Below are 82,398 nucleotides of genomic sequence, written 5' to 3'. Positions count from 1 at the left end.
ACCGCCTGTTCCGATGCTGCGGCATCGCGCCGAAGCAGGCCGGCCCGACGCCCTGCAGCGTCATGCTGCCGGAGCCGAGCAGCCCGAATGCCTGGCCCAGGCCATCCTGCGGTAGGGCGTCCAGGAACGGCCGTTGCAGGCCGAGACCGTAGGCGAATCCGAAGCCGCAGAGCAGCAGCAGACAGGACGAGACGCCCACTCCGGGCTCGGCAGCGAAGCCGACCAGCGGCAGTCCCATCAGCGCAATCAAAGGGGCTACCAGTCGCTCCCGGGTGGGCGGCCGTAGCAATCGGCCTACCAGCAGATCACCGACCAGCATGCCGACCGGCAGACAGCCCATCAGCACCGCGTACCAGCCGGGCGCGAAGTGGCGTCCTCCCGCGTAGGCGACGATCAGGCCTTCCGCGCCCGCTACGAACGCCGGCGGGAGCCACCGGGCCAGCATCAGTCGTCGCACCGTGTGTTTGCGCAGCAGCAGGCCGACACCGTGCAGGCTTGCCCGGACGGCCCCGCCATCGCCCCGAGCGCTGCCAGGTGTGCCGCCGAACTCTCCTGGCTGCAGCCGGGGTAGCCGGATGCGGATAGCGAGCGCGCAGCCGAGGTAGAGGGCGGCGCTGACCGCGAGCGCCTGGCGCGGGCCGAGTACCGCGACGGCCGCACCTCCAGCGCCAGACCGAACAATTGCGCGCCGGAGGCAGCGATGTTGTTCAGTGAACGGCCCAGTACATAGGCGTCGCCCTCCAGCGACTGCGCGACCAGCCGACTCGACGAGCCGTGAAACACCGGTGTGGTGAGGGCGACCAGCGCCACGACACCGAGGCTTGCCGCGACCGGCATCCGCACCAGGGCGAGCAGCAGGGCGGAGGCGCACGTCAAGGCGTAGCCGCCGGTGATGAGCGCGCGGGGCGGCAGTCGGTCGGCCAGTGAGCCCAGCAGCAGCGAGCCGAACAGCTGCGGGATGAAGCCGATGCCGAAGGCCAGTGCGCTCAGCAGCGCGGAGCCGGTGGCCGAGAAGACCAGCACCGAGAACGTGGTGATCCGCAGCGCGTCCGCAGTGATTGCGACGGTGCGGGTTGAGAAGAGCAGCCGGAATCGTGGCTCGGCCAGCACCTCCCGGTAGGTGGCACGGTGGTTGCCCTGCGCGGGTTCGGCGGTTGGGGTCATGACGCGCAGCCTCGCCGTGCGCCCACGCTACTCACCAATGATTCGTCGCTGGACGAATCGGAGCAGATGTCCCGCGGTAGCATGGCTGGGTGCTGCGCTTCGAAGTCTCCGTCGAGGACCTGCTGCGCAGCCGCTTCGCACTGTCGCCCGCGATGGACCTGTGCTTCCTGCTACGCTCGCTCGCCAGCCAAGACAGGCCGCTGCCGCGAGCCTGGGCCACCCGGCTCCTGCCGGCCTTTGAACGGCTTCGCCGCGAGAGCGATCTGAACGCCGCCCTCGCCCTGCACACCCCGCAATCCGGACCGAACTTCGTCGCCCCGCCCCCGCGCGGCCTCAACCAGACCTGGGCAGACGACCTGGCCATTATCCGGGCCACACCGCTGGAAGCGGCCCGCCACGAAATCGCCACCAACGCGACCGGCCCGTCCGCCCGTGATCCCCGCGTACGCGCAGTGCTGGACTCGACGGACGCCGTCTCCAGGATCGCCGAGGCGATGGACCAGGCGTGGCACGAGCTGCTCGCCACAGACTGGCCGCAACTGCGCGCGCTCTGTGAGCGCGATGTCGTGCACCGGGTGGGTGTGATCGGCGAACACGGATGGGTCACGACCATCGAGAGCCTGCACCCGAGCATCGCCTGGCAAGCCGGCGGTATCGAGATCGGCCACTTCCCCCAAGTCGGAACAGTCCGCCTCGCCGGCGACGGGCTCCTGCTGATCCCTTCGGTCTTCGTCGCGAATATCGCCGCCCACCTGGAGGACCCCTGGCCCAGGACCTTGATCTACCGTGCCCGCGGCACCGCCGCCGAGCGTGCCTCGTAGTGCGGAAGCGCGCGGCGACCAGACCGCCGGGCGGCCGCACCCGGTAGATGCCGTCCTTGCCGTACCGGATCACCGCCACCTCGTCCTCGATCCACTCCAGCACCCGCTCGATCGCACGCTCGTGCGCGGCCTCGATCACCCGCCGGGTCTCCTCATCCCCCAACGCCCACAACAGGTAGATCGTCGGCTGCGGCCGGGAGACGAAGTCGACGCCCGTGACCGTCACCCGCCGTCCGAGGGCACCGGCCTTGAACGCCTTCTTCGCCGACGCGCCCTTGGCGAGCAGGTCGGCCTCGATCCGGTCCGCGTACGGGTGCCGGCCCCGCTCGTCGAACAGGTTCCGCAGCTGCGCCTCGGTGACCTCCTCACCCGACGTCAGACCGAGCGCGGCAAGTCCCGGCCCATCCATCGCCCGGCCGGGACACCGGCTTGCTCCTGAGCTGTGCGCAGCGACGTGCGGGCCGGGCGGCGGCCATCGCCGACAACGGTCTCGCGCAGGTAGTAGCGGTACATCTGACCGGCCCGGATCACCCTGATATCCACTGTCATGCAGACCACGCCACACGGCTCTGACCTGCAAGAAAAGGCCGGTCAGCAGTACGTCCCGCCAGGCGGGAGCAGCAGCCGAACTTTCTTCTCAGGTGCCCGCCGGACGGGAAGCGACCCCAGGCCGGACGCGAATGTCATCGCTCTCCGGCAGCCCTCACACCCCAACCCGAACGACACCAACAAGCACCACTGAGCATCACCACGCGCCAAGGAACGAGCACCGCCAAAAGACGACCGCCTATCAGCCCCCGGCAACCGCCGGGGGCTTCGTCGTGCTGCCCGGAGGACACCGTGCCCACGGACGAGACACTCCCCCGCTTCACCACCGACCTCCAGCACCTCACCCCCGCCCAGCGCCGGCGCTTCCACGCGTCGTCTTGGACGCCTTCGTCCCCGACTTGCGCACCGAGCTATTCCGTCCCGGCCTGCGCGAAGCGCGCGGGTTCCCGAAATCCCGGAGCCGGAGTACGCCGAACCCGGACGCCATTTCCCTGTCTTCGGCGGTGATCGTGCGAGTTCAGCCTTCACGGCTGGGGGGCCGGATAGGTACCCGTGCTCATCCGGCCCGTGCCCCAGCCTCCGGTATCAGCTGGTGCGGCCGTTCACTTCGAAACGTTGGAAGAGGGCCGGCAGGAACTCCTGGAGCAGGAGCCTGGCACGTTCCGCGTCCCTGAGTTCGTCGTGGCCGAACCGGAAGACCTCGTAGCCTCTGAGCTCGAGTTCGCGGTCCCCAGCCACCAGCTCCGCGTACTTGTAGCTGTCGGGTACCTGACCGTCGTCGCGGGTGTAATGCTGGGACCCGTCGACCTCAAGAACGACGCGCTGGCCGTGGGGCAGTAGGAGCAGGAAGTCCATGCGGGAGCGCAGCAGCGCTTCAGGGCCCCGCTCGCGGACTGTCTTGTGGTCCCAGTGGAGCCACACCTCGGGTAGGAGCGCCGGGAGGTCATAGACGGCAGAGCCGAGGATGTGGTGGTAGAGCTCGAAGACGTTGCGCTGCCCGGGTGAGTTGCCGGGCAGACTGCGGCGGAGCCGGTGGTAGAGGGTCTTCTTGGCTTCGGCCTCGTCTGCGAGTGGGTGTCCTGCCACTAGGTTTGGAGGTCTCGCCAGCGGATGCCGTCGCCTGTGATCTCGCGGTCGTAGACGAGGACGTTGCCGGGGTCACCGACGATCTCGATGTCGTTGTCCACTGCGGAGAGGAATCGGATGTCCGGCTTGGTGAGTGAGGCGAAGATGACGTTCTTCGGCCGTCGGTTGTCGGCGAGCCGGGTGGAGACCAGGGTGAAGCGCGGGTAGCCGCCGTCGGCCCCGGTCTCACGCAGCTCGACTCCCGCGCTGCGGATCTGCTCGTTGATCTGTGCCACCAGGTGACGTTGGGCGGGCTCGTCGAGGAGCACGTCGGCGGAGACGGCCGATGCGAGGAAGCGGGCGAATCGCGCGTCGCCGGCTTCGAAGGCCCCGAGGCGTTCGAAGAGGTCCTCGGTCGACCAGTCCTCCGGGTTGCGGAAGACGTGTTGCTGGATGTGCTGTCTCAGCCCAGGCGGGCGATTGTTGCTGGGAAGTAGCAGGTCAGCGAGGGATTCTTCGCGGTCGAGTACCCAGAAGCGCTCCAGCAGCTTCATGAAGCGTGCTTCGTGGCGTGCCATGTCCGCCAGGTCCAAGGCTCGGGCCAGTTCGCGTCGGACCCTCTTGGGTATCGCCGGGGGTGACGACTCCGCCCAAAGTAGATCTTGTATCCCGTTGCGAGTCGCAGCGGTGAGACTCCCACGAGCCAGGATGCGTTGCGCGACGTGGGGGAGGTCGTTGTCGGAGACCTGGGCGTAGCTGCGTTCGATCCGTTCACGCAGCGATCCCTCCTCCTTGGGGATCTCCGGCATGGCCAGCTCCGCGAACGCTGCGTTGATGGTGGCGTGCGTGTTCCCGCTGAGGTGGCGCGAGACGACGACGTCCAGCAGCTGCCGAAGTGCCGAGCGATCCCTGCTGTTGGCCATCAGCCGATGATCCCAGAGCTCCGCCGGGCAGTCAGCAGTTTATAGCGTCCAAGACAGCTGTCGAGGGCAGTCAGGCTCGCAGTGCTGGGCGGAGGGCCGAGCGGTGCTGGCCATGGCGCGATGGACGCCCCAGATGCGGGCCGCCATGACCTGCCCCGGCAGCGGCCGGGGCAGGCGGTCGTTCACTGGGCGTCGGGCCGGTGCTCGGTGATCCAGCGGGCTGCCAGGAGTCCCGAGGCGGCGGTGAGGACGGCGGCGGCGATGACGGTGGCGTTCAGGTCGAGGGCGTCGGCGAGGATACCGGCGACGAGGGCGCCGACGGCGTAGCCGATGTCCCGCCAGAACCGGTAGGTGCCCAGGGCGTTGGCCCGTCAGGCGGGGTGGGCGTGGTCGGAGATGGACGCGATGAGGGCCGGGTAGACCATGGCGGTGCCCAGGCCCGGGAAGACCGCGGACAGGACGCCCGCGAACAGCGGCCGGTCCAGCAGGGCGAGGGCGAGGACGAAGCCGACGGCCTGGACGAGCATGCCGTAGGCGATCAGGGGCTTGCGGCCGATGCGGTCGACGAGGTGGCCGGTGGGGATCTGCCCGAGCCCCCACAGGATCGGGTAGAGGCCCTTGATCAGGCCGACGGCGGCGAGTCCGAGGCCGTGGTCGGTGAAGAGCAGGGGGAAGACGCCCCAGGTGAGACCGTCGTTGAGGTTGGTGATCAGCCCGGCCTGGCTGGCGCCGCGCAGGGGGCGGTGGTGCCAGGACGTGCGCGCGAAGGTGGCCTTTAGAGGTCCTAACAGAAGTTGTTGATCAAGTGACTTTCGGCTGGGGTGGTCGTTGGTCTGGTCGTGGGAAAGCGACAGTCGCGGCCGTGGATCGTGTCGGATGAACTGTGGTCGCTGATCGAGCCGTTGTTGCCCGAGCCGGGACCGAAGTTGGTGGAGGGCCGGCCGCGGGTGCCGGACCGGCAGGCGTTGTGCGGGATCCTGTTCGTGCTGCACACCGGTATCCAGTGGGAGTACCTGCCGCAGGAGCTGGGCTTCGGTTCCGGCATGACGTGCTGGCGGCGGCTGGCCGCGTGGAACGAAGCCGGCGTGTGGGACGAACTGCATCTCGTGCTCCTGAAGAAGCTGCGGGCGGCGAAGAAGCTGGACTGGTCCCGGGCGGTGATCGACTCCTCGCATGTCCGGGCGGCCCGCAGAGGCCCAAAAGCGGTCCCAGCCCGGTCGACCGCGCACGGCCGGGCAGCAAGCACCACGTCCTTGCCGACGGACAGGGCATCCCGCTCGCGGCGTCCCTGACCGGCGGAAACCGCAACGACATCACCCAGCTGCTGCCCCTGCTGGACAAGGTTCCGGCCGTGGCCGGCGTCGTCGGCCGCCCCAGACACCGACCCGACGCGCTTCTGGCCGACCGCGGCTACGACCACGACAAATACCGCCGCCTGCTCTGGGCCCGCGGCATCCGCCCGGTCATCGCCGAACGGGGCCAGCCACACGGCTCCGGCCTCGGCATCTTCCGCTACGTCGTCGAGCGCACGATCTCCTGGCTGCACGGCTTTCGCCGCCTGCGCATCCGCTGGGAACGACGCGACGACATCCACGAAGCCTTCCTCGGCCTCGCCACCTGCCTGATCACCCACCGCCACGTCCAACGCCTTTGTTAGGACCTCTAACAGACCGGGATACCGTCGCGGGCACGGTTCGCTTCGCCACTACCGCCGCGGCCGCCGGAATTCGCCCTGTGTTCGGCGTCGACGTCGCCGTCTCGCCGCTCACCTCGCCAGCCCTGGCCGGTCGGCCGCGTACGCCCGTGCGCGGCGGCACGCATGTGATCGAGCCTCCGCTACGGATCACCCTGCTCACGCAGAACGCGGGCGGGTGGGCTCGCCTGTGCCGCCTGGTGTCCGCCGCGCAAGCCGAGGCCGACGGCGCAGCGCCGGTCGTGTCCTGGCCCACCCTGCGCGCGTATGCCGACCGGGACCTGGTGGTGCTGCTCGGCCCGGCTTCCGAACCGGTACGGGCCCTGTCCGCCGGCTGCCCCGACGTCGCCGAGCAGTTGCTCGCGCCGTGGCGGGATCTCGCCGGAGAGCATCTGCGGCTGGAAGCCGTGTACCTGGGGCGGCAGGGCACCGGGGCGGGCTCGCTGCGGCTGACCGCGCGCACCGTGGGCCTGGCCGACCAGCTCGGCGTCCGTACGGTGCTGACGAACGCGGTCCGCTACGCCGACCCCCACCAGCACCGGCTGGCCGACGTGCTCGACGCGGCCCGGCTGCTTCGGCCCGTGGACCGGCGGCACCTGGACGGCGGCGAACGCTGGCTGAAGGGTCCAGCCACCATGGCGGCGGCCGCCGACCGTATCGCCCAGGCCGTCGGCAACGACTCCGCCCGGGCGGTCCGCCTGCTGGCCGAGACCGAGACCACAGGCCAGTCGTGCACCCTCACCCGGTCGATCTCGGGCTCGGGCGTCCCCACTTCCCCGCACCTGCCGTCGTCGGCGCCGGCCCCGAGCGCGGTTCGGCGATGCGGCTGCTGAGGCAGCGCTGTGAGGCGGGCTTGGTGGCCCGGGGCTTGGACACGGACGAACGCGCCGTACGGCAGCTGCACTATGAGCTGGAGGTCATTGGCCGGTTGGGCTATGAGGTGGTCGCCGACACCCGGGCCTTGGGGATCCGGGTGGCTCCGGCGCCGGCTCGATGGTCAACCACGCGCTGTTCGTCGCCACGGCCAACCCTCTCGAGCACCGGCTGCTGTTCGAGCGCTTCCTCAGCGAGCGGCGCACCTCGTTGCCGGACATCGACCTCGATGTGGAGTCCGAGCGTCGGCTGGAGGTGTACGACGCGATCGTCGAGAGGTTCGGGCGGGAGCGGACCGCGGTCACCGGCATGCCCGAGACCTACCGGGCGCGTCACGCCTTGCGCGATACCGGCCTCGCCCTGGGGATTCCGCCGCAGGTCATCGGGGAGATCGCGAAGAGTTTTCCGCACATCCGGGCCCGGGATATCCGCAGTGCCCTGGCCGAGCTGCCGGAGCTGCGGCAACTCGCCACTCAGGCAGCAAAGTTCGGACCGCTGTGGGAGCTCGCCGAAGGCCTGGACGCGCTCCCCGCGGCTACGCCATGCACCCCTGCGGAGTGATCCTTTCGAACGCGGCGCTGCTGGACCGGCTGCCGGTACAGCCCACCCCGGCCGGATACCCGATGGTGCAGGCCGACAAGGAGGACGTCGAAGACTTCGGCCTGCTGAAGCTCGACGTCCTCGGCGTGCGGATGCAGTCCGCGATGGCGCACGCTGTCGCCGAGATCCACCGCACCACGGGACGCCTGCTCGATCTCGACAACCCCGACCACGTTTCCCTCGACGACCCGCCTGCCTTCGACCTCATCCGGCGCAGCGACACGGTCGGGCTGTTCCAGCTCGATTCCGTGTCAAGTCTGTGCGTGTTGCAGGGCTGGCCCTGATGGGGCGGCGAACCTCAGCACCTGGCCACAGGAGCTAATTCGTATCCTTCAACTGATCTTTCACGGCCGGGCATACGGTTGTTCTGGCGCCCGATCTACACCGCAAGAGGGCCAGGCGACAGAAGATCCGCACCCCGAGGACAAGAACCTGCTGGCCCTGGACCACCAGCTCGTCAGCGGCCCGTACCGGCTCTCGGTAGCCGCTCTCTGGACCTTTCCGACTGGCACCGTGCGGGTGGTCAAACCCCCGCTTCTTCATGCTCTTCTCTACGTTGCTCGGCGTTTTCGGGCAGTTCCCGGATGCGTGGCAGCCCGGATGCAGCGACCCACAGCACGCTGAGCACGGCGCCCGCTGTGCCGATCCACAGGGTGGGCCGCAGGCCGAGCGCGGTGCCCAGCGTGCCGGCCAGCACCGCGCCGATCGGGCGCACCCCGAAGTTGGCGGTCTGGACCACGCCCATCACGCGGGAGCGCAGCGTGGGCGGGATGACGGCGATCAGATAGCTGTTGGCCGCGATGTCCATGACCGCGACCCCGCAGCCGGCGCCGAGTTGCGCAGCGATCAGCGCAGCGATGACCAACGGCCCCGGGCCTTCGGCCAGTGGCACCAGCAGCAGGGGGAGGCTGAACCACAGGAAGCCGGCCACGATGGCCGGGCCGAGGCCGATCCGCCTCACCACACGCGGCGCGGCGTAGGCACCGGCCAGCCCACCGAGCCCGAACGCGGCCATCACCGCGCCCAACGCCCCGGCTGACAGGCCCAGTTCGGTGGCTCCGTACAACACGAACAGGGTCATCAGGAAGGTGTGGCAAAGGCTCAGCATGGACACCCCGGCCAGCAGCAGGCCCGGGGTGCGGTTCGCTGTCACCCAGCGCAGTCCGGCCGCCAGCCCGCTTGCCTCACGTGGTGCGGGCGGCGCCTCCCGTGCCCTGATGCTTCTCAGGCACACCGCCGACACCAAATAGGTCAGGGCGTCCACCAGCAGTGCGAACGGCGCCGACAGTACCTGTACCAACGCGCCACCGGTGCTCGGTCCGGCGACTGCGGCCGCCGACCTGCTCCCGGAGAGCAGCGCGTTGCCGTCCACATACCGCTCCGCAGCGACCACAGAGGCGTACACGTGGTGATTGCAGACCCGGAACAACACGGTCAGCGCCCCGACGACGAACTCCGTCACGAACAGGTGAGCCATCGTCAGCGCCCCGCACGCATACGCCAGCGGTATCGAGGCCACCGCGGCGAACCGCCCGAAGTCGGCGACGATCATCGCCTGGCGCCGGTTGGCCTGCCGGTCCGCCCATGCCCCGCCAGGGATCGACAGCAGCAACGACGGCAGCAGGGCCACCGCCGTCAGCCAGCCCATCTCGGCCGCACCCGCGTCCAGCAACAGCACGGCGGCCAGCGGGATAGCCAAGATGTTGATCTCGTCCCCGACCAGCGAGACGCTCTGCGCACCCCAGTACAGCCGGAACCCCCGCTCCCGCAACAGCCCCACCCGCGACGGCGCGTCCCCCGCACTCCCCCGACGGCGGATCCCTCTCATGCTCGCCCTGCTCATCAGCCGGCCCGCACGGTTCTCAGGATGGTGTCAGGGGCGCGGCGACCGCACCGGTGCCCACCGCCCGCCATCTGCCACCCGTACGCACCTGCCCCAACTGGAATGCGCTGCCACGTGGACTGTCCCCCTTCCTTGGCCTCCTCAGCGCACTGCCATCCCTGTCCGCGGACGGCTACGGCCGTCTTCCCGGTCACCGGTCGGCCCGTGGGACGGCGACCGGGAGAGTCAGCAGCATGATGTGGGAGACGGCCTCCTCCTCGGCCGGCCGCCAGTGACCGACCTGGCGGTAGCCCCACGCGGCGTAGGCGGCGTGCGCCGGCGCCGCTTCCGCCTCCGGCCGCATCGCCAGCGTGACCCGCTCAACTCCCAGGCCCTCCAGCAGATGGGCATGCATCAGAGCCGCTATCCCCTGCCGCCGCCACTTGGTGCGGACCGCGAGTTCGACAATGCCCAGGGTGCGTTCGCCTGTCTCGGCCGTGAACTCCGGCGTCGTCTCCTCATCCATCGCCTTCCACCAACCGGTGTCGGGCGGGAGAGGGTATCCGAAGGCGTAGCCGATCGGCACGTCACCGCAGCGGGTGATGACGAGGCGGGCACGGGGAAGGAAGACCTCCTGCGCGAAGCGGTCCAGGAACTCGGCGATCTCCTTCACGCCTTCGCAGTACGGCGGTTCGACCCAGATCTCCTTGTACATCGGGAGCACGACATCGAGCTGCGCTGCGCACTCCAGCCCCTCCCACCGTTCCACCGTGACCGGCGGACACTCCATCCGCTTCCTCCCGTCTCCTGCCACCAACCGAAGCCGGCGTCGCCTAGATACCGTTCGGACCCACAGGTAGGGACCTGCGAGACCGATCACCAATGCAGACCCCGCCCCTGATACTGATGCCGCCCTGCGGTGCGGCGGGATAGCGGACAGACCGGCGGGACCCGACGCCCGGGCCGCCAGCCTTCGCGGTGGCGGGGCCGAGGACAGACCTGCGGTTACCAGCGCCGGGGCCGCCCTTCAACGTGGCCGGATGACGAACCACCCTGCGGGTGCCAACGCCCGGGCCGGTCTTCGCAGTGGGGGGACGACGAACAGACCTGCGGGTGCCGATGCTCGGACCGCCCGTCTTCAACGTGGTAGGGCGACGGACAGCACTGCGGCCGCCGACACTCGGGCCGCCCTTCGCCGCGGCGGCATGGCGGACAGATCGTCGGGTGCCGATGCCCGGGCCGCCGCCCTTCAGAACGGTGGGGCGGCGGGCGGCCGTACGTGAACCGACGCCAGGAGTGCCTTTGCACCGCCCGCCGACACTCGGGCCGTTCTTCGCCACGGCGGGATGACGGACAGACCTGCGGCCCCCGACGCCCGAGCCGACCTTCAAGGTGACGGAGCTGTACACGGGCCTTCGGGTACCGATGCCAGGAGTGCCGTTGCAGCGGCTGCCAATGCCGCCTCCACTACCCTTCAACGTCGCGGGACGGCGGACCGACCTGCGGGAACCCACGCCCGGGCCGGAGCCCTTCAGCGTGGACAGACGGTGGACAGATCGGCGGTTGCCAGCACCCGGGCCGTTCTTCGCCGCGGCGGGATGACGGACAGGCCTGCGGCCCCCGACGCCCGGAGTGTGCTTCGCGGTGGTGGCGTGGCGGACAGACCTGCGGGTGCCGGCGCCCGGACCGTGCTTCGCGGTGACGGGGCGACGGACAGACCTGCGGCTACCGATGCCCCCGCTACCGCTCTTCGAGGTGGCGGGGTAGTGAGTGGGTGTGCCCGGGGCAGGGGTCTCGGTGCCCACCTCAGGGTCCATAAGCGCGATCATGCGTGCGGTCCTTTCGACGTCGAAGCGGGTTCCAGCACTGCTGTGAACGTAGGCAGAGACAGATCAGCCGGGCTGCACCTCCCCGGGGTGGTGCAGCCCGGGTCAGCCGTGCGTGTGGGCGGTCAGGTCAGGAGTCCAGGACCGCGCCGCATCCCCGCCAGATGAACCGGTGGGAGCTGATCTCGTTCTCCACCTCGATACCGCTGGTGAAGTACTGCTGCTCAAGGGTGTCCATGTAGTTCTCGTTCGGCCCGATGCAGGTGTGGCCGCCCGCCCAGTCGGTCCCCGTGCCGTTGAAGAGCTGGACCCGCCTGGTGTCCGATGACTTGTAGGCGAGGGATTCCGCGGTGTTGGTGTCCCAGCCCTGGAAGGGGCCGGAGCTGTTGCCCCAGTCCGAGTCCCAGCTCGTTGTGGCGCCGAGTCGAGTGGTGCCGCAGTTCGCCCCGTTGTACGCGACGAAGGTGCCGGCGGGGATGGCGTTGTACGCGTTGTCGCAGGCGGTGGAGGCCTGCGCGTTCGTCGCCGGGACGACCGCTCCGAGGGCTGCCAGGCCGAGCGTCGCGGCGGTGGCCAGGACCTTGCGCATGACGGATCACTCCTTGTGGGTGGGTGCGATGTGAGGGGTCAGGCTGCCGAGCCGGTGATCTTCTCGGCCCGGGCCAGCGCGTCGAGGTTCATGCGCTGATGGGTGGCGACCGCATCGCCGTACCGGTCGAGCAGCTTCTCGCGGTACTCGGCTTCGAGCGCGCGGATCGTGCGGGTCAAGTGCGTCTGGCCGGCGCAGGTCGCCTCGGCGACCGCCAGGCGGACCTCCACGGCGAATGCCTTCTGCTCGTTCAGGCCCCGCGTGAGTTTCGGGAGCCCTTCGCGCGCCTTGGTCGGAGTGGCGTAGTCGTGCCCCGCAATCCGCATGCATACGGACCACTGCTCGACCGCGTCGGTGAACCGCCGGTTCTTGGCAAGGTCCGCCGCGTACAGGGGCGTCAGGTTCGTGGCCGTCTTCTCGGCCCGGAACCAGGTCTCGAAGTCCCCGTAGAGCCGGCCCCTGGCCTCGGTCAGACAGCTGTCGCGGGGGGTGCGGACGGTTCCGCCGGCGGGAAGTTCGGCCGTCAGCATGGCGCTCGACGGCGAACCCAGGAGCGCGTCGGTGTAGCGGGTACCCTCCTCGCGCGGGAGCGCGTTGGCGTATGCGCCGTTCGGGTCGTCGATCTTCTGGGCCTTCGCCTGCAGCCGGCTGCCGTAGCCGTTCCGCCGGGCCCAGCCGACATCCGTCAGGAAGGCGCCGTTGCCCTTCAGGTCGTCGACCGTCGGCAGGGGGCCGATCCGGTACGGGTAACCCTTGTCCGTCATGCACTCCTTGATGAGGAGCTGCTCGGCACGCCGTACGAGGACCTCCTCGGCGGCGGTCAGCTCCCGCCCCTGGCTCCTGGTGCTCTTGGCCGAGGTGTCCCGCTGTGGCTGAGCGGAACCCGACTGCTCGTCCGTGCCGGTGGTGCAGCCGACCGCAGTGGATATGACGATCAACGCGGCAGTGCATGCCGAAACGAACGCTCGCCTCATGGTGGTGCTCACTCCCCCGAGTTGTGGTGCGCGGTCCGTTGCGCCTCTTTTGCCGCTTGGGTATCTCTGACGCGAGCATGGCCAGCCAGACCCTTTCGGTCTCTGGCAAAAGCCCAGGCCACCAGTGGGAATCAAGTGCTCCGTATCCACTTCACCGACGCAGATCTGGCCCTGCGCCCGTGCCAGGCCGCACTCCACCGCCTTCGCCCGTACCTGGCGCACGCTGCTGCCCGACCCCCTGCGCGGCAACCGGCAGGGTCAGCAGCATGATGTGAGACACGGGCTGATCGTCTGCCGGCTGCCAGTGACCGACCTGCAGGTAGCCCCACGCGGCGTAGGCGGCGTGCGCCGGTGCCGCTTCCGGGTCGGGCCGCATCGCCAGCGTGACGCGCTCGACGCCCAGACCCTCCAACAGACGGTCGTGCATCCGGGCCGCGACCCCCTGGCGCCGCCAGTTGGCGCGTACCGCGAGTTCGACGATGCCCAGCGTCCGCTCACCGGTCTCCGCCGTGAACTCCGGCGTCGTGTCCCCGTCCATCGCCTTCCACCAGCCGGTGTCCGAAGGCAACGGGTAACCGAAGGCGTAGCCGATCGGCTGGTCGCCGCAGCGGGCCACGACGAGGCGGGCGCGGGGAAGGAAGACCTCCTGCACGAGCGGTCCAGGAACTCGGCGATCTCCTTCGTGTCCTCGCGGTACGGCGGATCGGCCCAGATCTCCTTGTACATCGGCAGCACGACATCGAGCTGCACGGCGCACTCCAGCCCTTCCCACCGCTCCACCGTGATCGGTGGGTGCCCCATCCGTTTCCTCCTGTCTGCGGTCGCCAGCCGGACCGGCGTCGGCTAGAGCCTGCTCGGACCGACAGGGATGGACCTGCGGGGCCGTTCGCCGATGCTGATGCCGCCCTGCGGTGCGGCGGGGTAGTGGACAAACCTACGGATGCGGGTGCCGATGCCGGGCCGCCGCCCATCGCGGTGGCGGGGCGTCGGACAGGCGTGCGGCTACCAACGCCCGGGCCGCCGGCCTTCGCGGTGGCGGGGCGCTGCACGGGCCTGCGGCCACCGATGCCCGGATGGCCGCCCTTCGCCGTGGCGGAATGGGGACAGACCGGCGGGTGCCGATGCCCGGATTGCCACCCTTCAGCGCGGCGGGCGGCGGACAGACCTCCGGGTACCGATGCTCGGGCCGCCCTTCGCAGTGGCGGAGCGGTGCACGAGCCTACGGCCTCCGACGCCAGAGCCACCCTTCACGGTGGCAGGACGGTGCACGGGCCTGCGGGTACCGACGGACGGGCCGGTCCCCTTCAGTGTGGCCAGGTGGAGAACGGGTGTACTCAGGGCGCAGACGGGGGCCTCGGCACCCACCTCAGGGTCCATGAGCGCGATCATGAGTGCCGTCCTTTCGGCTCAGGCCCGCGGGTACCGACGCCCGGAGTGTCAGTGGAGCGGGTACCGGTTGAAGGGCCGTTCTTCGCGGTAGCGGGGAAACGAACAAACCTGCGGGAACCGGTGGTCGGTCCGCCCTTCGCGTTGGCGGAGTGGCGGACCGACCCACGGGTACCGGTGCCCGGGGTGCCCTTGCAGCGGGTGCCCATGCCCGGACTGCCCTTCGCGGTGGCAGGACGATAGCTGGGCCTGCGGTTACCGGCGCCCGGGCCGCCGCCCTTCGCAGGGGCGGGGCGGCACACGGGCCTGCGGCCACCGATGCCGTGGCCGCCTTTACAACGACCTCCGATGCCCGTGCCGGCCTTCGCAGCGATGGGGTAGCGACCGCCAACGCCCGAACCGCTCTTCGCGGTGGCGGGGCGATGCACGGGCCTGCGGGTACCGGCGCCCGGAGTGACCTTCAACGTGGCGGGGCGCCGGACGGACCTGCGGGTGCCGATGCTCGGGCCGCCGGACTTCATCGTGACGGGGCGGAGAGCGGCTGTGCCCAGAGCAGGGGCGAGGGCCTCAGCACCCACCTCAGGGTCCATAGGCGTGATCATGCGTGCGATCCTTTCGACTCAGACCTGCGGTTGCCGGCGCCCGGAGTGCCTTTGCAGCGGGTGCCGACGCTCGGGCCGCCCTTCGCGATGGCGGGGCAACGAACAGACCTCCGGGTGCCCATGCCCGGACCGGATTTCAGTGTGGCCGGGTGGAGAGCAGGTGTACCCAGGGCACAGGCGAGGGCCTCGGCATCCACCTCGGGGTTCATGAGCGCGATCATGCGTGCGGTCCTTTCGACGTCGAAGCGTATTCCGGCACTGCTGCGAACGCAGGCAGCAGCAGATCAGCCGGGCTGCCCCTCCCTGGGGCACATGAGACGACGAGACGCCTCAGGCGGCCTTTTGCCTCGTTCCCTGCGTCCCCCTATCGGGGACGGCTCGCTCAGTTTCTTTTTGGATCAATGTCTGTCGCACAGGCAGAAGTACAGCGTCCGCGCACCGATTGCCCGGTCGTTCCTGCCAGCGGCCTGCACCGGCCAGGATGCTCAAAGGCGGGAATGCGCGACACCTATAACTTTCGAGGGTCTTCCAGGGCCCGGCTTCGCTGCCGGTCGGAAGCCGGCGAATTGTCCTTCTCGTACTCTGTCGAGCTGTGCGGTGTCCGTTGCCTCGTTCCCGCCGCGCCATCAAGACCGTCAGCAGGCCGCAAGACGTGCCTGGCTTCGTGATCCAGCCGCGTCGGCCGGATCACGAAGCGTGGGCGATGCCTCGTCTGCATCGATCACCACAATGAGCCGCTCAGTGTGCTTCATCAGCAGGTTCTCAGGCTTGCAGCAGCCTTGCCGGGTCAGGGCTCACAGGCCCGTCCAGCTCCCTGGATCACTACCCGGGGTACACGGTGTAGGCGTGGCAGTCCGCACAGCCCTTGATCAAGGCCTTCTTGAACTTGCCGTTGGGGCTGGTGCGCGTCACCGAGGTACTGTCGTGCGCCCAGTCCCCCCACGAGTCACCGTACATACGAAGCCAGACGTGGCCCTCACACCATCCGTCGTTGCCCTTGGCTGCGACGGCCTTCTTCTTGGTGAGAGTCATGGCGTAGTCGGTCTTGCAGGACCGCTCGTAGTGGAAGAAGCCGGGCTCCTTGGTGATGATCGTGTCCGTGCCGGCGGCGGACGCGGTGGTGGTGGTCAGCATCAAGGCCGCGGCAGCGGCGCCGAGGGCTGTGGCGACGCGCTTCCGTGTTGCGGTGATGGTCATGCGGGTTCCCCGTAGTCGTCGTGGGTGAGCGTGGTGGCGCTGCCCGGCACCAACCCGGTCCAAGGGCGGCAAGGACTGGCGCGGTGGCTGCCGAGAAGGCCCTCTCTGTTGTGCTCCACTCTGCGAGGCGGATCCTGCACCAACCTTGCAAGAACCTAGAATCCGCTGGTGGGCGTAGGCAATTGAACGCCCGACAGCCGGACCAGGCCGGTTGTCGAACGCGGGGGCACGGGGGCTTGTCATGGAGTTTCGACTGCTCGGTGGTATCGAGGCGCATGGGAGTGGCGAGCCGGTGGATCTCGGGCCGGCCCGCCAGCAGACCGTGCTGGCGGCCCTGCTGATGGACGTCAACCGCACGGTGGCAACAGATCAGCTGGTGTACCGGGTCTGGGGGGAGGACCCGGCGCGGCGGGCCAGGGACACTCTGTACAGCTACCTGTCCCGGCTGCGCGGTGTGCTGCCGCGCGCGGGCGTGGACATCAGTCGCAGATCGGGCGGTTACGCGGTTGTCACTGATGCGCTGGCGGTGGACGTGCACCGGTTCCGTCATCTGCTCGAGAAGGCGCACCGGGCGGCCGACGATCGGGCAGCAGCGGCCGCCTTCCAGGAAGCGCTGGCGGTGTGGCGGGGGACGCCGTTCGCCGGGGTGGACACTCCCTGGTTCAACGCGGCCCGGGAGGCCCTGAGTAGGGAGCGGCTGGCGGCTGAGCTGGACTGCGTGGATGTCCGGCTACGGCTGGGTGAGCACACCGTGCTGCTGCCGGCCCTGTCCGACCGCAGTGCCGCCCATCCGCTGGATGAACGGCTGGCGGCTCAGTACATGGTCGCCCTGTACCGGTGCGGCCGGCAGGCCGATGCGCTCGCCCACTACCGGCGTGTTCGTGCCACCCTCGCCCAGGAGTTGGGCATCGATCCGGGGACGGAACTGCAGCGGCTGCACCAGGCGATCCTCAGCGGCAGCCCTGAGCTGAACCCGCAGCCCGCCGCGCCACCGATCGCAGCGGCCCCCGTGCGGAACACGTCCGAGGTCGCCTGGACTGTCCAGTGCCAACTCCCCCTGGACGCCCCGGGGTTCGTCGGCCGCGCGGCGGTGATCCGGCGCCTGGAGGAGGAGCTGACCGCCGCCGCGACCGTGCCGGTCATCCTGTCCGGCTCGCCCGGGGTCGGCAAGACCGCCCTCGCGGTGCACCTCTGCCACCGGCTGAGGGCCGCTTTCCCCGATGGCCAGTGGTACGTACGCCTGTCCGGCACCGGCGACCGGCCGCGCGACCCGGCCGAGGTGCTCTCCGCGTTGCTGCGTACCTGCGGGCAGGAACCGCACACCATCCCCGAGCCTCTGGAGGACCGCGCAGCCGTGTTCCGCGGCCGACTGGCCGACCGCAAGGTTCTGCTCGTCTTGGACAACGCAGCCGACGCCGAGCAGGTCCGGCCACTGCTGCCCGGCACCACCGGCGTCGCGGTGCTCGTCACCAGCCGCTCCGACCTGCGCGGCCTGACGGCAAGCCATGCCGCCCGCACCACGCCGCTTGACGTGCTCGCCCCGGCCGAGGCCCGCGCGCTGCTGGCCAGCACCCTCGGTGCGCAGCGCGTCGGGGACGAGCCGGAAGCGGCCGAGCGCCTGGCCGAGCTGTGCGCCCGTCTGCCTCTGGCGCTGCGCATCGCCGCTGCCAACCTCGCCGCGCGGCCCGGCCGGTCACTCACCGGCTACGCAACCGAACTGGCCGCCGACGGACGGCTCACCAAGCTGTCCGTCACGGGGGATCGCCAGGCCGCCGTCCGGACCGCCTTCGACCACTCCTACGCCGCCCTGGAGCCGGACACGGCGCACCTGTTCGCCCTGCTCGGTCTGCACCCCGGCCCGGACTTCACCGCCGAGGCCGCCGCGGCCCTGATCGCCTCCCCGATCGGCGTCGCCGAGCGCCTCCTCGACCAGCTCACCACCGCCGGACTCGTGCAGCACACCGCATCAGACCGGTTCCAGTTCCACGACTTGCTGCGGCTGTACGCCGCCGAGCACGCCGCGGCCGACCCAGGCCAGGCAGCGGCCTGGCGGCGACTGTGCGACTGGTACCTCGCCACCGCCGACGCAGCCACCGCCTTCGGCTACACCGGCATCGTCCAACTTCCCCGTACGCGCGTTGAATCCACGCGCTTCGACGACCGGCATCAGGCCCTGGCCTGGCTGGAGAGCGAACGCGCCAACCTGGTTGCGGTCATCACCCACGCCGCCGAGGCCGGTCCGCACCGGATCGCCTGGCAGCTGGCCGACCAGCTACGCCCTTATTTCTACCGTCGGCGGCACCAGACCGAGTGGGAGGCGGCCATGACAGCCGGGCTACGCGCGGCCGAACACGAGGGCGAGGCGCTGGCTCAGGCGGCCATGCAGCACGGCTTCTTTCTCCTGCGCCAGCACGCCGGGGACATACAAGCCGCCCTCGAAGCCGTGCACCTCGCTCTGGAGGGCTATCGCCGCACAGGCTTCACCTCCGGCGAGGGCGCCATCCTGACCAACCTGGCACTCCACTACGGGCAGCGCGGCCAGATGCGCCACGCACTCGACTGGATGGAGAAGAGCATCGCCATCGCCCGCTCCCTCGGCCGGCCGATTCAGGTGGGCCGCGGGCTCAACATGGCGGGCTTGATCCATTCGTATCTCGGCGAGCTGGACCGGGCACTCGAGCGCACGACCGAGGCTATCGAGACCTATCTGAAGGCAGGGCACCAGTCCCTCACGATCAGTCCGCGGATCAACCGCGCCATCGCCCACCACGCCCTGGGGCAGTACGAGGAGGCACTGGCCGACGGCACCGAGGCGCTACGCCTCTGCCACAGCCATCAGCAGCGGCACAGTGTGGCCGGTGCCCACGAACTCCTCGCCCGGGTTTACCGCGACACCGGGCAGACCGACCTCGCCTACACACACGCTGAGCAGGCGCTGCAAAGAGCCCGAGAAACAGGAGACCCGGCCAACGAGACCGACAGCCTGATCACCCTCGGTAGCCTGCACCGGCTCCGCTGTCGCTTGGACCTGGCCTTGGCACGCCTGGAAGAAGCCCTGACGATCACCTGCCGCTGCGACTTCCGCCACCAGGAGGCCGAGGTCAACGCCCAACTCGCCCACGCCCACCTCGCCTCCGGCTCCGCACCCACCGCGACACACCACGCCCACCAAGCGCTGGCCCTCGCCCGCGCCCTGGACCTACGCCCCGCAGAACACCGCGCCCTGACAGCCCTCGCCGCGATCGCCCACACCACCGGCACCCCCGCCGAGGCCGCCGACCACACCGCGCAGGCCCAGCGGATCCAGAACGAGACCCGCTACCACCCCTCTCCCGCCGACGAACCCCAGGTGACACACTTCCCGGGGCCCGCGGCCACAGGCTCCGGGAGCTGATCAGGGTCCGTGCCGGACGCAGCCGGACGCTGAGGTGAAGACCTCCCGCAGTTGATCGTCAGGCTGCGGGGGGGTCGGCGGTGATCTGTTGGCGAATTCCTCGACGATGATCACGTCGGTTCCCCCAGACTCGTGTCTGGGGGAACCGGTATGGATCTCCCCAGCGATCTGAGCCCCAGCCAGGTCCGTTCCGGCCTCGCCGCGCTGAAGGACCAGGCCGCGGAGAAGGGCTGGCCCCCGCTGACGTGGAACAGGGCGACGGGCTACCAGCTCGGCGCCGAGCGGGACGTGCTGGAGGAATACGAACGGGCGGTGGTCAGGGAGAAGCTGACCGAGTTCCGCCGGTTCATCACCGGCACCGTCGCCCCGCACGCCGCCGCCCACCCGGGCGACAAGTGGATCAAGCACATCGTCGCGCAGCTCAACTCGATCGAGTCCACCCTCGACCTCATCGCCAGCTCTTGATCTGCGGCGGGACCGCCCTGCGAGCGGCCCCGCCGCGCTCGTTCGAAGGCACCCGCCATGCGCCCACGCCGCTACCCCTCGGCCACCACCAACGCCGAATGGGCCCTGCTCGAAGGACTGCTGCCCACACCGGCCTGCGAGACCAGCAAGGGCGGCCGGCCGGAGAAGCATCCCCGCCGCCAGATCGTCGACGCCATCCGCTACGTCGTGGACACCGGCTGCAAGGGGTCTGATGCAGGTTCGGGTGACAGGTGCGGTCACGCGGCCCGGAGAGCCGACGTGGTCATGACGGTCTCGAATTCGACGGGGGTCAACCGGCCGAGCGAGGCTTGTCGGCGGCGCCGGTGATAGGTCCGCTCGATCCAGGACACGATCGCGATCCGCAGTTCCTCGCGGGTGGCCCAGCTCCGGCGGTCGAGGACGTTCTTCTGTAACAGGCTGAAGAAGGGCTCCATGGCCGCGTTGTCGCCGGCAGCTCCAACCCTCCCTATCGATCCCGCCATCCGGTGGCGGTCGAGCGCCCGGACGAACTTCCGGGAGCGGAACTGCGAACCGCGATCGCTGTGCAGAATGCAACCGTCGACGTCTCCGCGCCGGGCCACGGCGTTGTCCAGGGCGGTCACGGCCAGGCGGGACTTCATCCGCTCGTCGATGGAGTAGCCCACGATCCTGTTGCTGAAGGCGTCCTTGATCGCGCAGAGATAGAGCTTGCCTTCGCCGGTGGCGTGCTCGGTGATGTCGGCGAGCCACAGCCGGTTCGCACAGGTCGCGGTGAAGTCCCGGCGGACGAGGTCGTCGTGCACCGGCGGGCCGGCCTTCTTGCCCTTGCCGCGCTTCTTGCCGAACACGCTCCACCAGCGGTTGTCCCGGCAGATCCGTCATGCAGTCCGGTCCGCCATCACGGCCCCGGCGCTACGCGCTTCGTCGGCCAGGAAGCGGTAGCCGAACTCCGGATCGTCACGGTGCGCGTCGAACAGCGCGTTCGCGCGATACGCCTCCTCCAGCATGGCGTCGGTCACCGGCTGGTCCAGCCAGCGGTAGTAGGGCTGTCTGGCGAGCTTCAGCACCCGGCACGTCACCGTGACGGGCACCCCGTCCCTGGTCAGCTCCTTCACGAGCGGGTAGATCCTTTTCCCGGCAGATGGGCCTGCGACAGATAGGCCGCGGCCCGCCGCAGGACCTCGTTCTCCTGCTCCAGCAGCTTGATCCGCCGACGCGCTTGCCGAAGCTCTGCGCTCTCCTGGCTGGTCGTTCCGGGCTTGGTCCCGTCGTCGATGTCCGCGCGACGCATCCACTTCCACAACGTCATCGGATGGACTCCGAAATCGGTGGCCACCTGCTCGACCGTCACACCCGGCCCGCGGTTCCTCGCGACACGCACGACGTCCTGACGGAACTCCTCCGGATAAGGCTTGGGCACAGCGACATCCTTCCCACCCACCCCACAGGGCAAGCCAGTTCAGATGTCACCCGATCGTGCGGCAGAACCGCCTCGAGCCGCTGCACGGTCCGGGACAGCGTGGCGGGGCTGATGTGAAAGATGCAGGACCACGACCAGTACCGGCTCTTCCTGCACCTCGCAGAGACGCTCAACTCCCGCACCGCTGCGGACTGCAGTCGACGACCTCAGCGGGCACCTGCGGGTGTTCGCCTCCGTCACGGCTTGCGGGAGCCTGTTGCCCGACCTGCTCACTCCGCTCCGCACCACGCACCCGCGCGTACGCATCTCCTTACGTACCGGGGACGCCGCCTCTGCCCTCGCCCTCCTCGACCAAGGCGAGACTGACCTCGCCGTCGCAGCCCTCCCCGACCGCATCCCCGCCACCCTGCTCACTCGGCAGATCACGCACACCCCGCTCGTCCTCATCCAGGCCGCAGCCCTGACCGCCGAGCAGGCACCTGACCTCAACAAGCCCTTCGTCCTGCCCCGTCAAGGACTCGTCCGCACCGCCGCCGACCATTGGTTTCGAAGCCTGGGTATCCATCCGCACATCGCCGCCGAGGCCGACGGTCACGAGGCCCTGCTCACCCTGGTCGCCCTCGGCTACGGCACAGGAATCATCCCCGACCTCGTGCTGCAGCACAGCGGCGTCCGCACCAGACTTCGACAGCTGCCAACCCCCTCCGGCCCCGGCCAACTCGCCATCGGGATCTGCATCCGACGGGCCGACCTGCATCGCCCCCTTATCGCCGCCGCCTGGGCAGAAACCCGGCCTGATCAAAGCAACCGGTCCGAGCATGCGGCGCCGTCGTAGAGAGAATCAAAAACACCTGCAGAGCCCTACCCCATGGCAAGCCACGGCCTCGGGGTCGCCGTACGGAGATCCCGAGGCCGTGGCGCGAGTGATACGCGTGCTGCTCGGTCGTGGGGAGGACGACCGGGAGCGGTGTCACGCGTGGAGGTGGAGGACGACGTTGATGCAGCCCTCGATCCGCTCGTCGAACTCGTCGATCTTGTCGTATGCCATCGGCGCCCGGTCGAGCGGCAGCTCGTGCGAGACACCGAAGCCCGGCTGCACGCGGCCTTCGGTGATCAGGTCACGCAGGTGACGGTTGCAGTGCTTGACGTTGCACTGGCCAGCTCCCATCCACAGACGCTATTTCGAACTTGCGTCCGGCCGAAACCATCAGCATGCCCTGCTCGGCCGACTCCTCCGGTCCCGCCCGGCCGCGCGGGACGTACAGACCCGGCACGCCCAGAACACCCGTCGACCGGACCGTCTCGACCAGCGAGTTCAGTACGGCCGCCGGCTCCTGGCGATCCTCGCCGTGCGCGTGTGCCTGGTAGCCCACGGCGTCGATGCCTTTGGCCGTACCCTCGCCCGCCGTCTGCTCGCGGAGCGGATCCGCTCCACCGGATTGCCCTCGGCGAAGTCGATCGGTACGGCGCTGATCTCTTCGGCCTTCCGCAGCCGCTCGGTGACCCGGTCGACCACGACCACCTTGCTCAACCTTGCCCGCTCCACGGATGGCAGCGGCACTGTGTCCTCGGGTGAGGTGATGATGATGTCCGCTCGGGCTACGCCCTTGCCGGGGCCGGGTCAGGTGCCCGTCGCCGGCTGCGCCGTCTCGGTCGCGTGGGAGGCTATGGCACCCAGCCCCAACCCCGGCCCGGGCGTCGACGGCGGCCCGCGCGGCGGCGAGGGCTTCGGTCGGCTCGCCGGTGAGCTGGGCCAGGCTCGGCTTCGGGCGAAGCAGGGCGAGCACGGCGTCGTTGACCACCATCGGGTGTGGGTGGCACCGGTGCCGTCCGGTCTCACAGCCCTGCGCGGGCGTGGAGCGCGCACTGAAGGCCCGGACCGCGGAGGCGGCGGCCCAGCAAGCCGCCGGTACGGCGACGAGGGGCACCCGGTGTCACGCCGGGCGCCCCTCGCGGGTGCTCAGGGGCGGGCGCCGGGCTTGTTGACGACGCCCCAGGCAGCGCGGGCGCTGACGATCTTCCCGTCGTTACGGGTCTGCCCGAGGTAGGCGTAGCTTTCGGGATCGAAGAAGATCTCCTGCTTGCCCTGCCAGCCCGAGGGCGTCTTCTCGGCGTAGGTCACGCTCACGCCGATCGCCGCGCGGCCGAGCGGGTCCTTCACACCGGTCGCCACCCGGGCCCCGGGGATCTTCGCGAGAGCCCGGAACAGGCCCGCCTGGACGTTCGGCGGGATCAGCACCGACCGGTACAGGACGTCGATCTCCCGCCAGTCTCGCTGTGCGCGCGTCTCTCCCTTGATGGAGCCGATGGCGTGCTCTTGGCGGATGCGCTTCATCATGCGGCCCGGGTCGCTCGGCAGGCTGGCCAGGAAGCGGTAGAACTGCCGCTGGGAACGGTCGTCGTAGCCCTCCTCCTTCCATCTGGCCTCCTGGTTGGGGCCGTACCAGACCTGGAGCTCGTCCGGGTCGAAGTCCGAGATGTCACCGGCCGGGGGGATGCCGGGCAGACTGGCGTGCCCGGTGCCGTCCCAGCGGGACCACTCCTCGCTGCTTTGCGGCTTGCCCTGGACGAAGACGGTGCTCTTGTCGTACACCCACTGCTTCGGGCCGGGTTCGGTACCGTCGTGCTTCTCCACGGTCGCGGCGGCCAGTTCGAGGGCGTCGGCGGAGGCGCCCGCCGACAGCACCCGGGGGCCCTGCCCCGCGGAGGCGCGGGTGCCGTCCTCGGGCAGGGTCGCGACGATCCCCGCGGCCATGGCGAGGGCCCCTGCGGCGGCGCCGGCCAGGATCATCCGGCGGTTGGGAAAGGCGGCGCGCCCGCGGCGGGTCTCCTGCCGGAATGCCGCGGTGAGCCGGGTCCGCGGCGCGGCGAGCCGGTCGACGTCAGGAAGGGGTACGTCGTCGCGCAGCCCGCTCAATGCGGAGAGTTCGTTCATGCGGGGTCACCTTCGTGGATACGAGCTTCGAGGAGGGGTCCGCCGGCCGCGCCGGTTGCGGCGCGCAGCTTGCGGCGGGCGCGGTTCAGGCGGGAGCGGACGGTGCCGACGGGAATGTCGAGGGCCTCGGCGATCTCCTGGTAGCCGAGGTCGGCCCAGGCGAAGAGCAGCAGGACATGCCGGTCACCCGCGGACAGACGGGCCAGCGCCCCGGCCAGTGGGCGGACAGCGGCCTCGGCAGCGAGGCGGTCGTCTGCGGAATCGGTCCAGCTGTCGGCGACCGGGTCATGGCCGGTACGGGCGAGCAGGTTCAGCGCCTTGACCTCCTGCCGGCGGTGCCGGCCGATCTGCTTGGCGGCAATGCCGTACAGCCAGGGCCGCACCCCTGCACGGGACGGGTCGAACCGGGCCCGTATCCGAAAGGCCGTCAAAAAGGTCTCGGCGGTGACGTCATCGGCCACGTCCCGGCCGAGCCGCCGGGCCACGTACTGGTGGATCGTCGGGGCGTGACGGTCGAAGAGCGCCCCGAAATGCTCAGGTTCCTCAAGTGAGGCCGCGATGAGCTCGGCGTCGCCGCCGGCCAGATCGGTCACAGTCAGTCCGTCCGTTGGTGGGGTCGATGGGTGTCAGGGAAGTGGTGGGTGTTCACACCTGTACTTGCCAGATCACGGCGAACAGGTTCACGCCGCCACCTCAGGCGCCGTACGCCCACGGGGCCTCCCACAGCACGGCCAGCACCCCTCCCACCCCGCCCCCGCCCACACACATTGCGCACAGCCGCCGTGATGTGCCGGACCCGGTCGGCCAGGACCCAACTCAGGCCCCTCCACGCCGCCACGGACCGCGGGCGGCCACGCCGGACACCAGCGCCACTCCCCCATCACTCCATCCCGCCCCCACCTCACCTCACCTCCGAGGTGACATACCGACGGAACCTCCGGCAGTACGTCAACTCCCCGGCGTACGGCGGGATCGTCAACCATGCATCAATGCGTGGTGCCCTCTGCTCAGGGATCCTCTGCTGACACTCACGGCGGGTCCCTTCTGCTGTCCGATCCGGGGAACGTCAGGGTCACGGCGCCGCCCGCCTGGTGGCCCCGGCGCCGCAGCAGCGCGAGCCGGACCGCGGCGTCGAGGAGCGTGGCGCGGACTTCGGCACCGTCCAGGGTGTGCCGGAGGAAGGCGGAGCGGACGGTGGTGGAGGCGGGCAGGCAACGGGGGGGGGACAATTGGGCGGGGGCGAGAGGGCGATGGCGCGGGCGCGGTCGGCCGTCGTGCGGCCCGCCCGGCCGCCCAGCAGGCGCCGGACGGTGGCGGGCGGGAGCACGGTCAGCATGGCGACGCCGTGCGCGCCGTAGTCGTGCAAGACCTGCGCCTGGCGCGGCCCGATGCCATGGAGCGCCTCGATCGGCAAGCCGGCAGGACGGGCAGCTCTTGTGTGGCCGGCGTCCAGCAATCGAGGCGGCGCCGGCCGTGCCTCCTCGTCCGGCGCCCGCTCGTCCTCGAGCCATTCCCTTGACCCCGATTACCGGGCCAACGCCTTCTCGATCGCCGCTGCGTCCGCAGCCTCCGCCGCCCAGGCCACGTATCCGTCGGGCCGTACCAGGACGGTCGTCCGGCGGTCGCTCGCCCAGCCCTTGACGGTCAGCCACCCCTCGCGGACACCGGGGCCTTCGTACGCCCCAGGCGTGATCAGTACGAACCGGCCGCCGCGCAGCGCCTCGTAGAGCCGGCCCTCCTCCAGGGCAACGTCCGGGAGGCGGGTGCCGGTGAGGCGGTGGGCGCCGCGGGGGGCGGGGTAGGCGTAGCCGATCCCGGTGATCTGGCCCAGGGCCCTGCGCTGAAGGGGCGGGGCCATGTCGATGAAGGCTGAGACCAAGGTGCGGACGGCACGCAGCAGCGGATTCCGCGCGCGGGCCAGCCGGACCAGTCCGCCACTGCTGCGCAGCACGGCCCTGCCGATCGGGTGGCGCTCGGCCTCGTAGCTGTCGAGGAGCCCTTCGGGCGCCCGGCCCTGGAGGATCGCGGCGAGCTTCCAGCTCAGGTTGGCGGCGTCCTGGAGGCCGGTGTTCATGCCCTGCCCACCGGCCGGAGAGTGGATGTGCGCGGCGTCCCCGGCGAGGAAGACCCGCCCGACCCGGTAGTGCGGTGCCTGGCGCTCGTCACTGTGGAAGCGGGAGAGCCAGCGGGCGTCGTGCATGCCGTAGTCGGTGCCCATGGCACGGCGGGTGATCTCCTTGACCTCGTCGAGGTCGAGCGGGGCGTCGTCGGAGACCTCGTTGCGGCGGTTCCAGCCCATGACCCGGTACCAGCCGTCGCCGAAGGAGGCGATCATCGCGAAGGCGTCGCCGCGGCCGTTGACGGTGAGGACGCCCTCGGGCTTCGCGGCCAGCCGGACATCGGCCAGGATCAGCGACTTGATGACCGAGACACCGGGGAAGTCCAGGCCGATCGCCTCCCGGACGGCGCTGCGGTGACCGTCGGCGCCGACGACGTAGGCCGCCCTGCGGGTGACGACCGGTCCGTCCGCGCCGCGCACGTCGAGGTCGACGCCCTCGTCGTCCTGGCGCAGCCCCACGACCTCGCTCTCGTACGCGAACTCCACCCCAGCCTCCCGGGCCCGCCGCTCCAGGAGCCGCTCGACCTCGTACTGCGGGGTGATGAGCAGGAACGGGAAGCGCGAGGGCAGCGTGCTCAGATCGAGGGAGAGGCGGCGGAAGAGCCGCAGGCCGGTGATGGTGTCGCCGGTGGTGAGGAGTTCGTCAGCGAGGCCGCGGGCGTCGAGCTGCTCCAGGGTGCGGGCGTGCACCCCGAAGGCGCGGGAGAGGTTGCTGATCTTGCGTGGCCGCTTCTCGACGAGCGTGACGGTGACGCCGGCTGTGGCGAGGTCACCGGCGAGGAGCAGGCCGGTGGGGCCGGAGCCGACGACGATCACGGTGCGGTGGGTGGCGGTGCCGTTCATGGTGGCCTCCTGTTGCCAGCGCTTGCTTGCCATCGACTGCTCGCCAACGAATGTTGGCCAACGCTTGTTGGTAAACGTAGCGAGGCACTGGAGCGGGTGTCAACGACTGTTGGCAAACAAGTGTTGGCGAACGCTTGTTGACCTACGATCGTTGGCCTACGCTTGTTGGCATGAACGGCAGCGAGAGCACCCCGTCGGTACCCGGCTCCGGCGCCCCCCGCCGCTCCGACGCCACCCGCGGCGCGATCCTCGCGGCGGCCCGCGAACGCTTCGCGACCGACGGCTACGAGCGGGCCACCATCCGCGCCATCGCCAAGGACGCGAGCATCGATCCGTCGATGGTGATGCGCTACTACGGGAACAAGGAGGGCCTCTTCGCCGCGGCCGTCGCCATCGACCTGCGACTGCCGGACGTGAGCGGGACGGACCGCCGGCAGGAGGCGGGGCGGATCCTCGTCGAGCACTTCCTCGACATGTGGGAGAACAACGAGGTCCTCACCGCCCTGCTGCGGGTCGGCGTGACCAACCAGGCCGGGGCTGAGCGCATGCGGGGCATCCTGCGGGACCAGCTGTTGCCGGTCACCCAGCAGGTGTGCCCTGACCCCGAGCAGGTCCCGGCACGGGCGGCACTCATGGCGTCGCAGCTACTGGGGCTGGCGCTCATGCGATACGTCCTGCGGATACCCCCAGCGACGGGGCTGGCGCGGGCAGAGATCGCGGCATGGCTGGCACCGACGATCCAGCGGTACCTGACCGCGCCGAGTCCCTGAGACCTTGCCTGGCGTCGGCGGCCCGCTCGACCAGGTCGAAGATTGAGCGGGCCGGGCAGTGTGCCGAGGTGCTCGTGAAGTCACGTCCAGAAGCGGGCCGTGCGCCCAAGCTCGCCACGGATACCGGGACACCAGCACCGCCTGACCACAGCCACACACCAAACAGATCAGCCCAGGCTGGGCCTGTGCCGGAAGGCGTTTGAGATCTGCCGTGTCGCAGGGCACAGGTGGTCGGTGGTCGTCGCATCGGACGTGAGTGGTGCTGGGGACCAATACCCGTCGGCATTACACCTCGGCCATACCCGTCGCACCTGACCGACAAGCAGTGGGCGTTGGTCGCGACGCCGTTTGCCGGATCGGCAACGGGAGTGGCAAACCGCGATTCGGTGGGCGCCCGTGGGCCCGTGACCGACGACACCACAGCAGGATCGCCCGCATCCAGCAGCCCATCGCCTACCGACGGATACGTCGGCGACCCCGCGATGCGGACGGAATGGGACAACCGTCACGCCGACCGGCACCAACTGTGGAGCGGCCGCCCCAACGGCGCCCTCGTGGCCGAGGTCGCCGGGCTCACACCCGGGCGCGTTCTCGACGTCGGATGCCGGGAAGGCGCGGACGCCATCCGGCTCGCGCGCGATGGCTGGGACGTGACCGCGCTTGATGTCTCGGGCGTGGCGCTGGAGCGAGCAGCCAGGCACGCGCGGGACGCCGGCGTCGTCGTTCAGTTCGACCTGGTATCCGCGCAGTACCCGGCCCTGCTGCGCACCCCCGACGCCGCGGCCGAGCGTGCGCTCCTCACAGCCGTGGCGCCCGGCGGCGTTCTACTTCTCGTGCATCACGCCGGGACGGACACCCAGCACGCGCACGAGAGCGGCTTCGACCCGGCCGACTACGTCTGGCCCTCGATGGTCGCCGATCTCCTCGACGACGACTGGGAGGCAGAGGCGGACGAGCAACGGCCGCGCGTGGCACCTGAAGGTGGGGCCGGCACGCACCACACCGACGACCTGGTACTGCGGGCGCGCCGGCTGCGTTGAGACCTCGATGGGACCGGCGTCCACCGCGGGCGCGTTGCGCCGCGCCACGAAGCAGAAGAATTGGTAACCGAACAGGCCGCAGACGGCGAGCGTCCAGGTCCCGCGGGGCACTCGTGGACGAGCGCTCCGCCGCCGCGCAGCGGCCGGGGCAGTCCGAGCACGCCACCCACCGTGAACGCCATCGCGGTGAGCTGGAACGGCGGAATCCGCCCGGTGAGCGTGGCGAACAGGGCAAGCGACGCCCACAGCAGTACGGCCCCGGCGCCGATTGCGGTGGCCCTGAGCTGGTGCGCCGGGTTCGGCGCAGCGTCGTGCGCCCTCTCCGGCGCCGCGGCGCCGGCTCGCGCGTCCCGAGCGTTCACATGTCCTCCAGCTCACCGCCGGCGTATGACGGTCCGTCAACCTGTGACCACACAGGGGCATCGCAGGAGGCGCATCGCGTGGCCCCGCGCTTTCCGGTCAGCGGGCGGTCCGGGCCGATGTGGAGGCGTCGGATTCGGCACTCGAGCTCGCCCGCTCCTTCAGGGCGCGGTGTCACGTGCCCGGCCGCAGCCGCTGTGGCTGGACTGGACGGCTCCGACGGTATGAGCGACAACGGCCCCTGGCAGGAGGAAGAAGGCCATCGCCTCGACGTACACGCGGCCTGCTGCGGCGCACGCAGCGCGAGGCACGAGCTGCGCCGCAGCCTCGAACGCGCGCCTCGTGAACGCCTGGCTGCCCTCGGTGAGCTGCCCGCGGATCTTCTGTCACCGTGTCGGGACTTTGGGCGGCACAGTGGAAACGGTGGACGTTCTGGCGCCGTGGTGGGGCGACGCGCCGCTGGTGAGCGGTGTTGTGGCGGGGGCTTCACGGCGGCGGGAGGTGATGGGCCGGTGGCGCACGGGCCGTGGACGTACCGGTGGCGACGGCCGCGTTCTGGTGGGGGCTGCCCGGGATGGCCCTGCTCGCCGGAATCGTCGCCGTGATCGCGCTGCTGGAGTTCGGCGCGCAGACCCGGCTGCCTAGCATCGACAGAGCGGTACCCGCCGACGGGACAGGATTGATCATCGCCGCCGCCGACGGCAAACTGAGCCGCACCGCTCACGCCTACGCCGCCGCCCGCCCGGGTGCACAGCCTCGTCACCGCACCACCGCACCCGCCGCTGAACCACCGCACTCGAGAGCCACGGCCCCGCTTTCAAGATCGTCTGGGCCCTGCTGCCGCCGCTCCTCGCATCGTCGAGGCATGTCTCCTGCTTGGAAGGGTGACCTGCGTGAGGACGGCCGGCCGGTCAAGAGCGGACGTTCGCTCGGACCGCGTCCTGGATGGGCGTCGACCCGGCGTTGAGTTCGAGGATCTGCCGGCCGATCCGGGGCTCGTGGAGCAGTTCGGCGAGGGTGGCGGCGACATCGTCGCGAGTGATCTCACCGTGAAGCTCTGCCGGGCCGAGGGACACGGTGCCGGTTCCCGGGCCGTCGAGAAGGAGTGAGGGACGGAGGATCAGCCAGTTCAGATCGCTGCGGCTGAGTTCCACGTCTGCGCCCTTCTTCACGGCGAAGTAGTACTCGACCTCCTCGCCGAGGTCGCGTTCCCTCCATGATTCCGGGAGCACCGACACCAGCACGAAGCGCTCCACGCCGGCGATGCGGGCAGCTTTGATCGCTTTGACGACCCCGTCGCCGTCGATCGCCGTCGTGACTTCCCTGCTGCCACCATTCGATCCGGCACTGAACACGATCACGTCGACGTCACCGAATGACGCCGCGAGTTGGTCCACCGTCATGCGGGAGAGATCACCGACTCGTGTGCTCACGCCTTGGGTTGCGAGGTCAGCCTGCTGGTCCTCTCGCCGAACCAGCCCGTGGACGGCGTCTCCCCGAGCGCGCAGTCTCTGCGCAAGCAGGCCACCGATACCGCCGGTGATGCCGATGATGAAGATCTTCACGTCGGATGCTCCGTTCTCTCGATGCGGCTCTTCGGCTCCGCCGTCAGACCGGCGCCTCCATGGTCAACAAGCCGTGTCCGCTCGGCTCTTCCAGGCATGCAGGACTGATCGTTGCGGCCAGGGCTGCTCCCGGCAGCCGCACCCGCGGACTCGCGGCCAAGCGGCGAAGGTGCACGCAGGGCCCTGCACAGCACGCTGTGAGGAAGCCGAGCACTCGGGCGTGACCGCTGCAACCGGTGAGCCCGTACCAGCGGCCCTTCCCCAGAGCGAGGGCCCGGCCTGACGGCTTCCCCTTGCTTGCTGTCGGGATCAGAGCCTCTTGACACCCCAGAAGGCGGCGACCAGCACGACGATCACGGCCACCACCAGCCATACCGCCAGGCCGACACGACGCATCCACGGGCTCACACCTTCCTGATGCCCCTGGGCCACGTGCACCACACCACCATGCTGGTGAAAAGGCGCAGGACGGGGAGGAGGGTCCGTTGAGGTCGCCGGAATCCCGTGTCAAGGGGCAGGCAGTCGATCATTCCAACGGGCCCTCCGGTAGCGTCGGGGTATGAGTCATCCGCACCCCAACCTGAAGGCCGCCCCGCCCCTGCCTGCCGGAGGCTTGAGAGTCGTCGCCCTCGGCGGCCTGGGCGAGATCGGCCGCAACATGACCGTCTTCGAGCACGCCGGCAAACTGCTCATCGTGGACTGCGGGGTGCTGTTCCCTGAGGAGAACCAGCCCGGCGTGGACGTGATCCTGCCGGACTTCACCTCGATCAGGGACCGCCTCGACGATATCGTGGCCATCGTCCTCACCCACGGCCACGAAGACCACATCGGCGGCGTGCCCTATCTGCTGCGGGAGCGGTCGGACATTCCCGTCGTCGGCTCGAAGCTCACCCTGGCCTTCCTGGAGGCCAAGCTCAAGGAACACGGGATCAGGCCCCGCTCGGTGCGTGTACGCGAGGGCGACCGGCGTGGTTTCGGTCCCTTCGACTGCGAGTTCGTGGCCGTCAACCACTCCATCCCGGACAGCCTCGCGGTGGCCCTGCGCACCTCAGCCGGGCTGGTGCTGCACACCGGCGATTTCAAGATGGACCAGTTCCCGCTGGACGACCGGATCACCGACCTGCGTGCCTTCGCCCGGCTCGGCGAGGAGGGGGTGGATCTGTTCCTCACCGACTCCACCAACGCCGAGGTCCCCGGCTTCACCACCTCCGAACGCGAGCTGAACCCCGCGATCGAGCAGGTGATGCGCACGGCGCCGCGGCGGGTGATCGTCTCCAGCTTCGCCAGCCACGTGCACCGCATCCAGCAGGTCCTGGACGCCGCCCATGCGCACGGCCGCAAGGTGGCCTTCGTGGGCCGTTCGATGGTCCGCAACATGGGCATCGCCCGCGACCTGGGCTATCTCAAGGTTCCGTCCGGCCTGGTCGTGAATGCCAAGGAGCTGGAGAAGCTGCCGGACCACCGGGTCACCCTGGTGTGCACGGGCTCCCAGGGCGAACCCATGGCGGCACTGTCCAGGATGGCCAACCGTGACCACCAGATCCGCATCGGCAAGGGCGACACCGTCCTGCTCGCCAGTTCCCTCATCCCCGGCAACGAGAACGCCATCTACCGGGTGATCAACGGCCTGACCCGGTGGGGCGCCAACGTCGTCCACAAGGGGAACGCCAAGGTGCACGTCTCCGGCCACGCCAGCGCCGGGGAGCTCGTCTACTGCTACAACATCGTCCGCCCCCGTAACGTCATGCCCGTCCACGGCGAGTTCCGTCACCTGCGGGCCAACGCCGACCTCGCCATCCGCACCGGCGTCGACCCCGAGCGGGTCGTCATCGCCGAGGACGGTGTCGTCGTCGACCTCGTCGACGGCCGCGCCGCCATCACCGGCAAGGTGCCCGCGGGCAACGTCTACGTGGACGGGATGGAGGTCGGGGGCGCGACGGAGGCCTCCCTGAAGGACCGCCTCACCCTGGCCGAGGAAGGCGTCGTCACCGTCGTGGCCATCGTCGACGCCGACACCGGCGCCCTGGCCGAGGCTCCGGACTTCCTGGCCCGCGGCTTCGTCCACGACGAGACCACCTTCGAGCCCGTCATCCCCGTCATCGAGAAGACGTTGGCCAACGCCGCCCAAGAGGGTGTCGGCGACGCTCACCAGCTCGAACAGCTCATCGCCCGGGCCGTGGCCAACTGGGCGTTCCGCACCCACCGTCGCAGGCCGCTGGTCATCCCGGTCATCATCGACGCCTGAGCCGGAACGCCATCACGCAAGTCGCCACCCCACGGCCAGGCGCAGACGAGGAGCACGACGGAGCGCGCGCTTCGAGGTGATCAACTGGCAGTCGACACCGATCGTGAGGTCAGTCTGCGCCGGTGCCGCGACCCCGTGTCGGGAGACGACGTGTACGAGGTGAGATTCTCCGACGCGTGCCTGATGTCCGGCCTCTTCACCGCCGGTGAGACCGCCCTCGCGGAACTCGCACCGGCCGAGCCTGCCGGACACCGAACTGGATGCCGCCGTCGGCGGCCTGGGGCTCGGCTACACCGCCCAGGCGGCACTGGACGACCTCCGGGTGCGTTCGCTGACCGTGATCGACGGGCCGGCGGAGTCATCGGCTGGCAGTGAGGGGCACCGGGGGGCCTGGTGCCCCCCTGTGCCCCCGTGCCCCTGGTGCCCCGGCTGAGATCGGACGCTCGCTGCAGGCTGTGGCAGGGTGACTTCTTCGCACCGGCCACCGACTCCGGGGGGTCGGACCCGAAGGATCGGGGACGCCGCCGCTTCCACGTCGTCCTGCTCGACGTCGACCACTCGCCGCGCCATGGACTCCATCCTCGGCAGGCGGCGCTCTGCCGGCCGCCGGCTCCGCGCCCTCGCCGGCCACCTCTGCCCCGGCGGGGTCTTCGCTCCATCGCGCTGACGCAGGTCTTCGCCGGCGCTGCACCTACTGCACCGGCTCGAGTTCCGCCGCCTTCTGTAGACCCGCCATGGGGACGGCCCTCGCACCCGGCTCGTAGTGCCGGACCATCGCGGGCGGTTCCGTGACACCCGTAGAATGCCCGGATGCCCAAACCGATACGGTCGAGGCGTCGCACGTGGCTCGCTGGGTGGGTGTTGTTGTGCGGGGTAGGCATCGCCGCCACCGCCTGGCTGAACGCCGCCTCGGCACCGGACCCGCGGCCCGAGGCGCCCGTCAGCCCCGAGTGCGCCGAGTACATCGCGGACATAGAGACGCAGTTGGCGAAGGCCAAGCAACAAGACAAGGACGACGGCGTGCTGGCCTTCTCACGGAGCAAGGTCGGCGCAGAAGACTGCAGCGATGAGATCCGCGACCACTTCGGTGGCGATCGGTGAGCTGCGCCGTCGAGGGCGAGCAGCGGCGGCGCAGCGGCGGCGGCTGTGGCGGCGGCTGTGGACGGTCACGTGGGGGTGCGTTCGGGGGCCAACGTGCCTGAAAGGCGGTGGGAACCGCCGCCCTGAGCGGAGGCCACGCGGTTTCATATGACACTTGCGAGCCAGCTCCGCGATCATTGGCCGATGACCACGAGACCCGACCTTCTCAGTCTGAGCGTCTCGTGCCCTCCATCCGTCTCGCTTGGGCCGGGTGCGGCGTGGAGGAGTGCTGTGGCGTGCTGTACATGACGGTCGCGGCACATGGGGACCATGTTGGCTGGGCGGGTTGGCGCGACGTGGCCAATCAGGACTTCGACCTGCCGGAGCTTCGGTTCACGGCAGGTCAGTACGAGGCCGAGGTCCTGTGAGCCGGGGAGGACCGCAGTTGGGAGTGGCCGGCAGGAGCGGTTGCGCGGCTGCTTGAGGCGGGGCTGCGGGGACGCGGGACTGGCTCGTCAGATGGGACTGCGAGTTGGAAGGCGTCTGGACCTCCCGCAAGGAACCCGATCGAATTCAGGTCGCCCTGAGCCATCCCCGTAACCGGCCCGATGCAGATCTGCCCTGGCTTCAGTTCGGGACGACCTTCCCGATCTCCGCGGACGTCCCATCGGTCCAAGCCGAGCGCCTTGAAGCGCGGTTGACCGCAGGCGATCCCCGTGCCACCGCCGAGGTCTGGGGTGGTTCGCATGATGCCGGCAACTGGGTTACCCATGGCCGCCGGTCGACCCGCTGTTCATGTGAACGGCAGGCCGTTTGAACGCGTACCTGCGTTCCCGCCCTTACCGCCGGTGCGCCCCAAACTCGTCGACGTCGTCAGTGGCGGCGTCAGCTCCGTCTACGGCCGCCCGCCCTGTTCGCCAGGGTGAGCACCGCCTCGGCCGCGCTTCGACGGCAGATCTTCGCCCACCACTGACCCGCTGATCCGCTGGCCCGCTGATCCACTGCTCCATTGATCCACTGATCCACTGATCCACTGATCCGGGACGACCGTCCGTCCGGCCGGTGTCGTGCCGAGGAGTTCGGGCAGGCATACCCGAGCCTCTCGGGAACACGCCATGCCGGCGGCAAAGCTTCGTGGTCCGTCATCGGCGTCCCCTACCCTGCCCCTTGTCGACTGGAGGGAGGCGGCCCTCATGGAATCGGGCGAGGGGACGAGTCCATGTACAGCGTCATCGTCGTACCGCCGGCGTGCGCCGGGCCGGGCGACCACATCAGGATCGCCGCAGGTGAACGGCTCGCCTTCGGCAGGGCGGGCACGGGCAGCGGTCTGAGCATCGGGCACGACGGAGTGCCCCGGGTCGCCGGAGAGATCACCGCGCATCTGAACTTCTGGCTGCTGAGCAACCTCAGCGAGGACCAGACCTACGTGGTCGAGAACCCGGAGGGCGCCGGAGAGCACATCAAGGTCGCCGCGGGCCGGGTGGACGCCCCCGTGCCGTTCGAGTTCTCGCGCGTGGTCCTGCCCGCGGCCGGCGATCTGCTCGCCTTCGACGTCTGGGCGCCGCGCCACGCCTACCGCAGCATCGCGCGCGCGGGGCTCTCCGGAGCGGCCACGGCCCCGGCCTTCGCCCTCGACCGCAGCAAGCGGTACTTCGCAGTCCTCACCGCGCTGTGCGAACCCCGCCTGCGCGGCGCGCCCCACGCGCCGCTGCCGGCGGTCGAGCAGCTCGTGGACCGTCTGCGGCCGGTCTGGCCGACGGTCACCCGGTCCACGGTCTACTGGAACATCGACTACCTCGCCGTCAAGCTGCGCCTGCGCCCCGGCCCGGACACGGCCGAGCCCGGGCTGCGCGTCCACGGCAAGAAGGAGTCACTGGTCTCCCTCGCGCTGCGTTTCGACCTGGTCCGGGAGGACGACCTGGCCGTGCTGGCCGTGGAGCCGAGCGAGGTGGCGGGATGACCGGACGACGGCCGCACGCGGTTCCCGTGCCGCACGGCTACCGCGTGGGCGACTGGGAGGTCCGCGAGCCTCTCGCCTCGGGAGCCTTCGCGACGGTGTACGCGGGCAGACCGGTTGGCGGGGCGGATCCGGCCCTGCCCCGCCGGGTCGCCTTGAAGTTCCTTGCGACCGGCACCCGCACCCCGCGCCAACTGCGGCACCTGGGCGAGCTGGCCGAACGGGAGGTGGAGGTGCTGGGACGCCTGCGGACCCCCCGCCTCATCCGCATGTACGACACGCTCACCGTCGACGACCCGGACCACCCGGAACTGGACGGGGCCACCGTGATCGTCCTGGAGCGGGCCGAGGGCTCCCTGGACGCCGTACTGGAACACGACCCGAAACCCGAGTCGGGGCCCGCCATGCTGGCCCAGATCTGTGAGGGGCTGCGTCAGCTGCACCACGCGGGCTGGGTTCATGGCGACCTGAAACCGGCCAATGTGCTGCTGATGGCGGATGGATCGGTACGCCTGGCAGATTTCAACATGGCGGCGGAACTGGAGGGCACACACGCCTACGCGCCCGCATTCGCCACGCCCGACTACACCCCGCCGGAGCTGCTGTGGCCGGAGATGGACGAACGGGGCACCCGGATCCGTCCGTCCGCGGATGTATGGGCCTTCGGCGTCCTGGCGCATCTCCTGCTGACCGGCACCTTCCCGCTGCCGGGCGGCAGCACCGAGGCTCGCGCGGACGCGGCGACGCGCTACGCGCGCGGCGCCGAGGAACTGCGGCTGTCCCCCGGACTGCCGGAGCTCTGGCGCGAGATCATCGTGGCCTGCCTCGCCCCCACCCACGCGGAGCGCATCACGGCCGAGGCGCTGCTCCGTCGCGTGGAGCGCGCGGCACAGGCCCCCCGCTCGGGCCGCCTGCCCCGTCTGCGCACCCGCTTCTGGCACCGGCGACCGGTGGTGACGGCGCTGCTGGCGACGGCGCTGGTGCTGCCGACGGGGCTGGTGGGCGGAGCGTACGTCTACGTGCATCACGACGACGGGACCCCGGTGTACGAGGCTCTGCCCGCCGCGTCGCGGGCCCCGATGGGCGGGGACGGCAAGGTGTCCGTCGGGTATCACCGCTGCCCACGGGACAGCGTCTGCTTCTTCAGTGAGCACAACGGCAAGGGTGACATGTGCAGTTGGCGTGGAGACGACGCGAACTGGCAGGCGGGCGAGGAGACGTGCGCGTGGGCGGCCGACGGCCCCGTCCGCTCGGTCTTCAACAACCTCGCGGAGGAGCGGAAGAACCGCGACGTCGCCTACTACCGTGGCACGGACTTTCAGCCCGCCGGCTACGACCGCGCCCGCGAGGCCCAACGCACCGGCTGCGACAGAATCAACTCCATGGACAACCTGGCCGGGACCTACTCGCCGCGCTCCCACCGGCTGGTCGACCGCTGTTCGTCAGGCGAGACGTCATTGCGTGGAAGATTCCTGTCGATGTTCGAATGAAGCCGGTCCCCTCGCCGACACCGTGACACGGGAAGTGTCGTCGGTCCCCCGCGCAGAGCGACCCTGAAACGTTCGAGGTACCGCCCGCCGCTCATGCGGATCAAGGTGATGCCGACGCCGTCGCAGTGGACGGCGCGCATCGGGGGACGGCATCAGACCCCTCCAGCGACATCGACCAGGAGGACGATCATGAAGCGAGTTCGAGCGCTGCGCACCAAGGCCGGTCTCGTCACCGGGGTGACGCTTTTCGCGGGCCTGGGCCTGGGCGTGACTTCCGCACCGGCGCAGGCCCAAGCCCGCGCCTACAGCTGCCCGTCGGGAGACATCTGCTTCTACTCGGGCGACGACGGCACCGGTGACCGGTGCAACTGGGACGCGAACGACGCCGACTGGCGCAACGGCGCCATCAGGTGCTCGTGGTCCGCGGACAAGAACGTGAGGTCCGTCTACAACAACGGCACCAGCGGAATGGCCGTCGTCTACTACAGCGGCGCCAACTACGAGACCCGCAAGGGCTGTACGACCAAGGGCAAGAAGGGCAACCTCGCGGGGACCTACAAGCTGCGTTCCCACAAGTGGGTGTCGAGCTGCTGACCGTGGTGCGCGGGAACGCGGGGGGGGGGACAAAGATCGCGCGTTCGCACGGCACTGAGCAGCGTCGCCGTCGCCGCCCTGGCCGTCGTCGCGATGCCTGGGAACACCCAGGCGGCCGAAGCCCGGGGACAGGGCTGCCCTACGGGACACGTCTGCTTCTACACCGGGGCCTTCGGCAGCGGTGACCGCTGCCAGTCGGTCGAGGACGACCCCGACTGGTACGACGGCCCGGTGCGCTGTTCGTGGACCGAGGCCAAGGGCGTGCGGTCCATGCGGAACGAGGGCTCCACTCCGGTGGCCGTCCACCGGCAGCCGGACTTCGCCGGCCCACCGGTGTGCGTCGCGCCCGGCACGACGGTGAACGCCTCGGACCGGTTCCGCTCGCACCGCTGGGTGGACAGCTGCTGAACCACCTCCGTGGCGTGCCGCATCCCGAGAAGGGATGCGGCACGTCACGTGCACGCCAAAAAGTGCGCGACAGCCTCTCGTCAACTGGGCTACGAAGGCCGTGCGGTGAGCGTCACGACCAGCCAGGGGTGCCGATGGCGTGCTGTCCCCGGGCGCCCACCGTCCTCGCGGCAGACGGGCGACGGCGAGAGTCGAGAACAAGGAGCAGTGATGACCACGGCCGGACATACGCCGGGGTCGCCGTGGGCCTGCTCATGCGCACCCACATGCGAGACGGCGAGCGCGTCTCGCCCTCACACCAGGCCGAAGAAGCCCCGCGTCCGTTCACAGCCGGGATCGCGCTGCCGGTCTTCGCGGTGATGTCCGCCGGCGTTTCCCCTTCCGGCCCGGGCGGCTTCTTCGCCTGCACCATGACCTGGGGCGTCCTCGGCGGACTGCTCGTGGGCAAGTTCCTCGGCATCCTCGGCTGCACCTGGCTGACCGGCCGCTTCACCAGCACGGACTCCCTGCTGATCGCCGAACTCTCCTACACCGGTGAAGTCCACCTCACCGATGCCAGGGGCACCACCCTCCTGACGTCCACCGCTGCGGCCCTGCTCACCCCGCCGTCCAGGCCGCCACAGCCGCCACCACCAGCGCCTCGCCAACCACACCGAGCAGCGGGAGTCGACGTGGTCGCGGCGTGGGGCCTGCTCGCTGCGGAGCTCACCGGGTATCTCGTCCACCAAGCGTTCTTCAGTGGGACGGGCCTGCTGACCGGGTCGTCACGTGACCGTGCACGGACCAGCGCGCAGCGTTCTACGACATCATTGTTCCGCGGCTGGGTCCGTCTCAGTCTCGCCGACCGGACGTAGTGGCACGCAGCAGGGGCGGGCTGAGCAGCCATGCCTGTCCGCGGCGGTAGAGGGCGGCCGGGCGGCCAGTGGGGGGCAGCCGTTGCTGCCCTGTCGGCTGCACGAATCCTGCTGTGTTGAGTACTTTACGGCGGAAGTTGCTCGGGTCCAGGTTCTGACCCCAGATCACTTGGTAGACCGTGCGCAGCTCTGTGAGCGTGAAGGGCTCCTCGCAGAAGGCTGCGGCCACAGCGGTGTATTCGAGCCTTCTGCGGACCTCTTCCAGGGCCTCCGTCAGGATCTCTCTGTGGTCGAACGCCAGGTGGAGGGTGCCGTCTTCCAGGTGTGCCACGGGGGCCCAGAAGGCGCGTTCGGCGTCTGTGCCACCCACGGGGTCCGGCAGGTCGGGGCCGAGCGCGAGGTAGGCGACCGTGACCACCCTGCCCCGTGGGTCACGTCCGGGGTCTGCATAGGTGCCGAGCTGCTCGAGATGAAGTCGGCTGCCGTCAATGCCGGCTTCTTCCGCCAGCTCACGCAGGGCTCCCTCACGAAGGGTCTCGTTCTTCTGTACGTAACCTCCGGGCATGGCGGGCTTGCCACGGAAGGGCTCGAGGCCACGCTCGACCAGGAGCATCATCAGCTGATCGTCCCTCAGGGTGAAGATCGCGAGGTCCACGGTCAGCCATGAGGCTTCGACCTCGTCCGAGTCTTTCAGCCAGTCATCCACCTGCACCCCTAAAGGTCTCATTGACTTAAACTCTGCAGCCACTTATGGTCGCATCAACCATAACTGTAGGAGCGGGGGCAGGACATGACCACTTCCCATGCGCCACCGACACAGGACATAGCGCTCGAACCCACCGCCGCCACCCGTCACCTCTGTGTCGGCGTGTACGTGGATGAGCGTTTCCGTGATCTCGTGATCGACCGAGTATGCACGGCGCCACACCGCAGGGTGGCCCCGTCCTATGGCTTCGACATCGTCCCCGTCATGCATCACGCGTGGCGTGCCGCTGCTCTCAGCGCGCTCCCTCGCGCCACGGTGCTAGCTGCGGTAGTCGGCCCCCTGCTCGCCGGGGCCGTTCCCGCGGCCGTCCTTGTCGCCAGCGGCTTGGGGCTCCTACTGCTCCTCCGGCTCGCCACCCTCCTGCGAAGCGTCGATCGCCAGCCGATCCCTGCCCAGAAGTCCAGACGCGGCGGCCTCGGCACGTTACAGGCGCATCGCTACCTCCTCAAACTTCTCTTTCCGCGCCATACAACACGTAAGACATACGCAATCAAACGCGTCGCCACGGCCGCGCTGTGGCTGGCCCTGACCATTCTGGTCATCGCACTCGTCTATCCGCAGCAGGCAATGACGGCCCTCCGCGTGGCCACAGCGGTGATACTCGTCTACCTCGCCGTCGGAGCCGCACGCCAGCTGACCCTCAACCGCATATTGCGCACACGGGCGCTGCGGCCCGCCCGCCTGTCCGGCCGGCAGCGGGCAGCCGACCGCCAACAGCACCACATGTGCGCCGTGTACCGCCGTCCACGGCACAACGACGACGAAGACGATGACTTCACCGTGTTCACCCTCTTCGGTGACGAATCACCGTTCATCGGAGCCGGCGAACTCGTCTACCAGTGGAACCCGCCGATGAGTATCCAGTTGCTGCGGCCCGATACCGACGAGGCACCGCTGCACGAGCGTGAGCACCCCGTGCCGCCCTTCCAGGCACACGAACTCGTTGAGTACCTGCGCGAAGCGGTGCTGCTGCTGAACACGGACAGCCATGACGTCCGACTGCCGGCAGAGGTCCGGGACCGCGTTTACGTCGCCGAAACCGATGTCGCCGCAGACCGATCGCTCCTTCCGCACCATTTCACCCGGGGCGACTTGCGCTCCATCATCAACACCCCGGAATCGAAACAGCATCACTTCCTCGAAGTCACCACACCCGCCGACGGAGCGGAATTCGTTGCGACCGTCCTGCTGCACGTCAGCCTGCAGGGACGAACCCTGAGCCTGTCCACGGCGGCCTGCGTGCTCGCGCACACACCACGGTCATTTCAGCGAGTTGAAGAATTCGGCCACCACGGCGCGACAGCCGTTGTACTGGCCGCTTTCAACGAACTGACCGCCCTGCCCTCCGACATCCAGTGCTCCTGGCGGCTTTTCCGCTACTTCTACGCACTGGCGAAGGCCGCTGTCCTGCCCCGCGACCTGACTACGACGCCGATCCGCAACATCCTCATCGGCAGCCGCGTCAGCATAAGGCAAGAATCGTCTCAGGCATGGACCAAGGTGCAGCTCGAAAAGAGCGACATCCTCGGGCGCATGAAAACCATAGAGCAGCGGCTTCTGAGCGCTGCCAGCGACTTCCTGCACGACAAGGGCGTCGACACCTCCGACTTCGACGATCGTGCACTCAAGATCATTAACAGCGGGATCTTCAACTTCGGTGACAACAACAGCTTCACCAATAACGCCGTAGGTGAAGCAGCTCAGGTCGGCGCTCCCGCCAACCCGCCCTTGCCGTCCGACAACGGAGCCCCTTCATGACCAACAACCGAGGCATCATCAGCCACGGCAACAACAACCACTTCAGCAACATCGCGATCGGAGCCAACGCGCAAGCGTCCGCGATCACGTCGCCGCCCGCCGCCGATCCTGCCGCCGACCCCGCCGCCGAAGCGGACGCCCGGTGGGACCTCGGGATCGTCACCATCCTCAGTGAGGAACTGAGGTCCATCATCGACGAGTTGAAACTCACCCTGCACAAAAGGCCCAGCGGTCTCTACTTCTACCAGGGTGAACACACCGTCCCCGGCGCCACCTTGCGCGTCGTGGCCACACAGACGCAAAGCCAGGGCCAGCGGTCGACCATGGCCGCTCTGGAGAACCTCCGACGCCACTACAACCCCCGTCTGTGGGCCCTCGTCGGCGTCGGAGGCGGCATCCATGACGACTACGCCCGGATCGGCAATGTGATCGTCTCCACCGACGTCGTCTACTACGAGAACCGCAAGATCAATCCCCGGGGAGACACTCGTCACCGCGGAGAACACCGGCAAGCACCCGCGCAAGTCGTTCACGCCGTGAATGCCTACTTCACCGCTCACGGGACGCCGGCGCGCATCAACGGCCAAATGACCGCACACGCCGGCAACGAGTACGAGGTGTATCCCGGAGTCATCGGGTCCGGCGAAGCCGTCATCGCCGACCGGGCCAGTGACATTCGAACCTACCTCACCACCTACCACGAGAAGGTCCTGGCCGTAGACATGGAAGCCGGCGGGCTCAGTCAGTACTGGCAGGAGAACTCAGTCCATGACACAGCGAACCCCGGCTGGATCGTCATTCGCGGCGTCTCCGACAACGCCGACGAAGAGAAGGGCCACAGTCACCACGAACTCGCCGCCAGAAACGCCGCCCACGTCCTGAGCCGACTACTCCCCTACCTCTGCTAGCTCAGCCCCGGACACCGCGAGCACCGTCCAAGGAGACCACTTCCATCACTGGAGCCTCAGCGTGAACGCCTTCTTGCTCGGCATACTCAGCTCCCTCATCACCAGCGCCCTCCTGCTCGCCCTCAGCCTGCTGCGCGCCTCGCGCCCCCTGTGGTGGCTCACCGCTGCGTGCTCCTGGTTCACCGGCACCGGGCTCCGCCGCGTCTACCGCCGCCAATCCGCCGCAGAGCGGAGCATGAGCCAGGATCTCGTCCGGGCCCGCTGGGTCAAGGTCATGGCCGGACGCGGCAACATACTCACCCGCGAGGCCTTCGCCCCTCTGTGGTCCGGCGACAGCACGCCCGCATCCGTCCAGATCCTGCTTCCCGACCCGGACACACCGGACGACTCCTGGCTTGACCGCCGGTGCCAGGATGTCGCCCGCTTCGACCCGGGCTTCACCCCGGCCCTGCTCAGAAGCCAAGTTCGAGCCAATATCAACTACCTCGCCCAGGCCGCTCGTTCACAACGCAACATCCGACTGCACAGCTACAACCTCCCGCACACATGCCGCGTCATAGCCACCGACAAGGTCGCCTACCTCACCTTCTACAGCGACAACGCGCACGGCAGGAACTCCCCTTGTCTCTACGCACGAGCCCCCGGCCTCCTCTACACCATCGCCCTCCAGCAATTCGACACAGCATGGGCGAACAGCACGACCACCCCCACCACGTCGCCCAGCTGACGCTGCATCGCTCTGTCCCCCTCCCGCGCCGGCGTGCCACAGCCGCAGCCTGCGGTCAGGCGGTGGGAGCCCGCTGATAGGAGGCCCGGCAGCCATCCGGGTCAGCCGTTCAGGATGCCGCCGGCTTCGGTGACGGGGACCGTGTCCGAGGCCCGCGGAACCTTCACGCGGACCGGCTCACCGATGTCCGACAGGGCCATCGTCAGCGTGACCCGCGTACCGGACATGTTCACACTCATGCGGATCTGCACCAGCCGCCCCCGGTCGTCGACCCACGCGTCCGCGAAGACCGGTACATCGCTCCCCAGGGCGTCGCGGGCCTGCTCCATCCTCGTGCGCACATCCGTGGCCATGCGCTGGGTGACGGTCCGGTGGTCGAGGATGCCTCGGTAACGCACGGCGCGCACCCCCTGGACGTTCTCCGTCCCCTCCCGGGAGATCTTGCGCATCGCGGCGATCTGCTGCAGGACGTGCTCGGGGTCGTTGAGCGGGGACCGCAGCAAGTAGTGGGCCTCCGCCTCGTCCCGGGGCATGACCCCCCAGGTGTCCTCGCCGATTCCCTGGACACCGCTGATGTAGATCTTGCTGTCCGCGAAGATCTGGTCACTGTGGTCGATGGCGCCGCCGGGAAGGTCGACCGCCAGGTGACCCTTGTCCCCGGCGAAGTCGAAGCCACCGGTGATGGTGAGGCCGTACACCTGGCCCTCGCTCTCCAGTTCGAACTTCTGGCGGAAGCCGGCCGTGTCCTCACGGAGAGCCGCAACGGCCGCTCGAACGGCGGAGCCGGAGCCGGAGCCGGACGACGAGCCGGACGACGGTGGCGATGGCGCGGCCGCGGGCTTGTCGCGGTTACCGGCATCAGCCGTGGAACAGCCGACACACAGCAGCGTGGCGGCAGCGGCGAGCGCGAGAGGACGGCGCATGTCATTCTCCGAGGTTCTTGGGCGCCTCGGCAGCGTGGATCCTCACCCGGCCGGCTGAGACTGCTCGGGCTCGGCTCACGCCGTCGCGGCCAGAGCCACATGAAGATACCTCCATCAGCCACGGCCGCGACCAAGGGATCGGGCTCAGCCCCTTCCCTGGTGAGAAGCACCGCCTCCGTGGTACTTCTCAGCGCGGAGCCAACCCGTGTCGTCGGGCCGCTGCTCCGAAGTAGTCACCGCCCTTGCGCCTGACGTCGTCCGTGCCCCAGGCCTGCCCGGCGTCACCGGCTGCACCATGCGCCTCGTCGACGCTCTGCCGCAGCGGTGCCTTGACCAGCCTCGGTATGTGCTTCGAGCAGTGGATGTATGCCTCTTCGACCTCGACCTCCACCCACATCTGAGGACGTCGCCCCGGGACCGGATCGACGGGGAGGCCGGGGTACTTTCGGCGCATGTCCTCATCGGTGACCAACCGGGCGCGGCCGTTGACATGCAGACCGATACGGTCCTGGGAGAAGTCGATCATCAGGATGCCGACGTGGGGGTTCTCCCGGATGTTGCCGAGCGAGGCCATGACCCCGTTCCCGCGGTACTCCGGGTATGCCAGGGTCGCGGCATCGATCACCTGGAGGAAACCGGGCGGTCCGGCCCGGAACGTGCTGTCGCACTCCCCCTGCCCGTCCGCCGTGGCGAGGAAGAACATCTCCTGACGGGCTACGAACTCCGTCATCCGCGAGTTGAGCCGGTCGAGCACCTGTTCGCCGTAGAACCGATCTGCGCGGTCGACGGTGCCCACCTCACGCTGGATCTGGTGCTCTCCGTGGCTTCCGGGCCGCTCTGCTCGCTCGTCGTGGTGCAACGGTCCTCCCTGACAGGCATTCAGTCGAGTGCAGCGGTCCACTGGGCCCAGGGAGTGCGAGCGCCTCTGTCCGGGCTGGCCCGGTGTTCACAAGACTCACGTGACCTGATTGCATCGCCGCTCAGGCCGAAAATCGCACCGGCCATGCCCATGAGGGTAGAGCAGGCCGGCCGAGGGGCACGGACCGGGCCACGGTGACGAGGGCCGGTTCCGGGCCGGGTCGACCCCGTTGCACGGCGCAGGAGCGCAGCGACGCTTGCTGAAGCTCGTCGCCTGCCGAGCGCGTCGATCGCACCGGCCTGGATCTCGGTCCCGAGGGGACCGTCCAGCAGACGTCCAAGGACCGCGGTCGCCTCGGCCGCCTGGCCATTCCGCCGGCGCCGCCACCAGCATCCGCTGCATCGGCAGCGGCCACCGGGCCGCACGCCCGGCCAGCGCGGACAGCACCAGGCCGTCGCCAGAGCCGATCCGGCACAGCGATCGCACCCCGCGGGCCTGGAGGCGGCGGAGGGAGGCTACCCGCAATGCCTTCCTGCCCGGGCATGCTGCAGCTTGCGGGTGAAGCGGTGCATGTGGGGGTCGAGCAGCTCGTCCGATTCCCCGAGCACCTGCTCGCCGGTCAGCCACCGGATCGCGTCGAACTCGTCCTGGTCGTAGGAGGTGACGGTGTCAGCATCGGCGTCGAGGAGGTACCAGAGCGAGACGTCGGTGTGTGCGCCCTGCCCCCGAGTCTCGGTGACGGTGAGGAAGAAGGGGAGCTCGCCGGTGATCTGCGAGGCCGTGGCCTGGATGCCCAGCTCCTCACGACATTCGCGCACCACCGCGGCCCACGGGTCTTCCTCCGGCTCGACGTGTCCGCCGGCCGGCAGCCACAGGCCCGCCTTGCGGTGCGCGACGAGCAGCAGCTGACCGCTGGTGTCGTCGAGGACGACGAAGTAGCTCACCAAGTGCATCGCGGGAACATCCGGCTTGCGCACCCGGTAGACCGGGGCTCCGCCGGCGATCCACCGCGTCGCGGTCTTCAGATGGGTGCGCTCCAGGTCGTCCCAGGGTTCGATGGCGCCGACCAGCTCCAGAAGGCGGGCACGCGGCTGATCGTCATGCTCGGTGAAAGGGCCGCCAGTTGAGGTCATCCACGCTTCCTGTCCGGAGGAGTATGTGCCACGTGCAGTGATCCTATGGTGCGCACCGCACCTACCCGACTCATCCGCGGGAGCGGTGTGGGCGTCACGCCGGGGGCCCTACTCGCTCGGGTGAAAAGCGCACGTGGCGCGCAGCCGGGCCTGTCCGTCGTCGAGCTTGCCGCATGTGGACAGTAGACCGCCTTCGCGGTCCGGGTACCGCCCGCCGGGCGTTGGGCGACCACGCCGGTGGGTGGTCCGGCCCTAGGTCCGGCGAAGTCGGTGTGCGGCTGCACTGCTGCCTGTACGTGCCGGAGTCGAGCTCAGCCAGGTACCGGATCTTCGGAGGCGGGTACTGCGGCCTTCGGGACCAGCGCGCGGACGGAGGGGGTGGCGACCATGGCGAGGGTGGCGAGGAGGATGAGCGCGGCGGCCGCGTAGAGGGTGGCGTGCAGGCCGAGGAGGAGTACGGCGGGTCCGGCGGCGAACTGGGCGAGCGGGAGGGCGAGGTAGGAGCCGAGGTCGTCGTAGGCGTAGACGCGGGCCAGGCGGTCCTCGGGGATCTGCTCGTTGAGGGTCGAGTACCAGGCGACGCCGGCCTGTTCGATGCCCACGCCGGCCACGAAGTTGGCCACGACCAGCGCCCAGGTGTACGGGGCGAGTGCGAGCAGCAGCGGGGTCATCGCCGTCAGGCCCATCAGCGCGCAGCCGACCAGGATCGCGCGCCGGGGTCGCCAGCTCAGCGACAGTACGCCGCCGGCGACCGCACCGAGCGAGCCTGCGGCGACGACGAGGCCCCAGCCGCTGCGGCCGATCCCGGTGATGTCGGCGACGGCCGGGCCCAGGACGGTGAACGAGGCGGTGATGCCGGCGTTGAGGAAGCAGAAGGCCACCACGATCACCCACACCCAGCTTCGGGAGGTGAACTCCTGCCAGCCGACGCGCAGTTCGTGCACCACGCCGGGGCTGGGTGCGGGCGGCGCCGCGGCCTGGACGCGGATCAGCGCGAAGGACGCGGCAGCGAGCGCGAAGCTGGCAGCGTCGACGGCCAGGCCCCAGCCGGGGCCGACCGCGGCGACCAGTACGCCGCCCAGCGAGGCGCCCACGATCATCGCACTGCTGCTCGCTGTCCGGGAGAGCGCCAGGGCGGCGCGGCGGGACTCGGGCGGCACGGTCTGGGGCAGCAAGGCCTGGGCGGCGGGCTGGTAGCAGGAACTGGCCGCCCCATTGACCGCGGCGAGCACCATGAGCAGGGGGATGGCGGCGCTGTGGGTGAGCACCAGGGTGGCGATCACCGCCTGGCTCGCGGCGCTGACCGCGCTGCTGCCGACCAGTAGCGGGCCGCGCGGCAGCCGGTCCGCCAACACCCCGCCGTACAGCAGGAAGAGGATGCTGGTGAGGGAGTGGGCGCCGACCACCAGCCCGAGCGAGCCGACCGAACCAGTGGCATCGAGCACGGCGAACGCCAGGGCGATCGGCGCCACCCCGTTGCCGAGCAGGTTGGCCGTCGTACCGATGAAGAGGTGACGGAACGGGCGGTGACGCAGAGGCGCGAGGGCGGCGGGCATGCGTCTGATCGTCGGCACCGGGCGGCTCGCCCGTCAACGGGTTATAGGACCGGCACCGGGCCAGGTGTGTCCGTTCAGTCCCCCCCTGGCCGGCGCCTTCACCTACGCCGGCGCCGCTGTAGTTGCGGACGGCCACGGCATCTAGAGACAAACCCCAAGCGAGCGTGCCGCTCGCTTGCCATATTGGAAACTCTCCCCTTTCCGTACTGGAAACCAGCGGCTACTCTTTCCGTCATGGAAACTCACGGGGTACGACTGACGCCAGAGCAGGCCCGTTCCGCGCTGTCCGACACCGAGCGCATCCGGGCCTCCGCCGCAACGCTGTCGGCCACACCGTGGCCGACCTGGTTCTTCATCACGCTCACGCTCTACGTTGCCGCGCTGCCGATCACCTACGGAGGCGTCATGGCCGAGCCGGACTGGCTGCTGCCTGGCCCCGCCTGGGTGGGCATCATGCTGGTGATCACCGCGGTGTACGGGGCGCTCTTCGCCGTCGCGGCCAAGAGTTGGCGAAACAAGACCGGCGTGGCGCTGCGGTTGGACGTGTTGCCGAAGCGGGCAACCGTGCCACTCGCCGTCGGTCTGCCCGTGTTGCTGGTGGGAGCAGCGTTCGCGTTCCGCGTCACGGGATGGCCGGTGTGGCTGGTCGCGGCCTCGCTGATCGGTGTCGCCGTGTCCGTCGGCTTCCACCTCGCCTTCGTCCGCCTGCACGGAAAGACCGCGTGAGCGCCGAGAAGCACGACCCTCTGGAGGGTTTCGACACCACCATCCACGCCCCGAACCGACTGCGCATCTGCGCCCTCCTGGACGCCGCGGGCGAGGCGGAGTTCGGCTTGGTCCAAAAGCAACTCGAGTTGTCCGCGTCCGCGTTGAGCAAGCACGTAACCGTGCTGATGGACGCCGGCTACGTCGGGCAGCGCAAGGCCGTCCGCGACACCCGGCAGCGCGTATGGCTGCACCTGACCCGGCCAGGCCGAGATGCCTACCGGGGGCACCTTGCGGCGCTGCGGGCGATCGTGGGGCCGTCGGATCCGGCTCTCTGATCACGACCGGAGCCAGACGAGGGCACGGCAGCGGTGACCGCGCCGAGGTCGACGAATCTCCGTTTGTCACAGCGGGTAGCCACAGCCCCGGCGGTCGTGCGTCAAGTCTCCACGCGTCACGACATTCCGGATGCGTGCCGACGGATACCTCAATCTGCGGGGGTCAGGCGGCCACGGACCCAATTGCCGCGACCAGTCGCGGGGGGTATCCGAGCGCGAGGTCGACGGCATGGACTTCCGCCTCTCGCCATCGTGCCAGCGCGGTATCCAGCGCCGTGGCACGACCAAATCGGACCGGGCGTCGCCAGTCCGCTGCCGTCAGCCGGCTCCACGAGTCCTCCAGTGACTGCTGGGCCAGACGCAGGTCCTCACGCAGTTCGGCCAAGGTCGGGCGGCACCACTCGATGGACTGGTCTCGCTTCCCCTGACCGCCGTCATACATGTCGATGAGCTCACCGCGCAGAGCAGCCAGCGCCTGCCGCTCGAAGGCACGAGCATTGTCGGCGAGGTGCTGGAGGACATGCCCACGGCTCCACCCGGGCAGGGCAGACGCTGCGTCCTTCTGCCGGCCGTCGAGCTGATCGGCCAGTTCAAGCGCCCGGGCATGCGCTTGCGAGACCGGAAGCGCCAGTTCGTCAGGACCTATCAGGGAGTTGACCACTGTCGAAGCCTTGCTGTTCTGATCCACTTCCAGCCGCCGAGTGCGGTGTGGTAGCGATGGCGGGGAGGCTCTGATCAACGCCTGCAAACACAGCGACGGAGCGACTGCCGAGGTGGGAGTGCGGTACGCGCAGCGCCACCTGCGCGTCGAAGTCCTGGACGGCCGACCAAGCGTCCTGGCATGCAGGGCTGTCGGCCACGCAGCCGACCGGCCCCAGGCCGGCTCGCGGAGCGGGACGGGGACGACTCGGGCTGCGCGAGCGGGCCGCGGTCTACGGCGGCGACCTGGGCGCCCATCGCCGCTGGGGCGGCGGCTACCCGGTCCGCGTCCGGATCCTGCCGGACCGGAGGATCTTGCTGAACCGAAGGATCCTGCTGAACCGACGGATCCTGTGGACCGGCCGACGCCTGCGCCCGGACGTCATCCTCATGGCCACCCGCGTGCCGGACACGGATGGTCAGGAAGCCGCCTGCCGGATCCTTGCCCGAGCCCCGGCTTTCCGGGCGATGATCATGCTGACCATCGCGAGAAGACCAGGCCTCCACGGGGTCTGCAGGCCCGCAGAGGGGTCCTCGGGGTACCCGGGCCAGCCGGGTGGGCGCCAGATGTCAAGATGGGGGCATGACTATCAAGGTCTTCTTTGACATCACCATCGACGACGTTCCCGCCGGCCGGATCAACATGAACCTGTTCGACGACGTCGCCCCCAAGACCGTGGAGAACTTCCGCGCGCTGGCGACCGGAGAGAAGGGCTTCGGTTACAAGGGCTCGTCCTTCCACCGGGTCATCCCGGAGTTCATGCTCCAGGGCGGCGACTTCACCCGTGGCGACGGCACCGGCGGCAAGAGCATCTATGGCGAGAAGTTCGCCGACGAGAACTTCACGCTCAAGCACACCAAGCCCGGCCAGCTCTCCATGGCCAACGCCGGCCCGAACACGAACGGCTCGCAGTTCTTCATCACCACGATCGTGACGTCGTGGCTTGACGGCAAGCACGTCGTGTTCGGTGAGGTCGCCGACGAGAGCAGCATGGAACTCGTGCGGAAGATCGAGAGCTACGGCTCACGGTCCGGCCGTACCTCGGCCACCATCACCATCGCCGACTGCGGCGCTCTCTGACCGTACGCCGCTTGCGGGCCCGTAGTCGGGGTGACCGAATCGGGCCGTATGCCGCGGATGGCTCCCGGGCCCATGAGAGGGCCCGGGAGGAGGATGGGAGCGGCCAGTAGCTGCCTCCCGAGCAGCTCACGCCGTCTGAAGGGGCGCCAGGTGGGTTCGGCCGCCGGCGTGGCGCTCCGGCAGGCCTTCCCTTGCCACCCGGCAGGGCACAGCCCACCTCATCGGCACGATTGCCGGGCCGTGTCCTGCCGAGTCTCATCCAGCGGCCGTTCCAGGCTCAGCCGCCGCTCTTACGCCGGAACGACCGCTGGTTGGCAGCCGGTCCGTGCGCGCCGCGGATCTTTGACGCGTGAGGATTCGCAGCGAGGTCGGCGGCATCCGCCTGCATACCGCGCTTGCGGGCCAGAGCCTCCCGGAACTTGCGCTTCAGATCGTATTGACCGTCAGCGTCGGGCGTGAGGGCAGGGCTCTCGGCGTCAGCCGACTCCGAACCTTCGGGTGATGGAGACTCTGCGGCCATGGTGACCTCCTGGGCTCGGGCGTTGGAAAGCACAGCTTGTCATGCCGAGTACCGCGTGCGGCGCCACGGCCCGTACCTGCCCGGCTTCGTCGACGCCCGGCAGGTCGCCTCTCGGGTCGCGGCGCGACACCGAGAGGGCTCTTTCGGTCATCTCGCCGCCTACGCCGGTCTCACCCCGCGGCCCGCAGCGCGGGCTCCTCGAATCGCGGCGAACAACCGCTGGACGAGGAAGCAACTGAACTTGAATTCGTGATGTCGGTCGGATCGTGGTGTCGTGCAGATCGGAAACCGCTGGGCGCTGGCCGTCCGGGATCAAGAGCGTGGCTGCAGCCAGTGACGCGCAGCGGCCAGTGTCACGTCAATGTCGTCGCTCCATGAACAGACTTCTAGCCACGACAAGTAGCCGCCCTGCGTGAAGGCCAGGACCTCGCCGGGGCACTCACCGGCCTCAGTGACGAGCTGCGCTTCGGCCGCCACGACAGTGCCGGGGCCGGTGGGCGCGGGCTCGACCTCGCTGGTGTCGAGTTCGAAGTAGGCGGTACCGCACCCGCATGTGCAGCGAGCTCGCACGCTGAGGTGCGGAACCTGCCGTCGGAGCGCGGCATGAAGCGGATTGTCCGTGTTCAGGACTGCCGCAAGCACGTCGGCTACGTCGGCAGGCAGGCTCTCGGTCATCCCGTCACCGTATCTGAGCAGGGGCTTTTGGCTCCGACCGTGCCTGGCCTATCGCCGTTCGGCCGGCCGGTGTGTTCACGCGTCCAGGGCCAGTTCGGTGCCGGCGAGGCAGCCGTCGATGATCTCCGGTCGGTACTGCAGCATCTTGAGCTTGCGCTTCACGGCGCGGGTGATCTGGCCGAGGTCAGCGGCGGCGAGGTTGCCGATGTCTCGCTTGACCAGCGACCAGATGGGTCTGATGCAGGTTCGGGTGACAGGTACGGTCACGCGGCCCGGAGAGCCGACGTGGTCATGACGGTCTCGAATTCGACGGGGGTCAACCGGCCGAGCGAGGCTTGTCGGCGGCGCCGGTGATAGGTCCGCTCGATCCAGGACACGATCGCGATCCGCAGTTCCTCGCGGGTGGCCCAGCTCCGGCGGTCGAGGACGTTCTTCTGTAACAGGCTGAAGAAGGGCTCCATGGCCGCGTTGTCGCCGGCAGCTCCAACCCTCCCTATCGATCCCGCCATCCGGTGGCGGTCGAGCGCCCGGACGAACTTCCGGGAGCGGAACTGCGAACCGCGATCGCTGTGCAGAATGCAACCGTCGACGTCTCCGCGCCGGGCCACGGCGTTGTCCAGGGCGGTCACGGCCAGGCGGGACTTCATCCGCTCGTCGATGGAGTAGCCCACGATCCTGTTGCTGAAGGCGTCCTTGATCGCGCAGAGATAGAGCTTGCCTTCGCCGGTGGCGTGCTCGGTGATGTCGGCGAGCCACAGCCGGTTCGCACAGGTCGCGGTGAAGTCCCGGCGGACGAGGTCGTCGTGCACCGGCGGGCCGGCCTTCTTGCCCTTGCCGCGCTTCTTGCCGAACACGCTCCACCAGCGGTTGTCCCGGCAGATCCGCCATGCAGTCCGGTCCGCCATCACGGCCCCGGCGCTACGCGCTTCGTCGGCCAGGAAGCGGTAGCCGAACTCCGGATCGTCACGGTGCGCGTCGAACAGCGCGTTCGCGCGATACGCCTCCTCCAGCATGGCGTCGGTCACCGGCTGGTCCAGCCAGCGGTAGTAGGGCTGTCTGGCGAGCTTCAGCACCCGGCACGTCACCGTGACGGGCACCCCGTCCCTGGTCAGCTCCTTCACGAGCGGGTAGATCCTTTTCCCGGCAGATGGGCCTGCGACAGATAGGCCGCGGCCCGCCGCAGGACCTCGTTCTCCTGCTCCAGCAGCTTGATCCGCCGACGCGCTTGCCGAAGCTCTGCGCTCTCCTGGCTGGTCGTTCCGGGCTTGGTCCCGTCGTCGATGTCCGCGCGACGCATCCACTTCCACAACGTCATCGGATGGACTCCGAAATCGGTGGCCACCTGCTCGACCGTCACACCCGGCCCGCGGTTCCTCGCGACACGCACGACGTCCTGACGGAACTCCTCCGGATAAGGCTTGGGCACAGCGACATCCTTCCCACCCACCCCACAGGGCAAGCCAGTTCAGATGTCACCCGATCGTGCGGCAGACCCGATAGCTTCTTGCGGGTTCAGGTCAGGCGCGTAGGTAGGCAGCTGGAAGACCGTGAGCCAGTCTGCGTTCGCTTCGATGAACTCTTGCAGGGGCTTGGTCAGGTGCAAGCGGACGTTGCCCCAGACAAGGACGATCGGGCCGCCGAGCTGGGTGCGTGCACGGATCAGCAGGTCGCGGAAGTCGCGCCAGCCGAAGCCTTTGGGTTGGTCCTTGCGTCCGGTGTACTCGCGGACGGAGTATAAGAGCCGGGACCGCTCGCCGAGCTTGTGGCAGGTCATGCCTGCTATCGATACCCGGCCTGAGCCTCGGCCGCGTACGCGGACCACCGGGGTGCAGCCCCTGCGGCTCCAGGTCCTGTCCCGCGGCGGCGTCAGCGACTGACCGGCCTCGTCCTCAAAGACGATCCATCCGTCGCAGGCCGCCGCGGTGCTTTTACCCGCGGCCAGACCTCCTTCTTCCAGAGGTCCACCGCGTCGTCGTCGCGCTCGATCGCTCGCCGTGCCGGCTGCTGCCACGACCAGCCGTGCCGCTTCAACAATCGCCACGTGCCCTCCACGGTGTAGGAGACGTGGAACATCCGACCGATCAAGGTCTTCACACGGGCCAACGTCCACCGCTGATCCGCCCAGCCATGCGCGAGTGGACCGCGCTCCAACTTTCTTTCCAGTCTGGAAATTTGGCCGTCGGATAGCCGGGAGCGGCCAGGCGATCCTTTCGAGGCGACACCAGGTGCACCGCCCTCACGCCACTGACGTCGCCACCGTTCCACCGACCGTTCCGACACCCTGAGCGCGGTCGCGACGGCTCTGGTCGTCTGCCCAGCCTCGAACCGGACCACCGCATCCAGACGCACTCGCTCACGAGCAGCCCTTTCGGTGTCGGTGAAGCCCCCACCTTGCGCATACCTCACAGCCCCCAGCAGTACCGGACCAGGAGCCTTGGATCTGGCGAACGCCCCGACATCACTCGTTCAGGTTCAGAAGCAACTCAAACGGGCCCATTCCTCTCCGAGCAGGGCGAGCACCACCCTCAGGCCCTGCTCTGCCTCGCCAGACGCCCCGCCGGGCCGATGCGCTGTTCGCGACGCTCCTCGACGGCACCGTCCTCGAACCGCAGCCTCGGCCGCAGTCACCTGACCTGTCGGTCTGCGAAACCTTCCGGGTCTACCAGCACGGGCATGCCCAGCCGCCGCCCGATCTCCCGAATGATCCCATGACGTCCGGGTCGAAGAAGGAACTCACGTCATCCCACAGGAGATCGCCCGCCCCAGTGCATCCCGGCCGGTTGTGACACACGGCACCGATGCGGTACGGAATCTCTGGAATGCAGGGGAGCGGGCAGAAGGTTGGTATATACATCTGACTGTGAGCCTGTGAGGTACTCGTGAACCACTCCGCCCCTGAGCAGCCCGCCGCTGTCGTCGCCCGCCTGCGCGCCACCTTCCGTACCGGCCGGACCAAGCCGGCCGAGTGGCGCATGACCCAATTGCGCCGACTGCGGGACATGCTCACCGAGAACGGCACGGACCTGGCAGCCGCTCTCCACACCGACCTGGGCAAGAGCGCCACAGAGGCCTTCCGAACCGAGATCGACTTCACCGTGCGCGAGATCGACCACACCCTCGACCACCTCGCCGACTGGCTGCGCCCGGAGCCCGCCCCGGCCCCGGCTCACCTCGGCGCCGACGTGGCGGTCTGGACGCAGTACGATCCCCTCGGCGTCGTCCTGGTCATCGCGCCCTGGAACTACCCGGCCCAGCTCCTGCTCACCCCCGTGGTCGGTGCCCTGGCCGCCGGCAATGCGGTGATCGCCAAGCCGAGCGAGCTGGCCCCCGCCACGTCCGCCGTCCTGGCCCGGCTGCTGCCGGCGTACCTCGACACCGACGCGGTCGCCGTGGTGGAGGGCGGGGTGCCCGAGACCACGGCCCTGTTGGCCGAGCGTTTCGACCACATCTTCTACACCGGCAACGGCACGGTCGGCCGTATCGTGCTGCGTGCCGCCGCCGAGCACCTCACCCCGGTCACCCTCGAACTCGGCGGCAAGTCACCGGCGTTCGTCGACCGCGACACCGACCTGGCCGTCGTCGCGGACCGGCTGACCCGCGGCAAGTTCCTGAACGCCGGACAGACCTGCGTCGCCCCCGACTACGTCCTGACTGATCCGGATACCGCGGCGGCTCTGGAACCGCTGCTCGCGAACGCCGTGAACGCGCTGTACGGCAGCGACCCGGCAGCCTCCGGCGAGTACGGGCGGATCATCAACGAACGTCACTTCGACCGGCTCACCGGCCTGCTCGACTCCGGCCGCACTGTAGTGGGCGGCACGAGCGACCGCGCGGCGAAGTACATCGCGCCCACCGTCCTTGCCGACGTCGCCCCCGACGCGCCCGTCATGCGCGAGGAAATCTTCGGCCCCATCCTCCCGATCGTCACCGTCTCCGGCCTCGACGAGGCGATCGACTTCATCAACGACCGGGACAAGCCGCTCGCCCTGTACGTCTTCAGCGAGTCCGACAGGACGCGGCTTCGGTTCGCCGCCGAGACCTCCTCGGGCGGCCTGGGCCACGGCCTGCCGCTCGCTCATCTCACCGTCTCCGACCTGCCGTTCGGCGGGGTGGGAGAGAGCGGCATGGGCAACTACCACGGCCCCTACTCCATCGAGACCTTCAGCCACCGCAAGGCGGTTCTGGACAAGCCGCTGCGCTGACGGCCACGGCCGGGATTGATCCGGTGGTCGATCGCCGCTACACCCGCACGTCCCCATCCCCATCCCCGTCCTCATCCTCGTCGGTCCTCCTGTCTCGCTGCACGACGGTGAGCGCGCCGAGCACCGTACCGACGGCCACGATCGCAATTCCGCGCAGCCACACCTGTGCCTCGATCTGCGTGGCAAGCACGACACAGGACGCGATGCCGAGCAAGGGCAGTGCGGTTGGGGCCCGGAAGTGGTCGGCCTCGCCCGGGTCCCGGCGAAGGACCAGCACCGCCGTGTTGACCATGAGGAAGACGAGCAGCAACAACAGAACAAGCGTGGAAGCCAGGGTCGCGACGCTGCCGGTGAGCGACAGCAGCATCGCCAGCAGCGTCGTGACCGCGATCGAGGCCCACGGTGTGCGACGGCCCGGCAGCACCTTGGTGAGCGCGGCGGGCAGCAGCCCGTCCTTCGCCATACCGTAGGCCAGGCGTGAGGACATGATGCCGGTGAGCAGCGCGCCGTTGGCCACGGCGACGAGCGCGATGGCGCTGAACAGGCGGGACGGCACGCCGCCTGCCTCCTCCACGACCTCCAGCAGCGGCCCGCTCGACCCGGCCAGCCGGGCGGTCGGTACCGCCGCGGACGCGGCGATGCCCACCAGCACGTACACGGCTCCGGCGGTGGCGAGGGCCCCGAACAGGGCCCGCGGATAGGATCGCCGCGGGTCGCGGGTCTCCTCGGCGACGTTCACCGAGGTCTCGAACCCGACAAAGGAGTAGTACGCCAGTACCGAGCCGCTCAGCACGGCCGCCGCTGCCCCCTTCTCCGGTGTGCCCAGCTGCACGAGCCGTCCGACGTCGCCGTCACCGCGAAGCAGCAGCCACGCGCCGAGGACGACGATGACGACCAGCCCGCCCACCTCGATGACGGTGGCGACGACGTTGGCGCGGGTCGACTCCTTGATGCCCCGCGCATTCACCAGGGCGAGCAAGGCCAGGAACAGCACGGCCACGAGTCCCACCGGCAGTGTCACGAAGGCCGACAAGTAGTCGCCGCCGAAGCCGCGGGCAAGAGCGGCCACGGAGACGACGCCGGCGGCCAGCATGCAGAAGCCCGCGATGAATCCTGCGAACGGTCCGAAAGCGCGGGTCGTGTAGTGGGAGGCTCCGCCCGCCCGCGGATACTTCGTCGCCAGCTCGGCGTAGGAGGCAGCGGTGAGCAAGGCCAGCAGTAGCGCGACGACCAGCGGCACCCACACCGCTCCCCCGGCGTCTGCCGCGACCTGGCCGATCAGGACGTACACGCCGGCGCCGAGCACGTCGCCCAGAATGAAGAAGTACAGCAGCGGGGTCGTCAGGGCGCGCCTGAGCGCCGTTCCCTCCTGTGCCCCGCCCTGTTCCACCGACTCCGCCGACGCGCTGTTCCCGACTCTTCTCGCCATACCGCCTCGTGTCCCCCGCTCCGCGCGATGCACGCTCGGCCACCGGCCACCGGCCACCGGCCACCCGCCACCGAGCGCAGGCGGCCTCCGCCCAAGAAGTGCAGCACCGCATCCCTTGCCGACGCCGACGTGGACCCTGCGCAGGGAGCGGCGGTGGCTCCACATCCGCCGAGCAGGTGCTGCGCGGCGCGACGAGGAACCGCTGTCCGTCCCGGTCCTGGCCCGTAGGCGGTCAGCACAGCACCGGCACCGTGCCCGCACATGAAGCAGGGCGGACGCGGCCAGGTCAGGGCGGCGCCTACCGGCTGGGTGCCTTCCTGACCGGGACCTCGGACTCACGGTGTCGGACGCGGATGCCCTCGCGCCGGAAACCACCGATCCTGGCCTGCCGCCGTATATGCCTGACCGCGGGTCTGGCCGGCCCAGTGCAGCAGAGGACTATGTGGGGGGCGCAGCCTGGTGAAGGGCCTTGTCGGCGCCCGTGATCACCACGGTGATCAGGCAAAGGGCGATGATGGACTCGGCCCACAGGAGGGCGAACCAGTCCAGCACGCAGCCGATCGGGGGTGTGCCGGGGGCGGTGTTACGGAAGGCGGCGAGGGCGACCTGAGAGCGCCCCCGAGATCTGGAGGCTGAGATGGGCCCCCGGGGCCGCCCCGCCCGCCTCGCCGGACACCGCCTGCATTCGCCACCTGGAAAGGGCTCGGCTCAGTGCCATCTCTCGTACTTCGAGCGGCGAGGTCATCTGGTCCGCGGAAGCTACGGTCCCACCGCCCGGGCCTCCCGTGGGACGCCGGGGCGGGCCGGCGCAACGCACGTAACCCACGGTAGCGGGTGGTCCGAGGGCGTGCATGCGGACGTCCTGGCGAGCGCGAAGTGCGGGCAGCCTGCCTCGGGCGCACATCTGGGCGCCCCTTGCCTCAGCGGCCTCAGCCGCCCCAGAACGGTCTCGTGAGCGGGCCCGCCCCGGCAGGCACCGGGGCGACTCGACGTGCACGATGGGGGAACCGGGAGAAGAGACCTGCCGTACGAGCGGAGGCCGGGTGCCCGGACGCCGGGCTCCCGCGCCCCGGAAGAGAGACCACGATGGCGCACAAGGACGACGCCCAGCAGGCCGTGCCGAACACGCCGGGCATGCGCACGGACGGTGACGGCGTCAGGCGCCACCGTTCGCTGCGGGAGCGGCACGTCGAGGAGACGGTCGAGGTCGCGGTGCCGGTGCGGACGGCGTACAACCAGTGGACGCAGTTCAAGGCCTTCCCGCGGTTCTCGACAGCGGTGCGCGGCGTCGAGCAGATCAGGCCCACCGTGACCGCCTGGACCATCGGCTACGGACCCCTGCGCCACCGCTTCGCGGTCGAGATCGTGGAGCAGGACCCCGACGCCTACGTGGCCTGGCGCGGCCTGGAGCAGACCCCCTCCCACCAGGGCGAGGTCGAGTTCAGGCCGACGGAGTCCGGCGGCACCGCGATCACTGTCCGGATGCTCCTGGAACCGCGGGGAGCCGCGAGGATCCTCACCCGCTCGTCCAGGGCCGTGCGGCTGACGGCCCGGTTGGTGCGCGGGGAGCTCATGAACTTCAAGCAGTTCATCGAAGGACTGGGGCAGGAGGGCGGGGCCTGGCGCGGCACGATCCGCAACGGCCGCGTGCAGCACGACCATCCGGAACCGCCCAGGAGCCGTGTGGCCCAGTGGCCCGTCGGCTGACCGGCGTGCCGGACCCGGTGAGAGAAAGGCGAAGCGATGCAGAACCCGCCCGGTGAGGAGCCGGAGACCACCCTCTCCGTGACACCGCCGAAGAAGTGGGCGGCCGGCGTCCCCGCGGTCGTGCACGCGTTGGAGTACTCCCTGGAGCAGACCTCCCCGCGCAAGACCGGGGTGGACCTGCTCGCCATGAACCAGGTGGGCGGGGTCGACTGTCCCGGCTGCGCGTGGGCTGACCCGGCCCCGGGCCGGCGTCATCGCAACGAGTACTGCGAGAACGGCGCCAAGCACATCAACGACGAGGCCACCACGCGCCGGATCACCGCCGACTTCTTCCGTGAGCACAGCGTTTCCGATCTCGCCGCCCGCTCCGACATGTGGCTCAACCAGCAGGGCCGGCTCACCGAGCCGATGATCAAACGGCCCGGTTCGGAGCACTACGAGCCCATCAGCTGGAACGACGCCCTGGGCGTCCTCGCGCAGGAACTGACCGCGCTGGACTCCCCCGACGAGGCCGTCTTCTACACCTCCGGCCGCGCCAGCAACGAGGCCGCCTTCGTTCTGCAGCTCTTCGCCCGTGCCTTCGGCACCAACAATCTGCCCGACTGCAGCAACATGTGCCACGAGTCCAGCGGCTTCGCCCTGAGCGAGACGCTGGGCACCGGCAAGGGCACCGTCGGCCTCACCGACCTCCACCACGCCGATCTGATCTTCCTGGTCGGGCAGAACCCTGGCAGTAACCACCCGCGCCAGCTCAGCGCCCTGGAGGAGGCCAAGCACAACGGCTGCCGGATCGTGGCGGTCAATCCGCTGCCGGAAGCCGGGCTGCGACGCTTCAAGAACCCGCAGAAGCCGAGCGCGATCCTCGGACGCGGCACGCAGATCGCCGACCGCTTCCTGCACATCAAGCCCGGCGGCGACCTCGCCCTGTTCCAGGCCCTCAATCGCCTTCTGCTGGAGGCCGAGGACGCGGCGCCCGGCACCGTCCTGGACCACGACTTCATCGACGCCCACACCACCGGCTTCGAGGAGTTCGCCCGGCACGCCCGCACCGTCGACTGGGACGACGTGCACACGGCGACCGGGCTGAGCCGTGAGGCGATCGAGAAGGTCCGCGACGAGGTCCTGAACAGCAAGCGGGTCATCGTCTGCTGGGCGATGGGCATCACCCAGCACAAGCACGGCGTGCCCACCGTCCGGGAGATCGTCAACTTCCTGATGCTGCGCGGCAACCTGGGGCGCGCCGGTACCGGCGCCTGCCCGGTACGCGGCCACAGCAACGTCCAGGGCGACCGCACGATGGGCATCTGGGAGCAGATGCCGGACACGTTCCTCGACGCTCTGCAGAAGGAGTTCGGCTTCGACCCGCCGCGCCCGCACGGACTGGACTCGGTGGACTCGATCAGGGCGATGCGCGAGGGCCGCGCCAAGGTCTTCCTCGCCCTGGCCGGCAACTTCGTCCGCGCCGCTCCCGACAGCGAGGTCACCGAGGAGGCGATGCGCTCGTGCCGGCTGACCGCTCACATCTCCACCAAGCTCAACCGCTCGCACACCGTCTGCGGCGACACCGCGCTGATCCTGCCGACCCTGGGGCGTACCGAGCGTGACGTGCAGGCCGACGGCGAGCAGTTCGTCACCGTCGAGAACTCGATGAGCGAGGTGCACACCTCCCAGGGCCGCCTCGAACCGGCCTCCCCGCTGCTGCTCAGCGAGGTCGCCATCCTGTGCCGGCTCGCCCGCCGCACCCTGGACGGCAAGGCGGACATCCCCTGGGACACGTTCGAGGGTGACTACAGCACCATCCGCGACCGCATCTCCCGCATCGTGCCGGGCTTCCACGACTTCAACGCACGCGTGACTCGCCCTGGAGGCTTCCAACTGCCCAACCCGGTCAACGAGGGCGTCTACAACAACAAGGTCGGCAAGGCCCTGTTCACCAGCAACGAGCGCGTGGTCCCCCGGGCACCCGAGGGACACCTGCTGTTGCAGACGCTGCGTTCGCACGACCAGTGGAACACCGTCCCCTACACCAACAGCGACCGCTACCGCGGCATCCACGGCAGTCGCCACGTCGTGCTCGTCAACCCGGCCGACCTGACCGAACTCGGCCTCGCTCAGGGCGATCACGTCGACCTGGTGAGCGTCTGGGCCGACGGCTCCGAGCGCCGGGCCGCGAACTTCGAGGTCGTGCCCTACCCGGCCGCCAAGGGATCGGCCGCCGCCTACTACCCGGAGACGAACGTTCTGGTGCCGCTCGACAGCGTCGCCGACATCAGCAACCAGCCCACGTCGAAGGGCATCGTCGTGCGCCTCGAACCCGCCCTCGACCGGACGCAGCCCGGAACCGCCTGACCCGGTGCACGATCCCGACCGCCCTGGCGCCCTGTCCACGGCAGGAGTGTCAGTCCGCTGACGTATCCTTCCGGCCACCGCGCACCGACCGTGAGGATCAAGAGAATTGACCGGGTTGTCCGCTTTCCCCTTGCCCTTCCATGCTTCCCAGTCCATATCGTTCACGCCACCGCGAACGCTGCGGGAACTCCAGATGATGCAGTGCAGCGCACACATCCGGGCGAAGCCGGGGTGGTTCGACAAGATGAACGATGCCGGCATCGTCGCGAGGTGGACACACGAAGCGATCGCCCAGGGCCTCACAGAAGCGCAAGTTCGCTACGTGCTGGACGAACTCGCGCATTACGCCGCGCTGAGAGACGGCCGAACCGGCGTCGAGGTGTCCGCCGTCGACGGGGTGTGGCAGTCGGACGCGTTGGTCGACGACACGCTCAGATCGCGGCTCCACAAGGCGGTCCAGGTGCTGGAACAGGTCCCCGAAGCGGAACTGGACTGGCATCCCGGATCCGACGGCCAGGTACTGGATCTGGTTCACCCCTCGCTGTTCTGCCTGGTGAGAGGGGTGAGCGACGCGCCCGAGCGGGCTTGGCAGAACCCGACGAACCGCTACTCGAAGTACGAGTTCTCGGAGAAATTCCAGTGGCTGCCCACGGACGTCGACGTCAGTGCCGACGGCGAGGTCGCCTTCGCCTCGTACGTCAACAACGTCCACCCCGAGCATCACCACGAACTGGCCGGCGTCCTGCCGGACTTGTTCGCGCGCATGCTCCCGCTGCTGGAGAACGTGCTCACCGATCTGCGCCATCCGCGGCCCCTGCGGATCGAGGCCGATCCCTACGGCTGGTACGACTCGGAGCCGGAGCATCCAGACAAAGCTTCCTATGGCGATGACGGGGCCTATGCCGAAGCCCTCCGTGCCTGGGAAGTGGCCCAGGACGACTGGTGGGAAAACCGCCGCCCCGTCCTCCCCGACGCTCCGGCCTTCACCCCGCCCGAGCGGCCCGACGCATCCGCCCGGGTCCATCTGCGCGGCCGCCGTCTCCAGGTCATCGTCAAGCTCGCCACCATCCACCTCACCCCGGACAAGCCCGAGTACCGCGGCGGATCCTGGCATGTCGAGGGAATGCTGAACGAGCGGATCGTATCCACCGGCATCTACTACTGGGACAGCGAGAACATCACCGAAAGCCGGCTGAGTTTCCGGGCGGCACTCGATGACCCGGATTACGAGCAGAACGACGACAACGGCCTGCGTGAGGTCTATGGCCTGGAGGACGAAGACGCGCTGAACCAGATGCTGGGATCGGCACCGACTCCAGCGGGCCGCTGCCTTGCGTTCCCGAACATCCTGCAACACCGGGTCGACACATTCCGGCTCAAGGACCCCACCCGCCCGGGGTACCGCAAGATTCTCGCGTTCTTCCTGGTCGACCCATCGGAAACGATCGTCTCGACCTCCGATGTACCCCCGCAACAACCATGGTCCGACACCTCGACGATGACGCTCGAACAGGCCAAGAACCACCGCGAACAGCTCATGCAGGAACGCAAGTTCTTCGTCGACGAACACAACGAGCAGCTCTACGAACGAGAGTTCTCCCTCTGCGAGCACTGAACCTCCGTCCCGCTTGTCAGACCTGGCACCAGGTGTTGGCTGAAACATCAACTCATCACACCTGAAACGCAGTTGTCGCAGATCATTCTGGTTGGCAGACTCACCTCGCCGACGGAGCGTGCGGACAAGCGGGCACATGCGCGCGCAAGCACCACGTCGGCGAACGGGGGCTTACGTCATCTCACCAGGGGGAACATCCATGAACCTCAGCCTGCCCAGACGCGTCCTGGGCCGTGCCACCGCCACCCTCGCGCTGGCACTGGCCACGGCCACCGGCACCACCGGCCTGCTCTCCGGTGCCGAAGCACACGCCCTGCCGGTCGCCGAGGGCACCTTCAGCTTCGGCGGCGACGAGGGCGACTACATCAGCGGCGGCCGGTCCCACGCCTACGCGACGGCGTCCCAGGACCGCATGAGCGTCTCCGGCGACACCGGCAACAGGGTGGTCACCGTCTCCGTCGACGGAGCGAACGGCGACTGGTGGACGCTGAACCTCGGAGCGCCGTCCGGCAAGGCCCTGACGCCCGGGACCTACACGGGAGCCACCCGCTACCCGTTCAACGAAGGGACCGAACCGGGCCTGTCTCTCAGCGGCAACGGCCGCGGCTGCAACCAGCTCACCGGCACCTTCACCGTCTCAGCGGTGGAGTTCGGCCCCCAGGGTTACGTGAAGAAGCTCGACGCCAGCTTCGTACAGCACTGCGAGGGCGGCACCGCGGCCGCGCGTGGCGAGGTCCACATCGAGAACCCGGCCCCGCCGGCCGAACTCGGCCTGGGCCTCGACATCGCTCTGGCCGGCACCGCGAGCTCCCTCAACGGCAAGGCCACCGTCAACGGCACGGTGAGCTGCAACAAGCCGGTGCAGGTGACCGTGGCGGGCGATGTCACGCAGGTGAAGAAGCGTGATCTCATCCGCGGTTCCTTCTCCACGTCGGTGTCCTGCACCCCGGGCGCCCCGGTCGCCTGGACCGGTAAGGCCGTACCCACCGGCTCGGTCCCCTTCCAGAAGGGGGACGTCGAGGTCGAGGGCCGCGCGACGGCGTCGGACCCGGACTACAGCCGGCCGGTGACGGTCAGCGAGACCGTGGCGGTCCGCCTCACCCGGGCCTGATCCATGTCCTGACACAGCCACAGCCACACCGCCCGGCCCGGGCCCTGGTCCTCTCCTGAGGAGCGGGGCCCGGGCCGGGCCGCGTTGCGCGGGGCAGCCGGTGCGCGGACGGCCGTCAGGTCGAGCCCGTCGCCACGTTGGTCATCTCGTCCAGGTCTTCTGCAGGGTCTTGTCCGGTACGGGGAAGCAGGCCAGCGCGTCGTCGGCTCGCTCGTGGCGGCTCATACGGCGGCGTACTGCGAAAACGGTGCCGCCGCCGGCGGCGATCAGCGCGGCGGCCGAGCCCGCGATCGCCGCCGTGTCGTCGTTCGCGCCGGTCTCGGTGAGGCCGGAGCCCTTGGCCGCAACCGGCGGAGCGCTGTCGGTCTTCATGGTCTTGCCGATCCAGCCCGCGTAGGCGGGCGCGCTGGTGTAGAGGCCGGGGCCCTGCGAGCACGGCACGTTCGGGGCGCCGGGCCCCGAGGTGACGCCGATCAGCTCCCAGCGGCCGTCCCTGCCCCTTTTCACCTGCGGTCCGCCTGAGTCCCCGAAGCACGCCATGGCCTTGGGCACGGCGGAGATCGTGCACAGCCGGTTCCGGTTCGCATAGCCGGGTGCGCACTCGGACACGGCGCCCCTACGGGTGCTCAGCTCCTGCAGCCGGTCCGGGAACGCGAACTCGGTGTCGACGGTGGTGCCGAAGCCCAGGAGCCGGGTCGGGGTGCCGGGCGGCCCTGCCTGCTCAGCGATCCTGACGGGTTGCCGGCTGACCGGCCGGTCCAGGCGTATCAGCGCGATGTCGTCCTTGTTGGCGGCCTTGTTGTCGCCGTTCACATAGCCCGGGTGGACGAAGGTCCGGTCGATCTTCCGGACCGTGCCGCCGGACTTGCGGTGGTCGCTGCCGACCCGCACGATGCCGTCCACTTCGAGGCCCTCGCCCTTCACGCAGTGAGCCGCCGTCAGCACCCACTGCTCATCGATCAGCGATGCCCCACAGTTCCCGTCGTGCAGACCCTGGTCCGGGGCAGAGGCCGGGATGACCGCCATGAACGGGTAGCTCTCGGTGGAGTCCGACCCGTTGACGATGGCTCCGGCGCTGCCGGCCATGACGGTGACACAGGCCGCGGCAGTGAGAGCACCGACTGCAGCGGTACAGACGGTCAGGCGGCGCGGCGGCTTGAGGTTGTACACAGAGGGTCCTTTGGCTCGGTGATCCGTATGCGTGCAGCCTCGTTGCCTGAGGCCTGGCACTCCATCCGGGCAGCGGGACGATCAGGGGTGTGGCGAGCCCCCTTCCCCATCGGGGAAAACCCGAGGCCGGGGCTGTGAGGGCGGAGCACTTCACCGAGCGCCGGGAACATTGCGTGCTCGAAACGTGCGCGGGGCGCCCGAGCGGAGCCACCCGCGCGGGGTACTGACCCCCGAGCGCCGCTCCGTGGAGTGAAGGGCCGGCCTCCACCGTGTCCTGAGGCCCGCCCGCCCCCGTTGAGTTGATCATGCGAACGATCTTCCCTGCGACGTCTTGCACCCCGACGGGCCGTCGGACGGCTTGAGCTCTTCCATGCCTCCGTACCCGCGCCGCGCGACGGCCGTCGCGTTCCTCGCCTCGCTGTGCGTCGTGACCGCCTGCACGACCCCGCAAGCCCCGTCGCTCGGCGCCGACGACACCGTCAAGGCCGCCCAGCTCCTGCTGACCGACCGCTGTCTGACCCGCCAGGGCCTCACCCCGCCGCGTCCGGGACAGCGCCCGCCCGACGCCGAGGAGCGGAGCCGGGTCAGTGACGCGTTGTTCGGGACCGGCCGGGCCGAGCTCTCCCTCACCCTGCCCGGCGGCCCCGAGGTCCGCCAGCACACCGATGGCTGCCTGGCCCAGGCCCAGCAGCGCCTCTACGGCGACCAGGAAAGCTGGTTCCGCGCCTCGACCACCGTCAACAACCTCAAGAGCAGGGCTCCGGCAGGCGAACGGACCGCCTACCGGGAACTGCGGGCGCACGCCGTCCGCACCGCCCGGACCATCCTCCAGTCCGCACATGAGAAAGGCACGAACCGATGATGAAGCCCGCCCTGCTGGCCGCCGCGCTGCTCCTCGCCGCCGCCAGCCCCTTCACCACCGCCGCCACGGCATCAGCCGCGGACTGCCCCAGCGGCCACTTCTGCGCGTGGGAGAACGTCGACTTCCAGGGGCAGCGCGCCAACTGGTCGGGGGACGACGGCTGGTGGGAGGGCTACATCGCCGACACCGACTCCTCCTGGGCCAACCACGGGATCGTGGGCCCCGGCATCCCGAGCTTTGTCCAGGTGTTCGAGAACGCCGGGCAGCGCGGCGACATGACCATCTGCCTCGCACCCGGTCAGGAGGTCAACTGGAACGGCGTCGCCAACGACCGGGGTGACTCCCACAGGTGGGCCATGAGCTGCTGAACACCCACCGCGACACCACCCACACCCGATGAATCGGCCGACCCGGCGGAACGCCCCCGCCGGGCCGGCGGCCGGGGCCGCTGAAGAAGCACCGGCCCCAGGGGCACAAGCCCACCCGCTCGGGCGTCGCCGACCTCTGCTGTGGCGCCAGGGGACAGTTACCGGTGGTGCGAGGCGGGATGCCGCTGCCTCGCCATGGTCGTGTCGGGGCCGATGGCGCTCCGGCGAAGATCCGTTCCTTTCGGGAGAGAAGCGTGTGCGAGCCCATGACGCCCCGACGCCGCCGCCTGCCCGCCGTGACGCTTCGCGCCCGGACATGAGCCCGGCCGCACTCCCGGGCCCGTCCGGCTCCGCTCCCCTCTCGACTTGCTGCTGCGCACCTCGCGGAGCCGACCCGGCCACACACACCCCGGCCTGCCGCAGGGGTGTGCCCGAGCCCGACAGGTCTACCGGTGCCGTGGCCCTGGTGATCGCCCCGCTGAACCGGGAGCACTGCTTCGGCTACCTCGTCGCCGCCGTCATCCTGGCCGGCGTCTTCCAGATCGCCCTCGGCGCCTCGGTGTGGCGAAGCTGATGCGGTTCATTCCCCGGTCGGTGATGGTCGGCTTCGTCAACTCCCTGGCCATCTTGATCTTCATGATCCAATCAGCAGCGGCGCACCGTGCGCGAATGCTGATCAGGCGGCCCCTGCCCGCCACCGCTGCCCGGTGCCCCCGTGCGCCGGCTCCAGTGACAGACCGTCCCCGGCGCCACCGGCCGGGGTGACGGCCGTCCCGAAGGCGATGGCGGGGCGGATCAGCCCTTCCTCGTCCACCACGAACATCAGGTTCCGGCCGTTGCGGCCGTCCACCGAGTCGCAGCTCCAGATCCCGACACCCCGGTGCGTTGCTCCCCGACTGTCCAGGCAGAAGTCGGAATCTGCGGCCGACTGAAGCACCTTGCGGCCTTCGTCGACGCGCCAGCGTTGGGTGCGCGACGTGGAGCAGGGAGCCGTGATCACATCGGCCCCGTCGGAGAAGGCGCCGCCCACGTCCAGGCACAGCCCCGACCCGACGTTCACGACCTGCGCGAACGAGCCTGAGGGCGGGTGGGCGGAGGGGGGCGGGGGCTTCGGGCTCGTCTTCGTCGGTGACGGGCTTCTCGTCGGAGCCTTCGAGCTCCGCGACGGCGAGGGCGAAGACGGCGATGACGAGGGCGACTGCGACTTCGCCGGCACGGTGGCCGTCACCGTCACCGCGACCGCCATCGGCGGCACGCTCACCGGTGCGCTCGCCGCGCTCTCCGGGTCCTGCGACGGCGATCCGCCCTGCGCGTTGAGAAACACCACCAGCGGCAGCAGGGCGGCCCCGAGCGCCGCCGACACCAGCACGGTGCGTCGGCGATCCGGTGCCCCGCCCCGCTCCTCCGGATTGCGCCCGGATCCCGCGCGGCCGGGCGGGATCCGCCCCGCGGTGGCGCCCCGGGCTTCCCGCCGGCCCGCCGCGTACGCCGTGCCGCCCCATGGCAGCAGCCCCTCCGCCAGCGCCGTGCGCGGTGCGTCCCGCAGCGCCGACAGCTCCTCGTAGGCCGTCGTGCAGTGCGGGCAATGCGCCGTGTGGGCATGCAGATCGGCGCTGTCGCGGGGGTTGTCCGGTCGTACGGACTCCTCGATGAGGCGGCCGAAGTCGGAGCAGTCCGGGTCCTCGGAGGCCGCGAGGCGGGTGCGCAGGCATGCACGGGCCAGCTGCTGCAGCGCCGGGTCCGTTCCGTAGGTGACGTCCTCCCGGGTCAGACCCAGGAGAGCGGCCGTCCGCTCCGCGGGCTCCTGTTCCACGATCCCGTACCAGATCAGGCCCTGAGTGCGGGAAGGCAAGGACTGGAACGCCGTGAGCATGGAGGGCAGCACACCGGACGGTCCGGTCGTGTTCAGGACAAGCAGCAGCCCCGCGTCCAGACCTGCCGCCCGCCCGTCCTCGGCCCAGGTCCCTGCCGACCGGGCGACCAGCAGGAGGAGTCGGTGGCGCCAGGGCAGTCCGGGATCGATGCCACGGGCGGCCTGACGGGCGGCCAGCGTGAACGCCTGCGCGGCCAGTTGCCTCGCCATGGACTCGTTGGGGCTGCACAGCCGGGCGTAGGCGAGGACGTGCGGATGATGGCGGGCGCGCAGTTCCTGAAGCGCCGGGTATGCCGAGACCGTTTCGGCGCGCAGCAGCTCGGCGAGCCGCGCATCGGGGGCGCCCGTGTGCATCCCGTGACCGGGCTCCACACCGCCACGATCCTTGTCGTCGGCCCGATCCATCCCGCCGCCTCCTTGCAGCCTTGCGGCCCGCGCGGAGACCTGACTTACCGGCGGGTATGACGGCTCATAGTGGAGGAAGAGAGGCCGTGGGGAAAGGGTTTCTCCGGGTAACGCTGACTCGCCGGTGAAGGCGTCTCGATCGCCCGGAGGCCCTTCCCGGTGCGGGTGCGGATGCGGGTGCGGGTGCGGCACGATGGGGGTGTGCGGATGCGATCAGTGCTGATCTTCGACGGGGACTGCGGCTTCTGCACGACGTCGGTGGGCGTCGTCCAGCGTCTGGTGCGACCTCGGTGCGAGGCCGTGGCATGGCAGCACGCCGATCTCGCATCGCTCGGCGTCACTGCGGAGCGCGCCCGGTACGAGGCCCTGTGGGTGACATCCAATGGGCGGGTCTACGGCGGAGCGCAGGCCGTGGCGAAGATCCTGCTGAGCGCGGGCGGCCTGTGGTCGGTCGCCGGCGCGATCCTCGCTCTGCCGCCCGTGCGCTGGGTCGCTCACGGCGTCTACCGTCTCGTGGCCGACCATCGCGGGCGACTGCCTGGAGGAACGGCGGTGTGTGCGGTGCCAGGAGAGAAGAGCCACCGAGCGTAGGGCGTAGGTTGCGAAGCCTTCAACTCCCAGCGGAGCAGGGGATATCGGGTGCTTGACGAGACGGGCAGCAGCCCGGTACGCGGGGACGGCAGTACGAACACGTCGGCAGGGACCGGCCCCGGCTCGCCCGATGTCGGCACAGGTGAGTGCGTCGTCCTCCGTCACGCCCACCACCCCTGGATCGCATTCGCTCAACTGCGCCGGGAGTGGTACACCGACGAGTTCCTCACACCGCCACCGTGGGCTCACACCTTCACCGACTTCGGGTTCGCCGTACTTGACCGTGCGCTGCTCAGTGCGCCGCTGGCGGACATCGACACCTCGGTCCTCGCCCGGGGCGAGTGGCGGCAGGTTCGCCTCCATGACATCACCGGGCTGGGCGGAGTGCTCTTCAACGCATGGGACTGACGTCCAGGAATCAACAACTATCGGGGCGCCTCGCCAGGTGGCGGGCGGGGCACGCCGGAGGGAGGGGAAGGCGATGGCGGAGTCTTCTGGAAGCGCCATACCGGCGCGAGCACAAGCGTCCGGTGGCCCTGTCCCCGGCTGTTCACCTGTAAGGGTCAAATCCTGGTGCAGGGAGGGGAGTAGGCGCATATCCGGCCACCAGCCGGTGAGCCATTCTGCATGACCGAACCCTTACCGGCCGGCTCGATTCCGGCTCCCGGCCTCCTGCCATCCATGCCGGTCGTCTTCACCGCCGACTTCACCTCCACCACCCAATGGGTGGCCGGCCGTTCCTGGGCCTATCCCGGTGGGGGCCCGGTCAATCCAGGCGATGACAAGCTCGACCACCTGGTGGCCGACCCCGCGTACAGCCGCTCCGGCGTCTTCCGTGCCGGACGACGACAGGACGGCCGGTGGAACACCGGGCTGCTCACCACCGAGGGAAGCCAGGAAGGCTTCACCGTCCGTGCCGGGGATGTCCTGGACACCCGGGTACGTCTGCCGGAGGAGATCGGCGCCTGGCCTGCAATCTGGACGTGGCTCGACGGCGACCAGGAAATCGACGTCTTCGAGTATCACCCGGACAACCCCGGCCTCCTCGAATTCACCAATCACGTGCGGGGCACCAATCGCTACCACCACGATCAGGAAATCCGCCCTGGCGCATGGGTGGACCTGCGTACCGTCTTCGGCACCCGCTCCGTGGACTGGTGGCTCAACGGCAAACCGGTCTTCACCGACGGACGAGGTGTGGGCCGGGCCTGGCACGCGTACCTCATCGTCAACCTCTCCGTATGCGCCGGGCGCTATCACCCCGCACCACAACCGCGAACGACCGAGATGTCGTACGAGGTGAGTCACCTCCTCGTACGACGAGCCGCGCCGTTTGGCACCCCAACCGGTGCCACATCCGGAGCACGTGAACAGCAGGACACGCCGACACCGTGACCGAGTCCCGGCAGATCTGGGCAGGGCCTGATGCCACCACCCATCCGCGGGTCGCGTCAGCCCGCCTCGCTCCACCACGCGGGAGACACGCTGAGGCTCCAGACCGTACCCGACTGCCCTTGGTCGTCTTCGTCCGCACGGACGAAGATCCTCACGCCGGACTCGGTCACCCGGTAGCGGCGGATGCACCCGGCAGTGCCGTCCTCGTCTGGTTCGGGTTCGGGTGCGACCGAGCAGCCCAGCTCGGCGATCGCGGCGGCCAGGGCCTCGAAGCGCGTGGCGGGAGCGAAGTCGCCGTACGCGTCGCGCAGGGGCGCCGGTACGGACGACTCGCTGTCCCACCGCAGACGGTGCACCTGCACGCTCATCCCGAAGCAGGGCCAGGCGCCGTCCTCGTCCTGGAACGACAGCTCCACCAGCCCGTAGTCCCGGCGCAGAAGACTGCCGTCCTCGGTGTCAAGGCAGTCATCCCCGAGCGTGGTCTCCCACTCGCCGGGCTGCGCGCCGATGCCCACGCCCAGCACTTCCTTGCGAGTGGCGACGTGGGCGTAGAAGTCCAGGTCGGTCATCACGTCCTCGCCGTTCCAGGAAGTCGTCCTATGATTCGCTACTTGGCAGCTGCTGCCTTCTTGCCCTTCTGGTGCTTTCGAGATTCTCCCGGCTTCTGTCCGTGGCTATGTGCTCTGCCGCTCGCGTTCGCCGCGGCCTGCTCAGAAGTGCTGTGAGTATAGGTCCGGTTGGTTGCGGTCTCTTGGCTGTCAGAGGGTGGTCGAGCGCTGTGCATGCGGACGGAATCGCTCATCGACCGGCCCGGCCGGCCGGAGGCCGAGGGGCTGGGCGAAGGCGGAGGCGGAGGCGCCGATGCGGAGGGCGTGTCATCGTTGTGAGCGGCCGATTCCGGAGGCGTGGAGGGGGCGACCGGATCGGGGGCGGACGGGGCCGCTTCGTCGGTGGCGCCGTGGTGTGAGAAGCCTTCGGTGACCACCAGGCCGCCGGCGAGAAGGGCGGCCAGTGCAGCCGCCGCCCCACGCGCTCGGATGCGGCCCTGTCGGGAGGCGGGCCGAGAGGTCCCCGCGGCGAGGCCCGTTGAGGTGCTCGGGCTTCTGGGCGCCGGCACGGCGGGCGACAGGCTCCGGTGGGTGCTGTCGGCGTGATGCGCGGCCGTGGAAGGTACGGCGCTCAGCACGGGGCGGGCAGCGGACGCGGCGGCGGGGTCTGCTGTGCTCGTTCCGGAGAGACGGGTCAGGGCTCGGGAGCAGTCGGCCGCCCCTGGACGAACGTGTTCCTCAAGGCTGGTCATGTCCCGAAGGAGGGCGGCGAAGCCGTCGGGCAGGAAGTCCGGGAGGGCCGGCCGGCGGTGCAGGCGCGCTATCGCGGCCTCCAACGGGCCACCGTCGTATTCGAGTCGACCGGTGAGGCTTTCGAGGAGGACCAAGCCGAGGGCATAGATGTCGGCAGGCCGGCCGACGGGCCGGCCCAGCACCTGTTCGGGGGCGAGATAGGCCGCCGTGCCGGTCAGGGCGCCGGTGGCGGTGCGGGTGGTCGCATCGAGCAGCCGGGAGATGCCGAAGTCCGTCAGATGGGGATGGCCTGAGGAATCCAGGATGATGTTGGACGGTTTGACATCCCGGTGGACGATCCCCTCCTCATGGGCGTGAGCCAGAGCTTCGGCCAATGCCGCGCCGAGGGCGGCTGCGTCCTCGCATGTCAGGGGGCCCTCGGCGATGCGGGTTTTCAGGGTGAGTCCGTCGATCAGCTGCATGACCAGGAAGGCTTCGCCGTCGTGGTGTCCGGCGTCGAAGGCGGTCACCAGGCCCGGATGTTGCAACCGGGCGAGGATCACGGCCTCGCTGCGGAAAGCCTCCTCCGTGTCGAAGCCGCTGCCCGGGCGGAAGATCTTCACGGCGACCGGCCGCCGCAGTCGCAGGTCGAACCCGCGGTGAACGTCAGCCGCACCACCCGAACCGATCAGCCCGTCCAGGCGGTAGCGGCCCGCCAGAATCCGGGCACAGCCTCGAAATGCCCGGGCGTCCCGCACCTCGCGCAATCCCACCTCGATCTCCCCACTCCGTGCTCGCACACCGTTCAGAGCCCGTCACCGACGGGCCGTCGAACGCAGGTACCCATTCATCCGCCGCTTGCACAAGCAGGTGACTGGCTCGCCTTCTTCACCGGCCGGCGGTGTCTCGCTCCTGGCGTTGGGTGGGGTTCCGCCCTTGGTGATTTCCTTCTCAGTGCAGTTGCTCAGCCAGTCCGATGATGATGCCCTCCGGGCCGCGGAGGTAGCAGAGCAGATAGCTGTCCTCGAATCTTCGGACGGGGCGGCCTCTCGGGGCGGCCGTGGTCGGCGGCCTGCCGGGCCAGTTTGTCGGCGCCCTCGCGGTCCCCGGCCTTCTCGCCGTCAGACAGTCCGACCGCGCTCGCCGTCGGCGATGCGCACGCCGATGCCACGGCTCGCAACTGGGTCAAGGCCCTCGGCACCGCTGCCAAGGGAGACGCGACGGCGGACTTCTACGACGAGGGCTCCGTGCGGCAGGTCGTGGTCCTGTACTTCGCCAGGAGCGGCCAGATCAAGGAGATCGAGGCCCGTATCGGCGAGGACGACTCCTGGGGGCTCGCCCTCGCTGAGCCCGACCCGGCCAAGGCGACGGCCAAGCCCACCTGGGCGCCGCCGAAGCCGGGCGGCTCCGGTTCCCGCACCTCCGGCATCCCGTCCCGGGACAGCACAGCTGGAGCCGCCTGCCTCGCCGCGCCTACAAGGACGGCGCTCCGAACAACGGGAGTGCGTTCCTCCGTATCTCATGGTGTGGCGATGCCGTGCGCCCCATGCGCTCCCCGTCGCCCCTTCACACCCCAGGGCATCAGGAACCGTAAGCCTGCGCACGCCTTCCTAAAGACATGTTCCTGAGGCGGCCGACACCGTTCGGCATCGTGCTCCGGGCGAACCTGCGGCGGCAGGCCGGCCCGCTCGCCGCGCTCGTGATCGCCGGCGTGCTCGTGGCCGTGGCCTGGGACGGGCTGTACGCCCGGGGCAGGTGGAGGGACACCGGCTGGGTCCACATCGGCGAGATGTGCGGGCTGGCGGCGCGGACCGTCGGAGTGGGGTTCGCGGTGCTGCTGGCCGGGTGGCAGGGCGGGTCGGAGGCACGCGATGACGCCGGTTGGGTCGCGACGACCTCGGCCCGGGATTCAGTGACCTGCCAGTTGATGGGTCTGGTCTCAGGGGTCGCGTGGCCGCTGGCCGGCTACGTGCTGGCCATGACCGTCATGGTGGTGTCGCCGTATCCGCAGGAGCCGGTGGGCCGTGCGCCACTCGACCTGATGGCGGTCGACGCGGTCATGCTCACGGCCTTCTCGTGTGTGGCCTACCTGGTGGGCCGGACCGTTCCACTGCGAGGAGTCTCCGTTCCCCTCACCGCGGCCGGCCTGGTGTTGTCGGTCTCCCCGTGGGGCGATCCGCTGTTGGGTCCCCTCACCGGTCTGCGTTTCACTTACAGCGGGGACAGGGTGCCGGGAGGAGCGGGGCTGGGGGCGCCGCCCGGTCCGGCCGTCTGGCTGCCCTGGTGCAAAGCCGCCGTGTTCGCCTGGGTGGCAGCGAGTGCTGTCCTGTTGTGCGCCCGCCGGTGGAAGACATCGATCGTTCTGATCGTCATGCTGGCGTCGGCCCTCCCGCTCCTGGCCCTCATGCAGCAGGACCGTGTCCCGGGATCGGTGCTCAACACGCGAGAAGTGCGCTGCAGGGGCCACGATCCCGCTGTCTGTGTGTCTTCCGCGTACGAGCCACGACGGCAGCGATTGGAGCAAGTCGCCCTGCGCCTGTCCCGGCGGATGGAGGGTGCCGGCCCCACCCACTACCTCTTGACCGAGGACAGTTCGCATGCGTGCCAGGACCGCGACGGGGTCGACTCCGCGTGGACCGTCGGCATCTGGGCTCGGCAGGAAATCAGTCTGCGCAACCTCGCAGGCTGCCTCACCGGATTCTCTCCCTCCCACGAACCCTCGTCGGCAGAGGCCCGCGCCCTGTACCGATGGCTCACACGGGACTCGTCCTCGCACGGCGCAGCGGCCCACGCGCCGTCCGCCGCCGACCGGTTGGCCCGGCTCACCGCGCCCGAGCGCGCGACATGGATCGGCCGGTATCTGGCAGCCGTCGAACACGGCAGCCGCCCGCCCCGCATCCCTGACCCCGACGGAGAACGACCGTGATGATGCCCCTCCCCCAGCCACCGCCGTGGCTGCGAGCCGTGCCCGGACTGCGCTGGCCGTGGCTGCTCGCCGTCACCGGAGTCTGCACGGCGGCCGCCTGGCTCGCCGCGACAGCCGGCGAGGAGGACTCCCTCCCCTTCCTGCTGCTGCTCGCGCCGCTTCTGCCTCTCATCTGGGTGGCGGCCAGCTACGGAGGCAGAGCCGACCCTTTCGCACCGGTGATCCGCAGTACTCCGGCCGGCGGACTGCGCCTGTTGATGCTGCGTACCGGTGTCGTACTCGCCATCTGCCTTCCCCTCCTCCTTGTCGCTGCGACGGCGGGCGTCGGCGTGTCGCCCTGGGCGGCCGCCTGGCTGGTGCCCAGCCTGGCGCTGACGCTCGTCACGTTGATCCTCGGTTCCTGCATCGGCTGCACGCTCGGCGCGGTTGTGACCAGCGGTACATGGCTGCTGGTGGTCGCCGCCATCGCCCGCCTCTCCACGCGCCAGGACGGCAAAGTCAGCTCCTACAGGACCGTCCTGCTCCATGTGCTCAAGAACCTGCTGGACGGCGGCGCCCAGTTCGTGTGGGGAGTCGCGTCCGGCGTACTGGGTGCCCTGCTCGTCCTGCGGCGGCACTCCTTCAACGATCTGAGGTCCCGGTGATCAGCGCCACCCGACTGACCGTCCGGCACCGCCGCACCACCGCTGTGGACAGCCTCGATCTGGACCTGGGGAACGGTGTCCACGCCCTGCTCGGCCCCAACGGTGCCGGTAAGAGCTCCCTGTTGCGCGTCCTCGCGACGGCCGCAGCAGCGGTGGAAGGGGAGCTGAAGCTGCTGGGACGCGATCCGCGGCGCCCCGCCGAACGCCTGGAGATCCGCCGCCGGCTCGGCTACCTGCCCCAGACGTTCGGGATGTTCCGGGGCTTCACGGTGCGGGAGTGCGTCAGCTATGCCGCCTGGCTGAAGGACATGCCGAACCGTGGTGCCGCCGACGCGGTGGAACGCGCCGTGGACCAGGTCGGCTTGACCTCACGGATGGACGCCAAGTACCGCACCCTCTCCGGCGGAATGCGACGCCGGGTCGGCATCGCCCAAGCCCTCGTCAACAACCCTCGACTGCTTCTGCTCGACGAACCCACCACCGGCCTCGACCCGGCCGAGCGGGACCGCTTCCACGCCCTGCTCCGGCAACTGGGCGCCACCACGACCGTGGTCCTGGCGACCCACCTCATGGAGGACGTGCACGCCTGCTGCGACAGCGCGATCGTCCTCTGCGCGTCCCGCAAGGTCTTCCTCGGATCCCCGCAGGCCCTGGAAGAGGCAGGCGGCTACGCAGGAATCGTCGCGAGCAACGCCCAACCCGGGAATGACCCTTGAGAACCGGTCCTGGGCAGTCGCCCGGCCGCCCGCACAGTACGGCGCCACGGCCCTGCTCGTCCCGGGCCCAACGTCCTCGCGGTACGCAGCGGGATTGGATCACCGGTGGGTGGCCGCAGGGGCTGCGTCGCGCGTGTGTTCAGGCAACAGGTGCTCAGGCGGGTCGCGGAGTCTCCTTCGGCGGGCAGCGGGACGGTGTGGGAGGCGGGCGGCGTCCTTGCGTCAGCCAGCTCTCCAGGGCCGTGAAGGCCGTGCGGTGGCATGGCGTCAGCGGGCGCAAGCGTTCCGGGTAGGTGTCGACGAAGGCGTCCGTGTGGGTGCCGCCCTCGATGCGGTACAGCGTCTGCCTCGGGCCGAGCTCGGCGCCGAGTACGGCGTCGTACCGGTAGTAGCGGTGCCGTCGGTCACCGCCGGCTCGACGCACCATGCGGGCTTGGCACCGTGCCCAGGGGTTGTCGGACCGGACAGCGGTTGCCAGTGTCTGCCGCGCAGATCCTCCTGTCGACGGCTCGGGCAACGCGCACGTACTCATGGTCCTCACCGCGGTAGGACCCCCGGACGACGATCTCGACCAGGTCGGCGAGCTCATCGGCCCCGCCTTCCCTTCGGAGCGCAGATCACTCCGGCGTCCGGAACGGAGCCGTCCCGGACGCCGCAGCCCGGCCGCTCGGCCCACGTCAGACGGTCGTGACGAACCGCTCCCAGACGCGGTGGGCGGCCATCAGATCCTTCAGCTGCTCCAGCACGGAGGTGCCGTCCCGGCCGACCACCACGCCAGGCGCCTCGGCGGTGATCCCGAGCGTCTCCAGCGCCGTGTCGCCGCCCGCCCAGGCGCCGATCGCCTTGCCGTGGCGGAACGCCTCCGACAGCAGCAGGTTCACCCGCGGATCGACGGACCCCGGCAGACCGGTGGGCGAGGCCTTGGCGTCGCGGGAACCGTAGGCGTCGCCGCCCGCCGCGGGTGCCCCGGCCACGAGCAGCGCGTCGAACTCGATGGACCGCGCGGTCGCGAAGGTCCGTTGAACGGTCACCGCGTCGTCGCCCGCGCCCAGCTTGCCGCCGGTGGGGGCGACGACCAGCGGCACCATGCCCGCGCCGAGCACCGCCTCGCGCACCGCCCGTACGCCGTCCAGGTCCCCGTCCGGGCCGGTGACGATGCCGATCAGGCGGCCGTCGGTGGGCCAGGACTGCCCGACCTGGGAGAGCGCAGGGCTCGGTTCGATGTCGGCCGGCGGCACGGTCGGCTCGGGCGCCGGCAGGCCGAGGCCCTCGGCCACGCGGGCGCACAGCTCGACGTCGATGTTGGCCAGCACCTGCAGCGCCCGCTTCTTGACGGCCTGCTCGTAGCACTTGCCCAGCTCGAAGGTGTACGCGCCGATGATGTGCTCCCGCTCCACCGCGCTCATGCTCAGCCAGAACCGGCGCGGCTGGCTGAAGTGGTCGGAGAACGACTCGGGAGCTTCCCGGACCTTAGTCGCCTCCGGCACCCGTACCGGCGTCTCGACGTACGCCCCGGTGTCCGCCCCCGCCAGGAAGGGGCAGCCGCCGTCGAGCGAGTTGGGCCGGTACGGTGCGACGCCTCGGTGCACGGCGTCCTGGTGGAAGCCGTCCCGCAGCATGTCGTTGACCGGCGCATGCGGCCGGTTGATGGGGATCTGCGAGAAGTTCGGGCCCGCCAGCCGCGTGATCTGGGTGTCCAGATAGGAGAACAGCCGCCCGGCGAGCAGCGGGTCGTCGGTGATGTCGATGCCGGGCACCAGGTGGCCGACGTGGAAGGCGACCTGCTCGGTCTCGGCGAAGTAGTTCGACGGGTTGCGGTTGAGCGTCAGCAGCCCGATCGGCTGTACGGGGGCGAGCTCCTCGGGGACGAGGTTGGTCGCGTCGAGCAGGTCGATGCCCTCGAAGGTCTGCTCCGGGGTGTCGGGGAAGGTCTGGATGCCCAGCTCCCACTCCGGGTAGGCGCCCGCCTCGATGGCGTCGGCGAGGTCGCGGCGGTGGAAGTCCGGGTCGACGCCCCCTGCGATCTGCGCCTCCTCCCACACCAGGGAGTGCACCCCGAGTTTGGGCTTCCAGTGGAACTTCACCAGCGTCGTGGAGCCGTCGGCGGCCACCAGGCGGAAGGTGTGTACGCCGAAGCCCTCCATCATCCGGTACGAGCGCGGGATGCCCCGGTCGGACATGTTCCACAGGGTGTGGTGGGTGGCCTCGGTGTGCAGGGTGACGAAGTCCCAGAAGGTGTCGTGCGCGCTCTGGGCCTGCGGGATCTCCCGGTCCGGGTGCGGCTTGCCGGCGTGGATGATGTCCGGGAACTTGATGGCGTCCTGGATGAAGAAGACCGGCATGTTGTTGCCGACGAGGTCGAAGACGCCCTCTTCGGTGTAGAACTTCGTCGCGAACCCGCGTGTGTCCCGCACCGTGTCGGCGGAGCCCCTGGACCCCAGCACCGTCGAAAAGCGCACGAACACCGGCGTCTCCGCGCCCGCCGCCAGGAAGGCCGCCTTGGATACGGCGGTCGCGGTGCCGTAGCTCTTGAAGACGCCGTGCGCCGCCGCGCCGCGGGCGTGTACGACGCGCTCCGGGATGCGCTCGTGGTCGAAGTGCATGACCTTCTCGCGCAGGTGGTGGTCCTGCAGCAGCACCGGCCCGCGCGGACCCGCCTTGAGCGAGTGATCGGTGTCGTGGAGCCGTGTGCCCTGGGCGTTCGTCAGACTGGCGCCCGACTGGGCCATGCGTGCCTGGGCCGCGCCGGTCGCCTGCCCGGTGGGCGACATCGTGCCGGGCCCGCTCTGGTCCGGTTTCGGGGGCAGTGGCTCACGCGGCTCCACCGGTTCCGCGACACCGGGGGATTCCGGGGCCGGTTTGCCGGGAACCCCACCCTCCGGTCCTGCGCCGGTGCCCTGGATGGCTTCAGTGACCTTGTCCGCCGCCCGCTTGATGGGATTGGGCTGGCTCATCGCTATCGTTCCTCTGTTTCAGCCGGCCATGGCCGGTGCGGCCCCATGGATCGGATGCTCCGAGTTCCGCCGCCGGGTACCCGGCTACGCCGGACGAATCACTGGTCATGCCCGGGGCGGAGCGGCGGGACCGGAATCAGTCGCCTGTGACCGCTGCACGGCCTGATGAAGGTTGGTTACGCTGCCGCCATGGCCGAGAAGACAGAGTCGGAGCTGGTGGTCGACCTGCGGGGGCAGTCGATCGAGACGCTCGACGACTTCTGGGACGCCGTGACCGGGCCCTGCGGACTACCGGAGTGGTTCGGCCGGACTACGGATGCCTGGCGGGACACCATCCAGACACGAGGCATCTCCGAGGTCATCGACCGCTACGACATCCTGGTCGTGCACGTGGACAAGCGGGGAGTCTTCGCTGCGCGGAACCGTGAGGCACGGGCGCTGCGCAGCTCGTTCGCGGGACGACAGTCGCGACTGGTCGTGCACGGTTAGGCGGGCACGCTCGTCGGTGCGCATCGGTCAATGTCCCCGGAGGGCCGCCAGGTTGGCCGCGACCAGCCCGGTCCGCCGGTCGCCCGTGCCGAACACGCGCCTGCAGTCGGTCAGGAGAAGCTCGTACGACTCGATGGCCCTGCTCCTGTGGCCGGCTTGGGCCTGCGCGTCGGCGAGGTTGTTGAGGGCGCCCAGCGTATCGGGGTGATCAGGCCCCAGCACGCGTCGGCACTCCGCGGCCGAGTGCTGATGCCCGACGAGTGCTTCTCGCCGGTTCCCCGCCGCCTGGTGTGCCGTGGCGAGGTTGCTGCGCATCTCGCGGCGTCGACGACGGCGGGTTCACTGCCGAGGGTGCCGATGAGCGCGCGCGGGATGGCGTTCGGGGCGTACCAGGCCAGGACGCGCAGGAGGTGCCCGGCCAGGGGGGGTGTCGGTGAGGCGGTCCAGGGTGATGGCCCAGATCCGGGCGATGGTGCGCTCGCTGTCGTGGCCTTCCTTCGCCTTGCGGTACATATGGGCAGGGTCATCCGCGAGCAGGCGCAGGTAGGCGCGCGGAGTGATGCCGGTCTGGACGATGTAGGCGGCTACCTGCTCGATGGCCAGCGGCAAGTAGCCGACTTCGGCACACAGTTCGGCGGCACCGTGCAGGTTCGCCGCGGCGCGCGTTCCGTCACGGGTGAGGATGCGGGTGAGGAGGGTGTGCGCCTCGTCGGGGGCGAGGGTGTCCAGGTGGATGGGCTCGGCGGTGTCGTGCCAGCCGGACGCGCGGCGGCTGGTGATCAGGATCCGGCCCTTGTCGGCGTGCGCCAGCAGGGGCTGCACGTCCTCGGGATCGGTGACGTTGTCCAGGATGAGCAGCCACCCGTCGTGGGTGGCCAGCCACTGCCGGGCCCGCTCCTTGAGCTGGTCCTGGGGCAGCCGGGCGAGGGCGGGCTGGAGTGCGGCAGCCAGTGCCGCCAGCCCCGCGGCCAGGGCGCCCGAGGAGTCGGCGGTGATCCACCAGATGGGGTTGTCCACCTCCCTGCGGGCACAGGCCCAGTGAGCCGCCAGGGTGCTCTTGCCGACGCCGCCCAGACCGTGCACGGCGTGCACCACAGCCGCCCCGGAACCGGTCAGGGCGTCGTCCAGCAGAGCCAGTTCGCGGGCCCGTCCGACGAACGAGGCGTGCAGGGCGGGCAGGCGCACCACTCCGGGAGGCGCGTCCACGGCCGCCGCTGGACGCAGCTCGTGCGCGGGCACATGCACGATCGTCGTGTGATCCCCGGAGCTCGCCACCCCCAGGAAAGGGCCTCCCTGTGTGTCGATCGCGATCGACCGTTCGCCTGAGGCGATCACGGACGCCCGAGTAGAGCCGTTCCCCTCCACGGCTGACCTGCGTGACTTCGTCACCGACGGTCCTCTTCGGACGGGTGATCGCCCGTGGAGATGTCGCCGGCCACCGCATCGCCGACAGCGACCGACCGTTCGCCTGAGGCGGTCACCGACCCCAACGGCGCTGCCCCCGCGGCGGGCTCCGGGTAAGCGGTCACCGTCCCTTGCGCCGGCCGGCCGGCGGGCGGGCTCGCGCAGGGCACGCCGCCGTCACCTGTGGAGATGGTGCCCCGCACGGTCGCTCCCACCGCGACGGCCCTCGTCCCGGGCGCCTGAACGCTGCGGGCCGGCCCGCCTGCGGTGCCGCTCCCGCGACCCGGGCGTGCAGCGAAACCCTGCCCCCACAGCACGGACACCGCGGCCACCGCCGCACCCAGCGCAGACGCCACGCCCCAGCGCGCTGCCTCGTCCGGCACCAGAGCCGACAGCAGCCACATCCCGCACAGCACCGTCGGCACGATGAACGCCACCATCGCCGCCACACCCGCCAGCAGCCATCGCGTGCCACCGGTCAACAAGCCCACCTCCCGGAGTAGTTGACATTCCGTTACAAGGCCCGCAACCCTGCCCCGACTGACCGTCGCAAGAATGCCCGTGACGCAGCGCCGGCGATACGAAAAGAAGCGAACTCGGCACAAAGAGGCGGTAGGTCGGCTAATAGCGCTAAGCG

70 protein-coding genes and 11 pseudogenes are annotated in these 82,398 nt (G+C 69.7%); 38 read left to right on the top strand and 43 right to left on the bottom strand.

Going from position 1 to position 82,398, the window contains the following annotated elements:
• Positions 1-1,164: pseudogene (locus A4E84_RS45570) on the bottom strand (MFS transporter); the annotation flags it as partial.
• 89 nt (positions 1,165-1,253) lie between these two features.
• On the opposite strand from A4E84_RS45570, the gene A4E84_RS42755 reads away from it, so the two are divergent.
• Positions 1,254-1,985, top strand: coding sequence for an ArsR family transcriptional regulator (locus A4E84_RS42755; protein ID WP_237304732.1), 732 nt, complete (start codon positions 1,254-1,256; stop codon positions 1,983-1,985).
• Positions 1,986-2,046: 61 nt separating this feature from the next.
• On the opposite strand, the pseudogene A4E84_RS45115 reads toward A4E84_RS42755, so the two are convergent.
• From A4E84_RS45115 to A4E84_RS45110, 5 genes and pseudogenes are all read right to left on the bottom strand, one after another.
• Positions 2,047-2,394: pseudogene (locus tag A4E84_RS45115) on the bottom strand (relaxase domain-containing protein); the annotation flags it as partial.
• Entirely contained in the window at positions 2,361-2,534 is a 174-nt protein-coding gene (locus A4E84_RS43185; protein ID WP_159029680.1) for a hypothetical protein, read from the bottom strand. The gene A4E84_RS43185 and the pseudogene A4E84_RS45115, both read right to left, overlap by 34 nt.
• A gap of 585 nt (positions 2,535-3,119) precedes the next feature.
• On the bottom strand, positions 3,120-3,620 hold the full coding sequence (locus A4E84_RS44010; RefSeq protein WP_213084198.1) for a hypothetical protein: 501 nt from the start codon (positions 3,618-3,620) through the stop codon (positions 3,120-3,122).
• Positions 3,620-4,522 carry an AbiJ-related protein gene (locus A4E84_RS44005; RefSeq protein ID WP_213084199.1) on the bottom strand — a complete coding sequence of 301 codons (903 nt, stop codon included), beginning with the start codon at positions 4,520-4,522 and terminating at the stop codon, positions 3,620-3,622. The genes A4E84_RS44010 and A4E84_RS44005 overlap by 1 nt, the downstream gene beginning before the upstream one ends.
• Positions 4,523-4,893: 371 nt before the next feature.
• Complete coding sequence (locus A4E84_RS45110; protein ID WP_237304734.1) at positions 4,894-5,514, bottom strand: MFS transporter; 621 nt, start codon at positions 5,512-5,514, stop codon at positions 4,894-4,896.
• On the opposite strand from A4E84_RS45110, the pseudogene A4E84_RS41830 reads away from it, so the two are divergent.
• Both A4E84_RS41830 and A4E84_RS39820 read left to right on the top strand, forming a co-directional pair.
• Positions 5,425-6,179, top strand: a pseudogene (locus A4E84_RS41830) (IS5 family transposase). The gene A4E84_RS45110 and the pseudogene A4E84_RS41830 overlap by 90 nt on opposite strands.
• A pseudogene (locus A4E84_RS39820) lies at positions 6,140-7,936 on the top strand (PHP domain-containing protein); the annotation flags it as partial. The pseudogenes A4E84_RS41830 and A4E84_RS39820, both read left to right, overlap by 40 nt.
• A gap of 275 nt (positions 7,937-8,211) precedes the next feature.
• On the opposite strand, the gene A4E84_RS39815 reads toward A4E84_RS39820, so the two are convergent.
• From A4E84_RS39815 to A4E84_RS39790, 6 genes are all read right to left on the bottom strand, one after another.
• A complete protein-coding gene (locus A4E84_RS39815; RefSeq protein WP_062931841.1) occupies positions 8,212-9,516 on the bottom strand; it encodes an MFS transporter in 1,305 nt (434 codons plus the stop codon).
• A 205-nt stretch (positions 9,517-9,721) separates the two neighbouring features.
• Positions 9,722-10,300: a GNAT family N-acetyltransferase gene (locus A4E84_RS39810; protein ID WP_062924632.1), complete on the bottom strand. Its 579-nt coding sequence runs from the start codon at positions 10,298-10,300 to the stop codon at positions 9,722-9,724.
• A gap of 1,166 nt (positions 10,301-11,466) precedes the next feature.
• The gene (locus tag A4E84_RS39805) at positions 11,467-11,925 is read right to left on the bottom strand and encodes a hypothetical protein (RefSeq protein WP_062924633.1); all 459 of its coding nucleotides are present in this window, start codon (positions 11,923-11,925) and stop codon (positions 11,467-11,469) included.
• A gap of 38 nt (positions 11,926-11,963) precedes the next feature.
• Entirely contained in the window at positions 11,964-12,863 is a 900-nt protein-coding gene (locus A4E84_RS39800; RefSeq protein ID WP_237305102.1) for a hypothetical protein, read from the bottom strand.
• A gap of 187 nt (positions 12,864-13,050) precedes the next feature.
• Positions 13,051-13,551 (bottom strand): GNAT family N-acetyltransferase, encoded by a 501-nt coding sequence (locus A4E84_RS39795; RefSeq protein WP_237305101.1) that lies wholly within the window; start codon positions 13,549-13,551, stop codon positions 13,051-13,053.
• Between the two features lie 2,158 nt (positions 13,552-15,709).
• Positions 15,710-16,084 carry a hypothetical protein gene (locus A4E84_RS39790; protein WP_062931192.1) on the bottom strand — a complete coding sequence of 125 codons (375 nt, stop codon included), beginning with the start codon at positions 16,082-16,084 and terminating at the stop codon, positions 15,710-15,712.
• Positions 16,085-16,325: 241 nt separating this feature from the next.
• Here A4E84_RS39790 and A4E84_RS39785 point away from each other — a divergent pair, with 241 nt between their 5' ends.
• The 3 genes and pseudogenes from A4E84_RS39785 to A4E84_RS42745 form a co-directional block, all read left to right on the top strand.
• A complete protein-coding gene (locus A4E84_RS39785; protein WP_062931191.1) occupies positions 16,326-19,478 on the top strand; it encodes an AfsR/SARP family transcriptional regulator in 3,153 nt (1,050 codons plus the stop codon).
• A 150-nt stretch (positions 19,479-19,628) separates the two neighbouring features.
• A complete protein-coding gene (locus A4E84_RS39780; RefSeq protein ID WP_062931190.1) occupies positions 19,629-19,943 on the top strand; it encodes a hypothetical protein in 315 nt (104 codons plus the stop codon).
• Positions 19,944-20,000: 57 nt separating this feature from the next.
• A pseudogene (locus tag A4E84_RS42745) lies at positions 20,001-20,168 on the top strand (transposase); the annotation flags it as partial.
• Positions 20,169-20,200: 32 nt separating this feature from the next.
• On the opposite strand, the pseudogene A4E84_RS42740 reads toward A4E84_RS42745, so the two are convergent.
• Positions 20,201-21,363 (bottom strand): annotated as a pseudogene (locus tag A4E84_RS42740) (IS3 family transposase).
• A 184-nt stretch (positions 21,364-21,547) separates the two neighbouring features.
• On the opposite strand from A4E84_RS42740, the gene A4E84_RS39765 reads away from it, so the two are divergent.
• Positions 21,548-22,198, top strand: coding sequence for a LysR substrate-binding domain-containing protein (locus A4E84_RS39765; protein ID WP_418082279.1), 651 nt, complete (start codon positions 21,548-21,550; stop codon positions 22,196-22,198).
• Positions 22,199-22,333: 135 nt separating this feature from the next.
• Here the strand turns inward: A4E84_RS39765 and A4E84_RS45105 are convergent.
• From A4E84_RS45105 to A4E84_RS39735, 5 genes and pseudogenes are all read right to left on the bottom strand, one after another.
• A pseudogene (locus A4E84_RS45105) lies at positions 22,334-22,888 on the bottom strand (MDR/zinc-dependent alcohol dehydrogenase-like family protein); the annotation flags it as partial.
• Positions 22,889-23,323: 435 nt separating this feature from the next.
• Positions 23,324-24,298 (bottom strand): CU044_5270 family protein, encoded by a 975-nt coding sequence (locus A4E84_RS39750; RefSeq protein WP_062931186.1) that lies wholly within the window; start codon positions 24,296-24,298, stop codon positions 23,324-23,326.
• A complete protein-coding gene (locus tag A4E84_RS39745; protein WP_062931185.1) occupies positions 24,295-24,891 on the bottom strand; it encodes an RNA polymerase sigma factor in 597 nt (198 codons plus the stop codon). Before A4E84_RS39745 ends, A4E84_RS39750 begins: the two co-directional genes overlap by 4 nt.
• 435 nt (positions 24,892-25,326) lie before the next feature.
• Positions 25,327-25,527 carry a hypothetical protein gene (locus A4E84_RS43180; protein ID WP_159029679.1) on the bottom strand — a complete coding sequence of 67 codons (201 nt, stop codon included), beginning with the start codon at positions 25,525-25,527 and terminating at the stop codon, positions 25,327-25,329.
• A 296-nt stretch (positions 25,528-25,823) separates the two neighbouring features.
• On the bottom strand, positions 25,824-27,260 hold the full coding sequence (locus A4E84_RS39735) for an FAD-dependent monooxygenase (protein WP_062931183.1): 1,437 nt from the start codon (positions 27,258-27,260) through the stop codon (positions 25,824-25,826).
• Between the two features lie 170 nt (positions 27,261-27,430).
• Here A4E84_RS39735 and A4E84_RS39730 point away from each other — a divergent pair, with 170 nt between their 5' ends.
• Together A4E84_RS39730 and A4E84_RS39725 are read left to right on the top strand one after the other, a co-directional pair.
• Positions 27,431-28,030, top strand: a complete 600-nt coding sequence (locus A4E84_RS39730) for a TetR/AcrR family transcriptional regulator (protein WP_062931182.1) — start codon at positions 27,431-27,433, stop codon at positions 28,028-28,030.
• Between the two features lie 404 nt (positions 28,031-28,434).
• Positions 28,435-29,070, top strand: coding sequence for a class I SAM-dependent methyltransferase (locus tag A4E84_RS39725; RefSeq protein ID WP_062931840.1), 636 nt, complete (start codon positions 28,435-28,437; stop codon positions 29,068-29,070).
• 1,271 nt (positions 29,071-30,341) lie between these two features.
• On the opposite strand, the gene A4E84_RS39720 is transcribed toward A4E84_RS39725, so the two are convergent.
• Complete coding sequence (locus A4E84_RS39720) at positions 30,342-30,995, bottom strand: NAD(P)H-binding protein (protein WP_062931181.1); 654 nt, start codon at positions 30,993-30,995, stop codon at positions 30,342-30,344.
• A gap of 309 nt (positions 30,996-31,304) precedes the next feature.
• The gene (locus A4E84_RS45320; RefSeq protein WP_257784364.1) at positions 31,305-31,436 is read right to left on the bottom strand and encodes a hypothetical protein; all 132 of its coding nucleotides are present in this window, start codon (positions 31,434-31,436) and stop codon (positions 31,305-31,307) included.
• A 118-nt stretch (positions 31,437-31,554) separates the two neighbouring features.
• On the opposite strand from A4E84_RS45320, the gene A4E84_RS39715 reads away from it, so the two are divergent.
• The 8 genes from A4E84_RS39715 (at position 31,555) to A4E84_RS39680 (ending at position 39,623) form a co-directional block, all read left to right on the top strand.
• Positions 31,555-33,240: a ribonuclease J gene (locus tag A4E84_RS39715; RefSeq protein ID WP_062931180.1), complete on the top strand. Its 1,686-nt coding sequence runs from the start codon at positions 31,555-31,557 to the stop codon at positions 33,238-33,240.
• An 810-nt stretch (positions 33,241-34,050) separates the two neighbouring features.
• Entirely contained in the window at positions 34,051-34,341 is a 291-nt protein-coding gene (locus tag A4E84_RS39710) for a hypothetical protein (protein ID WP_062931179.1), read from the top strand.
• Positions 34,342-34,616: 275 nt separating this feature from the next.
• Positions 34,617-34,748, top strand: coding sequence for a hypothetical protein (locus A4E84_RS45315; protein ID WP_257784363.1), 132 nt, complete (start codon positions 34,617-34,619; stop codon positions 34,746-34,748).
• A gap of 791 nt (positions 34,749-35,539) precedes the next feature.
• Positions 35,540-36,280: a hypothetical protein gene (locus tag A4E84_RS39700; RefSeq protein ID WP_062931178.1), complete on the top strand. Its 741-nt coding sequence runs from the start codon at positions 35,540-35,542 to the stop codon at positions 36,278-36,280.
• Complete coding sequence (locus A4E84_RS39695) at positions 36,277-37,767, top strand: serine/threonine-protein kinase (RefSeq protein ID WP_062931177.1); 1,491 nt, start codon at positions 36,277-36,279, stop codon at positions 37,765-37,767. The genes A4E84_RS39700 and A4E84_RS39695 overlap by 4 nt, the downstream gene beginning before the upstream one ends.
• Positions 37,768-37,956: 189 nt before the next feature.
• Positions 37,957-38,361, top strand: coding sequence for a peptidase inhibitor family I36 protein (locus A4E84_RS39690; RefSeq protein ID WP_062931176.1), 405 nt, complete (start codon positions 37,957-37,959; stop codon positions 38,359-38,361).
• 93 nt (positions 38,362-38,454) lie between these two features.
• Positions 38,455-38,769, top strand: a complete 315-nt coding sequence (locus tag A4E84_RS39685) for a peptidase inhibitor family I36 protein (RefSeq protein ID WP_062931175.1) — start codon at positions 38,455-38,457, stop codon at positions 38,767-38,769.
• 254 nt (positions 38,770-39,023) lie between these two features.
• A complete protein-coding gene (locus A4E84_RS39680) occupies positions 39,024-39,623 on the top strand; it encodes a Na+/H+ antiporter NhaA (protein WP_237305099.1) in 600 nt (199 codons plus the stop codon).
• Here the strand turns inward: A4E84_RS39680 and A4E84_RS39675 are convergent.
• On the bottom strand, positions 39,601-40,329 hold the full coding sequence (locus A4E84_RS39675; protein WP_062931839.1) for an NUDIX hydrolase: 729 nt from the start codon (positions 40,327-40,329) through the stop codon (positions 39,601-39,603). The genes A4E84_RS39680 and A4E84_RS39675 overlap by 23 nt on opposite strands.
• An 84-nt stretch (positions 40,330-40,413) precedes the next feature.
• On the opposite strand from A4E84_RS39675, the gene A4E84_RS39670 reads away from it, so the two are divergent.
• The 3 genes from A4E84_RS39670 to A4E84_RS39660 all read left to right on the top strand — a co-directional run bounded on the left by A4E84_RS39670 (position 40,414) and on the right by A4E84_RS39660 (position 43,782).
• Positions 40,414-42,147 carry a hypothetical protein gene (locus A4E84_RS39670; RefSeq protein ID WP_062931173.1) on the top strand — a complete coding sequence of 578 codons (1,734 nt, stop codon included), beginning with the start codon at positions 40,414-40,416 and terminating at the stop codon, positions 42,145-42,147.
• Positions 42,144-43,055, top strand: coding sequence for a 5'-methylthioadenosine/S-adenosylhomocysteine nucleosidase family protein (locus A4E84_RS39665; RefSeq protein WP_062931172.1), 912 nt, complete (start codon positions 42,144-42,146; stop codon positions 43,053-43,055). The genes A4E84_RS39670 and A4E84_RS39665 overlap by 4 nt, the downstream gene beginning before the upstream one ends.
• Before the next feature lie 61 nt (positions 43,056-43,116).
• Entirely contained in the window at positions 43,117-43,782 is a 666-nt protein-coding gene (locus A4E84_RS39660; protein ID WP_062931171.1) for a hypothetical protein, read from the top strand.
• A gap of 101 nt (positions 43,783-43,883) precedes the next feature.
• Here the strand turns inward: A4E84_RS39660 and A4E84_RS39655 are convergent, their stop codons facing one another.
• The 4 genes from A4E84_RS39655 to A4E84_RS39640 all read right to left on the bottom strand — a co-directional run bounded on the left by A4E84_RS39655 (position 43,884) and on the right by A4E84_RS39640 (position 48,253).
• The gene (locus A4E84_RS39655) at positions 43,884-44,705 is read right to left on the bottom strand and encodes an SCO4651 family lipoprotein (protein ID WP_062931170.1); all 822 of its coding nucleotides are present in this window, start codon (positions 44,703-44,705) and stop codon (positions 43,884-43,886) included.
• 187 nt (positions 44,706-44,892) lie between these two features.
• The gene (locus A4E84_RS39650) at positions 44,893-45,564 is read right to left on the bottom strand and encodes a pyridoxamine 5'-phosphate oxidase family protein (RefSeq protein WP_062931169.1); all 672 of its coding nucleotides are present in this window, start codon (positions 45,562-45,564) and stop codon (positions 44,893-44,895) included.
• A 515-nt stretch (positions 45,565-46,079) separates the two neighbouring features.
• Positions 46,080-46,697, bottom strand: coding sequence for an NUDIX hydrolase (locus A4E84_RS39645; RefSeq protein ID WP_062931168.1), 618 nt, complete (start codon positions 46,695-46,697; stop codon positions 46,080-46,082).
• Positions 46,698-47,008: 311 nt separating this feature from the next.
• A complete protein-coding gene (locus A4E84_RS39640) occupies positions 47,009-48,253 on the bottom strand; it encodes an MFS transporter (protein WP_062931167.1) in 1,245 nt (414 codons plus the stop codon).
• 234 nt (positions 48,254-48,487) lie between these two features.
• Here A4E84_RS39640 and A4E84_RS39635 point away from each other — a divergent pair, with 234 nt between their 5' ends.
• Together A4E84_RS39635 and A4E84_RS39630 are read left to right on the top strand one after the other, a co-directional pair.
• Positions 48,488-48,979 carry a hypothetical protein gene (locus A4E84_RS39635; protein ID WP_062931166.1) on the top strand — a complete coding sequence of 164 codons (492 nt, stop codon included), beginning with the start codon at positions 48,488-48,490 and terminating at the stop codon, positions 48,977-48,979.
• Positions 48,976-49,296: a transcriptional regulator gene (locus tag A4E84_RS39630; protein WP_062931165.1), complete on the top strand. Its 321-nt coding sequence runs from the start codon at positions 48,976-48,978 to the stop codon at positions 49,294-49,296. The genes A4E84_RS39635 and A4E84_RS39630 overlap by 4 nt, the downstream gene beginning before the upstream one ends.
• A 163-nt stretch (positions 49,297-49,459) precedes the next feature.
• On the opposite strand, the gene A4E84_RS41790 is transcribed toward A4E84_RS39630, so the two are convergent.
• Positions 49,460-49,984 (bottom strand): maleylpyruvate isomerase N-terminal domain-containing protein, encoded by a 525-nt coding sequence (locus A4E84_RS41790; protein WP_237305098.1) that lies wholly within the window; start codon positions 49,982-49,984, stop codon positions 49,460-49,462.
• Positions 49,985-50,578: 594 nt separating this feature from the next.
• Here A4E84_RS41790 and A4E84_RS39620 point away from each other — a divergent pair.
• The gene (locus A4E84_RS39620; RefSeq protein ID WP_062931164.1) at positions 50,579-51,076 is read left to right on the top strand and encodes a peptidylprolyl isomerase; all 498 of its coding nucleotides are present in this window, start codon (positions 50,579-50,581) and stop codon (positions 51,074-51,076) included.
• A 277-nt stretch (positions 51,077-51,353) separates the two neighbouring features.
• Here A4E84_RS39620 and A4E84_RS41785 read toward each other — a convergent pair whose 3' ends face one another.
• The 5 genes and pseudogenes from A4E84_RS41785 to A4E84_RS45980 all read right to left on the bottom strand — a co-directional run.
• Positions 51,354-51,596: a DUF5302 domain-containing protein gene (locus A4E84_RS41785; protein ID WP_079129310.1), complete on the bottom strand. Its 243-nt coding sequence runs from the start codon at positions 51,594-51,596 to the stop codon at positions 51,354-51,356.
• A gap of 312 nt (positions 51,597-51,908) precedes the next feature.
• Positions 51,909-52,271: a hypothetical protein gene (locus A4E84_RS39615; RefSeq protein ID WP_062931163.1), complete on the bottom strand. Its 363-nt coding sequence runs from the start codon at positions 52,269-52,271 to the stop codon at positions 51,909-51,911.
• A 75-nt stretch (positions 52,272-52,346) separates the two neighbouring features.
• Positions 52,347-52,502: pseudogene (locus tag A4E84_RS39610) on the bottom strand (IS630 family transposase); the annotation flags it as partial.
• A gap of 32 nt (positions 52,503-52,534) precedes the next feature.
• A protein-coding gene (locus tag A4E84_RS39605; protein ID WP_107308448.1) for an IS3 family transposase occupies positions 52,535-53,697 on the bottom strand; the annotation gives its coding sequence in 2 pieces (ribosomal slippage) (positions 52,535-53,410 and positions 53,413-53,697; 1,161 coding nt in all).
• A 54-nt stretch (positions 53,698-53,751) separates the two neighbouring features.
• Positions 53,752-54,677 (bottom strand): annotated as a pseudogene (locus A4E84_RS45980) (IS630 family transposase); the annotation flags it as partial.
• Between the two features lie 473 nt (positions 54,678-55,150).
• Here A4E84_RS45980 and A4E84_RS39590 point away from each other — a divergent pair.
• Complete coding sequence (locus A4E84_RS39590; RefSeq protein WP_062931159.1) at positions 55,151-56,473, top strand: aldehyde dehydrogenase family protein; 1,323 nt, start codon at positions 55,151-55,153, stop codon at positions 56,471-56,473.
• A 37-nt stretch (positions 56,474-56,510) separates the two neighbouring features.
• Here the strand turns inward: A4E84_RS39590 and A4E84_RS39585 are convergent, their stop codons facing one another.
• Positions 56,511-57,902, bottom strand: a complete 1,392-nt coding sequence (locus A4E84_RS39585) for an APC family permease (RefSeq protein WP_237305097.1) — start codon at positions 57,900-57,902, stop codon at positions 56,511-56,513.
• Between the two features lie 438 nt (positions 57,903-58,340).
• Positions 58,341-58,541: a DUF4436 family protein gene (locus tag A4E84_RS41775; RefSeq protein ID WP_418082278.1), complete on the bottom strand. Its 201-nt coding sequence runs from the start codon at positions 58,539-58,541 to the stop codon at positions 58,341-58,343.
• Between the two features lie 447 nt (positions 58,542-58,988).
• On the opposite strand from A4E84_RS41775, the gene A4E84_RS39580 reads away from it, so the two are divergent.
• The 4 genes from A4E84_RS39580 (at position 58,989) to A4E84_RS39565 (ending at position 64,684) form a co-directional block, all read left to right on the top strand.
• Entirely contained in the window at positions 58,989-59,609 is a 621-nt protein-coding gene (locus A4E84_RS39580) for an SRPBCC family protein (RefSeq protein ID WP_062931157.1), read from the top strand.
• A gap of 36 nt (positions 59,610-59,645) precedes the next feature.
• Complete coding sequence (locus A4E84_RS39575) at positions 59,646-61,958, top strand: FdhF/YdeP family oxidoreductase (protein ID WP_062931156.1); 2,313 nt, start codon at positions 59,646-59,648, stop codon at positions 61,956-61,958.
• A 106-nt stretch (positions 61,959-62,064) separates the two neighbouring features.
• Positions 62,065-63,573 (top strand): DUF4246 domain-containing protein, encoded by a 1,509-nt coding sequence (locus A4E84_RS39570; RefSeq protein ID WP_079129308.1) that lies wholly within the window; start codon positions 62,065-62,067, stop codon positions 63,571-63,573.
• Between the two features lie 199 nt (positions 63,574-63,772).
• On the top strand, positions 63,773-64,684 hold the full coding sequence (locus A4E84_RS39565) for a hypothetical protein (protein ID WP_062931154.1): 912 nt from the start codon (positions 63,773-63,775) through the stop codon (positions 64,682-64,684).
• A gap of 141 nt (positions 64,685-64,825) precedes the next feature.
• Here the strand turns inward: A4E84_RS39565 and A4E84_RS39560 are convergent, their stop codons facing one another.
• Positions 64,826-65,854 carry a S1 family peptidase gene (locus A4E84_RS39560; RefSeq protein WP_079129307.1) on the bottom strand — a complete coding sequence of 343 codons (1,029 nt, stop codon included), beginning with the start codon at positions 65,852-65,854 and terminating at the stop codon, positions 64,826-64,828.
• Between the two features lie 370 nt (positions 65,855-66,224).
• Here A4E84_RS39560 and A4E84_RS39555 point away from each other — a divergent pair, with 370 nt between their 5' ends.
• The 3 genes and pseudogenes from A4E84_RS39555 to A4E84_RS41770 form a co-directional block, all read left to right on the top strand.
• On the top strand, positions 66,225-66,716 hold the full coding sequence (locus A4E84_RS39555) for a hypothetical protein (RefSeq protein ID WP_062931153.1): 492 nt from the start codon (positions 66,225-66,227) through the stop codon (positions 66,714-66,716).
• A complete protein-coding gene (locus A4E84_RS39550; protein WP_062931152.1) occupies positions 66,713-67,084 on the top strand; it encodes a peptidase inhibitor family I36 protein in 372 nt (123 codons plus the stop codon). Before A4E84_RS39555 ends, A4E84_RS39550 begins: the two co-directional genes overlap by 4 nt.
• A gap of 445 nt (positions 67,085-67,529) precedes the next feature.
• A pseudogene (locus tag A4E84_RS41770) lies at positions 67,530-67,729 on the top strand (SulP family inorganic anion transporter); the annotation flags it as partial.
• A gap of 31 nt (positions 67,730-67,760) precedes the next feature.
• On the opposite strand, the gene A4E84_RS39545 reads toward A4E84_RS41770, so the two are convergent.
• Positions 67,761-69,362, bottom strand: coding sequence for an RICIN domain-containing protein (locus A4E84_RS39545; RefSeq protein WP_062931151.1), 1,602 nt, complete (start codon positions 69,360-69,362; stop codon positions 67,761-67,763).
• Positions 69,363-69,563: 201 nt separating this feature from the next.
• On the opposite strand from A4E84_RS39545, the gene A4E84_RS39540 reads away from it, so the two are divergent.
• The 3 genes from A4E84_RS39540 to A4E84_RS39530 all read left to right on the top strand — a co-directional run bounded on the left by A4E84_RS39540 (position 69,564) and on the right by A4E84_RS39530 (position 71,348).
• Entirely contained in the window at positions 69,564-69,953 is a 390-nt protein-coding gene (locus tag A4E84_RS39540) for a thiol-disulfide oxidoreductase DCC family protein (protein WP_062931838.1), read from the top strand.
• A gap of 48 nt (positions 69,954-70,001) precedes the next feature.
• Entirely contained in the window at positions 70,002-70,361 is a 360-nt protein-coding gene (locus A4E84_RS39535) for a hypothetical protein (protein ID WP_174569498.1), read from the top strand.
• 219 nt (positions 70,362-70,580) lie between these two features.
• Entirely contained in the window at positions 70,581-71,348 is a 768-nt protein-coding gene (locus A4E84_RS39530; RefSeq protein WP_062931150.1) for a LamG domain-containing protein, read from the top strand.
• Between the two features lie 56 nt (positions 71,349-71,404).
• Here the strand turns inward: A4E84_RS39530 and A4E84_RS39525 are convergent, their stop codons facing one another.
• The 3 genes and pseudogenes from A4E84_RS39525 to A4E84_RS45095 form a co-directional block, all read right to left on the bottom strand.
• Entirely contained in the window at positions 71,405-71,917 is a 513-nt protein-coding gene (locus A4E84_RS39525) for a hypothetical protein (protein WP_237305096.1), read from the bottom strand.
• A gap of 38 nt (positions 71,918-71,955) precedes the next feature.
• Positions 71,956-73,401: a serine/threonine-protein kinase gene (locus A4E84_RS39520; RefSeq protein WP_237305095.1), complete on the bottom strand. Its 1,446-nt coding sequence runs from the start codon at positions 73,399-73,401 to the stop codon at positions 71,956-71,958.
• Between the two features lie 178 nt (positions 73,402-73,579).
• Positions 73,580-73,666, bottom strand: a pseudogene (locus A4E84_RS45095) (VOC family protein); the annotation flags it as partial.
• 580 nt (positions 73,667-74,246) lie between these two features.
• On the opposite strand from A4E84_RS45095, the gene A4E84_RS39510 reads away from it, so the two are divergent.
• The 3 genes from A4E84_RS39510 to A4E84_RS39500 are packed head-to-tail and all read left to right on the top strand — an operon-like array spanning position 74,247 to position 76,914.
• A complete protein-coding gene (locus tag A4E84_RS39510; protein WP_062931147.1) occupies positions 74,247-75,554 on the top strand; it encodes a hypothetical protein in 1,308 nt (435 codons plus the stop codon).
• Positions 75,551-76,198: a hypothetical protein gene (locus A4E84_RS45090; RefSeq protein WP_237305094.1), complete on the top strand. Its 648-nt coding sequence runs from the start codon at positions 75,551-75,553 to the stop codon at positions 76,196-76,198. Before A4E84_RS39510 ends, A4E84_RS45090 begins: the two co-directional genes overlap by 4 nt.
• Entirely contained in the window at positions 76,195-76,914 is a 720-nt protein-coding gene (locus A4E84_RS39500; RefSeq protein ID WP_418082248.1) for an ATP-binding cassette domain-containing protein, read from the top strand. Before A4E84_RS45090 ends, A4E84_RS39500 begins: the two co-directional genes overlap by 4 nt.
• 154 nt (positions 76,915-77,068) lie before the next feature.
• On the opposite strand, the gene A4E84_RS45565 is transcribed toward A4E84_RS39500, so the two are convergent.
• Together A4E84_RS45565 and A4E84_RS39490 are read right to left on the bottom strand one after the other, a co-directional pair.
• A complete protein-coding gene (locus tag A4E84_RS45565; RefSeq protein WP_062931145.1) occupies positions 77,069-77,341 on the bottom strand; it encodes a hypothetical protein in 273 nt (90 codons plus the stop codon).
• A gap of 250 nt (positions 77,342-77,591) precedes the next feature.
• Positions 77,592-79,868 carry a catalase gene (locus A4E84_RS39490; protein ID WP_062931144.1) on the bottom strand — a complete coding sequence of 759 codons (2,277 nt, stop codon included), beginning with the start codon at positions 79,866-79,868 and terminating at the stop codon, positions 77,592-77,594.
• 189 nt (positions 79,869-80,057) lie between these two features.
• Between A4E84_RS39490 and A4E84_RS39485 the strand changes: the two genes are divergently transcribed.
• On the top strand, positions 80,058-80,357 hold the full coding sequence (locus tag A4E84_RS39485) for a barstar family protein (RefSeq protein WP_062931143.1): 300 nt from the start codon (positions 80,058-80,060) through the stop codon (positions 80,355-80,357).
• Positions 80,358-80,384: 27 nt separating this feature from the next.
• Here the strand turns inward: A4E84_RS39485 and A4E84_RS39480 are convergent, their stop codons facing one another.
• The 3 genes from A4E84_RS39480 to A4E84_RS39470 all read right to left on the bottom strand — a co-directional run bounded on the left by A4E84_RS39480 (position 80,385) and on the right by A4E84_RS39470 (position 82,243).
• Positions 80,385-80,672 (bottom strand): tetratricopeptide repeat protein, encoded by a 288-nt coding sequence (locus A4E84_RS39480; protein WP_079129305.1) that lies wholly within the window; start codon positions 80,670-80,672, stop codon positions 80,385-80,387.
• Between the two features lie 24 nt (positions 80,673-80,696).
• Positions 80,697-81,596, bottom strand: a complete 900-nt coding sequence (locus A4E84_RS39475; protein WP_159029678.1) for an NB-ARC domain-containing protein — start codon at positions 81,594-81,596, stop codon at positions 80,697-80,699.
• 146 nt (positions 81,597-81,742) lie between these two features.
• Positions 81,743-82,243, bottom strand: a complete 501-nt coding sequence (locus tag A4E84_RS39470; protein ID WP_159029677.1) for a hypothetical protein — start codon at positions 82,241-82,243, stop codon at positions 81,743-81,745.
• Between the last annotated feature and the right edge of the window lie 155 nt (positions 82,244-82,398).

The sequence above is a fragment of the Streptomyces qaidamensis genome, from assembly GCF_001611795.1.
GTDB lineage: Bacteria > Actinomycetota > Actinomycetes > Streptomycetales > Streptomycetaceae > Streptomyces > Streptomyces qaidamensis.
The sequence above is the reverse complement of the archived record's forward strand: the minus strand, read 5'-3'. Positions and strand labels throughout refer to the sequence as shown.

Excerpts from the sequence above, each read along its gene's own strand:
- A4E84_RS41785 (WP_079129310.1), bottom strand. The coding sequence starts at position 51,596 with ATGGCCGCAGAGTCTCCATCACCCGAAGGTTCGGAGTCGGCTGACGCC.
- A4E84_RS39685 (WP_062931175.1), top strand. The coding sequence starts at position 38,455 with ATGCCTGGGAACACCCAGGCGGCCGAAGCCCGGGGACAGGGCTGCCCT.
- A4E84_RS39490 (WP_062931144.1), bottom strand. The coding sequence starts at position 79,868 with ATGAGCCAGCCCAATCCCATCAAGCGGGCGGCGGACAAGGTCACTGAA.
- A4E84_RS39485 (WP_062931143.1), top strand. The coding sequence starts at position 80,058 with ATGGCCGAGAAGACAGAGTCGGAGCTGGTGGTCGACCTGCGGGGGCAG.
- A4E84_RS45565 (WP_062931145.1), bottom strand. The coding sequence starts at position 77,341 with ATGGTGCGTCGAGCCGGCGGTGACCGACGGCACCGCTACTACCGGTAC.
- A4E84_RS39580 (WP_062931157.1), top strand. The coding sequence starts at position 58,989 with ATGGCGCACAAGGACGACGCCCAGCAGGCCGTGCCGAACACGCCGGGC.
- A4E84_RS39810 (WP_062924632.1), bottom strand. The coding sequence starts at position 10,300 with ATGGAGTGTCCGCCGGTCACGGTGGAACGGTGGGAGGGGCTGGAGTGC.
- A4E84_RS39670 (WP_062931173.1), top strand. The coding sequence starts at position 40,414 with ATGACCACTTCCCATGCGCCACCGACACAGGACATAGCGCTCGAACCC.
- A4E84_RS39575 (WP_062931156.1), top strand. The coding sequence starts at position 59,646 with ATGCAGAACCCGCCCGGTGAGGAGCCGGAGACCACCCTCTCCGTGACA.
- A4E84_RS39565 (WP_062931154.1), top strand. The coding sequence starts at position 63,773 with ATGAACCTCAGCCTGCCCAGACGCGTCCTGGGCCGTGCCACCGCCACC.
- A4E84_RS39550 (WP_062931152.1), top strand. The coding sequence starts at position 66,713 with ATGATGAAGCCCGCCCTGCTGGCCGCCGCGCTGCTCCTCGCCGCCGCC.
- A4E84_RS39615 (WP_062931163.1), bottom strand. The coding sequence starts at position 52,271 with ATGACCGAGAGCCTGCCTGCCGACGTAGCCGACGTGCTTGCGGCAGTC.
- A4E84_RS39730 (WP_062931182.1), top strand. The coding sequence starts at position 27,431 with ATGAACGGCAGCGAGAGCACCCCGTCGGTACCCGGCTCCGGCGCCCCC.
- A4E84_RS39635 (WP_062931166.1), top strand. The coding sequence starts at position 48,488 with ATGGAAACTCACGGGGTACGACTGACGCCAGAGCAGGCCCGTTCCGCG.
- A4E84_RS39510 (WP_062931147.1), top strand. The coding sequence starts at position 74,247 with ATGTTCCTGAGGCGGCCGACACCGTTCGGCATCGTGCTCCGGGCGAAC.
- A4E84_RS39715 (WP_062931180.1), top strand. The coding sequence starts at position 31,555 with ATGAGTCATCCGCACCCCAACCTGAAGGCCGCCCCGCCCCTGCCTGCC.
- A4E84_RS43185 (WP_159029680.1), bottom strand. The coding sequence starts at position 2,534 with ATGACAGTGGATATCAGGGTGATCCGGGCCGGTCAGATGTACCGCTAC.
- A4E84_RS39815 (WP_062931841.1), bottom strand. The coding sequence starts at position 9,516 with ATGAGAGGGATCCGCCGTCGGGGGAGTGCGGGGGACGCGCCGTCGCGG.
- A4E84_RS39645 (WP_062931168.1), bottom strand. The coding sequence starts at position 46,697 with ATGACCTCAACTGGCGGCCCTTTCACCGAGCATGACGATCAGCCGCGT.
- A4E84_RS39555 (WP_062931153.1), top strand. The coding sequence starts at position 66,225 with ATGCCTCCGTACCCGCGCCGCGCGACGGCCGTCGCGTTCCTCGCCTCG.
- A4E84_RS39545 (WP_062931151.1), bottom strand. The coding sequence starts at position 69,362 with ATGGATCGGGCCGACGACAAGGATCGTGGCGGTGTGGAGCCCGGTCAC.
- A4E84_RS39655 (WP_062931170.1), bottom strand. The coding sequence starts at position 44,705 with ATGCGCCGTCCTCTCGCGCTCGCCGCTGCCGCCACGCTGCTGTGTGTC.
- A4E84_RS39585 (WP_237305097.1), bottom strand. The coding sequence starts at position 57,902 with ATGGCGAGAAGAGTCGGGAACAGCGCGTCGGCGGAGTCGGTGGAACAG.
- A4E84_RS39690 (WP_062931176.1), top strand. The coding sequence starts at position 37,957 with ATGAAGCGAGTTCGAGCGCTGCGCACCAAGGCCGGTCTCGTCACCGGG.
- A4E84_RS39525 (WP_237305096.1), bottom strand. The coding sequence starts at position 71,917 with ATGACCGACCTGGACTTCTACGCCCACGTCGCCACTCGCAAGGAAGTG.
- A4E84_RS39665 (WP_062931172.1), top strand. The coding sequence starts at position 42,144 with ATGACCAACAACCGAGGCATCATCAGCCACGGCAACAACAACCACTTC.
- A4E84_RS39700 (WP_062931178.1), top strand. The coding sequence starts at position 35,540 with ATGTACAGCGTCATCGTCGTACCGCCGGCGTGCGCCGGGCCGGGCGAC.
- A4E84_RS39750 (WP_062931186.1), bottom strand. The coding sequence starts at position 24,298 with ATGAACGAACTCTCCGCATTGAGCGGGCTGCGCGACGACGTACCCCTT.
- A4E84_RS39785 (WP_062931191.1), top strand. The coding sequence starts at position 16,326 with ATGGAGTTTCGACTGCTCGGTGGTATCGAGGCGCATGGGAGTGGCGAG.
- A4E84_RS39695 (WP_062931177.1), top strand. The coding sequence starts at position 36,277 with ATGACCGGACGACGGCCGCACGCGGTTCCCGTGCCGCACGGCTACCGC.
- A4E84_RS39640 (WP_062931167.1), bottom strand. The coding sequence starts at position 48,253 with ATGCCCGCCGCCCTCGCGCCTCTGCGTCACCGCCCGTTCCGTCACCTC.
- A4E84_RS39735 (WP_062931183.1), bottom strand. The coding sequence starts at position 27,260 with ATGAACGGCACCGCCACCCACCGCACCGTGATCGTCGTCGGCTCCGGC.
- A4E84_RS44005 (WP_213084199.1), bottom strand. The coding sequence starts at position 4,522 with ATGGCCAACAGCAGGGATCGCTCGGCACTTCGGCAGCTGCTGGACGTC.
- A4E84_RS39790 (WP_062931192.1), bottom strand. The coding sequence starts at position 16,084 with ATGACCATCACCGCAACACGGAAGCGCGTCGCCACAGCCCTCGGCGCC.
- A4E84_RS39620 (WP_062931164.1), top strand. The coding sequence starts at position 50,579 with ATGACTATCAAGGTCTTCTTTGACATCACCATCGACGACGTTCCCGCC.
- A4E84_RS39805 (WP_062924633.1), bottom strand. The coding sequence starts at position 11,925 with ATGCGCAAGGTCCTGGCCACCGCCGCGACGCTCGGCCTGGCAGCCCTC.
- A4E84_RS39780 (WP_062931190.1), top strand. The coding sequence starts at position 19,629 with ATGGATCTCCCCAGCGATCTGAGCCCCAGCCAGGTCCGTTCCGGCCTC.
- A4E84_RS39530 (WP_062931150.1), top strand. The coding sequence starts at position 70,581 with ATGACCGAACCCTTACCGGCCGGCTCGATTCCGGCTCCCGGCCTCCTG.
- A4E84_RS39480 (WP_079129305.1), bottom strand. The coding sequence starts at position 80,672 with ATGCGCAGCAACCTCGCCACGGCACACCAGGCGGCGGGGAACCGGCGA.
- A4E84_RS39680 (WP_237305099.1), top strand. The coding sequence starts at position 39,024 with ATGCGCACCCACATGCGAGACGGCGAGCGCGTCTCGCCCTCACACCAG.
- A4E84_RS39710 (WP_062931179.1), top strand. The coding sequence starts at position 34,051 with ATGCCCAAACCGATACGGTCGAGGCGTCGCACGTGGCTCGCTGGGTGG.